Origin of the sequence: Rhizobium sp. BK650 (genome assembly GCF_014195325.1) — a bacterium.
Lineage (GTDB): Bacteria > Pseudomonadota > Alphaproteobacteria > Rhizobiales > Rhizobiaceae > Rhizobium.
Map to the genome: position 1 here is coordinate 618,119 of NZ_JACIBK010000001.1, position 112,435 is coordinate 730,553.

The 112,435-nt window shown below is 60.6% G+C and carries 108 protein-coding genes, 1 tRNA gene, 1 other RNA gene and 2 riboswitches (2 of these 112 cut by a window edge); of the genes, 64 read left to right on the top strand and 46 right to left on the bottom strand.

The window, feature by feature from the left end; translation table 11 throughout:
- The 3 genes from FHX15_RS02965 to FHX15_RS02975 form a co-directional block, all read right to left on the bottom strand.
- On the bottom strand, positions 1-29 hold the start of the coding sequence (locus FHX15_RS02965) for an amidohydrolase (protein WP_184393534.1). The gene continues 1,858 nt to the left of window position 1, outside the view; the window shows 29 of its 1,887 coding nt (coding positions 1-29); its start codon is at positions 27-29; its stop codon lies off the left edge, out of view.
- 28 nt (positions 30-57) lie between these two features.
- Positions 58-327, bottom strand: coding sequence for a XapX domain-containing protein (locus tag FHX15_RS02970; RefSeq protein ID WP_184393536.1), 270 nt, complete (start codon positions 325-327; stop codon positions 58-60).
- A gap of 73 nt (positions 328-400) precedes the next feature.
- Positions 401-1,090: a hydrolase gene (locus tag FHX15_RS02975; protein WP_184393537.1), complete on the bottom strand. Its 690-nt coding sequence runs from the start codon at positions 1,088-1,090 to the stop codon at positions 401-403.
- A gap of 309 nt (positions 1,091-1,399) precedes the next feature.
- On the opposite strand from FHX15_RS02975, the gene FHX15_RS02980 reads away from it, so the two are divergent.
- The 3 genes from FHX15_RS02980 (at position 1,400) to FHX15_RS02990 (ending at position 4,465) form a co-directional block, all read left to right on the top strand.
- On the top strand, positions 1,400-1,882 hold the full coding sequence (locus tag FHX15_RS02980) for a VOC family protein (RefSeq protein WP_184393538.1): 483 nt from the start codon (positions 1,400-1,402) through the stop codon (positions 1,880-1,882).
- 133 nt (positions 1,883-2,015) lie between these two features.
- Complete coding sequence (locus FHX15_RS02985) at positions 2,016-2,861, top strand: helix-turn-helix transcriptional regulator (protein WP_246778851.1); 846 nt, start codon at positions 2,016-2,018, stop codon at positions 2,859-2,861.
- Between the two features lie 605 nt (positions 2,862-3,466).
- The gene (locus tag FHX15_RS02990) at positions 3,467-4,465 is read left to right on the top strand and encodes a flagellin (RefSeq protein ID WP_184393540.1); all 999 of its coding nucleotides are present in this window, start codon (positions 3,467-3,469) and stop codon (positions 4,463-4,465) included.
- 90 nt (positions 4,466-4,555) lie between these two features.
- Here the strand turns inward: FHX15_RS02990 and FHX15_RS02995 are convergent, their stop codons facing one another.
- Entirely contained in the window at positions 4,556-5,149 is a 594-nt protein-coding gene (locus FHX15_RS02995; RefSeq protein ID WP_184393541.1) for an NADPH-dependent FMN reductase, read from the bottom strand.
- A 77-nt stretch (positions 5,150-5,226) separates the two neighbouring features.
- On the opposite strand from FHX15_RS02995, the gene FHX15_RS03000 reads away from it, so the two are divergent.
- Both FHX15_RS03000 and FHX15_RS03005 read left to right on the top strand, forming a co-directional pair.
- Entirely contained in the window at positions 5,227-5,637 is a 411-nt protein-coding gene (locus tag FHX15_RS03000; RefSeq protein ID WP_184393543.1) for a helix-turn-helix domain-containing protein, read from the top strand.
- Positions 5,638-5,801: 164 nt separating this feature from the next.
- Positions 5,802-6,467, top strand: a complete 666-nt coding sequence (locus FHX15_RS03005) for an OmpA family protein (RefSeq protein ID WP_184393545.1) — start codon at positions 5,802-5,804, stop codon at positions 6,465-6,467.
- A 279-nt stretch (positions 6,468-6,746) separates the two neighbouring features.
- Here the strand turns inward: FHX15_RS03005 and FHX15_RS03010 are convergent, their stop codons facing one another.
- Positions 6,747-7,154: a DUF2000 family protein gene (locus tag FHX15_RS03010; RefSeq protein WP_184393547.1), complete on the bottom strand. Its 408-nt coding sequence runs from the start codon at positions 7,152-7,154 to the stop codon at positions 6,747-6,749.
- Positions 7,155-7,187: 33 nt separating this feature from the next.
- On the opposite strand from FHX15_RS03010, the gene FHX15_RS03015 reads away from it, so the two are divergent.
- Complete coding sequence (locus FHX15_RS03015) at positions 7,188-8,102, top strand: AraC family transcriptional regulator (RefSeq protein ID WP_184393549.1); 915 nt, start codon at positions 7,188-7,190, stop codon at positions 8,100-8,102.
- On the opposite strand, the gene FHX15_RS03020 is transcribed toward FHX15_RS03015, so the two are convergent.
- On the bottom strand, positions 8,094-8,804 hold the full coding sequence (locus FHX15_RS03020; RefSeq protein WP_184394011.1) for a YafY family protein: 711 nt from the start codon (positions 8,802-8,804) through the stop codon (positions 8,094-8,096). The genes FHX15_RS03015 and FHX15_RS03020 overlap by 9 nt on opposite strands.
- Positions 8,805-8,892: 88 nt before the next feature.
- Here FHX15_RS03020 and FHX15_RS03025 point away from each other — a divergent pair, with 88 nt between their 5' ends.
- On the top strand, positions 8,893-9,291 hold the full coding sequence (locus tag FHX15_RS03025; RefSeq protein ID WP_184394013.1) for a VOC family protein: 399 nt from the start codon (positions 8,893-8,895) through the stop codon (positions 9,289-9,291).
- 239 nt (positions 9,292-9,530) lie between these two features.
- A complete protein-coding gene (locus FHX15_RS03030) occupies positions 9,531-10,484 on the top strand; it encodes an NmrA/HSCARG family protein (protein ID WP_184393551.1) in 954 nt (317 codons plus the stop codon).
- A 1-nt stretch (position 10,485) separates the two neighbouring features.
- Here FHX15_RS03030 and FHX15_RS03035 read toward each other — a convergent pair whose 3' ends face one another.
- Positions 10,486-11,406, bottom strand: coding sequence for a LysR family transcriptional regulator (locus FHX15_RS03035; RefSeq protein ID WP_184393553.1), 921 nt, complete (start codon positions 11,404-11,406; stop codon positions 10,486-10,488).
- 424 nt (positions 11,407-11,830) lie between these two features.
- Here FHX15_RS03035 and FHX15_RS03040 point away from each other — a divergent pair, with 424 nt between their 5' ends.
- Positions 11,831-13,621 carry an ABC transporter ATP-binding protein gene (locus FHX15_RS03040; RefSeq protein ID WP_184393555.1) on the top strand — a complete coding sequence of 597 codons (1,791 nt, stop codon included), beginning with the start codon at positions 11,831-11,833 and terminating at the stop codon, positions 13,619-13,621.
- 85 nt (positions 13,622-13,706) lie between these two features.
- On the opposite strand, the gene FHX15_RS03045 is transcribed toward FHX15_RS03040, so the two are convergent.
- The 3 genes from FHX15_RS03045 to FHX15_RS03055 form a co-directional block, all read right to left on the bottom strand.
- A complete protein-coding gene (locus tag FHX15_RS03045) occupies positions 13,707-14,462 on the bottom strand; it encodes an SDR family oxidoreductase (RefSeq protein WP_184393557.1) in 756 nt (251 codons plus the stop codon).
- Positions 14,463-14,749: 287 nt separating this feature from the next.
- Entirely contained in the window at positions 14,750-15,835 is a 1,086-nt protein-coding gene (locus FHX15_RS03050) for an AbrB family transcriptional regulator (protein ID WP_184393559.1), read from the bottom strand.
- A gap of 158 nt (positions 15,836-15,993) precedes the next feature.
- Positions 15,994-16,896, bottom strand: a complete 903-nt coding sequence (locus tag FHX15_RS03055; protein ID WP_184393561.1) for a LysR family transcriptional regulator — start codon at positions 16,894-16,896, stop codon at positions 15,994-15,996.
- A gap of 91 nt (positions 16,897-16,987) precedes the next feature.
- On the opposite strand from FHX15_RS03055, the gene FHX15_RS03060 reads away from it, so the two are divergent.
- The 3 genes from FHX15_RS03060 to FHX15_RS03070 all read left to right on the top strand — a co-directional run bounded on the left by FHX15_RS03060 (position 16,988) and on the right by FHX15_RS03070 (position 23,355).
- Entirely contained in the window at positions 16,988-18,037 is a 1,050-nt protein-coding gene (locus tag FHX15_RS03060; RefSeq protein ID WP_184393563.1) for an aldo/keto reductase, read from the top strand.
- A 103-nt stretch (positions 18,038-18,140) separates the two neighbouring features.
- Positions 18,141-19,553 carry an FAD-binding oxidoreductase gene (locus FHX15_RS03065; protein WP_184393565.1) on the top strand — a complete coding sequence of 471 codons (1,413 nt, stop codon included), beginning with the start codon at positions 18,141-18,143 and terminating at the stop codon, positions 19,551-19,553.
- An 88-nt stretch (positions 19,554-19,641) separates the two neighbouring features.
- Positions 19,642-23,355, top strand: coding sequence for an AsmA family protein (locus FHX15_RS03070; RefSeq protein WP_184393566.1), 3,714 nt, complete (start codon positions 19,642-19,644; stop codon positions 23,353-23,355).
- Between the two features lie 7 nt (positions 23,356-23,362).
- On the opposite strand, the gene FHX15_RS03075 is transcribed toward FHX15_RS03070, so the two are convergent.
- The 4 genes from FHX15_RS03075 to ssrA form a co-directional block, all read right to left on the bottom strand.
- Complete coding sequence (locus tag FHX15_RS03075) at positions 23,363-23,614, bottom strand: ribbon-helix-helix domain-containing protein (protein WP_184393568.1); 252 nt, start codon at positions 23,612-23,614, stop codon at positions 23,363-23,365.
- Positions 23,615-23,693: 79 nt separating this feature from the next.
- Entirely contained in the window at positions 23,694-23,882 is a 189-nt protein-coding gene (locus tag FHX15_RS03080; RefSeq protein WP_184393570.1) for a DUF4169 family protein, read from the bottom strand.
- 48 nt (positions 23,883-23,930) lie between these two features.
- Positions 23,931-24,443 (bottom strand): SspB family protein, encoded by a 513-nt coding sequence (locus FHX15_RS03085; RefSeq protein WP_184393571.1) that lies wholly within the window; start codon positions 24,441-24,443, stop codon positions 23,931-23,933.
- Between the two features lie 131 nt (positions 24,444-24,574).
- Positions 24,575-24,951, bottom strand: a transfer-messenger RNA (tmRNA) gene (gene ssrA, locus FHX15_RS03090).
- Positions 24,952-25,062: 111 nt separating this feature from the next.
- Between ssrA and FHX15_RS03095 the strand changes: the two genes are divergently transcribed.
- From FHX15_RS03095 to FHX15_RS03120, 6 genes are all read left to right on the top strand, one after another.
- Positions 25,063-25,857 carry a thymidylate synthase gene (locus tag FHX15_RS03095; protein ID WP_184393573.1) on the top strand — a complete coding sequence of 265 codons (795 nt, stop codon included), beginning with the start codon at positions 25,063-25,065 and terminating at the stop codon, positions 25,855-25,857.
- A 13-nt stretch (positions 25,858-25,870) separates the two neighbouring features.
- The gene (locus tag FHX15_RS03100) at positions 25,871-26,392 is read left to right on the top strand and encodes a dihydrofolate reductase (RefSeq protein WP_184393575.1); all 522 of its coding nucleotides are present in this window, start codon (positions 25,871-25,873) and stop codon (positions 26,390-26,392) included.
- A 146-nt stretch (positions 26,393-26,538) separates the two neighbouring features.
- On the top strand, positions 26,539-27,630 hold the full coding sequence (hflK, locus tag FHX15_RS03105) for an FtsH protease activity modulator HflK (protein ID WP_184393577.1): 1,092 nt from the start codon (positions 26,539-26,541) through the stop codon (positions 27,628-27,630).
- A 3-nt stretch (positions 27,631-27,633) separates the two neighbouring features.
- Positions 27,634-28,596 carry a protease modulator HflC gene (hflC, locus tag FHX15_RS03110; protein ID WP_184393579.1) on the top strand — a complete coding sequence of 321 codons (963 nt, stop codon included), beginning with the start codon at positions 27,634-27,636 and terminating at the stop codon, positions 28,594-28,596.
- 11 nt (positions 28,597-28,607) lie between these two features.
- On the top strand, positions 28,608-28,793 hold the full coding sequence (locus FHX15_RS03115; protein ID WP_184393580.1) for a DUF2065 domain-containing protein: 186 nt from the start codon (positions 28,608-28,610) through the stop codon (positions 28,791-28,793).
- 103 nt (positions 28,794-28,896) lie between these two features.
- Positions 28,897-30,684 carry a Do family serine endopeptidase gene (locus FHX15_RS03120; RefSeq protein WP_184393582.1) on the top strand — a complete coding sequence of 596 codons (1,788 nt, stop codon included), beginning with the start codon at positions 28,897-28,899 and terminating at the stop codon, positions 30,682-30,684.
- Positions 30,685-30,757: 73 nt separating this feature from the next.
- Here the strand turns inward: FHX15_RS03120 and serB are convergent, their stop codons facing one another.
- Entirely contained in the window at positions 30,758-31,648 is an 891-nt protein-coding gene (gene serB, locus FHX15_RS03125) for a phosphoserine phosphatase SerB (protein WP_184393583.1), read from the bottom strand.
- Here serB and miaA point away from each other — a divergent pair.
- Positions 31,647-32,543, top strand: coding sequence for a tRNA (adenosine(37)-N6)-dimethylallyltransferase MiaA (gene miaA, locus FHX15_RS03130; protein WP_184393585.1), 897 nt, complete (start codon positions 31,647-31,649; stop codon positions 32,541-32,543). The two genes, serB and miaA, sit on opposite strands and share 2 nt — an antisense overlap.
- Before the next feature lie 76 nt (positions 32,544-32,619).
- Positions 32,620-32,853 carry a hypothetical protein gene (locus FHX15_RS03135; RefSeq protein ID WP_184393587.1) on the top strand — a complete coding sequence of 78 codons (234 nt, stop codon included), beginning with the start codon at positions 32,620-32,622 and terminating at the stop codon, positions 32,851-32,853.
- A gap of 7 nt (positions 32,854-32,860) precedes the next feature.
- On the opposite strand, the gene FHX15_RS03140 is transcribed toward FHX15_RS03135, so the two are convergent.
- Positions 32,861-34,924: an ATP-binding protein gene (locus FHX15_RS03140; protein ID WP_184393589.1), complete on the bottom strand. Its 2,064-nt coding sequence runs from the start codon at positions 34,922-34,924 to the stop codon at positions 32,861-32,863.
- Positions 34,925-35,260: 336 nt separating this feature from the next.
- On the opposite strand from FHX15_RS03140, the gene FHX15_RS03145 reads away from it, so the two are divergent.
- Both FHX15_RS03145 and ilvN read left to right on the top strand, forming a co-directional pair.
- A complete protein-coding gene (locus FHX15_RS03145) occupies positions 35,261-37,054 on the top strand; it encodes an acetolactate synthase 3 large subunit (protein ID WP_184393591.1) in 1,794 nt (597 codons plus the stop codon).
- A gap of 82 nt (positions 37,055-37,136) precedes the next feature.
- Positions 37,137-37,709, top strand: a complete 573-nt coding sequence (gene ilvN, locus FHX15_RS03150; RefSeq protein WP_112569519.1) for an acetolactate synthase small subunit — start codon at positions 37,137-37,139, stop codon at positions 37,707-37,709.
- An 83-nt stretch (positions 37,710-37,792) separates the two neighbouring features.
- On the opposite strand, the gene FHX15_RS03155 is transcribed toward ilvN, so the two are convergent.
- Complete coding sequence (locus FHX15_RS03155) at positions 37,793-38,788, bottom strand: class I SAM-dependent methyltransferase (RefSeq protein ID WP_246778852.1); 996 nt, start codon at positions 38,786-38,788, stop codon at positions 37,793-37,795.
- A gap of 151 nt (positions 38,789-38,939) precedes the next feature.
- Positions 38,940-39,785, bottom strand: coding sequence for an aldo/keto reductase (locus tag FHX15_RS03160; protein WP_184393593.1), 846 nt, complete (start codon positions 39,783-39,785; stop codon positions 38,940-38,942).
- 149 nt (positions 39,786-39,934) lie between these two features.
- Between FHX15_RS03160 and FHX15_RS03165 the strand changes: the two genes are divergently transcribed.
- Positions 39,935-40,528, top strand: a complete 594-nt coding sequence (locus FHX15_RS03165; protein ID WP_184393595.1) for a LysE family translocator — start codon at positions 39,935-39,937, stop codon at positions 40,526-40,528.
- On the opposite strand, the gene FHX15_RS03170 is transcribed toward FHX15_RS03165, so the two are convergent.
- Together FHX15_RS03170 and FHX15_RS03175 are read right to left on the bottom strand one after the other, a co-directional pair.
- Entirely contained in the window at positions 40,520-40,990 is a 471-nt protein-coding gene (locus FHX15_RS03170) for a DUF2269 domain-containing protein (RefSeq protein ID WP_184393597.1), read from the bottom strand. The two genes, FHX15_RS03165 and FHX15_RS03170, sit on opposite strands and share 9 nt — an antisense overlap.
- Entirely contained in the window at positions 40,990-42,270 is a 1,281-nt protein-coding gene (locus tag FHX15_RS03175) for an SDR family oxidoreductase (protein ID WP_184393599.1), read from the bottom strand. Before FHX15_RS03175 ends, FHX15_RS03170 begins: the two co-directional genes overlap by 1 nt.
- Positions 42,271-42,367: 97 nt before the next feature.
- On the opposite strand from FHX15_RS03175, the gene nthA reads away from it, so the two are divergent.
- Genes nthA through FHX15_RS03190 form a run of 3 tightly spaced genes read left to right on the top strand, consistent with a single transcriptional unit; the run spans position 42,368 to position 43,996 of the window.
- Positions 42,368-42,994 (top strand): nitrile hydratase subunit alpha, encoded by a 627-nt coding sequence (nthA, locus tag FHX15_RS03180; protein ID WP_184393601.1) that lies wholly within the window; start codon positions 42,368-42,370, stop codon positions 42,992-42,994.
- Positions 42,991-43,650 carry a nitrile hydratase subunit beta gene (nthB, locus tag FHX15_RS03185; protein WP_184393603.1) on the top strand — a complete coding sequence of 220 codons (660 nt, stop codon included), beginning with the start codon at positions 42,991-42,993 and terminating at the stop codon, positions 43,648-43,650. The genes nthA and nthB overlap by 4 nt, the downstream gene beginning before the upstream one ends.
- Positions 43,637-43,996, top strand: a complete 360-nt coding sequence (locus tag FHX15_RS03190; RefSeq protein WP_246778853.1) for a nitrile hydratase accessory protein — start codon at positions 43,637-43,639, stop codon at positions 43,994-43,996. The genes nthB and FHX15_RS03190 overlap by 14 nt, the downstream gene beginning before the upstream one ends.
- A gap of 20 nt (positions 43,997-44,016) precedes the next feature.
- Here FHX15_RS03190 and FHX15_RS03195 read toward each other — a convergent pair whose 3' ends face one another.
- From FHX15_RS03195 to FHX15_RS03210, 4 genes are all read right to left on the bottom strand, one after another.
- Positions 44,017-44,799 (bottom strand): anti-sigma factor family protein, encoded by a 783-nt coding sequence (locus tag FHX15_RS03195; protein ID WP_184393607.1) that lies wholly within the window; start codon positions 44,797-44,799, stop codon positions 44,017-44,019.
- Positions 44,796-45,311: an RNA polymerase sigma factor gene (locus FHX15_RS03200; RefSeq protein WP_184393609.1), complete on the bottom strand. Its 516-nt coding sequence runs from the start codon at positions 45,309-45,311 to the stop codon at positions 44,796-44,798. Before FHX15_RS03200 ends, FHX15_RS03195 begins: the two co-directional genes overlap by 4 nt.
- Positions 45,312-45,321: 10 nt before the next feature.
- Positions 45,322-45,702, bottom strand: a complete 381-nt coding sequence (locus FHX15_RS03205) for a hypothetical protein (RefSeq protein ID WP_184393611.1) — start codon at positions 45,700-45,702, stop codon at positions 45,322-45,324.
- 91 nt (positions 45,703-45,793) lie between these two features.
- The gene (locus tag FHX15_RS03210; protein ID WP_184393614.1) at positions 45,794-46,825 is read right to left on the bottom strand and encodes a sensor domain-containing diguanylate cyclase; all 1,032 of its coding nucleotides are present in this window, start codon (positions 46,823-46,825) and stop codon (positions 45,794-45,796) included.
- 172 nt (positions 46,826-46,997) lie between these two features.
- Positions 46,998-47,078: riboswitch (ZMP/ZTP riboswitch) on the top strand.
- A 19-nt stretch (positions 47,079-47,097) separates the two neighbouring features.
- Here FHX15_RS03210 and FHX15_RS03215 point away from each other — a divergent pair.
- The 3 genes from FHX15_RS03215 (at position 47,098) to FHX15_RS03225 (ending at position 50,597) form a co-directional block, all read left to right on the top strand.
- On the top strand, positions 47,098-48,399 hold the full coding sequence (locus tag FHX15_RS03215) for a glutamate ligase domain-containing protein (RefSeq protein ID WP_312861568.1): 1,302 nt from the start codon (positions 47,098-47,100) through the stop codon (positions 48,397-48,399).
- Between the two features lie 156 nt (positions 48,400-48,555).
- Positions 48,556-49,335 (top strand): alpha/beta fold hydrolase, encoded by a 780-nt coding sequence (locus FHX15_RS03220; RefSeq protein WP_184393616.1) that lies wholly within the window; start codon positions 48,556-48,558, stop codon positions 49,333-49,335.
- 134 nt (positions 49,336-49,469) lie between these two features.
- Positions 49,470-50,597: an ATP-dependent RecD-like DNA helicase gene (locus FHX15_RS03225; RefSeq protein ID WP_184393618.1), complete on the top strand. Its 1,128-nt coding sequence runs from the start codon at positions 49,470-49,472 to the stop codon at positions 50,595-50,597.
- Between the two features lie 60 nt (positions 50,598-50,657).
- Here the strand turns inward: FHX15_RS03225 and FHX15_RS03230 are convergent, their stop codons facing one another.
- On the bottom strand, positions 50,658-51,350 hold the full coding sequence (locus tag FHX15_RS03230; RefSeq protein WP_184393620.1) for a MerR family transcriptional regulator: 693 nt from the start codon (positions 51,348-51,350) through the stop codon (positions 50,658-50,660).
- Between the two features lie 432 nt (positions 51,351-51,782).
- On the opposite strand from FHX15_RS03230, the gene FHX15_RS03235 reads away from it, so the two are divergent.
- Positions 51,783-52,535, top strand: coding sequence for a pyridoxine 5'-phosphate synthase (locus tag FHX15_RS03235; protein WP_184393622.1), 753 nt, complete (start codon positions 51,783-51,785; stop codon positions 52,533-52,535).
- Between the two features lie 48 nt (positions 52,536-52,583).
- Here FHX15_RS03235 and FHX15_RS03240 read toward each other — a convergent pair whose 3' ends face one another.
- A complete protein-coding gene (locus FHX15_RS03240; protein WP_184393624.1) occupies positions 52,584-53,465 on the bottom strand; it encodes an SDR family oxidoreductase in 882 nt (293 codons plus the stop codon).
- Positions 53,466-53,584: 119 nt separating this feature from the next.
- On the opposite strand from FHX15_RS03240, the gene FHX15_RS03245 reads away from it, so the two are divergent.
- Positions 53,585-54,013, top strand: coding sequence for a winged helix-turn-helix transcriptional regulator (locus FHX15_RS03245; protein WP_184393626.1), 429 nt, complete (start codon positions 53,585-53,587; stop codon positions 54,011-54,013).
- Positions 54,014-54,053: 40 nt separating this feature from the next.
- On the opposite strand, the gene FHX15_RS03250 is transcribed toward FHX15_RS03245, so the two are convergent.
- The 4 genes from FHX15_RS03250 to FHX15_RS03265 all read right to left on the bottom strand — a co-directional run bounded on the left by FHX15_RS03250 (position 54,054) and on the right by FHX15_RS03265 (position 57,744).
- Positions 54,054-55,262: an MFS transporter gene (locus FHX15_RS03250; protein ID WP_184393627.1), complete on the bottom strand. Its 1,209-nt coding sequence runs from the start codon at positions 55,260-55,262 to the stop codon at positions 54,054-54,056.
- 92 nt (positions 55,263-55,354) lie between these two features.
- Positions 55,355-55,981 (bottom strand): TetR/AcrR family transcriptional regulator, encoded by a 627-nt coding sequence (locus FHX15_RS03255; RefSeq protein WP_184393629.1) that lies wholly within the window; start codon positions 55,979-55,981, stop codon positions 55,355-55,357.
- A gap of 60 nt (positions 55,982-56,041) precedes the next feature.
- On the bottom strand, positions 56,042-56,959 hold the full coding sequence (locus FHX15_RS03260; RefSeq protein WP_184393630.1) for a helix-turn-helix domain-containing GNAT family N-acetyltransferase: 918 nt from the start codon (positions 56,957-56,959) through the stop codon (positions 56,042-56,044).
- A gap of 62 nt (positions 56,960-57,021) precedes the next feature.
- Positions 57,022-57,744: an aspartate/glutamate racemase family protein gene (locus tag FHX15_RS03265; RefSeq protein ID WP_184393632.1), complete on the bottom strand. Its 723-nt coding sequence runs from the start codon at positions 57,742-57,744 to the stop codon at positions 57,022-57,024.
- A gap of 150 nt (positions 57,745-57,894) precedes the next feature.
- Here FHX15_RS03265 and FHX15_RS03270 point away from each other — a divergent pair, with 150 nt between their 5' ends.
- The 3 genes from FHX15_RS03270 to FHX15_RS03280 all read left to right on the top strand — a co-directional run bounded on the left by FHX15_RS03270 (position 57,895) and on the right by FHX15_RS03280 (position 61,011).
- Positions 57,895-58,356, top strand: coding sequence for an Lrp/AsnC family transcriptional regulator (locus FHX15_RS03270; RefSeq protein ID WP_184393634.1), 462 nt, complete (start codon positions 57,895-57,897; stop codon positions 58,354-58,356).
- 88 nt (positions 58,357-58,444) lie between these two features.
- Positions 58,445-59,710 carry an NAD(P)/FAD-dependent oxidoreductase gene (locus FHX15_RS03275; RefSeq protein ID WP_184393636.1) on the top strand — a complete coding sequence of 422 codons (1,266 nt, stop codon included), beginning with the start codon at positions 58,445-58,447 and terminating at the stop codon, positions 59,708-59,710.
- Between the two features lie 218 nt (positions 59,711-59,928).
- Complete coding sequence (locus tag FHX15_RS03280; RefSeq protein ID WP_184393638.1) at positions 59,929-61,011, top strand: acyltransferase family protein; 1,083 nt, start codon at positions 59,929-59,931, stop codon at positions 61,009-61,011.
- A 48-nt stretch (positions 61,012-61,059) separates the two neighbouring features.
- On the opposite strand, the gene FHX15_RS03285 is transcribed toward FHX15_RS03280, so the two are convergent.
- Complete coding sequence (locus FHX15_RS03285) at positions 61,060-62,106, bottom strand: NAD(P)-dependent alcohol dehydrogenase (RefSeq protein WP_184393640.1); 1,047 nt, start codon at positions 62,104-62,106, stop codon at positions 61,060-61,062.
- A 197-nt stretch (positions 62,107-62,303) separates the two neighbouring features.
- On the opposite strand from FHX15_RS03285, the gene FHX15_RS03290 reads away from it, so the two are divergent.
- The 3 genes from FHX15_RS03290 (at position 62,304) to FHX15_RS03300 (ending at position 66,052) form a co-directional block, all read left to right on the top strand.
- The gene (locus tag FHX15_RS03290; RefSeq protein ID WP_184393642.1) at positions 62,304-63,212 is read left to right on the top strand and encodes an AraC family transcriptional regulator; all 909 of its coding nucleotides are present in this window, start codon (positions 62,304-62,306) and stop codon (positions 63,210-63,212) included.
- A gap of 99 nt (positions 63,213-63,311) precedes the next feature.
- Complete coding sequence (locus tag FHX15_RS03295; protein WP_184393644.1) at positions 63,312-64,370, top strand: glycosyltransferase family 2 protein; 1,059 nt, start codon at positions 63,312-63,314, stop codon at positions 64,368-64,370.
- On the top strand, positions 64,370-66,052 hold the full coding sequence (locus FHX15_RS03300) for a hypothetical protein (protein ID WP_184393646.1): 1,683 nt from the start codon (positions 64,370-64,372) through the stop codon (positions 66,050-66,052). The genes FHX15_RS03295 and FHX15_RS03300 overlap by 1 nt, the downstream gene beginning before the upstream one ends.
- 36 nt (positions 66,053-66,088) lie before the next feature.
- On the opposite strand, the gene FHX15_RS03305 is transcribed toward FHX15_RS03300, so the two are convergent.
- Positions 66,089-66,445 (bottom strand): DUF4087 domain-containing protein, encoded by a 357-nt coding sequence (locus FHX15_RS03305; protein ID WP_184393648.1) that lies wholly within the window; start codon positions 66,443-66,445, stop codon positions 66,089-66,091.
- A gap of 173 nt (positions 66,446-66,618) precedes the next feature.
- Here FHX15_RS03305 and FHX15_RS03310 point away from each other — a divergent pair, with 173 nt between their 5' ends.
- Positions 66,619-67,269, top strand: coding sequence for a TetR/AcrR family transcriptional regulator C-terminal domain-containing protein (locus FHX15_RS03310; protein WP_184393650.1), 651 nt, complete (start codon positions 66,619-66,621; stop codon positions 67,267-67,269).
- Positions 67,270-67,315: 46 nt separating this feature from the next.
- A complete protein-coding gene (gene ilvC / locus FHX15_RS03315) occupies positions 67,316-68,335 on the top strand; it encodes a ketol-acid reductoisomerase (protein WP_184393651.1) in 1,020 nt (339 codons plus the stop codon).
- Positions 68,336-68,386: 51 nt separating this feature from the next.
- Here the strand turns inward: ilvC and FHX15_RS03320 are convergent, their stop codons facing one another.
- The 4 genes from FHX15_RS03320 to FHX15_RS03335 form a co-directional block, all read right to left on the bottom strand.
- Positions 68,387-68,962, bottom strand: a complete 576-nt coding sequence (locus tag FHX15_RS03320) for a bifunctional 2-polyprenyl-6-hydroxyphenol methylase/3-demethylubiquinol 3-O-methyltransferase UbiG (RefSeq protein ID WP_184393653.1) — start codon at positions 68,960-68,962, stop codon at positions 68,387-68,389.
- On the bottom strand, positions 68,959-69,336 hold the full coding sequence (locus FHX15_RS03325; protein ID WP_184393655.1) for a type II toxin-antitoxin system VapC family toxin: 378 nt from the start codon (positions 69,334-69,336) through the stop codon (positions 68,959-68,961). Before FHX15_RS03325 ends, FHX15_RS03320 begins: the two co-directional genes overlap by 4 nt.
- Positions 69,336-69,545, bottom strand: a complete 210-nt coding sequence (locus FHX15_RS03330) for an AbrB/MazE/SpoVT family DNA-binding domain-containing protein (RefSeq protein WP_184393657.1) — start codon at positions 69,543-69,545, stop codon at positions 69,336-69,338. Before FHX15_RS03330 ends, FHX15_RS03325 begins: the two co-directional genes overlap by 1 nt.
- A gap of 167 nt (positions 69,546-69,712) precedes the next feature.
- On the bottom strand, positions 69,713-70,810 hold the full coding sequence (locus tag FHX15_RS03335; protein WP_184393659.1) for a branched-chain amino acid aminotransferase: 1,098 nt from the start codon (positions 70,808-70,810) through the stop codon (positions 69,713-69,715).
- 268 nt (positions 70,811-71,078) lie between these two features.
- Between FHX15_RS03335 and FHX15_RS03340 the strand changes: the two genes are divergently transcribed.
- Positions 71,079-72,296: a PLP-dependent aminotransferase family protein gene (locus FHX15_RS03340; protein WP_184393661.1), complete on the top strand. Its 1,218-nt coding sequence runs from the start codon at positions 71,079-71,081 to the stop codon at positions 72,294-72,296.
- A 71-nt stretch (positions 72,297-72,367) separates the two neighbouring features.
- On the opposite strand, the gene FHX15_RS03345 is transcribed toward FHX15_RS03340, so the two are convergent.
- Entirely contained in the window at positions 72,368-73,426 is a 1,059-nt protein-coding gene (locus tag FHX15_RS03345; RefSeq protein ID WP_184393663.1) for an aldo/keto reductase, read from the bottom strand.
- A 287-nt stretch (positions 73,427-73,713) separates the two neighbouring features.
- Between FHX15_RS03345 and FHX15_RS03350 the strand changes: the two genes are divergently transcribed.
- From FHX15_RS03350 to FHX15_RS03385, 8 genes are all read left to right on the top strand, one after another.
- Positions 73,714-74,691: an ABC transporter substrate-binding protein gene (locus tag FHX15_RS03350; protein ID WP_184393665.1), complete on the top strand. Its 978-nt coding sequence runs from the start codon at positions 73,714-73,716 to the stop codon at positions 74,689-74,691.
- Positions 74,692-74,698: 7 nt separating this feature from the next.
- Entirely contained in the window at positions 74,699-76,393 is a 1,695-nt protein-coding gene (locus tag FHX15_RS03355) for an ABC transporter permease (RefSeq protein WP_184393667.1), read from the top strand.
- Positions 76,381-77,400 (top strand): ABC transporter ATP-binding protein, encoded by a 1,020-nt coding sequence (locus FHX15_RS03360; protein WP_184393668.1) that lies wholly within the window; start codon positions 76,381-76,383, stop codon positions 77,398-77,400. The genes FHX15_RS03355 and FHX15_RS03360 overlap by 13 nt, the downstream gene beginning before the upstream one ends.
- A gap of 69 nt (positions 77,401-77,469) precedes the next feature.
- The gene (locus FHX15_RS03365) at positions 77,470-78,579 is read left to right on the top strand and encodes an endonuclease/exonuclease/phosphatase family protein (RefSeq protein ID WP_184393669.1); all 1,110 of its coding nucleotides are present in this window, start codon (positions 77,470-77,472) and stop codon (positions 78,577-78,579) included.
- The gene (locus tag FHX15_RS03370) at positions 78,564-79,322 is read left to right on the top strand and encodes an NUDIX hydrolase (RefSeq protein ID WP_409526996.1); all 759 of its coding nucleotides are present in this window, start codon (positions 78,564-78,566) and stop codon (positions 79,320-79,322) included. Before FHX15_RS03365 ends, FHX15_RS03370 begins: the two co-directional genes overlap by 16 nt.
- A 63-nt stretch (positions 79,323-79,385) precedes the next feature.
- Positions 79,386-80,297, top strand: a complete 912-nt coding sequence (locus FHX15_RS03375; RefSeq protein ID WP_184393672.1) for a PhzF family phenazine biosynthesis protein — start codon at positions 79,386-79,388, stop codon at positions 80,295-80,297.
- A gap of 126 nt (positions 80,298-80,423) precedes the next feature.
- Positions 80,424-80,499: transfer RNA gene (locus tag FHX15_RS03380), tRNA-Lys, on the top strand.
- Positions 80,500-80,724: 225 nt separating this feature from the next.
- Positions 80,725-81,390, top strand: a complete 666-nt coding sequence (locus FHX15_RS03385; protein WP_184393674.1) for a DUF1442 domain-containing protein — start codon at positions 80,725-80,727, stop codon at positions 81,388-81,390.
- 15 nt (positions 81,391-81,405) lie between these two features.
- Here the strand turns inward: FHX15_RS03385 and FHX15_RS03390 are convergent, their stop codons facing one another.
- Positions 81,406-82,095 (bottom strand): isoprenylcysteine carboxylmethyltransferase family protein, encoded by a 690-nt coding sequence (locus FHX15_RS03390; RefSeq protein WP_184393675.1) that lies wholly within the window; start codon positions 82,093-82,095, stop codon positions 81,406-81,408.
- 286 nt (positions 82,096-82,381) lie between these two features.
- Here FHX15_RS03390 and FHX15_RS03395 point away from each other — a divergent pair, with 286 nt between their 5' ends.
- The 8 genes from FHX15_RS03395 (at position 82,382) to FHX15_RS03430 (ending at position 93,134) form a co-directional block, all read left to right on the top strand.
- Positions 82,382-83,146, top strand: coding sequence for an MFS transporter (locus tag FHX15_RS03395; protein ID WP_281413796.1), 765 nt, complete (start codon positions 82,382-82,384; stop codon positions 83,144-83,146).
- A gap of 55 nt (positions 83,147-83,201) precedes the next feature.
- Positions 83,202-84,257 (top strand): sensor histidine kinase, encoded by a 1,056-nt coding sequence (locus FHX15_RS03400; RefSeq protein ID WP_184393677.1) that lies wholly within the window; start codon positions 83,202-83,204, stop codon positions 84,255-84,257.
- Positions 84,258-84,275: 18 nt separating this feature from the next.
- On the top strand, positions 84,276-84,833 hold the full coding sequence (locus FHX15_RS03405; RefSeq protein ID WP_184393678.1) for a DUF924 family protein: 558 nt from the start codon (positions 84,276-84,278) through the stop codon (positions 84,831-84,833).
- A 90-nt stretch (positions 84,834-84,923) separates the two neighbouring features.
- Positions 84,924-87,497, top strand: a complete 2,574-nt coding sequence (locus tag FHX15_RS03410; RefSeq protein WP_184393679.1) for a mechanosensitive ion channel family protein — start codon at positions 84,924-84,926, stop codon at positions 87,495-87,497.
- Between the two features lie 103 nt (positions 87,498-87,600).
- Entirely contained in the window at positions 87,601-87,876 is a 276-nt protein-coding gene (locus tag FHX15_RS03415) for a hypothetical protein (RefSeq protein WP_184393680.1), read from the top strand.
- A 234-nt stretch (positions 87,877-88,110) separates the two neighbouring features.
- Positions 88,111-90,624, top strand: coding sequence for an FAD-dependent oxidoreductase (locus FHX15_RS03420; RefSeq protein ID WP_184393681.1), 2,514 nt, complete (start codon positions 88,111-88,113; stop codon positions 90,622-90,624).
- Positions 90,625-90,770: 146 nt separating this feature from the next.
- Positions 90,771-91,601 carry a response regulator gene (locus FHX15_RS03425; protein WP_184393683.1) on the top strand — a complete coding sequence of 277 codons (831 nt, stop codon included), beginning with the start codon at positions 90,771-90,773 and terminating at the stop codon, positions 91,599-91,601.
- Between the two features lie 201 nt (positions 91,602-91,802).
- Positions 91,803-93,134: a diguanylate cyclase gene (locus FHX15_RS03430; protein WP_184393685.1), complete on the top strand. Its 1,332-nt coding sequence runs from the start codon at positions 91,803-91,805 to the stop codon at positions 93,132-93,134.
- A gap of 17 nt (positions 93,135-93,151) precedes the next feature.
- On the opposite strand, the gene FHX15_RS31700 is transcribed toward FHX15_RS03430, so the two are convergent.
- The 5 genes from FHX15_RS31700 to FHX15_RS03455 all read right to left on the bottom strand — a co-directional run bounded on the left by FHX15_RS31700 (position 93,152) and on the right by FHX15_RS03455 (position 98,490).
- Positions 93,152-94,174 (bottom strand): GlxA family transcriptional regulator, encoded by a 1,023-nt coding sequence (locus FHX15_RS31700; protein ID WP_184393686.1) that lies wholly within the window; start codon positions 94,172-94,174, stop codon positions 93,152-93,154.
- Between the two features lie 301 nt (positions 94,175-94,475).
- Complete coding sequence (locus FHX15_RS03440) at positions 94,476-94,679, bottom strand: hypothetical protein (protein WP_184393688.1); 204 nt, start codon at positions 94,677-94,679, stop codon at positions 94,476-94,478.
- A 123-nt stretch (positions 94,680-94,802) separates the two neighbouring features.
- The gene (locus tag FHX15_RS03445; RefSeq protein WP_184393690.1) at positions 94,803-94,964 is read right to left on the bottom strand and encodes a hypothetical protein; all 162 of its coding nucleotides are present in this window, start codon (positions 94,962-94,964) and stop codon (positions 94,803-94,805) included.
- Between the two features lie 184 nt (positions 94,965-95,148).
- Positions 95,149-97,050: a potassium transporter Kup gene (locus FHX15_RS03450; protein WP_184393691.1), complete on the bottom strand. Its 1,902-nt coding sequence runs from the start codon at positions 97,048-97,050 to the stop codon at positions 95,149-95,151.
- Positions 97,051-97,185: 135 nt separating this feature from the next.
- Positions 97,186-98,490, bottom strand: coding sequence for a hemolysin family protein (locus FHX15_RS03455; RefSeq protein WP_184393693.1), 1,305 nt, complete (start codon positions 98,488-98,490; stop codon positions 97,186-97,188).
- Positions 98,491-98,778: 288 nt separating this feature from the next.
- Here FHX15_RS03455 and FHX15_RS03460 point away from each other — a divergent pair, with 288 nt between their 5' ends.
- The 3 genes from FHX15_RS03460 to FHX15_RS30870 all read left to right on the top strand — a co-directional run bounded on the left by FHX15_RS03460 (position 98,779) and on the right by FHX15_RS30870 (position 101,529).
- On the top strand, positions 98,779-100,149 hold the full coding sequence (locus tag FHX15_RS03460; protein ID WP_312861592.1) for a DUF882 domain-containing protein: 1,371 nt from the start codon (positions 98,779-98,781) through the stop codon (positions 100,147-100,149).
- 121 nt (positions 100,150-100,270) lie between these two features.
- Positions 100,271-101,170: a LysR family transcriptional regulator gene (locus FHX15_RS03465; RefSeq protein ID WP_184393697.1), complete on the top strand. Its 900-nt coding sequence runs from the start codon at positions 100,271-100,273 to the stop codon at positions 101,168-101,170.
- 203 nt (positions 101,171-101,373) lie between these two features.
- Positions 101,374-101,529, top strand: a complete 156-nt coding sequence (locus FHX15_RS30870) for an entericidin (RefSeq protein ID WP_246778855.1) — start codon at positions 101,374-101,376, stop codon at positions 101,527-101,529.
- A 6-nt stretch (positions 101,530-101,535) separates the two neighbouring features.
- Here the strand turns inward: FHX15_RS30870 and FHX15_RS03470 are convergent, their stop codons facing one another.
- Positions 101,536-101,886 carry a hypothetical protein gene (locus tag FHX15_RS03470; protein ID WP_184393699.1) on the bottom strand — a complete coding sequence of 117 codons (351 nt, stop codon included), beginning with the start codon at positions 101,884-101,886 and terminating at the stop codon, positions 101,536-101,538.
- Positions 101,887-101,917: 31 nt separating this feature from the next.
- Complete coding sequence (locus FHX15_RS03475) at positions 101,918-102,916, bottom strand: glycine betaine ABC transporter substrate-binding protein (RefSeq protein ID WP_184393700.1); 999 nt, start codon at positions 102,914-102,916, stop codon at positions 101,918-101,920.
- Positions 102,917-103,590: 674 nt separating this feature from the next.
- Between FHX15_RS03475 and FHX15_RS03480 the strand changes: the two genes are divergently transcribed.
- Both FHX15_RS03480 and FHX15_RS03485 read left to right on the top strand, forming a co-directional pair.
- Positions 103,591-105,045, top strand: coding sequence for a cobyric acid synthase (locus FHX15_RS03480; RefSeq protein ID WP_184393702.1), 1,455 nt, complete (start codon positions 103,591-103,593; stop codon positions 105,043-105,045).
- A gap of 146 nt (positions 105,046-105,191) precedes the next feature.
- Positions 105,192-105,962, top strand: a complete 771-nt coding sequence (locus FHX15_RS03485) for an SDR family oxidoreductase (RefSeq protein ID WP_184393704.1) — start codon at positions 105,192-105,194, stop codon at positions 105,960-105,962.
- Positions 105,963-105,993: 31 nt separating this feature from the next.
- On the opposite strand, the gene FHX15_RS03490 is transcribed toward FHX15_RS03485, so the two are convergent.
- Complete coding sequence (locus FHX15_RS03490; RefSeq protein WP_184394019.1) at positions 105,994-107,784, bottom strand: chloride channel protein; 1,791 nt, start codon at positions 107,782-107,784, stop codon at positions 105,994-105,996.
- A gap of 207 nt (positions 107,785-107,991) precedes the next feature.
- Positions 107,992-108,386: riboswitch (cobalamin riboswitch) on the top strand.
- Between the two features lie 318 nt (positions 108,387-108,704).
- On the opposite strand from FHX15_RS03490, the gene cobU reads away from it, so the two are divergent.
- The 3 genes in view from cobU to cobN are tightly spaced (at most 9 nt apart) and all read left to right on the top strand, a layout consistent with a single transcriptional unit that may run on beyond the window.
- Positions 108,705-109,214 carry a bifunctional adenosylcobinamide kinase/adenosylcobinamide-phosphate guanylyltransferase gene (gene cobU, locus FHX15_RS03495; RefSeq protein ID WP_184393706.1) on the top strand — a complete coding sequence of 170 codons (510 nt, stop codon included), beginning with the start codon at positions 108,705-108,707 and terminating at the stop codon, positions 109,212-109,214.
- Between the two features lie 4 nt (positions 109,215-109,218).
- Positions 109,219-110,265 (top strand): cobalamin biosynthesis protein CobW, encoded by a 1,047-nt coding sequence (cobW, locus tag FHX15_RS03500; protein ID WP_184393707.1) that lies wholly within the window; start codon positions 109,219-109,221, stop codon positions 110,263-110,265.
- Between the two features lie 9 nt (positions 110,266-110,274).
- Positions 110,275-112,435: the 5' portion of a cobaltochelatase subunit CobN gene (gene cobN, locus FHX15_RS03505; RefSeq protein WP_246778856.1), read on the top strand. It continues 1,988 nt past the right edge of the window; 2,161 of the gene's 4,149 nt are visible here — the first part of the coding sequence; its start codon is at positions 110,275-110,277; its stop codon lies off the right edge, out of view.

The window sequence follows — 112,435 nt, forward strand, 5'->3', positions numbered from 1 at the left end:
AGGATGAGGTCCGCAGTTGCGTTTTCCATAGTCTTCGTCCTCGAGCGAAAGCGGGTATCAAACCTTTTCGGAAGGCTTTGCGTCAGAAGGTGCGCTACCTTTCGGCAGGTGGCCGAACATGTGCGGCTTTATCTGGTTCAGCCACGAGACGGCCGCAGGCTCCTTGTTGATCAAGGTCTTCGCGAATGGGATGACCTGCTCGCCGACCAGAATGCCGAGCAGGCCGACAAGCGCCACGACCGGCGGGGCCGGCGAACGGACGTTCAGCAGGCTGTAGACAATCCCGACGAGGAGGCCGGCTCCAAGGGAAAGGAGATAGATTTTCATTTTGGACTCTATTCACTTCGTCATGCAGGAAAGCGAAAGCGGCAAAAAAGCCGCTTCCACCGATGAAGTCTATCTACTTGGCCGGGTTCGGGCCGATGCGCTCGCCATGCTTGACGCGTTCGGGCGCCTTGTGAACGTGGGTATAGGCGTAGTCGACGCCCATGCCGTAAGCGCCTGAATGTTCCTTCACGATGGTGGTGACGGCTTCATAGGTTTCGCGGCGTGCCCAGTCGCGCTGCCATTCCAGTAGCACCTGCTGCCAGGTGACGGGAACGCAACCCGCCTGAACCATGCGATCGATGGCGTATTTATGCGCATCGGCAGACGTGCCGCCCGAGGCATCGGCGACCATGTAGATTTCGTAATCGGTATCGTGCATGCAGGAGAGCGCGAAAGTGGTGTTGCAGACTTCCGTCCAGAGGCCCGACACGACAACTTTCTTGCGGCCGTTGGCGGCATTCTTCGCCAGGGCGTCGCGAACGTTCTGATCGTCCCAGGAATTCATCGAGGAGCGCTCGAGAATCGTGTTTTCCGGGAAGACGGCGAGCAGTTCCGGATAGGTGTGGCCGGAGAAGGCTTCGGTTTCGACCGTGGTGATGGTGGTCGGCACCTTGAAGGTCTTGGCGGCCTTCGCGAGACCGACGACATTGTTCTTCAATGTCTGGCGGTCGATGGATTGCACGCCGAAGGCCATCTGGGGCTGCTGGTCGATAAAGATCAGCTGGCTGTTCTGCGGTGTGAGGACTTCAAGATATTTGGACATTATCGTTCTCCCTGGTCATGAGGCCTTAAAGGCAGAAATCGGCTGCCAGTCGGCCGCTGCAGAAGCTTGCGGTGCATCGCTTCCCCGCGAGTGAGTGGCCGCGATTCGACGGCGAACCTACTTGGCAAAAGCCAAATCAGATTGTCGGTTTCCACCCTCTTTTGTCAAAAATTGCCTCGGGCTGCAGAGGTGGTCGGGAAGCTATCGGCGCAGCCAGAAAGGCACCGGGATTTTTTGCGCGGCCCTGTCGGGATGGCCGTGGCTCATGCGTCCTAGAGCCATGAACGACGACCAAAAGGAGGATATTTCATGGTCAAGGTCATTTCGCACCTCTGGTTTGCCGAGGGCGCCCGCGAGGCGGTGGAATTCTATGTTTCGCTGGTGCCCAATTCCGCAATCGGCGACATCACCACCGTGCCGGCAGAAACGCCGAGCGGCCCTCCCGGCAGTGTCGAAATCGTGGAGTTTACCCTTGGCGGCCAGAATTTCATGGCCATGCAGGCCGGGCCGTTCGAGCCGTTCAACCATGCCTATTCCGTGCAGGTCATCTGCGAAGATCAGGCGGAGGTCGACCGTATCTGGGATGGGTTCCTTGGCAACGGGGGCACGGCAGAACACTGCGGCTGGCTCAGGGATCGCTGGGGTCTTTCCTGGCAGATCGTGCCCAAGGCGCTGGCCGAGATGATGAGCGGCGCGCGCAAAGGCAATGCCAAAAAGATGACCGAGGCGATGCTGCAGATGGTCAAGCTCGATGTGGCGACATTGGAAAAGGCGTTCCAGGAAGCGGCCTGAACCTGCGAAGCAGCATGACCAGGCTGGACGGCAGCCGGAGACAGGGCTGCCGTTTCAATTCTCCCAGTGGATTTTGAGGGGAAATGATGTCATTGGGACAGCGGGAGGCAATTCGAAAACGGGGGTGATTGAATTGGCGTCACGGCCACAGATTTCATTGCTTCAAGCCGGTGCCGTCTCGATCGTGCGCATGCGCAGCAACAGCGCCGATCATGATGAGAGCGGGCCGATTCCCCAGGCGGATGCCTTCAGTGTCATCGCGCAGCTGAAACCCTTCGACAACCATCGTCTGTGGCGTCGCGGCAAGCTCATCCACGACGGCGGCCATCCTGCGGGAGCGCTGGCGATCACCGATCTCGGGGAGGAGTGGCGCTGCCATCATCGCTCCTCTTTCGACAACATGCGTTTCAACATTTCCCGGCAGGGGCTTTCCGATTTCAGCTACGAGGCGGGGCGTTCCGGCTTTAACGGACTCGATTGCGGGCAGGGACAGCTCGATCCGGTCGTGCAGGGGCTCGCCATGGCACTGCTTCCGGCGCTCAGCCAGCCAGCGCATGCGAGCGCGCTTTTCATCGATCATGTCCTGCTGGCGCTGCAGGCGCACCTGGTGACGCGTTACGGCAAGATCAATCTGCCGGTCGAGCGCAGCAGTGGGCTTTCCGCACGTCAACTCACCATGGCGACGGGGTTCCTTGCCTCGTTGACGGCACGGGAGGCGACGATTTCAGATGTCGCGGCGCAATGCGGGCTGTCGACCAGCTATTTCATCCGCGCCTTCAAGAAATCGACCGGTCGGACGCCGCATCGTTGGCTCATGGAATACCGGGCGGAGAAGGCGCGGCAGATGCTGCTCGGCACGGCGTCGATCGCGGAGATCGCGGTTGCCTGCGGCTTTGCCGATCAGAGCCACCTCACGCGCGTCTTCACGGCCCTGAATGGCGTCTCCCCGGGGACGTGGCGGCGGGAACGACGTATCTAGTTGGTTTTGTCCTGCCGGCTGACCTGCAGAATTCCTTACGGCGCTTACGATTGCTTACATGAACTTTGTAAGCGAATTTCCATAATCGTTTCAATGAGTTATTGCTTCTCTTACGGACTTACGAAGTAATGGCGAAACTCAGGTGGAGAGACAGACCGGTATTCCAGAGGCTGTTAGCTATCCCATGAGAGTTTGAGACAGGCCGTAATTTCGTAAGTTCGTAAGCGCTGCCGTTAAGGTACTGATTTTGTTCGGTAAGCGCGCTTACGAAGTTTGCAGGTGCAGGTCAACGCTTACGAAATACGGGCATCGGGCCGCCATCCGGCTGCCGTGAACACGCTCCAGGTACCTATTTCCGAACGCCCTCCGGATCTGGGCCGGCAGGCTTTCACGGCGTACGAAGGCTTATGAAACAGGATAAATTACTTCTGAAGTTTAGACGTTTGTTAAGCATAACCGGCAATGATTGCGACCAGTAACCGGTCGGTCTTCTCAGTTTTTCCGAAGGCCATTGCGCTGATTTCAGGCGACGGCGGACATGAATGTCCGCGTGATTTCGGTACATCCTGTTTTGTTGCGTGCTGTTGTGTTTTGGAGTTCGTACCGTGAGTATTTATCAGCGCACCTCCGTGGATGCGGCGCTTAATGTGCTGCGTGATATCAATCGGAATATGGCGGTGACGCAAAACCATGTCACGACGGGTCTGCGGGTCGAAAAATCCAGAGATAATGCCGCCTACTGGTCGGTCGCGACGACGGCTCGCCACGACAACAAGGCCCTTTCCGCCATTCAGGATGCCCTCGGCATGGCGGCTGCCACAATGGGCACGGCGTCTGCCGGCGTTGACAGCGTCATCGATGTCGTCACCGAGATCAAGGCAAAGCTTGTCGCGGCAACCGAGCAGGGCGTCGACAAGACCAAGATCGGTGAAGAGCTCGAGCAGCTGAAGGCGCAGTTGCGCAGCGTTTCCGAAGGCGCAGGCTTCAACAACGACAACTGGATCATCCTCGACAATACGACGACGCCGACGCAGCCGCGCCAAATCCCGGCCTCCTTCATCCGCAATTCGGACGGCACGGTATCAGTAGGCATGCTGAGCTACCATATCGACATCCCGCCGAGCGGCGCGACCTCCTCCAAAGATGCACGTTACGTGATCGACGACCGGGCCGGCGGGACCGGCGAATATGGCGTGCTGACATCTGCCTTCTTCGCGATCGAACTCGGCACCTCTCAAACCTGGGTGCTGACGAAGAGCAAGAACGGCAATACTGCCGGCCAGACGGAAATCGGCCTCACGGCGACGACCAGCAAACAGGACTTGAACGACATGATCAGTGTCGTCGATGCCGCGCTCGGACAGCTAACGACCGTCGGCTCGGCGTTCGGCGCGCTCGAAAAGCGCATCAGCATTCAGGACGATTTCGCCAAGAGCCTATCCGACAACATCACCGAGGGCATCGGCCGCCTCGTCGATGCCGATATGGAAGAGGAATCGAGCAAGCTGAGGGCCTTGCAGACCCAGCAGCAGCTCGGCCTGCAGGCGCTGAACATCGCCAACGCCTCCTACGACAAGGTTCGCCAGCTCTTCCAGAATTTCTAAACCGAGGTGCGTCCATTCGGGCGCACAAAGGCGCGCTCATTCAAAGAAAAACCGCGCGGCAGTCACCGCGCGGTTTTTCATTTCAGCTCGTCAAGCCTCGGCAGCCTTGGCAGCCATCGTCGCCTTGGCCCACCAAACCAGTTCGTCGAGGGCGGTCTTTGCCGTCGGCAGCAGGTTCGCTTCGATCTCGATGATCGGCTTCTTGCCGAAGGCTGGATGGATCGCCATGAAGTCTCCGCCGCCGATATGGACGGCCGCATGGGTGGAGACCATCTGCAGCTCCACGCCGATTCCCCGGAGATGCTCGACGGCGCGCGTGGCGCCGGTGCCGCCATAGCCGATGGCGGTGAAAGGCTTGCGGTTCCATTCCTTATAGGCCTGGTCGAGCGCGTTTTTCAGGGAGGCAGTGATCGAGTGGTTATATTCGGCGACGACGAAGATATAGCCGTCGAAGCGACCGACCGTCTGCTGCCAGCGAACCGCTTCGGGATTCTGGCTCGGCATCCACAGATTCGATGCTATCTCATCGAAGAAGGGCAGCGGATGATCACGCAGGTCGATCAGTTCGACATCGATATCTTCTCGTGCCTGGGCCTGCTTCAATATCCATTGTGCCGGGACATCGGCAAATCGGGTAGGGCGGGTAGAGCCGATAATAACGGCGATACGGGGCTTAGAATTCAAAGTAACCTCCTGTATGCTGGTTTCCAACGGTAACCAGATTACGGATGGTTTGCGATATCGCACAAGGAGGCACTTTGTTGAAACCAGATAACCATCAGGAAACCGCCCCCTGCGAGGATGTTGATGGCTGCCAGCAAGTTCGCGCCTGCGACCACATCAGCCGCATGCTGGCGCGCATCAGCGACAAGTGGAGCCTGCTGGTGGTACGCGTTCTCGGCCACGGGCCGCTGCGTTTCAACGCCCTGCGCCGTGAAGTCGGCGAGATCAGCCAGAAGGTTCTGGCATCGACATTGCGGGAGTTGGAGGAGAACGGATTCGTTTCCCGAACCGTCACACCTACGACGCCGCCACAGGTCGAGTACGCGCTGACGGATCTCGGCCGGGAGTTCTTAGACCCGGTTCGCGGGCTTGCCGAATGGGTCGTTGCAAACTCGGCACGCATGGACGAGGCGCGGGCGGCCTATGCCAAACGCCGCGGGCTCGACTGACGCAAGCGCCGCCGTTCGTCAATAAAGCTGGTGATATCGGTGCGCGGCTGCAACAGGCCCATGTTTCCCATGGGGAATTTGGCTTATCAGATTAGGATCTTCATCTTGTTGCCGCATTCCATAATATCTGCTCGCCCCAGCTTCGAACGGAGAACCTCCTGTCCATGATCAAGAAATTTGTCCTTCTGGCCGTTGCGGCGAGCTACCTCTCAGCCTGCACGACGACCGATCCCTATACTGGTGAGCAGAAGGTATCCAATACCGCCGGCGGTGCTGCCCTTGGCGCGCTCGGCGGTGCTCTCGTCGGTGTCGCCGTCGGCGGCGGCGGTCACGGGAAGCGCAATGCGGCCCTGATCGGCGCCGGCCTCGGCGCGCTTGCCGGCGGCGCGATCGGCAATTACATGGACCAGCAGGAGGCCGAGCTTCGTGCCCAGCTCGAAGGCACTGGCATCTCCGTCACCCGCCAGGGCGACAACATCATCCTCAACATGCCGTCGAACATCACCTTCGATATCGATCAGGATGCGGTGAAGCCGGGCTTCTATCCGACGCTGAATTCGGTGGCGATCGTGCTGCGCAAGTTCAACCGCACGCTGATCGACATCAACGGCCATACGGATTCCACCGGCAGTCTGCAGCACAACCAGGACCTGTCGCAGCGCCGCGCCTATTCGGTCGCGAGCTACCTGCAAGGGCAGGGCATCGATGGCCGCCGCGTGTCGGCCGTCGGCTTCGGCCCGTCGCAGCCGATCGCTTCCAACGCGACCGAAGCCGGCCGCGCCCAGAACCGCCGCGTCGAAATCCAGATCGCGCCGATCACACAAGGCTGATCCGCTCCGTCGGCAAAGTTCAACGTCTTCCGCAGCGATGCGGAGGACGTTTTTGTTTCTCGCGTAAAGGTGTCTGGCTGCGGGTTCGGGGTGTTGGCTCGCTGGAAGTGATAACAGCGGCTCGTTGTTCTGGATCGGCCTTGCTCTCTATTCGACGTGCTCCTCGGCCTTGTCCTGAGGATCTGCTGCCGTTGCAGATGCTTGGGACAAGCCCGAGCACGGCGGGAGAGATGTTGGGCGCCCTGAGGCAGGATGGTTTCCCACCACTCACCGCATGCCTCAATGCTGCATCGTCGCGCCTTTGGTGATTTTGTCGACGATTTTCTTGTCGGCTCGCAGCGCAATGCCGACGACCTTTGCGTCATCAGGGGCGTATTCCGCGAAGACGGCGCGGTTGGCTGCATCATGACCGGTTGCGAACATTTCCTCGATGAAGATTGAGGAAGTCACTTCCCGCTCCAGCGCGCGGCGGTGGATGGCCGAGATCGTCGCTTCGTCGGCCGACAGGACTATGATGGGCTGGATGGATAGCGGGTTGTAGAGATTGCCGGCTCGGTCCTTATAGGGCTCACCGATGATTTCAGGATATTGGCCGGCGATACCGGTCGAAAGGAAGGCTGTGACGTTCAGCTTCTGCCAGCCGGCAAGATTGTTTCGCAGGACGATCGCAATTTTGGTATCAAACATTCCAGTCTCTTTCATGAGGGTATCGATAAGGCATTGAGCCAGGATCTAACGCCGCAGGTCTTCGAGGGTCTTGAACGTTTGTGCGAGCCGCAGAGGGGCAGCGGCGTACCGGCCGCGCCCGCCGGCAATGGTTTCCTGACTGCGCCGGCCTTTCCGGGTATCGAGCGCATCGAGGCGCAGTTTTCGGGCAATATGTTCGAGCCGCACCGGCACGATACCTATGCGCTCGGCGTTACCCTGCACGGAGTGCAGACCTTCACCTATCGCGGCGAGCGACGTTTCAGCATGCCGGGGCAGGTGATCGTGCTGCATCCGGACGAGGAACATGACGGCGGGGCGGGAACCGAGGACGGGCTGCATTACCGCATGCTCTACATGGAGCCGGCGCTGCTGATGGAATGCCTGGAGGCCGAGAAGATCGGGCTGCCTTTCGTCGACCAGCCTGTTATTGCCGACGCGGCGCTGGCGCAGGTGCTGCTTGCAGCCCTTGGTGAGCTCGATCAGGAGCTGGACGAGCTTTTCGTCGACGATTTCGTCAGCCGGGTGGCGGGCGGCCTGTCGCGGCATTCGCAAGTGCGCCGTCGAGCATTGGGCAAGGTTGCCTGGAACCAAGTGAGGGTGGCGCGCGACTATCTGGAGGCGCATGCGCTCAGGTCCGTGCGCTCCGGCGAGTTGGAGAACATTACCGGCCTCGACCGCTTCACCCTGTCACGGCATTTCCGCGCGGCTTTTGCCACCAGCCCGCACCGCTACATGCTGATGCGGCGGCTGCAGCAGGCAAAGGCGCTGATGGGCGAGGGGGAGGGGTTTGCGGATGTGGCCGCCGCGACCGGCTTTGCCGATCAGGCGCATTTCATCCGGCACTTCAAGAAAGCCTATGGGGTCACGCCGGGGCGATGGGTGGGGCTTCAGCGTGCAGCGCAGGTCAGCAATGGCGGCCTATCTTAGCGCTTGGCGCGAACGAGAAAGTTCGGCTTCACGCCACTGCAGCCATTGCTGTCTCAGTTTGCCTCTGGGCAGGTCGACGGTCTCTTCGAGAACCTTGAGATTGAGAATGCGTTCGGCGCGAAAATGGCGGAAGGCCTCCTTCGATTCGCACCATGCAATCAAAAGACAGTGCTCATCCTCATAGCCCAGGAGCACCGGCCACACGATCCGGCTGGTTATCGCGCCATTTGCTGCACAATATTCAAGCTCAATCTTTCGTCCCTCCCTGATCGCCCGCCGGATTGGACGGCTGTCGAGCGTTAGGCTGTCGATGGCCTCGCCGGGTTTCAGGCTGACCGCAGGTTCGGCAATGAACGGAAGAAGGTGGTCCGGTACGGTTGATGCAATTTTTGCAATGACATCTCTGGCAGCAGTGTTGATGGCCGGGTCGCCCAGCTTTGCCACCATCTGAACACCCAGTAGAACAGCCTCGATTTCTTCTGCAGTCAGCATTAGCGGCGGCATGTCGTATCGTGGATCGAGGACGTAGCCAAAACCAGCTTCCCCTTCGATGGGAACGCGCTGGCCAATCAGGTGGGCAATGTCACGATAGACGGTTCTTCGCGCGACCTCGAGTTCTTCCGCGATCTGCGCCGAGGTGATCGGGCGGTATGACCTTCGAAGAATCTGGATGATCTGGAAAAGCCGTTCCGCTTTTCGCATGGCTGGTGACTCCTGCTGCCACAACGCTGGCAGGACGACTATGTCACAGGAACGGGCAAAGAGATCATCACGTGTGAAGGAGAAAATGATGAAACTCGCGTCCATCCGTCTCATTGCTTCGGATATCAAAAGCATGGTCGCCTTCTACGAGCTCGTGACGGGCTATCGCGCGGACTGGCTTGCTCCCGTCTTTGCGGAGGTTGTGACACCCGGTGCCGTCGTGGCGATAGGGAGCGCGGAAACGGTCGCGCTCTTCAAAGAGGGCAGTGCGGAGCCACGCGCGAATAAAACCGCCATTCTTGAGTTCATGGTATCTGATGTCGACGCTGAATTCGCTCGGCTCAAAGATCATGTCGAGGTGGTGCATGAGCCCAAGGATTTGCCGTGGGGAAATCGCACGGCCCAGCTATGCGACCCGGAGGGTACCCGCGTGGCTCTTTATACCCCCGTTACCGCGGCTGCGAGACAACGCTTCAGCGGTCGTTGATTGGCCTGCGGCTGACGCTCGGCCTGCCTTGTTCAGCGGCCGATAGGCGCGGCCCGTCACGTTATTTATCCATAAAACGGCATTATCATATGCATTGCAGGTGCCTACAGCAAGAAAGCTTGATGACATAACTTACCTCCTGGATCTGAGCTGTCGGCATCAGCCGAGAGTTCTTTGCAGTATGACGCCTGGTTCTGCAATCGGCAGCCAGGGACAGGAGAAAGGTTCAAGGTACAACCATGTCTGCAAATAATAAGCCACTTATCGCGGTTGTGGGTGCGACCAGTAAGCAGGGTCGCAGCGTCGCAAGTACGCTCCTTCGCAGCGAACGTTTCCGCGTCCGCGCCTTAACGCGTAAAAAGGATTCGCCCGAGGCTCTCAGTCTGGAGAAACTTGGAGCTGAAATTGTCACCGTTCCCCTCCAGCTTGGCTTTCAGAAAGATTTCGTTGCCACCTTCGACGGTGCGGACGGGGCGTTTCTGATGACGCCGCCGGTCATGCCACCGGCAACGGTAGAGTTCCCGATCGGCCAGCAATTGGCGGATGCCGCGGTTGAGGCAGGAGTCGGACATATTGTTTTCAGCACGCTCGAGAATGTCGACGCCATCTCAGGCGGGACGAAGTTTGCTCCGCACTTCACCGACAAAGCGCGCGTTGCAGACTATATTCGCGGTCTGCCTATCTCTCATTCCTTCGTCATGCTGGCGTTCTTTTACTCGAATCTTCTCGAATATTATCCGCCGCGCATGGAAGGTGACACGCTCGCGATGCCGATCTATCTTCCCGAAGATTTTCGAGCGCCTTTTGTCGACCCGCTCACGGCGACCGGGCCGGCCGTACTCGAAATTTTCTCAGATCCCGACCGCTACAAGGGGAAAACGCTGCCCATCATCGGCGATATCATCTCTCCGCGCGAGATGGTCGAAACGTTCCGAGAGGTAACCGGCCTCAAGGCAGAATATCGAAGTGCTTTCACCAGAGATGGCCTGTTGCAATATTTTCCGGAGTTTGCCGCCAACGAACTTCTCGTGCGAGAGATTCTGGGGATGGTCGAGTATGTTGTCGAATATGGTTATTTCGGCAAGGAACATGACCTGGAATGGAGCCGTCGCCTCAATCCGGATACGCTCGATTGGGAGCATTATCTTCGGACGACGGGCTGGCGCGGAGACAAGCGGTCTTTCGGGCTCTGACTCACGATGGCCGGATCCCAGGCAGTTTGGAAATCTCGGCGACAAGAAAGTCGGTGAGGAGACGAACCCGGGCAATGGCGGAGCGCTCGGGCACGATGAGCAGGCTTAGCGGGACCGGCGACGGACGATAGTCTTCGAGCACGACCTCTAGCTGACCGTTATCCAGGAGATCGTGGACCAGCCAAAGGTGAGTGGGGCCCATGCCGCGTCCTGCGGCCAAGGCCTCGCGCGCCGCTAGCCCGTGATCGACGCGCAGCTTCCCGTTGACGGGAACGGTAAAATTTGCGCCATGGCGGGAAGTGAGAGCGATCTGGTCGCTCCCGGCTATGTTGGACATTATGATGGTTTCATGTCGCGAGAGATCGTCCGGGCGCTCCGGCCGCCCATGAACGGAGAAATAGGCCGGAGCGCCTACCAGCAGCCGATGGCTTTTTCCGAGCCCATGAAGCTTCATGGAACTGTCGGCGAGAGGTCCAAGGCGGAGTGCCACGTCAACGCCTTCACGAACCAGGTCGATGCGCTCGTCGGTCAAGTTGAGATCGACGCTGATGTCTGGATGCTGGTCCTGAAATTCGAAGATGAGGCGGGTAACATGCATCGCGCCAAGCGCCGCAGTACATGAAATCCGGACAGCGCCCGCGGCCGCCCGACGGGCATTTCTGGCTTCCTCGGTAGCCTGTTCGACCAGGCGCAGTACCTGAAGGCAGTTCGCATAATAGCGGCTGCCTTCGTCGGTGAGGGTCACGCGACGCGTGGTTCGGCTTAGGAGAGGGACTCCGACTGCGCCTTCGAGTTCATTGAGCTGCCGTGTCACCGTTGATTGACCGACGCCGAGCTCCCTTGCCACGACTGACAGGTTGCCGCGTTCGGCAACGCGGACAAAAGTGCGCATTCTGTCGAGAGACAGTCCTGTATTATCCATTTTTCGGTACAATAATGCTCATTATAGCAACATAAGGGATAATCGAACCTGCGGCTAGCTGCGCGCGAAAAGAACAGCAGAAGGTCTCTTAAGCACCGGAACGTTGTTTCATTCGTGCATCATTCTCCGCAAAGTAGAAAAAACCGGTTGGCAAAGTTGAATTTGTCCGATACAAAACCTCCACCGCTGCAGATCAATAAAGGAGGCGTTGTATGACATCAGCATTCATCGAAGTCCTCCCGTCCGGAATGATGCGACACTAGGTCATTCCAATTCGCGGCCCGCCTGGGAGCGCGACATGCGGCTTTAATCTCGTTCACAGCTCGATCGATCTGCCGGGATCAGTTCGTCTCCCGCTCCGACTGTGTTCTTCAACTCTCAATTTTGGGGCCGGCTGCCGAAACACGGGGTCGGACTGTTTAAAATGGCTCGCAAGAAGCTCGATTTCCGTGCCGATGCGTATCGCAACGTACTCGGTTTTGTCTTCCGTCAGTGGACCCATCGCCCCGCATTGGTGGGCATTATTGTCCTGCTGGTCATTGCCAGCACGCTGGCAGAAGTGATGGTGCCGGTGTTTTCCGGTCAGATTGTCGACGCGATCGCAGGCGGCAATACGGCTGGCGGCGCTATCAGCGCCTTCGCTGTCGTCGTGACCCTTGGTTTGACCAGCGTCGTATTGCGCTGGTTCATCTTCGGCGGGATCATCCGGCTGACGCTGCGCATCATGGCTGACGTCGTCAATAACGGCTTCCACAAGGTGCAGCGGTTCTCGACGGATTGGCATGCCAATAGTTTTGCCGGCTCGACGGTGCGCAAGATCACTCGCGGCATGTGGGCGCTCGACGCGCTCAACGACCTCTTGCTGATCGCCTTGCTGCCGTCGCTCGTCATGCTGGTTGGCGCCAGTATCGTGCTCGGCACCTATTGGCCGGTCATGGGGCTGATCGTGGCCGCGGGATCGCTGATCTACATCGGCGTGACTGTCGCGCTTTCGATGGGGTTCGTGTCGCCGGCGGCAAAGCTTGCCAATGCCTGGGACACCAAGCTGGGCGGTGCACTGGCGGATGCCATCAGCTGCAACTCGGTGGTGAAGGCTTTTGGTGCCGAACGCCGTGAAGAGGCGCGTTTGCGCCATGTGCTCGCCAAGTGGGACACCCGAACGCGGCGGACGTGGAAGCGCGGGACGCTAAACGGCACGATCCAGGGTTTCATGATGGTCTCCATGCAGGCCGGCATTCTCGGTACCGGCCTTTTCATGTGGCAGCAGGGTCTGGCGACAGCAGGCGACATCACATTCGTCCTGGCGATGTTCTTCGTTCTGCAGGGTTATCTGCGCTCGGTCGGGCAGGATATCAGAAACCTGCAGCGCGCCGTCAACGACATGGAGGAGCTCGTGCTGCTCGACAAGACGCCGCTCGGCATCGAGGACAAGCCGAACGCGAAACCTATCGCCATCGGCAAGGGCGAGATCGTGTTCGATCGCGTCACCTTCCAGTATGGCGCGCATCCGACGCCGCTCTATGAGGATTTCTCGGTTACCATCAAGCCGGGAGAGAGGGTCGGTCTGGTGGGCCATTCCGGTTCGGGCAAGACCACCTTCGTCAAGCTCATCCAGCGCCTCTATGACGTCAACGCGGGTTCGATCCGGATCGACGGGCAGAATATTGCCGAGGTCACGCAATCGAGCCTGCGCAGCCAGATCGCCATCGTGCAGCAGGAGCCCATCCTGTTTCATCGTACGCTGGCCGAAAACATCGCCTATGGCCGCCCGAACGCGTCCAGGCGCGAGATCGAGAACGCGGCAAAGCAGGCGAGCGCCCATCATTTCATCATGGATCTGCCGAAGGGCTATGAGACGATGGTGGGTGAGCGCGGTGTCAAGCTGTCTGGCGGCGAGCGTCAGCGTGTCGCCATTGCGCGGGCATTTCTCGCCGATGCGCCCGTGCTGATCCTGGACGAGGCGACCTCCAGCCTCGACAGCGAGAGCGAAGTGCAGATCCAGCAGGCGATGGAGCGCTTGATGGACGGCCGCACGACGCTTGTCATCGCCCACCGCCTTTCGACGGTGCGGGCGCTGGATCGGTTGCTGGTCTTCGACAAGGGAATGATCGCTGAAGAAGGCGACCACCAAGCGCTCATCCGGCTCAACAACGGCATCTATCGCCGGCTGTTCGAGCGGCAGGCGCTCGAACTGACCAAGGGGCTGGTGGCATAAGCCGAAGCTCCGGTACCTCATCTCCGCTTGCTCAACACAATTTTCGTTGAGCAAGCGGCGCGCTTTACCGTTGAGAAGGCTGTCCTCAGGCGGGGTTCATGGCTGCGAATATGCGATCATAGGTTCCGTCGCGCTCGGCCCAGCGGCGTGCCTGATCCTGTTCGAGGAGGAGCTCGCCTCGCGGATGCCGGCCTTGCTCGAGCATCACCATCACCTGGGAAATATAGGAGGCAAGCGGCATTGCGCGCGGGTCGGCCGCCTGCGAAGCGCCGGTCAGCTCGGTCTGCACGTAGGGCGGCGCCAATTCCAGGACATCGATCGGAAGGTTCCGCAATTGGTGGCGCAGCGATATCAGCCATGAATGGAGGAAGGCCTTGCTTGCGCAATAGGCGGGAAATTCGGCGCGGGGCAAGAAAGCGAGCGCGGAGCCTGTCGCCATGATGGTCGCAGCCGGCTGCTGCTTGATGATTGGCAGGAAGGCAGCGACGGTCCGCAGCACACCTAGGATATTGGTCTCTACGATCGCTTCTGCCTCTGCGAGATTCCAATCATCCGCCGTTATGTCTTCGGTGCGGGAAATCCCGGCATTGGCGATGAGCACGTTGAGGTTAGGGAAGCGATTGATAACGTATTCGGCCACGCGTGCCAGGGAATGGGGGGCATTCAGATCGAGGCAGATGCCTGTTATGCCGGGTCGACGATCTGCGACGTCTGCAAGCAAATCCTGCCGCCGTCCGGTAACAATAACGCGGTTGCCCCGGTCGTGAAATGCTTCGGCGAGCGCACGACCGATGCCGCTCGTGCCGCCGGTTATAAGGACTGTGTTGTCAGTCATTTTCATTGTTGGAACCTTTCCAGACTGTTTTCAGGCCAAGTTGTTTCAGGAAAGGCCACGGCGTGATCGTCAACCCCGCACAACTTTTGAGCCGACGCGAACTGGTCGGTCGAAAGAATTGCTTTTGGGAAAGACATGAATACCACCGCGCACCTTCAGACCCGAGTTCTCCCTGCTGGGACCTTCTCGGCAAAGGACGCGTTGGATGACGGTAACGCCTACGGCAGAGTGGTCGCACGCTGCACGTTGATAGCTAGTCGAGACGAACTCTCCCGTCAACAGCGAGCGATGCTCTAGGCGGAACTCTCCGTCAGGCCCGAGCGGCGGGCGATGAAACGGGCGAGCGCCGGCCCGATCAGCAATATGATCAGGAAACGGCCGGTCTGCATGGCCATGACGAAGGGCACGTCGACATCGCTCGAGGCGGCGATGATGGCGACGGAATCGGCGCCGCCCGGACTGGTGGCGAGATAGGCGGTCAGCGGATCGATGCCTGCGAATGTGTGAAGGGCGAAGGCCATGCAGCCGCAGAGCGCCATCAGGATAATTATCGAGGCAGAGACGCGCGGCAGGGCACGGGCGGCGTGTTTGAGGATCGAGCGGGTGAAGCGCAGGCCGATGCTCCAGCCGATCAGCGCGTAGCTGAGTGCCAGGATCCAGGTCGGCAGCTCGATTTTCAACAGGCCGAAGCCTTGCAATACAGCACCGCCGAAGAGCGGCACCACGATATTGCCACCCTGGATGCGGAAGCGAAAGACGGTGTAGCAGCAGAGAGCGGCGAAAGTGACCGTCATGGCGAAGGCCGGCCAATCGATTGGCGGGAAGAAAATCACCGGCGGCGGTGCTTCGCCATCGGCGGCGACCCAGAGGCGGGAGATGACGGAAGCGCCGACCGCGACGAAGACGACACGCAGATATTGCATGAAGGCGACGAGGCGCGCGTCCGCGCCATAAGCCTCCGACATGATGACCATGGCCGACGCGCCGCCGGGCGTGGAGCCCCAGACGGCCGTAGTACCGGGCAGTACCTGCCAGCGGGTCAGCAGCCAGCCGAGACCGGCGGCAATGGCGATGACCGAAAAGATGAAGACGAAGAACAGCGGGGCGTCCTTGGCCATGGTGCCAAGGATATCAGGCGTGATGTTACGGGCCATCAGGAGGCCGACCAGCACCTGGCCGAACTGCAGCGGCCAGTAGGGCACGCGCAGTTGACCTTTGCTGGCGGTCAATGCCAAGACGATGGCGGCGACCATCGGGCCGATCAGCAGCGAGGCGGGCAGGGCGAAGAGTTCGAGGAAGAGCACTGATAGGGCAGATAAAGCGAGCAGCAATGCCCATTTGAGCAGGCTCGCTTTCAGGGGGAAGCTGCTTGCGTCCAAATCGTGATCCCCGAACTTGTCGACCGGAGCAGGCCCGAAGGCGAGGGTGGGAAAAGGCCCCGGCATAATAAGAGGCCGGCTGCGCGAGCCGGCAGTTGTAGACCCGGTATAGGCGTGCTGATGGCGCCGGGTCAATTGTGGAATCTCGCCCTTTCTTCCTAAAGCCTGACGTGTTTTGCAAGGAAATCAAGCAAAGCGCGAACGCGCGCCGGCAGGGGGCCGCCATGGCCGATATAGACGGCGTAAAACTCTTCGAGGTCGCCGGGATTGAGATCCTCGACCACCGGATGAAGCCGCCCGGCGGCGATATCGGTGCGTACCGTAAACTCCGTCATCATGGCAAGGCCGGCGCCTGCGAGCGCCAGATAACGCATCGCCTCGCCATCGCCGACTTGCAGGCCGGGAGTGAGTGGAATGGTGATCGTTTCGCCCTTGTCGAGGATCGGCCAGCCTTCCAGCGCGCGAGAATAGGAAAATCCGATGCGACGGTGATTGTGCAGATCGTTGGCTGAGCGTGGTTCGCCACGCTGCTTTAGATAATCGGGCGAGGCGACGATGATCTTTCTCGCAGCGCCGAGTTTGCGGGCGATCAGGCTTGAAGTCTTCAGCGGACCGGCGCGAATCGCGACATCGGCGCGTTCCTCCAGTAGATCGACGACCTTATCGGTATGGGTGATATCGAGCGTGATATCAGGATGCACGGCCATGAAGGCGGGGATCAATGGCGCCAGAACATGATTGCCGAAGGAGCCGCTGGTGTTGATGCTGATGCGGCCGGCCGCCTGTTCCCCCGCCGAGGCGAAACGTTCGGCTTCCGCTATATTGGTGAGGATCGCAACGCTGCGCTCATAGAAGGCGCAGCCTTCAGGGGTCAGTTGCAGCTTGCGAGTGGAGCGGTTGACGAGGCGGGCGCCCAATCTTCTTTCCAGCCGGGCGACCAGCTTGCTGACAGCCGACGGCGTCATGCGACGCGCGACTGCGGCAGCGGAGAAGCCGCCGCGTTCGACGACGCTGACGAAGACTTCCATTTCGCCGGATCGATTGATGTCTTGACGGCTCATGATGAATTCAAATCACAGATGATATGCTTTCAGGCAATCTATATCACCGCGCGAACCGGGTCTACTTCTTAGAAAAACAGGAGATTGGATCATGGAATACAGAAATCTCGGCGCATCGGGCCTGAGGGTGCCGGTACTGAGTTTCGGGGCCGGCACTTTTGGCGGCAGCGGGCCGCTTTTCGGTGCCTGGGGTATGACGGACGCCGAGGAGGCGCGGCGGATGGTGGATATCTGCCTGGAGGCGGGTGTGACGCTGTTCGACACGGCTGACGTCTATTCGGCAGGTGCATCCGAGGAGGTGCTGGGGCAGGCGATCTCCGGTCGGCGCCATGGAGTGCTGATCTCGACCAAAACCGCGCTACCGATGGGCGAGGGGCCGAACGAATGGGGCACCTCGCGGGCGCGGTTGATCCGTACCACGGAGGATGCGCTGCGCCGGCTCGGCACTGACTATATCGACCTGTTGCAGCTGCACGCCTTCGATGCGTCGACGCCGGTGGAGGAGGTGCTTTCGGCGCTCGATCGGCTCGTCTCATCAGGCAAGGTGCGATATGTCGGTGTTTCCAATTTCTCGGGTTGGCAGCTGATGAAATCGCTTGGGCTCTCCGAGCGCTACGGCTATCCGCGCTATGTCGCCCATCAGGTCTATTATTCGCTCGCCGGGCGGGACTACGAATGGGAGCTGATGCCGCTTGCCGCAGACCAGCGCGTGGGTGCGCTGGTCTGGAGCCCGCTCGCCTGGGGCCGGCTGACCGGCAAGATCCGCCGTGGTCTGGCCTTGCCCGAAGGAAGCCGCCTGCACCAGACGGCGGAATACGGTCCGCCCGTCGATGACGAGAGGCTTTTCGAGATCGTCGATGTGCTGGACGAGATCGCCGGCGAGACAGGCAGGACGGTGCCGCAGATTGCCATCAACTGGCTGATCGGTCGACCGACGGTTTCAAGCGTCATCATTGGCGCGCGCAACGAGGAGCAGCTCCGGCAAAATCTCGGCGCAGTCGGGTGGAGCCTGACGCCGGAACAGATCGGGCGGCTGGATGCTGTCAGCACCGTCACCGCACCCTATCCCTATTTTCCCTATTATCGGCAGGAGGGCTTTGCGCGGCTCAATCCGCCTGTAACAGCAACAACGAAGCTCTGATGAAATCTTCCCGAATCTTGGCTGGACAGCTGCTTTGACTTGCCTCATACCCAGCCTGCTACAGATGCTGTAGCGGGCTGTGGAATGCAGGGAGATCAAAGGCATGGCACTGCGCGACGCAAAAACTGGAGTGCGAAACGAAGCGGGCATCGAAGCCGTCACCGGCATTCTGAAACAGCGTTTTGGCGAACGTTTCCAGACGGGGCAGGCCTTCCGTGCCCAGCACGCGCATACGACGACCTATATTCCCGCTCAATTGCCCGATGGCGTGCTGTTTGCCGAGACGGCAGACGATGTGAAGACCGTTGTGCGGGCCTGCGCCGATCACAAAGTGCCGGTCATCGGCTTCGGCACGGGCTCCTCGCTCGAAGGTCAGGTCAACGCGCCGAATGGCGGCATTTCCATCGATTTCAGCCGGATGAACAAGGTGCTCGAGGTCAATCCCGAGGATCTCGACTGCACGGTCGAACCGGGCGTCACGCGAGAGCAGTTGAACACCTACTTACGCGATACCGGCCTGTTCTTCCCGATCGATCCGGGCGCCAATGCCTCGATCGGCGGCATGACCTCGACGCGCGCTTCCGGCACCAATGCGGTGCGTTACGGCACGATGAAGGACAATGTACTTGCCGTTACGGCGGTCACCGCGTCTGGCGAGGAAATCCGCACGGCGCGGCGAGCACGCAAGTCCTCGGCCGGTTACGACCTGACCCGGCTCTTTGTCGGCGCGGAAGGCACGCTCGGCATTCTGACCTCGGTCACGCTGCGCCTGCAGAGTATTCCGCAGAAGATTGCCGGAGGTGTGTGCGCCTTTCCGAGCGTGAAGGCGGCCTGCGACGCCGTCATAATGACGATCCAGATGGGCATTCCGGTTGCCCGCATCGAGCTCGTCGACGCGCTGCAGATGCGGGCGAGCATCGCCTATGCCAATCTTCCCTATGAGGAGAGCCCGGCGCTCTTCCTCGAGTTCCACGGTACTGAGGAGACGGTAGCGCTGCAGTCAGCCGCCTTTGCCGAGATCGCGGCCGAATGCGGCGGCGGCGAATTCAGGTGGGCGGCTAGCCCCGAGGAGCGCACCAAGCTCTGGAAGGCGCGCCATGACGCTTACTGGTCGGTGCGGGCGCTGGCACCCGGGCTTGCCGTACTTTCGACCGATGTTTGTGTTCCGATATCGCGGCTTGCGGATTGCGTTGCAGAAACGCAGGCCGATATCGAAGCAAATGGTCTGCTGGCGCCGATCGTCGGCCATGCGGGCGACGGGAACTTCCATGTGCAGCTATTGTTTGATGACAAGAGTGCCGCGGGAATTGCCACGGCCGAGGAGTTCGTTGCCCGGCTGAATGCGCGGGCGCTCGCGATGGACGGTACATGCACCGGTGAACATGGAATCGGGCAGGGGAAGATGGCATTTCTGGAGCAGGAACTCGGGGGGACGGTGGATCTTATGCGCCAGATCAAGAAGTCGCTCGATCCGGACAATATCCTCAATCCCGGCAAGATTTTTCATTTGGGCTGAAAACGGAATAATCTCATGATCTTGGCCCTTGCTCCCGGCATGAATAGCGCTAGTGTCGGCAACAGAATCCGAATGGAGAATCCCTGACTTGATAGGCCGGTTCCTCGTCTTTCTAGGAGGACTGATTGTCGTAGTGCTCTTCGTGGCGCTGCTGGCTCCGCTGTTCATCGACTGGACGGATTTCCGCAAGAATTTCGAGGATCAGGCAAGCCGGATCATCGGCAAGAAAGTGACGGTGCACGGCACCGTCGATGCACGTCTTCTGCCATTTCCGTCCGTGACGCTGCATGACGTGCGCGTCGGCCAGGGAGAGGACGGCAAGCCGGTCGTGCAGGTCGAGCAATTCTCGATGGATGCAGAGCTTGCGCCGTTTCTCTCGGGTGAAGCGCTGATTTTCGACATGCGCGTCGTCAACCCGAAGGTGCGGCTGCGGCTTCTCAAGGACGGATCGCTTGACTGGATGCGCGGCAGCCAGCCGGAAATTCCGGCCAAGACCGTGGTTCTGGAAAATGTGCATGTCAACGGCGGTGAGATCGAGTTCATCGACGACCAGTCCGGCCGTTCGCGGCGTGTCACCGGTCTCAATGCCGAGATGTCGGCGAAGTCGCTCGCCGGTCCATGGCGCATCGAGGGCGACGGCGCGCTCGACGGCGAGCACGGCAGCTTTTCGATCTCCAGCAATCAGCCGGACGAGAACGGCGTGCTGCGCGCCCGCACCCGGCTCGCGCCTGACAGGCATCCCGTCACAGTCGATCTCGACGGCGAACTGAAGCTGGTCGACAGCCGGCCGAACTATCAGGGCACATTGTCTGCGGCGATCGAGAACCGCGGGGGTAAGAGCGAAAAGGGCGAAGCGCCGCCCCGCCTCAAGGGCCGTTTCGAGCTCACCAACGACCGCATCCGCATTCCCGAATATCGCATGGAAATCGGCTCGACCGACGACCCCTATGTCATTACGGGCGAGGCGACACTCGATACCGGCACGGCGCCGGAATTCCTGCTGACCGCCGATGGCCAGCAGATCGATGTCAACCGCATCGGCAACCACGGGGCTGTCGGCAAGACCAACCGCGATCCGGCGGTTTCCGCGCGCCAGCGGCTGAATTCGCTGATCGAGATTATCGGCCAGGTGCCGATCCCGCAGGTGCCCGGCAAGGCCACCGTGCGCCTGCCTGCGATCGTTGCCGGCGATACGACGATCCGCGATGTGGCGTTGGAGCTGCGGCCTGCCGGCAATGGCTGGATGGTCGACAAAGCCGTGGGCACGCTGCCCGGCCGCACGCAGGTGGAAGGCAAGGGCAAGCTCTCTCTTACGGGAGATCCGTCCTTCAACGGCCAGATGGTCGTCGCTTCCAACCAGCCGACAGGGCTTGCCGCGTGGTTGTCGGGCTCGGTCGATCCGGCGATCCGTCAGCTGCGCCAGGCCGGCTTCTCCGCCAATGTCAGCCTGACGCATGATCTGCAGCGCTTCGAGAACCTGGAGATCGCGATCGGTGGGGCGACACTGAAAGGCCGGCTGGAGCGGCAGGTGACCGGCGGCCAGACGCCGTCGCTGTCAGCCGCGCTCGCCGGCGACGCGCTCGATCTCGACGCGCTGCGCGCCCTGGCGGGCCTCTTTACCGGTCAGGATGCCGGCGATAACGTGCTCGATCACAAGATCGCTGCTCAGCTCAAGGCGGACAAATTCACCGCTTTCGGCGTGCAGGCTGAAAACGTCGAGACGACGTTCACACTCGCCGACGGGGCGCTTTCCGTCGATCATCTGTCGATCAAGAACCTTGCGGGTGCCGAACTCACGGCGACCGGCAAAGCTGAGGGATCGCTGCTCGATTACAAGGGCACTGGCGAGATTACCTTTAAGGCCGCCGATCCCGGGCCTTTCTTCGCCATGCTGCGCGAGCATCTGCCGCATCACCCTGTGATGGACAGGCTGGTGCGCAATGCCGGCTGGTATGGCAATACGGCGCTGCGCGGCGCGCTGACGCTCGGCGGCGACGACGGCAATGCGCTGGCTGTGACGCTGGCCGGCGTTTCGAACGGCAGCCGCGTCAATCTCGATTACCGCATGTCCGACCTTCTGGCGCTGACCGGCAACGGTACGACGACGCTGGAGGCGACGCTCGATAATGCCGTTCCGTCGATCCTCTTCGGCCAGGCAGGTCTCGATCCCCTGCCGGTCGATGCCGGCGCCAACGGCCGTATGACATTGAAAGTAACGGCGGCAGACAAAGGTCCGGCCGATGCCGCGCTGACTTTCGCGACAGACCGGACCTCGTTTACGGCAAACGGCAAGGTCGACGTACGGCCCGATTCCTTTATGAACGGCAACGTCGCCGTCTCGCTCGAAAGCGCCGATATCGATCCGTATCTGGTCATGAACGGCATTGCGCTGCCTGATCTCGGTGCCGGACTGCCCTTCAAGCTGCAGAGTAACGCGACCATCGACGCCGACAAGGTGGTCCTCGCCGATCTCAACGGGCATGCGGCCGATAATGAATTCACGGGTGCCCTGACTTTCGACCGAAAGTCGGCAAAGACTGCTGCGACCGGTACGCTTGCACTTTCCAAGGTCGATCTCGGCTGGCTCGGCGAGGCGGTGTTCGGACAGGTTATCGATCCTGCCACCGGCCAGCTGACGACGGCGGCACTTGGTCAGCCGCTCTTGCGCGATCTCGACGTGAATCTGAAGCTGACCGCCAAGCAGTTCTGGCCAGGGCTTTTCAATGTGGCAGTGAACGATTTCACGTCCGACGTCGCCTATAAGGGCGACGAGATGCAACTCAACAATATGGCCGGCACCTGGAACGGCGGCACGCTCTCGGGCAATATGCTCTTTACCAATGCCAATGGCACGGGCTTCCTCCAGTCGCGGCTGGCGCTCGCCGACTCCGATCTGGGCGGCGTCGTCTGGCCGCGCGACGGCGCCCCTGTCGCCAATGGCAAATTCGGCATGTCGCTGGCGCTCGAGGCTTCGGGCAAGACGGTTTCGGAGATTGCGAGTTCACTGAACGGTTCCGGCGAGATCCGGCTCGGCGAGACGAGCGTTCGCGGATTGAATCTCGCGATCCTGGCGCCGCTCCTGGCCGCGACCGATCCGATGCAGGATCAGATCAATGCCGGCAAGATACATCCGATCGTCGAGACGCTGTTGAACAATGGCGAAGCAAAGCTGCCGCCGCTCGACATTCCCTTCAATGTGACGGATGGCACGCTGCGGGTCCAGAATGTCAGCGTCGCTAACGATCTGGCGCATTTGACTGCCGATGCGCAGATCGAGTTGCCGCAGCAGCGCATCAGCGCCACGCTCGGAATCGGGCTCAATCCTGGAGCGGAAGCGCTGTCGGGTGCAGAACCCCGCATCCGGCTGAACTTCTCCGGTCTGCTGGCTTCGCCCGGGAAGACGATGGATGTGACCGACATCACCAGCTTCCTGTCGCTGCGCGCCTTCGAGCGCGAACGGCGGCGTGTCGAGCGGCTGCAGACCAATGTTCTGGAAAAGCAGAGGCTGCGGCGAGAGGCGGCGCTTTATCGCTTCACCGATGCCGAACGTGCCAAGGCAGCCGAGATCGAGCGGCAGCGGCAAATCGAAGAAGAGCGGCTGAGGGCTCTTGCGCAGCAGGCTGCGCAGCGCAAGGCGGAGGCCGATGCGAAGGCGGCTGTCGAAGCGGAAGCACGCGCCAAGGCCGAGGCCGAGCTAAGGGCGAAGGCGGCTGCGGAGGCTGAAGCAGCGCGACGGGCAGAACAGCCCTTGCCGCCCGGACAGCTCAATTTCGATCAGGTGCCGGGCGTTCGCGCTCAGTGAAGAGTTGTTATTCGGGCAGGCTCTCGGACGCGCGCTGCTCAGACGCGGAGATGCCGCTTTTCAGCCAGCGGAGCACATGCAGGCGCAGCGCCGAGGAGAGGTTGCTGGCTGGCGACCGGCCATCGTCTATTTCCGATATGAGGGCTGCAAGCGGTATGCCGCGGGACGCGGCAATAGATTTCAGCTCGGTCCAGAATTCGTCCTCCAAAGAGAAGCTGGTTCGGTGCCCGTGCAATGTCGCCGAATGTTTACGGATCATAGGGCTGCTTCTCTTCTTGAGAAAGCGATTCAGACAGGAACCGCAGTTGCTTGATCACGAAGGCTTTATCCCGGCACGATTACGTCTCGTCCTTTTCAAGCCTGCCCTGATCGAGAGCCTTTTCAGCCTTGTCGTTGAGCGCTTTGGTCAATTGCTTTTCGGCTTTGGTGCGTCCGTGAAAAATTCGATTCTGCTCGGCCTGCTTCCCCCTCTCGGAGCGAGCCTGCTGCTTTCGAAACTGACGCAAGTTAACGATTTCGGCGCTCACGCGCGGCCTCCATCATAAAAAAAGGAGGCGTTTCGCCTCCCTTGGATATTACTGCTTCTTGCGGAAGGAATCGAGCGAGACGACAGAGCCGGGCTTCTTTTCCTCACCTTCGGCGGCCGGCTTTGCGGCCGCATCCTCGGTCTTGACGGCATCAACCGGATAGGCGGTGATTTCGGCAGCCGGAAGTTCTTCGCCGTCGCTCAGCGGCACGTCGAATTCCAGCTCGAAATTGACCGAGGGGTCATAAAAGCCTCTGATCGCATTGAAGGGGATGACGAGCTTCTCCGGTACGTCTGAGAAGGACAGGCCGATCTCGAACTGGGATTCGGTGATCTTCAGGTCCCAGAACTGGTGCTGGATGACGATGGTCATCTGCTCGGGATATTTCGACTTCAAGTGCTGCGAAATGCGCACGCCCGGAGCGCCGGTCAGAAACGTGATGAAGAAGTGATGGTCGCCGGGCAGACGGCCCGTCGTTGCGACTTCGGCCAAGACCTTGCGGATGACGCCTCGCAGCGCGTCCTGTGCCAGAATGTCGTAGCGGATGTGATCCTGCCCCATGCTTTTCCTGTCTTTCGTCGGTTTAGAAGTCTTTTCACGAGCTTGTATGGCACGTCCGGCCGCTTTGGGAAAGGCACAAGCCGATTCATGCTTTCATGAAGCATACATGATTTCGTCGAAAAAGGGGAGAAGGTGAAGGCTTCTGTTGCCAGGTGCCTTCGAACCCCGCCTTACGGGGCTAGCCGTAAGGACTTAGAGCGGAATTCCCGCACCGCCATTAGGCAGCGAGAGCGTATTCCTTAGCGTTGTTGTCGTTTGCAACTACACTTGTGACCCGATAACGGCGGTATCATGCCGAGCGAAAAGTCGATCTTTACACCCTTGTCGATCCTGTTTCGCCCCCATCAAAAGCAGGCCGTTTCCACGAAAGAAATCCGCCTGTTTTTGGTGGAGGCGCCGGGTACCGCCCCCGGGTCCAATAGGTTTATTCCATCGCCCATTTATCGCCATAGCCGGCCCGAAAGCCGGCAGGAGGGATATAGTGTTTTTGTAACCGTAAGGGAAGGGGATTCGTCATAAAAGCGTCGTGCGCAGCGACGATTTTGCTTGGATAATCAGCTGAAAGCATTGGTTTTGAGCCGCTTTAGCCTTAGATTATCGGCAAAAGGAATCAGCGACCATGAAGCAGTATCTCGACCTGTTGAGCCATGTGATGGAAAACGGCACCGACCGGGGTGACCGCACGGGCACCGGCACGCGCTCGGTCTTCGGCTATCAGATGCGCTTCGATCTCGATGCCGGCTTTCCTGTGCTGACGACGAAGAAGCTGCATCTGCGCTCGATCATCTATGAACTGCTGTGGTTCCTCAAGGGCGAGACCAATATCCGCTACCTGCATGAGAACGGTGTGAGCATCTGGGATGAATGGGCCGACGAGAACGGCGATCTGGGCCCGGTCTATGGTGCGCAGTGGCGGTCCTGGCCGGCACCTGATGGCGGGCATATCGACCAGATCGACAATCTCGTGAAGGGCCTTATCAAGAACCCCAACTCGCGCCGCCACATCGTCTCGGCCTGGAACCCGGCTGAGGTCGATGACATGGCGCTGCCGCCCTGCCATTGCCTGTTCCAGTTTTACGTGGCCGATGGCAGGCTTTCCTGCCAGCTCTACCAGCGCTCAGCCGATATCTTCCTCGGCGTGCCCTTCAACATCGCTTCCTATGCGCTGCTGACGATGATGGTGGCGCAGGTGACGGGGCTGAAATATGGCGAGTTCGTCCATACGCTCGGCGATGCGCATCTCTACCACAATCATTTCGAACAGGCGAAGCTGCAGCTGACCCGCCAGCCCAAGCCTTTGCCGCGCATGGCGATCAAGCGCGACGTGAAAGACATCTTCGATTTCGTGTACGAGGATTTCGAGCTCGTCGGTTACGAGGCCGACGCCAATATTAAGGCACCGATTGCTGTGTAAGCCGGGAAGGTCGATGTCCGATATCCGCAAGACCATCTTCGTTGCCGTTGCTCGCAATGGCGTCATCGGTCGCGACGGGGACATGCCCTGGCGGCTTTCGACCGATCTCAAGCGCTTCAAGGCGATGACGGTTGGCAAGCCTGTCGTGGTTGGCCGCAAGACGTTCGAGAGCTTCGGCGGCAGGCCGCTCCCTGGCCGGCAGCATGTAGTGATCTCCCGCGATGCGGATATCGATCATCCCGATGTGCATATGGCCCGTTCGCTGGACGAGGCGATCGTTACTGCGGAGGGCCTCGCCCGAAAACAGGGTGAGAACGAGATTTCCATCCTCGGCGGCGGGCAGATCTACGCGCAGGCGATCCGGTTTGCAGACCGCATGTGCGTCACGCATGTGGAAGCAGACGTGGAGGGTGACACGTCCTTTCCCGATATCGATCCCGCCGTCTGGGTGGCGACCGACAGCCTTGATGTTCCCTCGGGGGAGAAGGATACCTATCCGACCCGTTTCGTCGTTTATGAACGACGAGAGGCCTGAAAAGGAACTATTTTCCAATTATATTGACCAAGTTCCTGACACTGCGTTGAAAGCCGGTGCGGCGATACCTATAACGGTCGGATCGCATCCGCCGGCAGCCCCCACGGCGGTCGGATGTGTGGGAGTTAACGAACAACGAGGTTTTGATGCCCTGGAGCAATCAGAATGGCGGCGGCGGCCCTTGGGGCGGCGGCGGCGGTAACAATCAGGGACCATGGGGGCAGGGGCCGAACCGTCCGCGCGGCGGTGGCGGCAAGGGCGGTCCGCCCGATCTGGAAGACATTATCCGGCGCGGGCAGGATCAACTGCGCGGCCTGGTTCCCGGTGGATTCAACGGTGGTGTGGTTGCGATCGTCGTCGCGATCATTGCGATCTTCTGGCTCTTCCAGTGCATTTACGTCGTGCAGCCGGACGAGCGCGGCGTAGAGCTGCGCTTCGGCAAGCCCAAGCAGGAAATTTCCATGCCGGGCCTGCATTTTCATTTCTGGCCGTTCGAGACCGTCGAGACTGTCAAGGTGACGGTGCAGCAGCAGAATATCGGCGCGACTTCGGCAGGCTCGTCCAGCGGGCTGATGCTGTCGGGTGACAGAAGCGTCATCAACGTGCAGTTTGCCGTCTTCTATACGATCAGCGACCCGAAGGCCTATCTCTTCGGCGTCGAGAATCCGGCCGAGACGCTGCAACAGGTCTCCGACAGCGCCATGCGCGAAGTCGTCGGCCGACGTCCGGCGCAGGATGCTTTCCGCAGCAATCGTCAGCCGATCGAGACCCAGGTTCTCAACATCGTTCAGGATACGATGAACCGCTATGGCGCGGGCATTACCGTGACTGGCGTGACGATCCAGAACGTGGCGCCGCCGCGTGAAGTTGCCGATGCCTTCGAAGAAGTGCAGCGTGCTGGCCGTGACCGCGACAGCACGATCGAGGATGCCAACCGCTATACGAACCAGAAGCTCGGTCAGGCGCGAGGCGATGCTGCCCGCATCCGTGAAGATGCGGCTGCCTATAAGGATCGTGTGGTCAAGGAGGCGGAAGGTGAGGCTCAGCGCTTCAGCGCCATCAACGACGAATATTCGAAAGCTCCCGACGTGACGCGCAAGCGCCTGTTCCTGGAAACGATGGAGCAGGTCCTGAAAAACTCCAAGAAGGTCGTGATCGACGACAAGCAGGGCGTTGTGCCCTACCTGCCGCTCAACGAGATCAACCGATCGTCAGCGCCGGCACCGAGGGGAGGTTGAACCATGGTATCGAACAGACTTCCCATCATTCTGATCGCACTCGCGGTCCTTCTCGTCATTCTTTATTCGTCGATCTTCGTGGTCAATGCGCGTGAGCAGGCGATCGTCGTGCGCTTCGGTCAGATCCAGTCGGTGAAGAGCGATCCGGGCATCTATTTCAAACTGCCGTTCGGCTTCATGGATGCCGACCGCGTGCAGTTCGTGGAAAGGCGGGCGCTGAGGCTCGACCTCGACAATATCCGCGTTCAGGTTCAGGACGGTCAGACCTTCGATGTCGATGCCTTCGTGATCTACAACATCGCGGATGTGCGCCGTTTCCGTGAAACTGTGTCGGGCGACCGTGACGCCGCGGAGGCACGACTGCGTGCGCAACTCGATTCCTCGCTTCGCCGTGTCTACGGCCTGCGCGACTACAATGCCGCACTTTCGGAAGAGCGAGTAGCGATGATGCTCGAGATCCGTGACGATCTGCGCATCGATGCCGAAAACCTCGGCCTGCATATCGATGACGTTCGCATCCGCCGAACCGATCTGTCGCCGGAAGTGGCTCCGAATACCTACAACGCGATGCGCTCCGAACGTTTGGCCGAGGCCGAGCGCATCCGCGCGGCAGGCAACGAAGAAGGCCAGCGTCGTCGGGCTGTTGCCGACCGCCAGGTTGTCGAGATCACTGCGGATGCGCAGCGCGATTCCGAAATTCTGCGCGGTCAGGGTGACGCTGATCGTAACCGCATCTTCGCGGAAGCCTTCGGCAAGGATCCGGCGTTCTTCGAGTTCTACCGCTCGATGTCGGCCTATTCCTCTGCGCTCTCCTCGCCGGATACGACGCTGGTTCTGTCGCCGACCTCGCAGTTCTTCCGCTACTTCGAGAACGCGAGCGGTAATCAACCTGCCGCACCCGGCCAGACCGGCGGGCTCGTGCCGCCGGCGGCACAGCCTGCACCTGCGGCTCCGGCAGCGAACTGACGACGCGACGAATGCAAGACTTCCTCACCGGACTTGCATTCTTCCTCATCATCGAGGGGCTGGTCTACGCACTGGCCCCTCGTTTTCTTATCGAGATGGCGAAGTTGCTTCCCAGTGTTTCCGAGGGGCGTTTAAGAGCTTTCGGGCTGGCGGCAACGGCGCTTGGTGTGGCCTCGGTCTGGTTTTTACGAGGCTAGATCACATTCGCACGGGGATTTCTCGAAAAGGTGATTTCGCCCTCCATCATTCCGCCTTATGCTGATGTTGTATGTGCGTTTTTATCCCAGACGAGGAAGCTTGATGGCCCCCACGAATCGCTCGCCCTTCAGACGAACGCTCGCGCTCCTGGCCGGCACAGCCCTCCTGGCGAATATCGGCGCAGGCGGTATTGCGCATGCGCAAACCGCCTCGGCGCCTGCGGCACCTGAACAGGCAGCACCGGCCCCTGCGGCTCCTCAGTCAGCTCCTGCCGCACCTCAGCCGACGCCGGTTTCTCCGGCTGTAGCCGCGCCTGCCGCTCCGCCCATGCAGATGACGGCTCCGGCCCGTGGCCCGGATTCGGTCGCCGATCTTGCCGAAGGGCTGCTCGATGCCGTGGTCAATATTTCCACCTCGCAGAATGTGAAGGACGACGAGGGTGCAGGCCCGGCGCCGCGTGCGCCCGACGGCTCGCCCTTCCAGGAATTCTTCAACGACTTCTTCAACAAGCAGCAGGGCAATCGCGCGCCGAACCACAATGTCAGTTCGCTCGGCTCCGGCTTCGTCATTGATCCCTCAGGCTATATCGTCACGAACAACCACGTGATCGAGGGCGCTGACGATATCGAGGTCAATTTCGCCAATGGCATGAAATTGAAGGCCAAGCTGATCGGCACCGATACAAAGACCGACCTTTCGGTCCTCAAGGTGGAGCCGAAGCAGCCGCTGAAATTCGTCAAGTTCGGCGATTCCAGCGTCATGCGCATCGGCGACTGGGTGATGGCGATCGGCAACCCCTTCGGCTTCGGCGGTTCGGTGACAGTCGGCATTATTTCCGGCCGCGGACGTAACATCAATGCCGGACCCTACGACAACTTTATCCAGACGGATGCGGCCATCAACAAGGGCAATTCCGGCGGCCCGCTCTTCAATATGAAGGGCGAGGTGATCGGCATCAACACCGCGATCATCTCTCCGTCTGGCGGTTCGATCGGTATCGGTTTTGCTGTGCCCTCGGAGCTTGCCTCCGGTGTCGTCGATCAGCTTCGCGAATATGGCGAAACGCGCCGCGGTTGGCTCGGCGTGCGCATCCAACCCGTAACCGACGAAGTGGCCGACAGCCTCGGCCTCGACAGCGCCAGAGGCGCGCTCGTTGCCGGCGTCATCAAGGGTGGGCCGGTCGATGACGGTTCGATCAAGGCGGGCGATGTGATCTTGAAATTCGACGGCAAGGCCGTCAGCGAGATGCGCGACCTGCCGCGCGTAGTGGCCGAAAGCTCCGTCGGCAAGCAGGTCGACGTGGTGGTGCTGCGCGACGGCAAGGAGCAGACCGTCAAGGTGACGCTCGGCCGTCTCGAAGACAGCGACCAGGCGGCCGCCAATGACAATTCGGGCGATGATGGCGTCATCAATCCCGATCCCGGTGAAAACAACGATATGGACGAACCGGATCAGGGGGGCGATCAGGGGCAGGCCGCGCCTGACGGGCAGGATTCGCAGCCGCAGGGTCGGGGTCAGAATCAGCAGGGCCAGAACCAGCAGGGACAGAACCAGCAGGGGCAGAATAAGGCGGCGCCGGATCAGGCCACGCCCAAGCATGTGCTTGGTCTCTCGCTCTCGCTGCTCAGCCCCGAAACCCGCAAGGCCTTCGGCATTGCCGAAAGCGTCGATGGCGTAGTCGTGACCGAAGTCGCGCCGGGTTCGGCTGCTGCCGAAAAGGGCCTGAAGCCTGGCGACGTGATCGTCGAAGTGGCGCAGGAGTTCATGAAGTCGCCGGATGCGGTTGCCAGCAAGGTGCAGTCGCTGAAGCAGGAAGGCCGGCGCAATGCGCAGATGATGGTTGCCGCGGCGAATGGCGACCTGCGTTTTGTTGCGGTGCCGATGGAGTAGCGGCTGCTGATATGGGCCGAATGACAAAAGGAGCGGTTGGCCGCTCCTTTTCTATTTCTAGAATGCCCCGCGCTCACGTTGTCACGAAATCAGTCTTCCGGTAGCCCTGGATATAGAGCAGGGCCGTGAGGTCGCCGTGGTTGATCTGCATGTCTGCTTCGGCGGCCACAGTCGGCTTCGCGTGAAGGGCGACGCCGGAGCCGGCCAGCTGCAGCATGCCGAGATCGTTGGCGCCGTCGCCGACGGCGAGAGCGTCTTCAGGTGAGATGCCGAGGCGGGCTGTGATGTCGTTCAGGGCGTCGACCTTGGCCTGCTTGCCGAGGATCGGTTCGGCGACATGGCCGGACAGCAAACCGCCTTCATCGAGCAGAATATTGGCGCGGTGTTCGTCGAAACCGATGACGGCAGCGATGCGGCTGGTGAAGACAGTGAAGCCGCCGGAGACGAGTGCGGTGTAGTAACCCCTGGATTTCATGGTGGCGATGAGCTCGGGGCCGCCAGGCGTCAGGGTGATGCGTTTGGCGATGACCTCGTCGACGACTGATATCGGCAGACCTTTCAGGAGGGCGACGCGTTCACGCAGCGCCGGTTCGAAGGCGATCTCGCCATTCATGGCGCGGGCGGTGATCGCGGCGACCTTTTCTTTCAGGCCGACTTCAGCGGCAAGTTCGTCGATGCATTCCTGACCAATCATGGTGGAATCCATGTCGGCGATCAGCAGCTTCTTGCGGCGGGTTTCCTGTTCCTGGATAACCAGATCGATCGGATTGCTGGCGATAACGGCGAGCAGATTGGCCCTGGCCGCTTCGCCGTCCGTGCCATCGGCGAGCACGATATCGCAGGCAATGCCATCGGCCAGCCAGTAGAGCCCGGATGCCTTGACGGCCTCGGCCGCACGTTCGGCGATCGCAGGCGAAAGAACGGGGTTTGACGGATTGGCAACAAGCGTGGCAACGAGGGCCATGATGGAAAACCTTCTGAGCACTTTGAATGCGATCCTGATAACCGGGCCGACTGCCAGCGGCAAGTCCGCGCTCGCGGTAGAACTGGCCAAACAGCATGGCGGCGTGGTGGTCAATGCCGACAGTATGCAGGTCTATGACACATTGCGGGTGCTGACGGCACGGCCTTCGGAAGAAGATATGGAGGGCGTGCCGCACCATCTCTACGGTCACGTGCCGGCGGGGCAGGCCTATTCGACCGGCGCCTGGCTGCGGGACGTTGCGGTCCTCCTGCCGCGCATCCGCGCCGAGGGAAAGTTGCCGGTCTTCGTCGGCGGCACGGGTCTCTATTTCAAGGCACTGACGGGCGGGCTTTCGGATATGCCTGTCATCCCCGAGGAGATCCGCCAGCGGCTGCGGGGCCGACTGCTGCAGGGGGGCGCGGAGGGACTGCATGCGGAGCTCGCCAATGCCGATCCTGCCGTTGCCGAAAGCCTCAATCCGCAGGACGGGCAGAGGATCGTGCGGGCGCTCGAAATTTTCGAGGCGACGGGCCAGTCGATCGCTGATTTCCAGGGCCAGGCGGGGCCAGTCATCATCCATCCCGAGACGGCGCGCAAGGTGGTCGTGTTGCCGGATCGCGCCGTACTGCATCGGCGCATCAATGGCCGTTTCGAGAAGATGCTGGAGCAGGGCGCGGAAGAGGAGGTGAAGGCACTTCTGGCGCTCGAACTCTCCCCGGAAATGCCGGTCATGAAGGCGATTGGTGTGTCACAGATTGCTGCCATGCTGCGCGGTGAGATGAGTCGTGACGAGGTGATCGAGCGTGGCGCGGCGGCAACACGGCAATACGCCAAGCGGCAGATGACCTGGTTCCGCAATCAGATGGACGAAAGCTGGGAAAGGCTTTCTTCCTGAGACGGCGACAGCATCGCTCCCGCCTGCAAGGCGCTAGAATGATTTTCGAATCATAGCTAGCGGAGCTTCGGGGCGCATGAACAATTTTCTCGCCAAGACACTTTCTTCCATCAACGCACTGATCGCGATCGTCATCCTTGCCTATTTCACGCTTGCAGGCGCGATGTATATGCACTTGATCGGTGCGATCCTGGGCGCCATTGTCGGCATCGTCGTCGCGGCGCTCGTCTGCGGCACGATCGCATTCCTGACGCTGATCGAGCGTCATCTGGCGGAAATTGCGGCGGCAACGCGCCAGCCGCGTTCATGAGCTGCCCTCAATCCTTGTCGTAAAGGCTGCTCAACGGCTTCTTGAGAATACTTTCGCGCAGCGACATTCCGGGGTCACGTCGGGCAGGCGATGTCTGTTCGCCGAAAGCTGGCCTGGGCTGATCATCGCGGCGCATTTCGCGGCGGAGCGCCTCAAGCCGGGCGTCGATCGAGGTCTGCGGCGAGAGCGGAGGCGGTTCGGGCATGACACGGCTTTGCGGCGGAGGTTCTGCTCGCTGCGAGCGATCCTGCGGCAGGAGGTCGGGACGATAGGGTTCGAGCGCCACCTCCGACGCCGGCGAGGCGGCGTGAAACGGATCGGCTGCTTCGCCGGTCAAGTCGTCTGCCGGCTCGGGGCTCTCTGCCAAGGCCGACGTGTAGCTCTGCTGGAAGGTGGAAATATCCGGGCTTGCGGTAATCGCCCTCATGCGGGTGACGATGCGGCGCAGATCGACGGTATCAGGATCTTCCTCGGCATGTTTGCTGGTGGCGCTGTGTGCTTTCGGCAGCAGATTTTCGTCGACGCGCGTGAAGCGCATGCGCATCGGCACGCGGATTGCCTCGCCGAAGGCGATCGCCTCGCCGTTGCCGATCGAGGAGATGAAGCTCGTCGTCGAGATCGAGGAATTGGGGATGGCCGAGCGGATGATTTCCTGGTCGCGATCGTTGGCAAGGCGCATGGCAAAGAGCGTCGAGCACTGCGACAGGATCGTCTGGTCGAGCTCGCCGGGGCGCTGGGTGATAATACCGAGCGACACACCGTATTTGCGGCCCTCCTTGGCAATGCGGGCGATGGCCTGCCGTGTCGGGACGAAGCCGAGAGTCGGGTCAGACGGGATATAACGGTGCGCCTCTTCGCAGACGACAAGCATATGAATGGCGCCTTCGCTCCATAGCGCGATTTCGAAGGCCATGCGGCAGAGCACCGAGGCAACCGAATTGACGACTTCCGAGGGGATGCCGGCAAGCTGGAAAGTGCAGATCGGCCTGCTATCGCCCGGGATGCGAAAGATCTGTGCGATGGTCTCCGTGATCGTGTCGCTGATCGTGTTGTTGGAGAACATGAAGTGGTAACGCGGATCGTTGATCGCAGCGATGATGCGCATCTTCAGCGAGCGCAGGAACGGTTTTTCGGTGCGGCCTTCCAGCCGGCCAATGCGCTCGTCGATGAGGGCAAGGAGATCGGCGATGCGGTAGGGCACCGGGGTGTCGGCAGTGATCGAGCTCTTTTCCGTCTGGCGGCGCACCAGCGAACTGTCGCTCCCGCGGAAGGCGCGCTTGGCCTCCGGCAGGATATCGCGCAGCATGTCGAGTTCTTCCGGCACCGGCGGGCGGCCGCGGAAGACGACTTCGGCAAATTCTTCGAGCCTCATCAGCCAGAAGGGTAGGTCGAGCGTGTCGGTATCGATAGTGACGGCGTGTTTCGGGAAGGCGGCGGCAAATTCATTATGCGGATCGAGGATCAGCACGCGCAGCTTCGGATCGGCCTCGATCGCCTTGTTCAGCAGCAGCGAGACGGCAGTCGATTTGCCGACGCCGGTGGAGCCGACTACGGCGAAATGCTTCGACAGCATGGAGGGCACGTGGATCGCGGCGTCGATGCTTTCATCCTGCGTCAGGCTACCGATGACGGCCGTCGCTCCCTTGCCGGCATCATAGATGCGCATAAGGTCGGCGGCGCGAATGCGATGGGCGATGGCGCCGAGATAGGGGTAGCGCGAAATGCCGGTCGAAAATTCCTCGCGGCCATCTTCCTCGACGCGGACTTCGCCGAGCAATTCGGTCTCGATGCGGAAGATATTGTCCTGACCTTCGCCCCAGCCCTGGTTGCCGGTATTCATGGAAAAGACGAGGGCGACGACGCGGTTTCTGCCGACGCTGATGGAAATCAGCCGGCCGACGGACCATAATTCGGTGAGATCGGTGCCGCCGGCTTCCGCCACGGCTGCAATGGTGGCGCGCGATCCGCTGCATGCAACGACACGCCCGAGAAACCTGTTCCCCGGCGTAAGGCTGTCGCGGCGATCCTGTTCGCCCGCCCTGCCGGACGTTCTCATGTCGTTATCGAGCAAAGGGCTACTCCCCGCATGAAAGGGCAGGATATAATCGATCCTTTAACAAATCCTTCAGCCGCTGTTGGATCGCGCACCGCCTGGTTGGCAGCTATGACGGCTGCCGATTTTTTATGCGGGATGCGTTGACGCTGCGAAATTTTCTGTCTATCACTTCCGGCCATGACAATTTCGAACATTCTTATCGTGGTGGGAAGGCGCATGGGCAGGATGGTGTAACCATCCGGCGATAGCCACCCATGCGCTAGACGAAGGCTCCTCAGGGGCCTTTTTTTGTGCCCGAAATCAGGGCTTCCGGCCACACACTCAAATCCTCAGCATCAACGGAACAGACACATGGCGAGCACGGATAATCAAGCGGACAGCAATCGGATGACGGGAGCGGAAATCGTTCTCCGCGCGCTGAAGGATAACGGCGTGGAGCACATCTTCGGCTATCCCGGCGGTGCGGTTCTGCCGATCTATGACGAGATCTTCCAGCAGGAAGAGGTCAAGCACATCCTCGTTCGCCACGAACAGGGCGCCGGCCACGCGGCCGAAGGTTATGCCCGCTCCACCGGCAAGGTCGGCGTCATGCTGGTAACGTCCGGTCCCGGTGCCACCAATGCGGTCACGCCCCTGCAGGATGCATTGATGGATTCCGTTCCGCTCGTCTGCCTGACGGGCCAGGTTCCGACCACGCTCATCGGTTCGGACGCCTTTCAGGAATGCGACACTGTCGGGATCACGCGCCCCTGCACCAAGCACAACTGGCTGGTCAAGGATGTCAATGAGCTCGCCGCCGTCATCCATGAAGCCTTCCGCATTGCGCAGTCGGGCCGTCCCGGTCCCGTCGTCGTCGATATTCCGAAGGATGTTCAGTTTGCCACCGGCACCTACACGCCGCCGGCCGATCATGCGATCCAGAAGAGCTACCAGCCGAAGGTTGATGGCGATCTGAACCAGATCCATGCGGCGATCGAACTGATGGCGAACGCGCGCCGGCCGATTTTCTATACCGGCGGCGGCGTCGTCAATTCCGGCCCGGAAGCCTCGCGGATGCTGCGCGAGCTGGTCGAGCTCACCGATTTCCCGATCACTTCGACGCTGATGGGGCTGGGCGCCTATCCGGCCTCGGGCAAGAACTGGCTGAAGATGCTCGGCATGCACGGCTCATACGAGGCCAACATGGCGATGCATGATTGCGACGTCATGGTCTGCATCGGCGCTCGTTTCGACGATCGCATCACTGGCCGTCTGAACGCCTTTTCGCCGAACTCGAAGAAGATCCATATCGATATCGACCCGTCCTCGATCAACAAGAACGTTCGCGTCGATCTCGGCATCCGCGGCGATGTCGGCCATATTCTGGAAGACATGATCCGTTTGTGGCGGGCACTGCCGAAGAAGCCGGAAAAGGGGCGTCTGGACGCATGGTGGGCCGATATCGCCCGCTGGCGGGCACGCAATTCCTTCGCTTACACGAAGAGCAACGACGTGATCATGCCGCAATATGCGCTGGAGCGTCTCTATGAGCTGACCAAGCATCGCGACACCTACATCACGACCGAAGTTGGCCAGCACCAGATGTGGGCGGCACAGTTCTACGGTTTCGAGCAGCCGAACCGCTGGATGACCTCGGGTGGTCTCGGAACGATGGGTTATGGCCTGCCGGCAGCGCTCGGCGTGCAGATCGCCCATCCGGAAAGCCTGGTCATCGATATTGCCGGCGATGCCTCGATCCAGATGTGCATCCAGGAAATGTCGGCGGCGATCCAGCACAATGCGCCGATCAAGATCTTCATCATGAACAACCAATATATGGGCATGGTGCGCCAGTGGCAGCAGCTCTTGCACGGCAACCGCCTGTCCAACTCTTATACAGAGGCGATGCCTGATTTCGTGAAGCTGGCGGAGGCCTATGGCGCCGTTGGCCTGCGCTGCGAAAAGCCTGAGGATCTCGATGCGACCATCCAGGAGATGATCGACGTGAAGAAGCCCGTCATCTTCGATTGCCGCGTTGCCAATCTCGCCAACTGCTTCCCGATGATCCCTTCGGGCAAGGCCCATAATGAAATGCTGCTGCCGGACGAAGCTACCGATGAGGTGGTCGCCAATGCGATCGACGCCAAGGGCCGTCAGCTAGTCTAAGACTTTCAATTTGCGCATAACTCCTTTCCGAAAATCGACGCCGGTTTTCGGGGTTATGCGTTAGGGTAAGGAACCCAGGATCATGAACGCACACCTTCAACCAACGGGCTCTGCCTACTTCATCTCGCCAGAAACGGCAGCCGTCGAGAGCCATACGCTCTCGGTCCTCGTCGATAACGAACCGGGCGTTCTCGCCCGCGTCATCGGCCTGTTTTCGGGCCGCGGCTACAATATCGAGAGCCTCACGGTTTCGGAAACCGAGCATGCGGCGCATCTGTCGCGCATTACCATCGTCACCCGCGGCACGCCGCAGGTGCTGGAGCAGATCAAGGCGCAGCTCGAGCGCATCGTGCCAGTCCATCGCGTTGTGGACCTGACGGTGCGCGCCCGCGAACTCGGTCAGGACCGGCCGATCGAGCGGGAGGTGGCGCTGTTGAAGGTGATCGGCAATGGCGAGACCCGTGCCGAGACGCTGCGTCTGGCCGATGCCTTCCACGCCAAGGTGGTGGATGCGACGGTCGATCACTTCATTCTGGAGATTACCGGCAAATCCTCCAAGATCGACCAGTTCATTGCGATCATGAAGCCGCTCGGCCTCATCGAAGTCTGCCGCACTGGCATTGCCGCGATGAACCGCGGCGCGCAGGGTATGTGACGGGACCTGCCAAGCTCAGACGATGCCGGGCCACTTTCAACCTGCGGAATTTCCGATGGGTGCGGATCGTCGGCTTGGCATCATTAATGATCTTTCTTCGATAGTACGACCGCCGCCATATAAGGTTCGTGGGGTCTCGGTTCTTTCGACAGGCGATGTTCGAAACGGCTGAAGAGTTCATCGACAAATGCGGTCTGTTCGCGAGAGCGTGGAGCCACGCTGGCGATCAGCGGGCCGCTCCATGCGCGCGTCGCGTTCGCATGATGTCTGGCAAAGGTCAATCCGTCGCCGCTGACTTCGAATTCCGGCCAGAATGGATTGCTCACTTTCACCAGATCGAGGTGTTCCAGCGCTAGGTCTACGAAAGATCCGGATTGCCTGAAAGGGTCTTTGATATCCTCCAGGGACCGAAGGCCGATCGGGATGGTCATCTGCTCCTGTTCCCGTTCCGAGAGCAAACCATCTCGTCTCATCTCTTCGACTGCCGACCATAGTTCCCCAAGCAGCCACTCCCAGCCGGTGTCGGCTTCTGCACGGGCCGTGAACCCCAGGACGAGTTTCGCGCCTGGCCGCATCTCCCGCGACCGTTGCGTCAGAAAACATTCCCAGTCGCTCGCTTGCTGAGCCGCGACTGCAGCGACGACGGCCGGCGACTTGCTCATTCCCGCGAGAATATGATCTGGCGCATCGATTGCGTTGGTGCTCATCCATTGCAACGCCCAAGTGGACCAGCCAAGGTGCACGCGACCAGGCGGGAGCAACGGTGAAAAATAGGATTTGCCGATCGCCAGAGGAAATACATCAGAAGTTCCCGCCATATAGCTATTCGGGTCTGAAATCAGTGCTTCGAAGAGGGACGAGAAATCGTTCGACGGAAGGTCGGTGTGGATGATTTCGATTGGAGTGGTTGCGCCCACCCTGGAACGTAAAACGTCGACCGCCTTTCGCATCGGTATCATCGAATTTCGACCCTGCGAGCAGCCGTAATCGACGATGGTCACCGGGCCATCACCGATGTCCACCGTCCGGCACGCGGCTTCCCACAGGGAAAGCAGAGCGGCAATGCCGGTGGCTTGCATAGCGGAATGCCTGTTATAGAAGCCGCCCCCTTGCATCGCCGCTAAATCACTTCGCGTCGGACCGCCTGGCATCGGATTGCCTCGCTTGGTGTCCCGCAAAAATATCAGGCTTTCCCCGGCATGGCGAGGCAATTCCCCAGCGCTGCTGGGATCAGAGCATCTCCAGCGGCGTTTTCTTTGCCGGCGGCGGGAAGACCTCGTCGAGGGCTTCCCAGTCCTCATCGGTAATGTCGAGGGAGACGCAGCCACGGTTTTCGCGGGCGCGATCGATGTTCGACGTCTTTGGGATGACGAAGACGCCGTCGCGTTCGAGAAGGAAGGCGAGCGCCAGCTGCGCCGGGGTCGCCTGATAGGCCTTGGCGATATGGATCAGGTCGGGATGATGCAGGATGCGGCCCTGTTCGATCGGCGAATAGGCCATAATTGGGATGTTGCGGCTCTGGCACCAGGGCAGGAGATCATATTCTATACCGCGCCGCGAGATATTGTAGAGCACCTGATTGGCGGCGACATTCCGCCCGCCGGGCACGGAGAACAGCTCCTCCATGTCGTCAGTATCGAAATTGGAGACGCCCCAGGCGCGGATCTTGCCTGATGCCTTCAGCGCTTCGAAGGCTTCCACAGTCTCGGCGAGCGGATAGTTGCCGCGCCAATGCAGGAGATAGAGGTCGATGCGGTCAATGCCGAGGCGTTTGAGGCTGCCTTCGCAGGCGGTGATCGTGCCCTTGCGGCTGGCATTCCAGGGATAGACCTTACTGACGATGAAAGTCTCGCCGCGGCGCCCCTTGATCGCCTGGCCGACTATTTCCTCGGCTCCGCCATCGCCGTACATTTCAGCGGTATCGATCATCGCCATGCCGAGATCGAGGCCGGCCCGGAGGCTGGCAATCTCCTGCCTTGCATGGCCAGCATCCTCGCCCATGCCCCAGGTGCCCTGGCCGAGCGCGGGGACTTCGGTGCCATCGGGGAAGGTGATGGTGGGGATCGGATCGTCCATGGCGGTTCTCATCCTTTGCGTGCTCGGCCGACTATCAGGTAATCCTGTCACCATGACAATCATGTTATGGCGACAAGGGTTTAGGGCAGTTATGCAGACCTAATTCAACGAGCCGCAACATCATCAAACGGACAGTCCGGGGAGGTTTCATGCCGCTGGATACGTTTCTGGCACTACTGCTCTTTGCCTTCACGACCTCGATCACGCCGGGGCCGAACAATATGATGCTGTTTGCTTCGGGCGTGAATTTCGGCTTCCGCCGCACGATCCCGCATATGTTCGGCATCGGGGCAGGGTTCCTTTCGCTGCTGCTCGGCGTCGGCCTTGGGTTGGGCGCGTTGCTGCACACGATGCCGGCGGTCTATACGGCGCTGAAATTTGCCGGTGGGGCTTATCTCGTCTGGGTCGCCTGGAAGATTGCGACCTCGCGGTCCCTGAGCGAAGGCAAGAGCAGCGTGAAACCCATGTCGTTTCTCGGCGCTGCGGCTTTCCAATGGGTCAATCCAAAGGCCTGGGTGATGGCGGTGACGGCCATGGCGACCTATACGAATCCGGAACTCTATTTGATCAGCGTGCTGCTCGTCGGCCTTGCTTTTGCGGCGGTCAATGTACCCTCCGTGTCGACCTGGGCGGGTTTTGGCTCTGCTCTCAGGGAGTGGCTGTCCGATCCGGTGCGGCTGAAATGGTTCAACATCACCATGGCGGTGCTGCTCGTGCTCAGCCTCTGGCCAATGCTAAAATAGCGTCGGCTTTGTGAGCATCAGCCAGAGAATGCCGAGCACGGCGAAGAAGGCCGGGAAGCCGAAGGCGAACCAGATGCGGTAGAGGCTGAAATAGGCTGACGGCAGTGCGGTGCCCGAGGCGGCGGCCGTGCGCGCCAGATTGCACAGCCGAATCTGAATCCAGACGACCGGCAGCCAGAAGATGCCGGTCACGACATAAAGCACCAGCGAGAGTGCGATCCAGCCTTCCGTCAGATCCCAGCCGATGATGCGGGCGAGAAGGTAGCCTGTCACCGGCTGGAGAACGGCCGCCGTGCCCGTGAAGACCGTATCGGCGATGACGACGGTGCTGCTGACATGGGCGATGAGTAGGGGGTCGCGGGTGCGGTGTGCCATCACCATGAAGAAAGCGATGCCGGCGCCGGTGCCGAAGAGGACCGTCGCTCCGACCACATGGGCAACAAGCAGCAGTTCGGCAAGCATCAGCGTTCATCCAGAATGGCAAGGGCGGCGAGCGTTAGGAGCAGCGATGGCAGCACCTTGACAAGCGGCCCGAGCGGATCGAGCCAGAGTGCCGGTTCCAGAACCGTGCCACCGGCGAGATAGGCGAGCGATACGGCGAGCATGCCGAGGAGAGAGCGGCGAGCGAAGGGGCGGAAGAGCACGGCAGCGCCGAGCGCCATATCGATCAGGCAGGTGAGAATCGTCAGCGCCATGGCCGCATCGGCGGGCATGAAAGGCAGGAAATGGGAACTTGCCTGTCCTGGTGCCAGAAGGGAGATCAGGCCTGACAGCAGCCAGAACAACGACAGGCCTGCTATAACGGGCGCCTTCAACAGATAGAGGCGGGCGAACCAGAGGTCCTGCACCCCGGAGGGATTGGCGGCAAGCGTTGCAGCGGCCGACAAGGTCGGAAGGCCTGATGGCGTCGGCCTGTTCATACTGACACCTTCGGACATGACCGTCATGGCGGTGGAGCGCAGCGGCGAATGCCAGCCGAGATAGCCGGCCATATCGGCAAGCCATGTGATCGGCCTTGCGAGGACAGGCGGAATGGACAAGACCCGAGCCTCCGGCAGGCCGAGCCAGGCGCGATGCAGTTTGACGAGATCAGCGAGAGTATGCCGTTCCTCGGCCGCCAGTTCGATATCGCTACCGGAGGGGAGCGAGCCTGAGATTGCGGCCGAGACGGCAGCGGCGATATCGTCAACGGCGACGGTCTCGACGGCGCTGACAGCGTGAATGAGCGGTAGAACGAAGGGGAAGGCTGAGAGTGCGCGCAACAGCGCCGTGCCGCCATGGGCGTTGCGGCCGAGGACGAGAGAGGGGCGCAGGATCACGTGGGGCAAGCCTGACGATGCAAGGGCGGTATCGGCAGCGCGTTTGGTGGCGAGGAAGGGGAGATTGCTGCCGGCGCCGTCCGTTCTCGCGGAAATCTGAATGACGAGTATCGAGGAGGGTTTTGCTGCGGCATAGAGGGCGAGCATGGCCTCAGTCTGCGTTGCGGAGAGATCGTCCGAGAGGCCATCTTGAAGCGCGCCGGCGCAGTTGACGACGGCGTCTTGCCCTTTAAGGATATCGCGCCAGTCATCGGGTTGCGTCATCCGGGAGAGATCGGCGCGGCGCCACTGAATTCTCGGTTGCTTCAGGGCGGCACGGGCGGGGGTGCGGCCGAGGCCCGTGACGACATGGCCTGCGTCGGCAAGGCGTGCCGCGACGACAGAACCTATAAAACCTGTGGCGCCGAGAATCAGGATATTCATGGGACAAGCATAGTGTCAAAAGCTTAAGGTCTCGGAAGGGCTTGGCGCGGCGCCAGCAAGTGCTAAAACTGAGAAGAAATCCGGGGAGGGCCTCGTCTTGCATGACCACGATCACCATGATCATCACCACGACAACCATTATTCGGACATGCAGGCGCGTGTGAAAGCGCTGGAGACGCTGCTGACGGAGAAGGGGCTGATCGATCCGGCGGCGATCGATGCGATCGTCGAAACCTATGAGACGAAGGTCGGGCCGCGTAATGGCGCGCGTGTCGTTGCGAAGGCCTGGAGCGATCCGGACTTTGCCGAATGGTTGAAGCGGGATGCGACGGCGGCGATTGCGAGCCTCGGCTATACCGGCCGGCAGGGCGAGCATATGCGCGCCGTCTTCAATACATCAGACACGCACAATCTCATCGTCTGCACGCTCTGCTCCTGCTATCCGTGGTCCGTGCTCGGTCTGCCGCCGGTCTGGTACAAGGCGCCGGCCTATCGCTCGCGCGCCGTCATCGATCCGCGCGGCGTGCTTGCCGAATTCGGGCTGACGCTGCCGGTAGGTAAGAAGGTCCGTGTCTGGGATTCGACGGCGGAGCTGCGTTATCTCGTCATTCCCGAGCGGCCAGAGGGTACCGAAGACTTGAGCGAAGAGGGGCTTGCGGCTCTCGTCAGCCGCGATGCGATGATCGGCACGGCCATCGCCGGCAGCCCGGAGGTGCCGACGTGAACGGTCCGCACGATCTCGGCGGGCAGATGGGCTTCGGCCCGGTCGCGCCCGAGAAGAACGAACCCTATTTTCATACCGAGTGGGAAAAGCGGGCGCTCGGCATCACGCTTTCCTGCGGTGCGTTCGGCGCGTGGACGATCGATGAAAGCCGGCATGCGCGGGAGAATATCCCACCGGCCGATTACCTTGCGGCAAGCTATTACGAAATCTGGATCCGCGGCATCGACATGCTGCTGGAGCGCCATGGCTTTGCGACCCGCGAGGAACTTCTTTCTGGGCACAAGCAGCAGGACGGCGCCGTGCCGAAGCGGGTGCTGAAGGCGGAGATGGTGCCGGGCGTGCTCGCCAAGGGCGGTCCCTGCGACCGGCCGGTCGAGACGGCGCCGCTCTTCGTCGTCGGCGAAACTGTGAAGACGAAGAATTTCAATCTGCCCACCCATACGCGGCTGCCGCGTTATGCGCGGGCCAAGACCGGCGTCGTCGAGGCGGTGCAGGGCTCCTTCGTCTTCCCTGACGACAATGCGCATGGCAAGGGCGAGAACCCGCAATGGCTCTACACTGTCGTTTTCGATGGGAGCGAGATCTGGGGTGAGGGAGCCGATACGTCGCTGACGGTGTCGATCGATGCGTGGGAGAGCTATCTTGAGCGAGTCTGAGCTGGCACAATCGCCCGGCCTGCCAAAGTCACCGCAGGGTGATCCTGTCTTTCCCGAACCTTGGGCGGCGGAGGCATTCGCCATGGCCGTGCATCTGCATGAGAGGGGGCTGTTTACCTGGAGCGAATGGACGGAAGCTTTGTCGCGTGAATTGCACGGGTACGGCAGGGCCGAGGATGGCAGCGATTATTTCCATTGCTGGGTGGCAGCGCTTTCCGATCTGATCGTCGACAGCGGCGTCGCGGATATCGACGCGATCCTCGACCTGCAGGAGAGCTGGCAGAGGGCAGCGGAGGCAACACCGCATGGCAAGCCGATCGAGCTTGCCAACGATCCGCTGCGCTGAGTTCCGACGCAGTTCCTGCCTCAGGACGGGAACTGCCGGTAACACTCTTCCGCCACCTTGCGCAGCATGTCGCGGGAGATTTCGCCGGTTACCGCATAGCCGAGTTCACCGTCGATCCAGTAAAAGGTCTCGACATCCTTGGCGGAGGCGAAGCGGAAGCTTGTCGTCCTGTTTTCCTCATTGCGGCCGACGATGACGGTCAGCCGCTCGCCTGCCTGATCCTCGTACATGAACATGGCGCCCGGCCTGCCATCGACCGGCAGCAGGCGACCGCCGACGAGGCGGAAGCCGAGGGATTTGAGGTCCGGCACCTTGAGGTCGGGGATTGCCAGCCGCTTGCCGAGCCAGGTGGCGAGATGGGCTTCCTCGTTGGCGAAGACCTCGACCGGGTGGCGCACTTCGCTCGCATAGACGAGGAAGGCGGTCTCGGCCTGTTTCGGCAGGGTTTCGGATTCGGCCAGCTGCAGCGGCGGGCGTTCAAAGAGCGGCGGGATGAAGCGATCGCTGACGGCGCCGAGCGCAAACAGCACGAGGGCGGCGGCGGCAAAAACGGAGCGCATCTTCCAAGGAGAGGCCGGTCCTGCCGGTGTCACCAGATGGAGATCTATATAGCGGCTCTTCTCATAGCCTGCAAACAGAGATTTGATGCCGGCATTCTGCGTCTGCCAGCCGGCCACAGTGGCTGCTTCATCGGGGTTTTCAGCGAGATAGGCTTCCACGCGGGCGCGGGCTGCCTCGGGCAGTTGCCCGTCGGCATAGGCATGCAGATCCGCTTCGGTCACGGTGGGGTTGGTCTCGTTCATTTCGGTCTCCGAAGCGTAATCACGTTATCGGCTTTGATATGCTCGCTCATGCGCTGGCGCGCGCGCGACAGGCGCGACATCACGGTGCCGATCGGTATTTCCAGCATGGTCGCGACTTCGCCATAGCTGTAGCCTTCAATGACGACGAGCATCAGCACAGAGCGGTGATCTTCCGACAGGCTGTCGAGGGCCTGTTCGAGCCGCCGGAGTTCCAGCGGATCGGCTTGGGCTTCCGGAACGGCCATCTCTTCGGCGGCATCGAGTTCGACCAGCCGGTCGCGGGGGCTTGCACGGCGGGTATTGCGGTAGAGGTTAGTCATCGTCGTCAGCACCCAACCGCGCAAATTGAGGCCGCGCCACTGGCCGCGCCGGGCCAGAACCTTTTCCACGCAATCCTGAAGCAGATCCTCGCCATCGGCATCCGAGCGGGTCAGGCTGCGGGAATAGCGGCGGAGCGAAGGAAGGAGGGCCAGGATCTGGCCCTCGAACGTATCTGACGGAGGCGTCTTCACGCTGGCCTCATCAGGGCTTGGCGACATCCCAGACACCGCCGACGCCGTCGCCGGTGGCATCGCCGGATTTGGTGTCCTTCACAAAGTAATAGAGAGGCATGCCGTCCTTCGCCCACTGCTTCTTTCCATCCTTGCGTTCGACGAGCGAGTATGCGCCTTCGGCCTTGGCACCGCTAGCGGCGAGGAAAGGCGGCCAGTTGGTGGCGCACTTGTCGTAGCAATTCGAGACGCCCTTTTCGTCTTTCTTGTAGGTATAGAGCGTCATGCCCTTTTCGCCGGCAAGAACCTTGCCCTTTGCCGTTTCGACGGTGGTGACGGAGGGCGCGGCGAAGGCTGCAGTGGCGGTGGCGGCGATAACTGCCAGCGCGGACAGGAATTTCACGGACTTCATGGTCTCTCTCCTCGGGTTAGGCACGCGTATTCGCGATACCTGACATGAGACACGGTAGCCTCTTGGTTTATTCCAGGTTCTTTTTCAAACGTCACTTCGGATCGAAAACCACTAAGCAGTCTCGTCCGGCTGCCTTGGCACTATAGAGGGCGCCATCGACGTTGCGCAGCAATTCGGCGCGGCGGCGGCCGCCTTGCGGAGCAAGGGCTGCACCGATACTTAGGCCGGCACGAATGATGTTTCCTTCGATGGCGAAAGGGTTGCGGAAGGCCGTGAGCAAGCGCTCGGAGACCGAGATCAGCGCTTCGGTGTTCGGCGGGTTCGGCACGAAGATCGCGAATTCGTCGCCGCCCATGCGCACGACGATATCGCCCGAACGAATGACTGAGCGGATGCGGTTTGCCGCTTCGCGCAGCACTTCATCGCCGATATGATGGCCGAGCGTGTCGTTTATCGACTTGAAGCCGTCCATGTCGAGATAGAGCGTGCCGAAGGTCTGACCGGAGGCAAGGGCTGCTTCCAGAGCGTGGTCGACGATGGCATCGAGCGCCGAGCGGTTGAGGAAGCCGGTCAGCGGGTCGGTCATGGCCGCGGTGCGCAGGCTGCTTTCGGCAAGGCCCATGACGAAATTCGCCTTCTGCAGCCGCAGAAGCGCGCTCGCCACGCGGGCAAAACGGCGAAGATTGGCGGCTTCTTCCTCGGTAAACAGGCGCGGCTTCTGATCCAGGATGCAGAAGGCGCCGATTGCCAGCTCGTTTTCCAGTTCCAGGGGCGCACCGGCATAAAAACGGAAATATGGCGGGCCTGTCACATAGGGCGCGGTGCCGAGCTCCGCATCCTGTTCTAGGTCGGGAATGACAAGCATGTCGTTGGCGAAGACGACGCGGGTGCAGAAGGAGAGGTCGCGTGGGCATTCGAAAAGCTGCATACCCGCTTCGCCGGCAATGCGAAGCCAGTCCTCATCTACGATGTTGACGGCGGCATAGGGCATTGCGAATGCGTTCTTGGCGAGCTCGGCAAGGGCCGCAAGCTCCGGTGTCGGACTGCTGCTGATGGCGTTCAGCGAGCGTACGGCAAGCAGTCGCTGCGGTTCGTTGACTGGAATTCGGATAGTCTGTCCCACTCGGATCTCCGTCTCTGTCAAAGACAGGGGATAGAAATGGCCCTATCGAAAATCTCTGCAAGAGCTAAAATTCACCAGCGTTAACTGGCCGTTGCCGGGCAGGGCGTCGCGGTGGAGCGCTACCGATGACGCTTGCGAGGCTAGGCAGCGCGATGGAAAGCTTCTAGTGTCGCGCAGCCTGCGTGACTGGCGAGACAGATGGAGAACCATCGGGCAGCGCAGGTTGCCGATGCCGCTCGCCTGGGCACGAAATGAACCTGATACCGTGTGCCATGCCCATGCAGAACCAAAATCCGCGCCTTATCGAAGCCCTTTCGCAACTTGACCAGCTCACCAACTGGGAACAGCGCCCGCGCGGCGAAATGCGCGTCGGGCTGGAGCCGATCCTCGATCTCTCGGCCCGTCTCGGCAATCCGCATCACGCCTTCCGCTCGATTCATGTGGCAGGCACGAAGGGCAAGAGTTCGACCTCGGCGCTGCTCGAAGCCGGCCTGCGCCATGCCGGCATTTCCGTCGGGCGCTATGCTTCGCCGCATGTGGAGCATATTTCCGAGCGTGTCAGCGTCAATGGCCGGCCGGTCGAGGAGGCTGCGCTGGCCGAGGCGCTTTTCGTGGCGCTCGATGCGTTGCGCACCGCAAGGACGGAAGGGACAGCGGCGGAGGCTGCGACCTGGTTCGATATGCTGACCGCGGCCGGCTTCCTGATCTTCCGGAATGCGGGCGTAGAATGGGCCGTGGTCGAGACGGGCCTCGGCGGGCGGCTGGATTCGACCAATATCGTCGCCAGCGACGTTTCCATCATCACCAATATCGGCCTCGAACATACGGAAATATTGGGCAAGACCCGCGCCGCCATCGCCTTCGAAAAGGCCGGCATCATCAAACCGCATTCAACCGTTGTGACACCGCTTGAGGCCGACGATGAGGCGGGTGCGGTTATTGCCCGGCGCGCAGCTGACATCGAAGCGCGACTTGTCCGGCCAGATTTTTCCGGGCTGAAGACGATTGCCGAGCGAAATGTTGCCGTTGCAGGCGCCGCGCTCGACGTGCTGGGCGAACTCGGCGTGGAGGCAAAGGACGGTCGGACGGTTGGCGGATGGCTGATCGACAAGGCGGCCGAGCAGGAATCGCAATTGCCGGGACGGCTGGAGCGCTTCGTCGTGCCCGTCGCGGGCAGGGGCGTTTCCGTCGCACTCGACGGCGCGCATGTGCCTTTCAATCTCGAAGCGGTGCTTGACGATCTCTCCGGTATGGAGGGATTTTCCGGACAGGGGATCGCAGTCGTTGCGATTGCGGCGGACAAGGACGCAACTGGGCTCCTGGAGGTGATGGGGCGTTCCGGTGTCTCTCCGATCTTCACCTCGGTTTCCGATCGCTTTCGCTCGCCTGCCGAAATGCAGCGAATTGCCGACAAGGTCGGTCTTGCGAGCGAGATGATCGAGGATCCGCAGAAGGCTTATGAGGCGGCGCTCGTGAGAGCTTCTGCAGCCGGCGCATGGGTGATCGTGACGGGATCGCTTTATCTCGTTGGGCTGCTGCGCGAGAGGATCATTCACGAAGCCGCAAAGGGCTAGCGCCGCAAAATAGGCGGGATAGCGATCCTCCCGTCAGCCTTAGGTCTCGGCATTTCAGTTTCACGGAAGAGTGAGACCTTCGCGTCATTATTATATTGCGCACAATTAAATTGTACGATATCAGTCCTTGCCATTGGCACTCGAAAGGAGCACAACATGCGTAATTTTCTGAAGATTTCTCTGGTTGCCGGTGCGATTGCCGCGATGGCTTCTCCCTCGCTTTCGGCTGATGCAAAGCCGACGGTAGTTCTGGTGCATGGCGCTTTCGCTGATGCGTCGAGCTGGAACGGCGTCATCGAAAAGCTCGAAAGAGATGGCTATCCTGTTATCGCCGCCGCCAATCCGCTTCGCGGAGTCAAATCCGATGGCGACTATATCAGGCGCGTCGTTGCCGGCGTCAAAACGCCTGTGGTGCTGGTCGGGCATTCCTATGGCGGCTCCGTGATTACCGAAGCTGCGTCTTCGGCAACAAACGTTAAGTCGCTGGTCTACGTTGCCGCATTCGCACCCGATAGCGGGGAAACGGCCGCAGCACTCTCCGGCAAGTTCCCGGGCGGCACCCTGGCCTCGACGCTTGCCGAGCCCGTGGCGCTCGATGGCGGCGTCAAGGATCTCTATATCGATCAGGCCAAGTTCCATGATCAGTTCGCAGCCGATGTGCCGAAAGGTGAAGCTCGTCTGATGGCGGCGACGCAGCGCCCGATCACCGACGCGGCGCTGAACGAGGCTACCGACAAGACGGCCTGGAAGACAATCCCGGCTTATTTCGTGTATGGCGATGCGGACAAGAACATTCCCGCAAAGGCCCTGCAGTGGATGGCCGACCGCGCGAAGTCAAAGGACACGGTCGTGGTGCATGGCGCATCCCACGTCGTCATGGTCTCTCATCCCGACAAGGTCGCGAAGTTGATCGAAGAGGCAGCTACAGCCAAGTAGCTTGCGACGCGGTTCCCTCGCAGGAGCCAGCTTGAATTGGTGCGTGCCGGACGGATCCGTTCCGGCACGCCTGCGGAGGCAATCCATAGAATTTCGCCTTGCCTATGCCGGGCGAATCCTGCCAAGTCGCTTCCATGCAATTCGCCCCTCAACAGGATGAAGCCCTGAAGGCCGTTTCGAACTGGCTGAAGGAGGGCAGGTCGCCGCTCTTCCGTCTGTTCGGCTATGCCGGAACGGGCAAGACGACGCTTGCGAAGCATTTTGCCGAGCATGTCGATGGCGACGTTCTGTTTGCAGCCTTCACCGGCAAGGCGGCGCAGGTGCTGCGCTCGCGCGGGGCATCGAATGCCAAGACCATCCATTCGCTGATCTACCGGCCGCGCGGCGAGGAAGAGGTGGAAGACGAGGAAACCGGCAAGACCTCGATCGCGCCGATGTTTTCCATCAACCGTCAGAGCCCCGTCGCCAAGGCGTCCCTCATCATCGTCGACGAGTGCTCAATGGTGGACGAGGCGCTCGGCAAGGACCTGATGAGCTTTGGCACGCCGATCCTCGTGCTCGGCGATCCCGGCCAGTTGCCGCCGGTGTCGGGCGGCGGCTATTTCACCAATCAGGAGCCGGACTATCTGCTGACCGATATTCACCGGCAGGCGCGCGACAACCCGATCATCCAGCTCGCCATGCAGGTGCGTGAGGGCAATGAGATCATGTATGGCGATTACGGCACGGCGCAGGTGATCTCGAAGAACGAGGTGACGCAGCCGCTCGTCATGGATGCCGACCAGGTGCTCGTCGGCACCAACAAAACGCGGCGGCGCTATAACCAGCGCTTGCGGGAACTGAAGGGTTTTTCGACAGATTATCCGCAGACGGGCGACAAGCTGGTCTGCCTGCGCAACGACCCGGCCAAGGGCCTGCTCAACGGCTCGCTCTGGCAGGTCATGACCTCGTCCAAGGAAACGACAAAGCCCGGCATCAATCTGCTGGTTCGCCCTGAGGACGACGACATGGACCGGGGCGCTGCCAAGATCAAGCTCTTGAAGCAGGCCTTCGAAAATGTCGAAGGCGAGATTCCCTGGAACACGCGCAAGCGTTACGATGAATTCGACTACGGCTATGCGCTGACGGTACACAAGGCGCAGGGTTCGCAGTGGAACAATGTCGTGCTGTTCGACGAAAGCTGGGCCTTTCGCGATACGCGCGAGCGCTGGCTCTATACGGCGATCACGCGTGCGGCGGAGACGCTGACGATCGTGCGCTGAAGCATGGCGTCCGCTGAATATTTCTGCTCCCGCGCAGGTAACCGGTGGCGGTCGGGAAGATCAGGCCTGCACGACGCCGAGGAGAACCGCCTTGGCGATTGCCTGGAAGCGGTTGTTGGCGTGAAACTTCAGAATGATATCGGCTTCGAGCGCGCGTGCTTCCTCATGCTTGAGGTCGAGCGCGCGGGCGATGCGCGGGGTCGAATATCCCTCGGCCATCAATTCCAGGCACCGGCGCTCCTGATCGGTCAGGCTTGCCGGATCCCTGTTGTCATTGATCGGCGGCAGATCGAGGCTGGCGTCGTAATCGAGAAGGTCGCTTACCTGCTGCAGTTGCCGGTGCAGCGTCGACATCTCGGCCGTCAGCTCGCGCTTGCGCTGGGAGAGGGCCTCGTGGAAAATCGATTCGGCCTCTTCCTGAGAAGTCGCACTGCGCAAAACCTCCATCAATTCCTGGATGACGGCAATCGGCATGCCGGTTTCGCGACAGACGGTGATGACCGCCATGCGCATGACGTCATCCTGACCGTAGACGCGCATCAGGCCGATGCGGTTTGCGGAAATCAGGCCTTTCTCCTCGTAGAAATGCAATGTCCTGTGCGTGACGCCGAAAGCATTCGCCATGTCGGCGATGGGAACGGGACCTTGTGGGAGATCCGGCGGCAGAGCAGCCGAAGGCAGGAACCGGTATTTCGACCGGGCCTCCGAAGCAATACCGGCGGCAGCAAACATGCGTTTGGAACCGTCTGGCATGAACCCTCCTGGGGCAGCTAGTTGCACCTCATGCGGTTTGCCAATTGCTTCCGAAGCGCGGCGAGTGGGGTTTCCTCAAGCGTTCTTGTCGTTGGAAGAAGCAGGACTCGGCGTACTTACTCGTTACGCTACGCCCACATTATGCGCGGACGGTGTTTTTTAGAAGTGCTAAAAATAACCGTTTTTAAATGGGATAGCAACGTTCGGGCGCCTCAATCTGTCTCTTGTCAGGTGTGTGGTATAGTGGCACCACCGCTGACGAATGATCTCGTAGAGAGCAGGGATTACTGTTTCCGGTACGCGTGTGACGCCAGCCGTTGAGGAGGGCGCCGCCATCACCACACGGCATGGATGCATGCGCGAATCTCATTGGCCTTCCCAGACGGCTTGGCTTAAAAGCAGGCTCAGTCTTCACCCCTGATGGATAGCGCCATGCCCGCCAAACTTTCCGTAAACCTCAATGCCATCGCCATGCTGCGCAATCGTCGCGATCTGCCCTGGCCGAGCGTGGAGAGGCTTGGGCGTATTGCGCTCCAGGCGGGCGCCTCGGGTCTCACAGTGCATCCGCGGCCGGACCAGCGGCATATCCGCTTCTCCGACCTGCCGGTCATCCGCAATCTGATCGATGACGAGTTCCCGGAAGCCGAATTCAATATCGAGGGCTATCCAACCGAGGAATTCCTCGAGCTTTGTGCCGCTGCAGCGCCGGAGCAGGTGACGCTGGTGCCTGACGACCCCTCGCAGGCAACTTCCGATCATGGCTGGGATTTCCGCAAGCATCAGGCGTTCTTGACCGATGTGGTATCGCGGCTGAAGAAGATGGGATGTCGCGTTTCGCTGTTTGCCGATGGCGACGGTGATGCAGAGGCGGTGAAGGCGGCAAAAGCAACCGGTGCCGATCGGATCGAGCTTTATACCGGCCCTTATGGCGGCTGCTATGATGCGCCGGAACGTGCAGGGCCGATTCTCGACGCGCTCGGCAAGACGGCGGATGCGGCGATTGCGCTTGGGCTTGCGGTCAATGCCGGCCATGACCTGACGGTTGCAAACCTGCCTCCGCTAGTGAAGCGCATTCCCGGTCTTGCGGAAGTCTCGATCGGCCACGGGCTGACGGCAGATGCGCTGGAATATGGGATGGCGGAAACCGTGCGCCGCTTCTGCCGGGCCTGCGGTCAGAAAATCTGACAAAAGGGCCCGCCCTTGGTGGATGCAAGGGCGAGCCTTGAGACCGGCTCAAGCTGTAAGAGCGGCCTTGTTGGCGACGAAGTAGTCCTTCAGCGACTGCGGTTGTTTTCCCGTCAGCTTGGTGAAATCGTCGGTGACGATATCGAACTTGCCGGCGCGTATGTTGGCATCGGCGGAAACCAGCATGTCGGCGACAAAGCCCGGCAGGCCGGCGCCACGGATGCCCTGGCCGAGTTGCTCGTCGCTCACCGGTACGACTTCCAACGGCTTGCCTGTGGCTTCGGTGGCGATTGCGGCGATTTCCTTTGGAGTCAGCGACTGCTTGCCGGTCAGCGTGTAAGTGCCGGTGGTACCGGCAGCGAGGACCGACGCGATGGCGAGCGCGCAGTCGTCGCGCGAGATGGTCGAGATCTTGCCGTCGCCGGCCGAGGTGAACCACTTTCCGGCCTGCAGATTGTGCGGCATGCTGTGCATGTAGTTGTCGTGATACCAGGCGTCGCGGACGATCGCGTAGGGGATGCCGCTTTCCTTGATGGCGTTTTCAGTGCCGAGATGGTCGGGCGCGAAGGTGACGAGCGAATTGTCAGGGGCGGGCATGGAGGTGTAGGTGACGTGCTTCACCTTGGCCTTGACGGCAGCGGCAACGGCGGCTTTGTGCTGGACCAGGCGCTTGCCGGGGGTGTCCAGCGCATCGGTGCTGATGATGAGCAGGCGGTCGACACCGGCAAAGGCAGCTTCGAGGCTGGCGGCATCATCGAAATCTGCCTTGCGGGTGATTACACCCTTGGCGGCGAGGAGGGCGAGCTTCTCCGGGCTGCGGGTCGCGGCGACGATATTGGCGGGGGCGACCTTGTAGCTTTCGATCAGGTGATGAATGACACGCTGGCCGAGCTGACCCGCAGCGCCGGTGACGAGAATGATTTCGCTCATAGTATCCTCTAGTGGTTGACAGCTGGTCTCAAAAAGAGAGTAACACTAGAATAGGAATTGACCTCCGACTGTAAAGAAGGCAGTTTTTCGGGAGTTCGTTACCAAAAGGGAACCAGCTGATGGCCGGAACAGTCGTCAATCTGAAAGCCAGAACAGATCAATCCGAGGGGCTGGGCGCGAGGCGCGAGATCGATCTTGCCAGTCTGGATTTCACCAATTGCCCGGTTCGTGATGTGTTGCAGCAGATTGGTGGCAAATGGTCGACGCTGATTCTCGAAGCGCTTGCCAAGCAGCCCTACCGTTTTGGCGAGTTGCGTCGGATGATCCCCGACATTTCCCAGCGCATGCTCACTCAGTCGCTGCGCGACCTGCAGCGGGATGGTTATATCGAGCGGGAGGTTTTTCCGACGAAGCCGCCGAGTGTGGAGTACCGGATGACGGAACTTGGGCGGTCACTCTATACGGCGCTCTCGCAGTTGTTGAACTGGGCAGAGGCGAACCATGATGCGGTTCGCGCCGCGCGGCTGCGTTTCGATGCAGAACAATGAAAGAGAGATCAGGCGGTCGAGCCGCCTGATCCGGATTTGATTACTTCTCACGGCCTTCCGTCAGGAAGAACAGGAAGGCAATGGCCGGGAAACAGAAGCCGATCCATGCAGCCATCGTCCAGCCGCCGGTTGCATAAGCCCAGCCGCCGAGCGCGGAACCGATTGCGCCGCCGGTGAAGAAAGTCGCCATGAACAGACCATTCAGGCGGCCGCGATGTTCCGGGCTCAGCCCGTAGATGGCACGCTGGCCGCAGACGAGGTTGGTCGTCACGCCGAAATCCAGAAGGATCGCCGCAGCCGTCAGCAGGACCAGCGCCATAAGCGAGCCGTCGGTCGCGAACTGGCTGATGAGGAAGGAACCCATGCCGAGCAGCATCGCGAGCGTCGAGGCGACCTTCGTCAGGCCCCGGTCAGCCAGGCGGCCGGCGATCGGAGAGGCGATGGCGCCGGCGGCACCAGCGAGCGCAAAAAGGGCAATGCCACTCTGCGATATGCCGAAAGCCGGGCTTGCGAGCAACAGTGGTGCGGTCGTCCAGAACAGGCTGAAAGCACCGAACATACCGGCCTGATAGAGAGCGCGGCGCTGCAGCACGCGCGAGTTCAGCGCCAGATGGCCCATCGAGGCCAGCAGCTCACCATAACGAAGTCTCGTATGGGGGATGCGGACCGGCAGGTTGGCGCGCAGCACTAGGCCGAGCACGATCATGACGGCGGCGGTGACATAGTAGACCATATGCCAGGAGGAAGCTTCGGCAACGAGGCTTGCAAAGGGGCGTGCGAGCATGATGCCGCAGAGCAGGCCGCTCATGACATTGCCGACGACCTGGCCGCGCGTCGCGTCCGGCGCCATGCTGGCGGCGAAGGGCACGAGGACCTGCGCTGCTACCGAGGCGAGACCGATACAGAGCGAGGCCGTCAGGAACATGCCGGGCGTCGAGGAGAAGGCCGCGCCGATGAGGGCAAGTGCGGAGCCAACCGTCAGCGTCAGGATGAGACGGCGATTTTCGAAGAGGTCGGCAAGCGGCACCAGAAGCAGAAGGCCAAGACCGTAGCCGATCTGCGTCAGCGTGACGATAAGGCCGGTTGCGGCCGGCGAGAAGCCGAGATCGGCGCTGATCAGACCGGCAAGCGGCTGGCCGTAATAGAGGTTGGCGGCGACGAAGCCGCAGGAAGCTGCAAAAAGGAAAGTTAGCCAAGGGGATAGGGTGCGGGACATGGCCGTATCCGGCGTGGTGGCTGAAACACTCATCAGAAACTCCAATAGGCAATGATCGGGAGGATTGAATGCAATCTTGTCGTCTGACGCCACCCGATCCCTGACCGGACGGCGCATTTCGGTTGTCAAGTCACGAGCCACATTGCGGCTTCGGCCGCAGCCATCATCTCTTTCTGGCCGCGCCCCGTCCTCCCGATGACGCGCAAACCCTTGGTCAGGCAGAGAAACGTGAGAGCCGTAGCATCGGCATCCACCGTCGATGGAATAGTGCCGTCGGCCTGGCCGATGCGGATGAGATCGGCCATCAGCTTTTCGTCGGCGGAAAAGGCTGCGCCTACATGTTCTGCAGTTTCTTTGTCCAGCAGCGACAAATCGTTTGCGCCGCCCACCACGAGGCAGCCCTTAAGGCCCGCTTCGCCATGGGAAAGCTCGGCGTAGTACATGACCATCTGGAAGACCTTTTCGCGGCCGGTCTTCACGGATGCAATTTTCGCCTCCAGCCGGCCGCGACCGAGCAGGCGATAACGCTTGAAGGCGGCAAGGAAGATACCGCGCTTATCCTTGAAGGCCTTGTAGACGCTGCCGGAGGCAAGGCCCATGGCTTCGGTGAGTTCGCTAATCGAGGCGGCGTGGTAGCCGCGCTCGGAGAAGACGCGCAGCGCAGCATCCAGCGCAGCGTCCATGTCGAATGCGCGCGGACGACCGCGGCTGCGGACTTTCATGTCGGGTGTAGTGTGGTCGGCAAGTGTCATGCCGATTAATTAGGAAACGATCGTTCCCAAATCAAGTGAAATCTTCGCGACGCAGCAAAATCAGAGATCGAGCACCCAGGTCTGGCCATTGGCCTCGGGGCCGAACATGCGGTGTCTTTCCTCGGAGACAAGCCGGAAGCCAGCCTTCTGGTAGATGGCGCGAGCGGCGTGCAGGAAGTCATTGGTCCAGAGCGAGATCTGCCGGTAGCCTTTGCGGCGCGAGAAGGCGATGCACTCGTCGACGAGTTGCTTGCCGAGGCCAAGACCACGGGCGGCCTTGTCGACATAGAGCAGGCGAAGCTTGGCGATGCCATCACCGCCATTGGTGATCAGCACCGAGCCGAGATTGACGCCGCCGCGCTCGGCAATCCAGCAATATTCCATCTCGGGATCGAAATTGGCGAGGAACTTGCCGGCGACTTCGGCGACCAGCCCTTCGAAGCGCAGATCCCATCCATATTCCTCGGCATAGAAACGCCCCTGGCTTTGGACGATCCAGCCGATGTCGCCGGCGCGATGCGGCCGGATGGTGGCGGCCGCGGGCTTTGCCTGCGGATCGAGGATGGCGCGGACCGTGTGCATGGCGGCAACAGCGGCCTGCGGCTGGCCGTCGGCCAGCATATCGAAGCGGGCGGCGATCTGGGCATTGGAACGGCGGCCAAGTTCCTCGAACTGAGCGCGTCCCTTGCCGGTGACAGTGAGAATCTGGCTGCGCTGATCGGCTGGATCGGGCGTCGCCTCAATGAAGTCTTCTTCGCGGAAGCGCTTGAGGATACGGCTGAGATAGGCGGGATCGAGCTGCAGGTCGCGGGCGAGCGCGCCGGCATTGACGCCGTTGTGGACGCTGATCTCGAAGAGCACGCGCGCATCCGTCAGCGTGAAGGGGGTATCGAGATAGGCCTTGTTCAGAAGGCCGAGGAAGTTGGTGTAGAAGCGATTGAATTCGCGGACAGATTCGATGAGGGCAATATCGGTCATGGCAGGGTCTCCCGACAGAAACCCTGCTGCTTTTGCTTGACTGAGTCAACTAAATTGATGACTCAGGCTGCGTCTTCTTCTTCGTTTGCCAGTTCTCCCTCAAGTGCGAAATCGACAGCGGCGCGGGCATGGATCGCCGTCGTGTCGAAGCCGGGCAGGGGAAGATGATCGGGATTGAGGATCATGCAGATCTCGGTGCAGCCGAGGATGATGCTGTCGGCGCCCTTGGCATGGGCGCGCTCGATCACCGCCAGTAGCTTTTCGCGCGAGCTGTCAAGCACCTTGCCGGCGCAGAGCTCGTTGAAAATGATATCATGGACGGTGGTGCGGTCGGCGGCATCAGGCACGACGATGTCAAGGCCGAGGCTCTTCATGCGGTCACGATAGAAGCCGTGCTCCATCGTGTAGCGCGTGGCGAGCAGCAGCGGGCGCTTGCAGCCGGCGGCATGGATCGTCTTCGCGGTCTCGTCGATGATGTGGATCAGCGGCACGGAGATATGTGTGGCAACTTCCGGCGCGATCAGGTGCATGGTGTTGGTGCAGATCAGTACGCAGTCGGCGCCGCCGATTTGCAGGCGCAGTGCGATGTCGCCGAGGCGCGAAGCGGCCATATCCCAGGCGCCGGCCTTCTGCAGGGCAACGATGTCCTCGAAATTCACCGAATGCATCGTCAATTCGGCGGAAGCCAGCCCGCCCAAGCGCTCGCGTACCATCTCGTTGATGAGGCGGTAATAGACTGCCGAACTTTCAAAGCTCATGCCGCCGATCAGGCCGATTGTTTTCATGGATGGTCGCTCCCTGGAGTGTTTTCTAATGTGCTCATGATGCGACAGATCGGGCGCGATGTGTTTGCGTTGTTTGTCATTTTGCATCGTTCTGTGCTAGGCTTTTGCACCATTTTTGATTTTTCTGCAAAAATTCAGCGTGAGCTTCTCATGATTGATGATCGCGACAGGCGGATTCTCGACATCCTGCAAGAAAATGCCGGCATCTCCGTGACCGACCTTTCCGAACAGGTGTCGCTTTCGGTCTCGGCCTGTTCGCGGCGCATCCAGCGGCTGGAGGAGACCGGCCATATTGCCCGGCGCATCGTCGTGCTCGACCGGGAGAAGATGGGCGTGCCGACGACCGTTTTCGCGCTCGTCAAAACCGCGCATCATTCCGACGAATGGACCGAGAGCTTTCGGCGGGCGATCAGCGACATACCCGAGATCGTTGAGGCGCACCGGCTGACGGGCAATTTCGATTACATCCTGAAAATCGTGCTGCCGCGCGTCGAGCATTACGACGTCATCTACAAGCGGATCGTGCGGCGCATCGAGCTTTTCGAAGTATCGGCCTCGATTTCGATGGAACTGATGAAGAGCGGCACTTCCATACCCGTTTCCTATGCCTGACGTGATGGGGAGATATACCGAAACAGCGGTTGAAACCTTTGCTCGAAAGGCGACATTTGTTGCAGCGCAATAAAGAAAGGGTAGGGGCATGAGCGAACATCACGTCGTCGTTATCGGCGGCGGTTTCGGCGGGCTGCAGCTCGTCAATGGGTTAAAAGGCGCGGGCGTGAAGATCACACTCATCGACCGGCGCAACCACCATCTCTTCCAGCCGCTTCTTTATCAGGTGGCGACGACCATCCTGTCCACCTCCGAGATCGCCTGGCCAATCCGCCATCTCTATGCCGACCGGCCCGACGTGACTGTGCTGCTCGGCGAGGTCAATGGCGTCGATCCCAAGGCCAAGAGTGTTTCGCTGCGCAGCGGCATGATTCTGAATTACGATACGCTGGTGCTGGCGACGGGCGCCACGCATGCCTATTTCGGCCATGACGAATGGGAGCCGGTCGCACCCGGCCTGAAGACGCTGGAGGATGCGACGACGATCCGGCGCCGCGTCCTGCTCGCTTTCGAGCGGGCGGAAGTGGAGAGCGATCCGGCGGTACGCGATGCATTGCTTACGTTTTCCATCGTCGGCGCCGGCCCGACCGGTGTCGAACTTGCCGGTATTATCGCCGAACTCGCACACTTCACGCTGCCCAAGGAATTCCGCAATATTGATACACGCAAGACCCGCGTCGTGCTCATCGAGGCAGGCCCGCGCGTGTTGCCTGCCTTTGCAGAGGAACTTTCGGCCTATGCGCAGAAGGCACTGGAGAAGCTCGGCGTCGAGGTATTGAGGGGAACGCCGGTGACGCAGTGCACGGCTGACGGTGTTACGGTCGGCGAAAACTTCATTCCGAGCCGGACGATCGTCTGGGCGGCCGGTGTTCAGGCCTCGCATGCGGCGCGCTGGCTGGGCGTGCCAGCCGACCGGGCGGGACGCACGATCGTGGAAAAGAACCTGACCGCGCCGGGCCTGCCTGACGTTTTCGTCATTGGCGATACGGCTTCCGTGACCCAGGAGAACGGCAAGCCGGTGCCGGGCATCGCGCCGGCGGCCAAGCAGCAGGGTGGCTATGTGGCGAAAGTCATCCGCGCCCGCATATCAGGCAAGCCGGCGCCGGGACCGTTCAAATATTTCCATCAGGGGAGCCTGGCGACGATCGGCAAGAGTGCGGCCATCATCGATTTCGGCCGGATCAAGCTCAAGGGCTGGATCGCCTGGTGGATATGGGGCCTTGCGCATATCTACTTCCTGATCGGCACGCGCTCGCGCTTCACGGTCGCCTGGAACTGGCTGTGGATTTATCTTAGCGGCCAACACAGCGCCCGACTGATTACCCAGCGCGAGACGATGCGCGACGACGGGTAGAGGGACAAACCTGAAAGAAAAGAGCGGCTTCCGGAGCCGCCCTTTCCTCAGAAGTCGTGTAGCAACTATCGGATGAGCCTTCCCCGTTTAGGTACGGTGGCCCTCTGGAGACGGTCCGACTGCGTCGAGCATCCGTCGATGCTGAGCAATTTCCTCGCTAAAGGTCTCTATCTCGATTAGTTATGGATCGCTGCCAGAGAAGAAAGCGCGATGTTTACATGACAACTGGGATAACCGCTGATGGAAAGCATCGATTTTGGGTGCTCGACTTGCTACGCGGAGCATCTGCAATACTCATACTCATCTATCATTCCAGCAATGTTTTTCCCATCGCCTATGCCGCAGTCGATCTTTTCTTCATGTTAAGCGGATTCGTGTTGGCGGAAAGATACGGCGAGAGCCTGTTACAGGAGGGCGGTCGCCGAGACTTCATTCGTCATCGGATTGCGCGATTGTATCCTGTCTACCTCGTGTGCACATTGTTAGGCGCTGTTTCGGTTTTCCCATTGATTGGTCATCTAGAAAACTGGAGTGTCAGCGCGTTTGCCGTCTCCCTGGTGACCAGCCTGCTCTTCCTTCCCGCGCCGTCGGACACGGTTCTCGGTATTCTGCCCCTGAATGGGCCGGCATGGTCGTTGTTCTTCGAAGTTGTGGCCAATGTGGTTTTTCTGTTCACTGCGGCTGGTCTCGAAGCGGCTGTCTCTATTGTCGTGCTGTCAGCGCCAACCTTCGTCGTCGCGTTGTGGTACTTTCATTTTCCGCCGGGCTCTGTTTGGAGCGATATTGTGGGAGGCTTTCCACGGGTGCTCGCATCGTTCTATGGCGGAGTGCTTATGAGTTGCCTTTGGCGACGAGGTTTCCGCATCAGGCTTGCTGCGTGGCCCTGTTGGATTTTGGTAGCCGCTCTCGCGGCGCTTTATTCGGGGTTCATCTTCACCGAGAGAAAATATTATCTGCTGCTTACATTTGTCGCTCACCCGGCGATTATCTGGTTTGGCCTGTGTCTGGCAAGAAATGAGCGGCTTGAACGCATCGCCACCTGGATGGGCGAAATATCCTATCCACTTTTCCTTACGCATGTACCGCTGCTTATTCTTCTCGCAACGCATGGCGTGGGCCATTGTTTTGCTTTGCGCAATTATCTGGGGCTCGGCAATACCTCCTGGGGCGGCGAATGCCACCGGGACGCGACCCCGTTGGTGATATTCCTTTTGCCGCTGTCATTATTGGCGGCGCAGCTCATCGCCATCTCAGTCCAATCCTCTGGCCGAAAGCTGTGTCTTCGTTGGAGCCCTATTTAGGCGTCCATTCCGATGGCGGCCCCCGAAGGAGCCGCCCCTTCTGTTTTATCACTGTGCCAGCGAAGCGATGTCGATGACGAAGCGGTAGCGCACGTCGCTCTTCAGCACGCGCTCATAGGCTTCGTTGACCTGCTGGATGTTGATCTTCTCGATTTCGGAAACGATGTTATGCTCGCCGCAGAAGTCGAGCATTTCCTGGGTTTCCTTGATCGAGCCGATCATAGAGCCGGAAATGCTCTTGCGGCCCGGAATGATTGAGAAGGCGTGAACCGGGATCGGGTTTTCGGGCGCGCCGACCACGACGAAGGCACCATCCACCTTGATAAGGCCGAGATAGGCGTTCCAGTCGATCTCGGAGCTCACCGTGCAGATGATGAGGTCGAAGGTGCCGGCGAGCTTCTTGAAGGTTTCCGGGTCGTTGGTGGCGTAATATTCCTTGGCCCCGAGCTTCAGGCCATCTTCCTTCTTGGACAGCGTCTGGGACAGCACGGTAATATCAGCACCCATGGCCGCACCGAGCTTGACGCCCATATGGCCGAGGCCGCCCATGCCGAGGATCGCGACCTTCTTGCCGGGGCCGGCATTCCAGTGGCGCAGCGGCGAATAGAGCGTGATGCCGGCGCAGAGCAGCGGCGCAGACGCATCCAGTGGAAGGTTGTCCGGGATGGACATGACATAGCCTTCCTTGACGACGATCGAGTCGGAATAGCCGCCCTGGGTGCGGGTCTTGCCGTCGGCTTCGTTGTCGTTATAGGTGCCGACGAGGCCCGGCATGTACTGTTCACGGTCGACATCGCGGGTGGCGCAGCCGACACAGGAATCGACGAAGCAGCCGACGCCGACGCGGTCGCCGACCTTGAACTTGGTCACTTCGGAACCGACGGCGGTGACGATGCCGGCGATCTCGTGGCCCGGTACGATCGGGTAGACGGCATTCTTCCACTCGTTGCGGACGGTGTGGATGTCCGAATGGCAGATGCCGGCGAACTTGATGGCGATGACGACATCATCCGGGTTCGGATCGCGGCGTTCGAAGGTAAAGGGCGTTAGCGGCTTGGAAGCGTCAGTTGCGGCATAGCCTCTAGCGACAGGCATGGGAACCATCCTTTTTCGTATTGGGAAGGAGTGAGAGGGTGACCGGACTATTGCCTGGAACCGCGCAGCAGCGTTAGAGCGATCCTCTCAGCTTTTTGCACGATCCTGCAAAAGTGCGCCGGCCACCCGTTTGCGAAATGGAAAAGCGGACTTAGATTGGGATTAGATCGCAGGTGTGAGACAGAAAGAGTTGCCGCATGACATTGCCTTTCAATCCCTACCGGGAAATCGTCGATATCGCGATGCGCTTTGCGCCCGGCGATGGTGAGTTTCGGACTTCGATCGGCAATCTTCACATCAGCCGGCGCTCCAAACCTAGCGATCCCCTGCACAGCAGCTACAAGCCCTGTTTTGCCTTTGTGCTGCAGGGTGCCAAGAGCCTTCGCCTCGGTGACGAGTTCATCAGCTACGGTACCGGCGATTACCTCCTGACCTCGCTCGACCTGCCGGTTGCCTGGCGCGTCGTCGAGGCGAGCATCGAAGTGCCGCATCTCTGTCTGGGGCTGGCGATCGATTCTGAAAAGCTGCTCGAGCTCTTGAGTCGCATCGATGTCCCACGTCCCGCTGCTCATACGGACGGGCAGCGCGGCATGACCGTAAACGCCGCGCCGCCGGAGCTTTTGGATGCTGCCGTGCGGCTCTTGCGTTTGCTCGATCGCCCAAATGACATACCAGCCATGGCGCCCCTGATCGAGCAGGAAATCCTCTACAGGATACTGACCGGGCCTGATGGCGAGCGGCTGATCAATATCGCCACTGCCGACAGCCACAGCAACAGAATCGCGCGCGCAGTTGCCTGGCTGAAGGAGAATTTCGCCCGGCCATTGCGCATCGAGGAGCTGGCCGATCACGTCAATATGAGCGCGTCCTCCTTCCATCACCATTTCAAATCGGTGACGGCGATGACGCCGATGCAGTATCAGAAACAGCTTCGTCTGCACGAGGCTCGGCGGCTGATGCTGGTGGAGAGGCTCGACGCGGGGACCGCCGGCCATCGGGTCGGCTACCAGAGCCCGTCGCAGTTCAGCCGCGAATATAGCCGCCTCTATGGCGCGTCGCCGGCGCGTGATGTCGATGGCGCACGCGAGATCATCGCGGCGGAATAGACCGTCGCGTCCCACCCGGTGCCTGGCAGGGTTGCCATTAAAAGATGTTTGACGTTTGTTGGCTAAGCTGCTCGCGGAACCCCGAGCACTGATGGCGGCATGACTAAAACACCACTTCTCTCCATCGTCGCGCCTTGCCACAACGAGGAAGAGGGGCTGCGCGAGTTCTGCCGGCGGGCCGCAGCTGCTGCGCACAGTGTCGCCGGCGATGCCTTCGAGCTCATTCTCGTCGATGACGGATCGTCCGACGGCACATGGGAGATCATCTCGGACCTGGCCGCAAAGGTGCCGCAGGTGCTCGGCGTTCGTCTTCTGCGCAATCACGGTCACCAGCTGGCATCGACGGCGGGACTTGCTGCTTCGCGGGGAGAGCGCGTGCTCCTGATCGACGCCGATCTTCAGGATCCGCCCGAGCTGCTTTTGATGATGATGCCCATCATGGAGCGCGGCGCCGATGTCGTCTACGGCCAGCGCACCCGCCGCGAGGGCGAGACCTGGTTCAAGCTCGCCTCGGCTTCGATTTTCTATCGCGCTCTCACCCAGCTCGCGTCGGTGACCATTCCGCGCGATACCGGCGATTTCCGGCTGATGCGGCGGCGTGTCGTCGATATCCTGCTGGCGATGCCGGAGCGCCATCGCTTCATCCGCGGCATGGTCAGCTGGATCGGCGGCAAGCAGGTGGCTCTGCCTTACGAACGCGACGCGCGATTTGCCGGCACGACGAAATATCCGCTGCGGAAGATGATCAATTTTGCGCTGGACGCAATTACCAGCTTCTCGACGACGCCACTGCGCATCGCCACCTGGCTCGGCATGATCAGCGCCGGTGTCGCACTTGCCTTGCTCGTCTACACTTTCGTTCGCTGGCTGCAGGGCGAGACGGTTACCGGCTGGTCTTCGATCATGGCCGCGGTCAGCGCCTTCAGCGCGATCCAGCTGATCTGCATCGGCATCATCGGCGAATATCTCGGCCGTCTCGTGCAGGAAAGCAAACGGCGGCCGATGTTCATGATCGAGACGATCCTGCGCGGCAGTGAACAGGCCGAGTTGCCGGCCGTTTTTTCGGAGATGAGTGCTGACGACAGACGCGCTGCGCTGGACGAGGTCTTTGCACCCGGTGAGACGCCGCGTTCGCAAAAGAGCGGCCGGCTCGGATAATGGACCGTGTCGCGATGCCCGATGCGATCGTTGCCCGGTCCGATGTGCCTGCCGTCCGGCAGGATTCCACTATTGCGATTATCGTCTTCGTCGCACTTGTCGCTGCCTTGGTGGTGCTGTGTCGCTTTCCGCCGGTTCTCGACTACCCCAATCACTATGCCCGCATCTGGCTGCTTTCGGGTGGTCTCGGCGAACAGCCGTTTCCCGAGATCTATACGGTCGACTGGAGCCGCACCTTTACCAATATCGGGATGGACCTCCTCGCCGCCTGGATAGGGCCATTCGTCGGTTCCGACAGGCTGGCGCGGGCTCTGCTCTTTCTGGCGATCGTGCTGCCGCCTCTGGGCGCAATCAGCCTACACCGTGCGCTATTTGACGGCCGGCACTACTGGCAGATTGCCATTCTGTCCCTCGGCTGGTGCGCCACCATGGTCGGAGGCTTCATCAACTTTCAGATCGGCCTCGGGATGGCCCTGTTCTTCGCCCGCGTCGATCTGCGGCTGCAAAGCGGAAGTCCCGCCCGCCTTTTTGCCTGGCGGCTTGCCGCAGCACTGCTGCTGACGGTGATGCACATATTCTCACTCGGTTTCTATATTGCGATTATTTGCGGCCTCGAATTCTCCTGGCGCATCGACATATTGCGATCGAGAGCTGGCCTGGTCAGACTTGCTGGCCATTTGGCACTCGCACTTAGCGCCTGTCTCTTGATACCTCTTGCGCTGTATTCGCGTACGCCCACCTTGCCAAACGCGGGCGGAAATGGCTTTGGCCTCGTCTGGAACGACGGTGCCGTGCTTGTGGTCATAAACCTTCTCTCCGCGATCGCTACCTATATCCCGGTGGTGGATGTCCTGCTCGTTCTGCCGCTGATCCTCATCTGCACGCGTGCTGCGCGCGGAGGGGACATCCGCATTCACGCCGGGCTCGCCGTCGCTGCCTGCGGGTTGCTGTTTCTCTCCATAATTTCGCCTCGGCACATGCTCGGCACCGGATGGATCAGCTGGCGCTTTCCGATCATGACGGCGCTCGTCGCCATGGCGATGGTGTGTCCCTTCGCCAACCTGCCGCGCCGGCAGGCGCTGTTGCTGGCGCTTGTCGTCAATCTCGCCGTCTTCGGCCGCGCCGGTTGGATCGGCTGGAACTGGTGGCTCGCACAGCAGGACTTCGCCTCCGTTGAGCGGGTCCTGAAGAAGGTGCCAGCCGGCGCTGCCGTTCTACCCTTGGGGCACGAACCGGAGATCGTCGGCGGCTTTGCCCGCTCCAACCGGTATTTTGCCTGGGGACTGGATACATTCAGGCACCTAGCGACACTCTCCGTGCCCTTCTCGCATGCTTTTGTGCCGACGCTGTTCACGGCAAAGGGCAAGCAGCCGCTTTCGGTTCTGCCGCCGTGGTCCGAGATCGCGGTTCCCGAAGGCAACCTGCTGCCGACCGGCGTGCTTTCGTGCCCGACCATGATGCGGGAATACAGGGACTATGCGCCTTATCTGTCGGACTGGCGGAACCGCTTCGACTTCGTCCTCGTCGCCAACGCCGATATTCCCGACCGCACTGTCGGCAACTTCATGCCGTCGGGACTGACGTTGGTCGAGGATGCCGGTTTTGCCAAGCTTTACGCGATCGGCAAGGCACCATCGACGGAGCCTTTCTCTATCCCCGCCGGCTGCCTTGCGAGGCCTTAGGCTGGCGCTCCACATCTTGGACCGTGCTGCGGCTTGTCAGCCGGGAAATTTCAGCGCCTGGTCGTTGCGGCACTTGGCAAGCGCGAGCTGACGGAAGGAAAGGATGCGCGTGATGCGCTCCTTGCCATCGGTCTCGACACTCATGCAGGCGCAGGCATAACCGTAATTGCCATTGGTCTTGACATAATCGTGCTCGGAGATGTCGGGGATGAGGTCCATGCCTTCGGGCTCGTCGCCGCCTCCCTGCGTCATGATCGTCCAGGTATTTTCCGCATCTGCCAGCCACCAGTTGGCGGGCGTTGGGTTCTGAAGCCAGCCGCAGCGCGTCTCCGCAGCGTGGGCCGGAAAGGCGAGGGCTGACGAGAGGGCGGCGGCGAAAGCAATTGTCTTCATGGGCGATTCTCCTTGATGCCGGATGCTCACCCATTTGTCCGCCTTCGAACAGCCGAATTCCGCTGTTTCATAGGATACGAAAAAATCTCCTAGCGGTTCTTGACGGGAGCCTGTGATCTGGCGCATAACGCCACGAACCGTACCGTACGGTACGTAAATGGGGAGTTGAATCCGTGTCAGTCGATGTCGCAGAGCCGAGCGAGTTTTCGCCACGCCAGAACGCCGTTCTGGAGCAGGCGCTGCAGCTTCTCGTCGATGGAGGGGAGAAGGCGCTGACGACCTCGGGTGTGGCGCGCGCTGCCAACTGCTCCAAGGAAAGCCTCTATAAATGGTTCGGCGATCGCGACGGTTTGCTGTCTGCGATGATAGCCTATCAGGCGAGCAAGGTTCGTACCTTCGAGCGCAGCGGCGAGCGGCTGACCTACACAAGCCTGCACGACCATCTCGTCATCTTCGCCCGTGACCTGCTCGAGGTTCTCGCAGGCGACGTGTCGCTGGCGCTGAACCGGCTGGCGATCGGCCAGTCCCACCGCGCCGGCTCCAAGCTCGGCAAGCTCCTGCTCGAGCGAGGCCGCCGGCAGATCGATCGCCGCGCAATGGCGCTGATCGATGCCGGAAAAAGGGCAGGGCTGCTCCGCTTTATGGATGCCGACGAAGCCTATCATACGCTTTACGGCCTCATCGTTTCCGATCTGCATGTGCGCATGCTACTCGGCGAGCCGGGGCTGAAGGATACCGCACGTCAGGCGGAGAAAGCTGTGACCGCTTTCCTGCGCCTCTACGGCACGGAGAAGGTTCTGGCGGAGATGCCGATCCTCGGCTGACCCGTTTTATACAGTCAACAAGACAAGCAAAGGGAAGGAACTTCAAATGCGCGTCTATTATGATCGTGATGCCGATCTCAACCTCATCAAGTCCAAGAAGGTCGCCGTCATCGGCTATGGTTCGCAGGGTCGCGCACATGCGCTGAACCTCAAGGATTCCGGCGCTCAGAACGTCGTCATCGCGCTCAAGGCCGGTTCGCCGACCGTCAAAAAGGCCGAGGCCGACGGCTTCAAGGTCATGACGGTTGCCGAAGCTGCCGCCTGGGCCGACCTGATGATGATGGCGACGCCGGACGAACTGCAGGCTGACATCTACAAGGCCGATATCGCTCCGAACATCCGCGACGGCGCAGCCATCGCCTTCGCCCACGGCCTCAACGTTCACTTCGGCCTTATCGAGCCGAAGGCTTCGGTCGATGTCGTCATGATTGCCCCGAAGGGCCCGGGCCACACGGTTCGCGGCGAATACCAGAAAGGCGGCGGCGTTCCCTGCCTCGTTGCCGTTCACCAGAACGCTTCCGGCAATGCGCTTGAACTCGCTCTCTCCTACGCCTGCGGTGTCGGCGGCGGCCGTTCGGGCATCATCGAAACCAACTTCCGCGAAGAGTGCGAAACCGACCTCTTCGGCGAACAGGTCGTTCTCTGCGGCGGTCTCGTCGAGCTCATCCGCGCCGGTTTCGAAACGCTTGTTGAAGCCGGTTACGCTCCGGAAATGGCCTATTTCGAGTGCCTGCACGAAGTAAAGCTGATCGTCGACCTGATCTATGAAGGCGGCATCGCCAACATGAACTACTCGATCTCCAATACGGCCGAGTGGGGCGAATACGTCACGGGCCCGCGCATCATCACTGAGGAAACCAAGGCTGAGATGAAGCGCGTGCTGAAGGACATCCAGACCGGCAAATTCACCTCCGAATGGATGCAGGAATACCGGTCGGGTGCTGCCCGCTTCAAGGGCATCCGCCGCAACAACGACGCCCATCAAATCGAAGAAGTCGGCACGAAGCTTCGTGCTATGATGCCGTGGATCGGCAAGAATAAGCTGGTCGACAAGTCGGTCAACTAAGCTGAATTCAGACTGTGATCATAAGAGGCCGGGGCGAAAGCTCCGGCCTTTTCATTTACGGGCGGCAAGATGCAGCCAGCGGGTCGGCTTACCGTCGTAACCGCCGCCATCGACTTCCTTGATCGTGACGTCTCTCCAGCCGCCGGCAACGAGCAATTCCTGCAGCCATTCCCTTGAAGGGTAATTGTAATAGCGCCCGAAACCATCATGGCCTTCGGCGGTGCCGGCTTTGAAGCTCGCATGGAAGATGCCGTCTTCCGTCAGGGCGTTGCGAATGAGGGCAAGAATGCCGGCGAGGTCGGCGCGAGGCACATGCAGAAGGCTCGCCTCGGCCCAGACGCCGTCGAATTCTTCATATGCGGCAAGCTCCTCGAAGCGCATGACCTTCACCGGCCTACCGATCAGCTTCTCGGCCTGTCGGGCAAGCTCCGCCGAGCCATCTGTGGGCAACACGTCGAAGCCTTTTGAGAGCATGTAGGCGCAGTCCTGCCCGCCACCGCAGCCGAGTTCGAGAATGCGTGCCTTTTCGGAAAGAGCGGAGAGGAAAGCGTCCAGTCTTGCCCTAGGGAGCTTCCGGTCGCGAGTGGCGTAAGTCTCGGCGTTGTCCTCGTAGAAGGCTTTCGTCATGGGTTCTTCTCAAGATAGACCACACGATCGAGATCCTTGAAATGGGCGTCGAGGGTCAGCACGTCGGCGTCGTGCATTTCCGCGGTGGCATAAATGATGGCGTCGGCAAGGGCGAGTTTGCGTTTTGCTGAAACTTCGGCGGCGCGGCGGGCGAGCGCCGTCTCGAGCGGAGCTATGATGCAGGTGGCGGTATAGGCGAAGAAGGAATCGACGGCTTCTTCGCCGAGTTCGCGCTCCAGCCATTTGGCGAGTTCGAGCTGGACGATGGTCGGGACGATGCATTCGGTTCGCCCAGGCATCTGGGCTTGCAGACGATCTGCGGCGGGGCCATGGGTCAGCCATTCGATCCAGGCCGAGCTGTCGACGACACGCATCAGAGGCGGTCTTTCCTGTCGCGGTAATTGCTGGGGTCGGCGCCTTTGGCGATGCCCCTGAGGTCGGCGAGTTCGGGGACAGGGATGAGAAGGACGCCTTTGCCCTTTGGTATAAAGACGAACTCCTGGCCGGCGGACCAATGCTGCTGTTCGCGCACTTCCTTCGGAATGGAAATCTGGAATTTTGCAGAGAGAGTTGCGGTTACCATTCTTACCCTTCCTCTATCGATCCGTGGAGGGTAAGAATTTTGCTGATTGCAGTCAATGGCGAAGCTTTTTAGTAAAAACTGGGCATTGCGCCCGGTTTTCAAAGTGTCGTTTCATGAAAGTCCACCGGCTGGGAACGCCATCGCGATGCCGACATCCGAAGTTCAAATCACAGAACGCGGCGCGTCCAGCCGCGCTCGTCGTTGGTGATGCCCTTCTGCAGGCTGACGAGCTGCTGGCGCAGCTCTGTGGTCAGCTTGCCGGTCTGTCCGTCTCCGACCTTGAACTCGCCGCCGGCGTGGCGAACGAGGCCGATGCCGGCCAGCACCGCGGCCGTGCCGCAGGCGAAGGCTTCGACGAGCTTGCCGCTGGCCGCATCCGCCTGCCATTCGTCGAAGGAGTAGGGGCGCTCTTCGACGCGCAAGCCCTTTTCCTTGGCGAGCACGATGACCGAGGCGCGGGTGATGCCGGGCAGGATCGTGCCGCCGAGCGGAGGGGTTACCACTGATCCGTCATTCATGACGAAGAAGACGTTCATGCCGCCGAGTTCTTCGACCCAGCGATGTTCGGCAGCATCGAGGAAGACGACCTGGTCGCAATCCTTCTTGGCTGCTTCGGCCTGAGCCACGAGGCTTGCCGCATAATTGCCGCCGCATTTTGCAGCACCGGTGCCGCCGGCGGCTGCGCGGGTATAGGCGGTTTCGACCCAGAGCGAGACTGCCTTGGCGCCGCCCTTGAAATAGGCGCCGACTGGGGAGGCGATGATGCAGAAAATATATTCCTGCGCCGGGCGAACGCCGAGGAATGCCTCATTGGCAAACATGAAGGGGCGCAGGTAGAGGCTGGCGTCGCCTGAGGGTATCCAGTTCTTGTCGACGCGGACCAGTTCTTCGACCGCCTTCAGGAAAAGTTCTTCCGGCACGGCGGGCATTGCCATGCGCGCTGCCGACTGCGCGAAACGGCGGGCGTTCTCTTCGGGCCGAAAGAGCAGGATGCGGCCATCGTCCGCCTTGTAGGCCTTCATGCCTTCAAAGATTTCCTGGGCGTAGTGGAGCACAGCGCTTGCCGGATCGAGCTCCAGCGGGCGGCGCGGAGTCACCTTCGCATCGTGCCAGCCCTTTTCGGCCGTCCACCGCGCCAAAACCATGTGATCGGTGAAGATCTTGCCAAAGCCCGGTGTTTCCAGTGCCTTGATACGGTCGGCGTCGGAGACAGGAGACTTGTGGAATTCGATTGTGATTTCAGGAGAGGTCGACGTCGCGGTCATGCTGGCACCTTGATAGTCCATTGAATAATGGCGGGCACACTACTGCCGCCAGGCCGGTTTTGGAAAGGTCTGAATCGGCCGGTTTCGGCGTTTGGTCAAAGGAATAATCGAGCGATGTGGCGAATCTCCGACGTTGGCCAACCGGCATCAGGGCCGCGGAATATGGAGTCTCCAAACTTGTCACCGGGACAAGAAAATAGGTCAGCATTGTTGACATAAAACCTGCTGCATGGTCAGCTGCGGATATTAGAAAATAAGAGGAAACCCCATGCTGAACTGGGACGCAATGTTTGCGACGCGCTCTTCGCGTATGCGCGCTTCTGAGATCCGCGAGCTTCTGAAACTTCTCGACCGGCCGGATATCATCTCCTTTGCCGGCGGCATTCCTGATCCGGCGTTATTTCCTGATCAGGAATTCAAGAAGGCTTACGCTGATATTTTTGACAGTGCGGCCGTCAACTCTGCTCTGCAATATTCGGTTTCCGAAGGCTACAAGCCGCTGCGCGAATGGCTGGTCAAACAGATGGCGGGTCTCGGCATTCCCTGCGGGCTCGACAATGTCTTCATCGTTTCCGGTTCGCAGCAAGGCCTCGATTATCTCGGCAAGCTGTTTCTCTCGCCAAACGATACGGCCCTCGTAACCTGGCCGACCTATCTCGGCGCGCTGCAGGCCTTCAACGCCTATGAGCCTGCCTATGACCAGCTGACGCCCGGCGGTAACCGCACGCCGGACTCCTATCGCGAAGCGGCTGCGCAAAAGGGCGGCAAGGTGAAGTTCGCCTATCTCTCGGCCGATTTCTCCAACCCGACCGGTGAGACCGTCGATCGCGACGGGCGTGAGAAGGTCTTGAAGCTTGCCGACGAACTCGACATTGCCGTCATCGAGGATGCTGCCTATCAATCGCTGCGTTACGATGGCGATCCGATCCCGCCGATCCTGGCACTTGAAATCGCCGAGAAGGGCGATATCAACGATACCCGCACGATCTATTGTGGCAGCTTTTCTAAGACACTGGCGCCCGGTCTGCGCGTCGGCTTCATCGTTGCCAATGCGCCCGTCATCCGCAAGCTCGTGCTGATGAAGCAGGCGGCCGACCTGCATTCCTCGACCATCAACCAGATGGCGATTACGGAAGTTGCCGAGCGCGGTTTCGATGCGCAGGTTGCCAAGATCAGGGCCGCCTACAGCCATCGTCGCAACTGCATGCTGGCTGCGCTCGAAAAATATATGCCTGCTGGCACGAGCTGGACAAAGCCGGAAGGCGGTATGTTCATCTGGGTCACGCTGCCCGAGGCCATGGACGGTGCCGAGCTGCTTGCCAAGTCGCTGGAAAGCGCCAAGGTCGCCTTCGTGCCGGGCAAGGCCTTCTTTGCCGATGGTTCGGGCGCCAACACGTTCCGCGTCAGCTTCTCCTGCGCCAACGAAAAGATGATCGACGAGGGCATCAGCCGTCTCGGCAAGCTGATCGCTAGCGAGATAGGTTGATTTCGAATTATCCCCCGAGATGGAGAATGAGCGGCAATTCCGAGATTGCCGCCGTTTGCTCTAACGCTTCATCACCCCTTCAGGTGCGGCGCGAAGAGTTCCATATCGGCTTCGCTGAGGCGCTCATTGGCGGTGTTGAGCTGGTGCCAATAGGGATAGATGACCGGCGGCACGCTGACATCGTCGAGGCGCCTGCGCTCCTCATCAGACAGCTTCAGCTCGGCGGCGGCGAGATTGTCCTTGAACTGGGCCTCGGTGCGGCCGCCGATGATGACTGAGGTGACCGCCTTGCGGCCGATCAGCCAGGCAAGCGCCACCTGGGCTGCCGAGACGCCGCGCTCCTGACCGATCGCTACCAGCGTCTCGACGATGTTCCAGAGGCGGTTCTCATCGCGGATCGGCGGCTCGGTCCAGCCGGCGAACTGGCGGGTGCCTTCGGGGGCGGCGGCATTGCGGCGATGCTTGCCGGAAAGCAGGCCGCCGGCAAGCGGGCTCCAGACGAGCACGCCGAGGCCCTGGTCGATCGAGATCGGCAGCAGCTCATATTCGGCGTCGCGGGCTTCCAGCGTGTAATGGATCTGCTGGCTGATGAAGCGCTGGTATTTGTATTCATTGGCGATGCCGAGCGCCTTCATGATGTGCCAGCCGGAATAGTTGGAGCAGCCGACATAGCGCACTTTGCCTTGCTTGATGAGGGTATCGAGTGCTTCCATCGTTTCTTCGAGCGGAGTCTGGCCGTCCCATTCATGGACCTGATAGAGGTCGATGACGTCGGTCTTCATGCGCTGGAGGCTGGCCTCGCACTCACGGATCAGATGGTAGCGCGACAGGCCGCTGTCGTTCGGGCCGTCGCCCATGCCGAAGCGGGCTTTGGTGGCGAGCAGTACACCATTCGGGCGCTTGCCGCCGAGCACTTCGCCGATGATGCGTTCGGATTCACCTGATGAATAGACATTGGCTGTATCGATCAGGTTGACGCCGGCATCGAGGCAGATATCGACCATGCGACGGGCCTCCTGCACGCCGAGATCGCCGACCGTCCTCGCCCAGCCGACGCCGCCGAAGGTCATCGTACCCATGGTCACAGTAGAGACTTTCAGGCCGGAACGGCCGAGCAGACGATATTCCATTGAAATTCCTCCGGATGAATGGCCTGATTGACGTACCGCAGCAGAGCTCCCAGTCAAACGCCAACGCGTTCACGCCTGCGTGAATTTACGCTTTTCCACGCGACTCTACGAGGGCAATCAGCCGGTTCGTTTTGGCAAAGACAAGGAGCTCGGATTCTCGGCCGGTGAAAGGCTTTGTCACGACGCCAAGGAAGGTCTGAATAACGGCGTCGACACGGCGCCACCTGTCACAACGCTGTAAAATGCCGCTAATAAGGGAGGGGCATCACTATCCAAGGATACCCTCCATGAAAACTCTTGTTTCTGCCGCCGCACTTCTGGCCGCGAGCCTCCTCGCTGTCCCGGCTTCCGCTGCCAATCTCGTTCTCTACACCAGCCAGCCGAACGAGGATGCGCAGGCGACTGTCGACGGATTCATGGCTGCCAATCCCGATATCAAGGTCGAGTGGGTGCGCGACGGGACGCCGAAGATCATGGCGAAGCTGCAGGCTGAAATTCAGGCCGGCAACCCGGTTGCCGACATGCTGCTGATCGCCGATGTCGTGACGCTGGAGCGCCTCAAGGAAGACGGCAAGCTGCTCGCCTACAAGTCGCCGGAAGCCGCCAATTACGATGCCGCGCTCTATGATGCGGACGGCTACTACTATTCCACCAAGTTGATCACGACCGGCATCATGTACAACACGTCGGCTGCCATGAAGCCGACGAGCTGGAAGGACCTCGCCAAGCCGGAAGCCAAGGGCCTCGTCACCATGCCGAGCCCGCTCGCTTCGGGTGCTGCTCTCATCCACGCCCAGACGCTCGCTGCCGTTCCGGGCCTCGGCTGGGATTTCTACAAATCGCTCGCCGACAACGCGGCTGTCGCGTCCGGCGGCAACGGCGTCGTGCTGAAGTCGGTTGCTTCGGGCGAAAAGGCTTACGGCATGGTCGTCGATTACCTGCCGATCCGCGAAAAGGCCAAGGGTGCTCCGGTCGAGTTCGTCTTCCCGAGCGAAGGCGTATCTGCCGTCACCGAGCCTGTCGGCATTCTCGCCAGCACAAAGAATGCCGATGCCGCCAAGAAGTTCGTCGATTACGTTCTCTCCGAAAAGGGCCAGGAAGGCTTCCTCAAGCTCGGCTATATCCCGGCCCGTAACGGCATGAAGCTGCCTGCCGGCTTCCCGGCGCGCGATACGATCAAGCTTCTGCCCATCAACGCTGCCGAGGCTCTCAAGAATACCGATAAGGATCTGAAGACCTTTACGGATCTGTTCGGTTCGAAATAATAGACCCATGCAGGCTTATGTCCGTCCAGGAAGCAGCCAGCCCGTCTGGCTGTTTCCTTTTATCGTTTCGGTGGTTCTCTTCCTCAGCGTGTTGCCCCTGGCGCGGCTGGCGATCGTCGGCATTTCCGCCTTTGCCAATGGCGGCGCCATGGTGGTCCTTTCGGATCCGATGGTCTGGTCGGCGGTCTATTACACCGTCATCACGGCGGTCCTCGGCACGGTCATCTCGCTGATCATTGGCTGCGCCTTCGCCTATCTCCTGACGCTGACCGATATCCCGGCCAAGGGGCCGCTCAGCTTCTTCTTCGTGCTGCCGATGATGATCCCGCCGCAGGTGACGGCGCTTGCCTGGGTGCAGATGTCGGGCCCGTCGAGCCCGCTGCTGAAAGCGCTGCATATCGCCCCGCCGATGGGATCGCCGCAGCCGCTCTATTCGGTCGGCGGCATTGCACTGCTTTATGGCGTGCAGCATGCGCCGCTCGTCTACCTGGCGCTGAGGGCAGGGCTGATGTCTCTGCCGCGTGACGGAGTGGAGGCGGCGCGGCTTTCCGGTGCGTCGAGCCTGCGCGTCTTCCGGGACATCATCCTGCCGCTGTCGCTGCCGGGCGTCATTGCGGGCGCGGCGATCTCTTTCGTTTCCTGCACCGGCAATTTCGGCATTCCCGCCATTCTCGGGATTCCCGCCTCGATATTCACCCTGCCGACGCTGATCTTTTCGAAGTTCACCGCCTTCACCAGCCGCACCTTCGGCGATGTGGCGCTGCTGTCGGCGATCATCGCGCTGATCTCTGTTGCCGGGCTAGCTATTCAGGACCGGGCGCTGCGCGGGCGCGACTATCGCGTCATTGGCCTTTCGGGTGCGACGGCAGCCTTCGAACTCGGCGGGTGGAAGCTCATTTTCACGCCGCTGCTGTGGATCGTGCTGTTCTTCATGCTGGCGGCACCCTTCTTCGCGCTGGTAGCCGGTGCGTTGGTGCCGGCTTACGGCGTGCCGCTGACCTTCAAGACAATGACGTTCCATGCCTTCGAGGAGATATTGTGCCGGCAGGCGGTGACGCGCACGGCCTTTGTCAATTCGTTGTCCCTGGCAAGCGGGGCGGCGGTCGGGCTGCTCTTCGTGACGGTACTGGCGGCCTATGCGCTGACGAAGCGCCGGGATGGGCTGTCGCGCATCGTCACCAGCCTCGTGGAAATACCCTATTCGCTGCCGGGCATCGTCATGGCCGTGTGTTTCATCCTTGTTTTTGCCGCACCCATTCCGGTGTTGAATGTGACGCTCTATGGCACGGTCTGGATCATCCTCGTCGCCTATTTCTCCTCCTTCTTTGCCGTCAGCCTTAAGCCTGTCGTCAGCGCCTTTCATCAGCTCGATCCGGCGCTCGAAGAGGCGGCACGGCTTTCCGGCGCCGGTTTCTTCCGGCGGCTCAAGGATATCATCGTGCCGCTGATTGCGCCGGCGGCAGGCGCCTCCGTGATCCTCGTCTTCCTGATCGCCTGCAACGAGCTGACGATCTCCGCGCTGCTCTGGTCGGCAGGCACTCAGACGCTGGGCGTCGCCATTTACAATCTCGACGACAGCGGCAGTTCCGATCTTGCCTCGGCGCTGTCAGTGCTCGTCGTCTTCATGGTCGTCATGCTGATGCTGCTTCTGGAGCTTCTGGCGAAACATCTGCCCAAGGGAGTGGTGCCGTGGCGAAGCTGATCCTCAATCAGGTGGCCAAGGACTTCGGCACGGGCAGGGCTGTTGTCAGCGGCTTTTCGCTCGATGTGCGTGAGGGCGGCTTCCTGGCGTTGCTCGGTCCCTCCGGCTGCGGCAAGACGACGGTGCTGCGGATGATCGCCGGCTTCGAGACGCCGAGCGACGGTTCCATCCATCTCGGCGAGCGGCTGCTGGTGGATGCCTCACAATCGCTGCCGCCGGAAAAGCGCAACATGGCGATGGTCTTCCAATCCTATGCGCTCTGGCCGCATATGAGCGTCGCCGATAATGTCGGTTATCCCTTGAAGGTGCGCGGCATCTCCGGCCAGGCCTATAAGGTGAAGGTGCGCGAGGCGCTGTCGACCGTTCGCCTCGTCGATTACGCGGAGCGGCGGCCGGCCGATCTCTCGGGCGGCCAGCGCCAACGCGTGGCGCTTGCCCGCTGCCTGGTGACATCGCCCGATGTCGTGCTGCTCGACGAGCCGCTCGCCAATCTCGACCGGCATCTGAAGCAGGAGATGGAGGAGACCTTTCGCGAGTTTCACCAGCGCTCCGGCGCCACGATGATCTATGTGACGCATGACCAGAGCGAGGCGATGGCGCTGGCGACCGACGTCGCCGTCATGTCCGAAGGACGGCTGCTGCAGGTGGCGCCGCCGGCCGAGATCTATGCGCGGCCGGAAGGGCGCATGGTCGGCGGGCTGATCGGCCGTGGTGCGATCATCACGCTGCCGGTCATGGGCGGCGAACGGCAGCTCGAGTGGGACGAGCTCGAGGGCGCGCTGCATGCCGCCAATATCGATGGCGCCGATATTCTGGTGCGGCCGGAAGATGTTGTGATCGGCGGCGAGGGGGCGCCGGCGACCGTCGAATCCGTGCTTTTCGAGGGAGAGCGCTACGCAGTGAAGCTGATGCTCGGCAACGGCCAGGCTCTGCGTGCCTACAGCCGCGTGGCGGTCGTGCCTGATGAGGCTGTGCACGTCGTCATTCGGAGCGGCTGGCGGCTTTGAGGGACAAACAGCTTTGCGAAGTGCTCTTTCGTCTCTAGTTGTATCCTTGATACCAACCGGGAATGCCTGATGTCGCTTCGCCTTGCCACTTTCAATGTCGAGAACCTGCTGACCCGCTTCGATTTCACAGGCTATCGTAACCAGCTCCGGCAGGATCGCGTCATCAAGCTCTTCGAGGTCAACAACGAAGGGGTCTACCAGCAGCTGGAACAGGCAAGGGTGATCGCATCGACCGACGACACCAGGCAGATGACGGCGCTCGCCATCGCCGATGCAGACGCCGATATTCTCTGCCTGCAGGAAATCGACAATATGGCGGCACTCCAGGCCTTCGAATACGGCTATCTCTACCGCATGGTCGGCAATGGCTACCGGCAGAAATATCTGGTCGAGGGCAATGACAGCCGCGGCATCGATGTCGCCGTGCTGATGCGCGAGGAGACGCGCGACGGGCAGAAGATCGAGCTCAAGGATATCAAGAGTCACGCGATGGTGACTTATCGCGATTTCGATCTCTTCGACGACGACATCGCCAAGACCAACCGGCTCGACGACAAGATCTTCAAGCGCGACTGCCTGGAACTGGATTTGAGGATCGGCGGTGTGCCGATGACGCTCTATGTCGTGCATTTCAAATCGATGGGCAACCCGCGTGAGGGGCTGGACGGGCGGCAATCGACCCTGCCGATCCGCCGCGCGGAGGCGCGTGCCGTTCGTCGTATCATTGAGGACCGGTTCGGCGCCGGACATACCGCGAAAAAGAATTTCGTCATCTGCGGCGACATGAACGACTATCAGGAACGGGTCGATGTCATCGGCCGACGTGGCACCACCTACCGGTTCGAGCATCAGGACGAGGCCGAAAGCGCGCTCGACGTCTTCAGCCAGGACGGTTTCGCCGAAAATGTCGTGCGCCGGCGCGAGCCGCTCGACCGCTGGACGCTCTATCACGCGCGCGGGCCGGAGGAGCAGTGGCTCTGCCAGCTCGACTATCTCTGGCTGTCGCCGGCTCTTGCCGCCACCAATGCCACGCGCATCCCGGAAATCATCCGTCACGGTCAGCCCTACCGCACCATCTTTCCGCCGGGGCAGGAGGTAGAGCGCTATCCTCGCACCGGCTGGGACAGACCGAAGGCATCCGACCATTGCCCCGTCGTCATGACATTGGACCTCTTATGACACTCAATTTCTCAGAGGAATTTTCAGAAGATCTTTCAGCTTTTCCGCCGGAACAGACGGTTTTTCCGATCGCCGGCACGGAACTGCGCGTACTCGACGGCGATCATCCGCTGCTGACCGCCAACAGGGCCTCGATCCGCGAGAATTGGGAGCGGGAAATCGCCGCCAATCCGGCACTCTTCGACGGCCGCATGGTGCTGCAGCACCGGCTGAAACTTTCCGAAGAGGGCATTGTAAGCGAGGCCCACACCGTTCCCTTCTCGACCTTCATGTGGTGGCGCCGGCAGCCGGAACGGAAGGGCGCGATCCATCTCTTTGCCTATCCGGTGCTGGAATCATCCGATGGCGCGCTGGTCGCTATCCGCATGGGCCCGCATACGGCCAATGCCGGCCAGGTCTATTTCGCCGCCGGCTCGCTGGAGCCCGAGGATGTCGTTGACGGACGTTGCGACATCGACGGCAACATGGCCCGCGAGGTGATGGAGGAGACGGGCCTCCATCTCTCGGATGCCGTTGCGGGCGAGGGGCTGCATGCCAGCCATATCCGTCGCTCGGTCTCGATTTTCAAGTTGTTTCGCTTCGACATGACGGCCGATGAGATGGTCGATTCCATCGGCAGGCATATGCTGGTCGCCGATGATAAGGAAATATCGGGCGCTGTCGCAATTCGTTCTGCCGATCCGGCAGCGCAGCCCTATAACGTCGCGATGCTTCCAATCATCGACTGGTATTTCAACAGGTAACCTTGCACTCCGGCGTCCTGTCGGGCAGGTTGGCTTTTCGATGACCGATTCAGGGAGGCCGATGTGGCGCTAAGCTACAGCGTCTATGACGTGTTCACCGACACCAAGCTGGCTGGCAATCCGCTGGCCGTGATTTTCGACGGCGAGGGACTGAGCGATGACGCCATGCAGGCGATCGCTCGAGAAACGAACCTGTCCGAGACGGTCTTCGTGCAGCCGGCCGATAACCCCGCCTATACGGCGCGTCTCCGCATCTTCACGCCCGGCCGCGAATTGCCCTTTGCCGGCCATCCGACTGTGGGCACAGCGATTGCGCTGGCGGAAAAGGCGCATGCCGCGGGGACTCTCGACCTCGTTTCGGTGCTGGAGGAAAATGTCGGACCGGTGCGCTGCGCCGTCAGGCTCCGGGAAGGCGAGGCGAGCTTTGCCGAATTTGACCTGCCGCGTAAATCCCAGCAGATCCAGCTGTCGCTCGACAAGGCCGGCATCGCCGACGCGCTGTCGCTGAAGGCGACGGAAATCGGCTTCGAGAATCACGTGCCGTCGATCTGGAGCGCCGGCGTTCCCTTCCTCCTGGTGCCGATCCACGATGTCGGTGCGGCCAAGAGGATGGAATTCGATCCGCAACTCTGGGAAAAGACCGTGCCCTTCGTCGATGGCGCGCTCGCCTCGGCCTATGTCTACTGTCGCGGCGGCGTGAACCATGTCGCGAAGTTTCATGCCCGCATGTTCGCAAGCGGCATGGGGATTTCCGAGGACCCGGCGACAGGCTCGGCAGCCGCCGCTCTTTCCGGTGCGATCAACCATTTCGATCGGCTGACGGACGGGCATCACCCTGTTCTCATCGAGCAGGGCGTGGAAATGGGCCGGCCGTCCTTTATTCACCTGCATATGGATATCGAAGGCGGGGCGATTTCGAACGCCCGGATCGGCGGTCAGGCGGTGCGGATTGCCACCGGCACGCTCGACCTTTGATTTCATTGGATTTCCGGCCCCTGACAAAAAAACTTCGCAATTAACCAAAGAAAATTCGATAGGGCGCTAGACAAGCCGGACGATCCTATTTATATGCCCCGTCACACCGCGCAGCCAAGCGCGGACGGGTGATTAGCTCAGTTGGTAGAGCAGCTGACTCTTAATCAGCGGGTCGTAGGTTCGAGCCCTACATCACCCACCAAATTCTCCTTCGAAGAGAATAAACGTTGCAGATAAAGCCTGTGATATCAAAGGCTTATCGGCTTTTTCTGCTTTTCTGATTCCGATGGTTTTGTCAGCCGGAATCATTGATCGCCTTCACTTCATCAATCTGCGCTTGCCGGACATCTCACTCGGGATTTAACTCGTGGGCCGAGGCCGTTGCCGCGGTATCTGCCGCCGTGGGCCGAACCCTGGAGGAGTGTCGATGAGCAATGATAAGCAGGATCATGCCGCCCTGGTCGGCGAGCATCGTCTGGATGAGAAAGTCCTCGATATTCTGCATTCCTATCACCGGCGAATCGATGAGGAGCGCAGCAATCCGCGCCGGGAGGCGCCGGGCGGACGTGATGGCGGGCACGATCAGCGGATGCGGGCCGTCGGTCCCGAGACCGGGCGGTTTCTCAATATACTTGTCCGCGGCCTGACGGCGCCGACCATTCTCGAACTCGGCACCTCTTTCGGCTATTCCGGCATCTGGCTTGCCGAGGCTGCGCGGGCGACCGGCGGAAAGCTGATCACCATGGAAGTGCATGGCTATAAATCCGCCTACGCGCAGGCGATGGCCGAAAAAGCCGGGCTTGCCGAATATATCGATTTCCGGGTGGGCGATGCCGTCACCATGATCCGCGAACTGCGGGGCAAAGTCGATTTCGTGCTCGTCGATCTCTGGAAGGATCTCTACCTGCCTTGCCTGGAAGCCTTCTATCCGAAGCTCAATGCGGGTGCCGTCATCGTTGCCGACAACATGATTTATCCTGCCACGGAAGATGTGAAGATCTATGCCCGGGCTATTAGAGCCAAGCCTGGCATCACCAGCGTGCTTTTGCCGGTCGGATCGGGGCTGGAGGTCAGCCGGTACGACGCGGCGTAAAGGTAGGGCAGGCTGTCACCAGATGCCGGGAACCAGCCGGTACCTTACCTCGAGACAATAATCCTGATAGCCGGGCAGGTCGCGCCGCAGGTGGCCTTCCTCGTCCAGAAGGCGAAGGATCAGGCCGACGAGGATCAGCGGGACGATGACGAGGCCCCACCACGAACCGAGGGCGAGCGGGATGCCTGATGCGAGCGGCAGGACGCCGGCGTACATGGGGTGTCGCACGAGGGCGTAGGGGCCGGTGGACACGACCTTCTGGCCTTCGGCGACCTCGATGGTTGCCGAAGCAAAGCTGTTTTCCCTCAGCACGACCACGACGAACATGAAGCCGGCGGCGATCAGCAGATTACCTGCAATGACCGCCCATGCAGGAACCGTCGACCAGCCGAAACGGTGATCGAGTATTGAAACCAGGATAAGGGCGATCATGACGATGCTGGTGAACAGCTGGATGCGCTTCTGCGCAGGTTCCGTTTCGGCGGCTGGCCCGGCGCGCATGCGCTTCTCCAGAAGTGCTGAGTCGCGATAATAGAAATAGATCGAAGTGCCGGCCGACCAGGCGGCGAAATGAACGAGGAAGAGCCAGCCCTGCCAGTAAGCGAGAGTGCCCGCCGCCAGGAAGACTAGGATGGCGAGGGCGAGAAGAAACTTGGCGTTGGCTTCGGCGGCCCTCCGGCCCAGATCGGGTGCTGCATTCTCCATGACGCCTTCCTGCGCTCGCTCGTGCTTAGCAAGCCCTTTTTTTGGTTTGCAAAGCACGTCCATGATATCAAACCATCACCGAAGGTGCAGGTTCCGATCACAGGGCCGAAGTGCTCTGCATTTGTGCTACCCCGAATACGCTGACGAAAGATTCGCCCTTTACGGCATTTGAGCTTTTCGACCCGGCATAAGCGACGTAAACAGGCTGCATATCCCTCCGCGCGGCATACCTGTCGGTTCCCCCCGCCTTTTTTCCGCGCAATCCGGAATTCCCTTTGGCAGATCGATGACGACAATCCAGACGAATGAGAAGGCAGATGCGATAGGAAGCGCCCGCCAGGCGAAGATCGTCGCGCTGGTCGTTGCCGTATCCTTCTTCATGCAGATTCTCGATGGGACGATCGTCACCACCTCGCTGCCGCAGATGGCGACGAGCTTTGGCGTACAGCCGGTCGCCATGAGCATCGGCATCACCGTCTACATGCTGACGATGTCGGCTTTCATTCCGCTTTCCGGCTGGCTCGGCGACCGGTTCGGGGCGCGTCGCATCTTTCTTCTCTCGATTGCCGTCTTCACCGGTGCGTCCCTCCTTTGCGGTCTGTCAGGAGGCCTGACGGAATTCGTCATTGCGCGTGCCGTGCAGGGTGCGGGCAGCGCGCTGATGACGCCGGTCGGGCGCATCATCGTGCTCAAGAACGCCCGCAAGTCCGAGCTGGTGCAGGCGATTGCGCTGATCACCTGGCCGGCGCTGACGGCACCCGTCGTCGGCCCGGTGCTCGGCAGTTTCATCACCACCTATGCCAGCTGGCACTGGAACTTCCTGATCAATATTCCGATCGGCCTTGTCGGCATGAGCCTGGTGCTGCGCTTTGTACCGGAGCAGCGCGAGGAAAAGGTTGGGCCGCTCGATATCAAAGGCTTTTTCCTGAGTGCTGCGGGGCTGACCTTTCTGCATTCTCCTTCGATCTGCCTGACATCGGGCATCTTATCATACCACGGGATAGGTGCTGTCTACGCGTGCCTGTCGATGAAATCCGACAATCTCGTTTAAAAAGACTCCGCGACCTCTCAGCCGATATTGCTGCGGGAAAACGCCCGGAGGCAGAATGAGCGAGTCCAGCAGCGATGCGGGTGGTCCGATCCGTATCCTTTACATCGACGATGACGAATCGCTGGCGCTGCTGATGGAGGAAAATCTCCGCCGCCGCGGCTTTACGCTGGAATGGGCGAGCGATGGGGCATCCGCCCTTGCGCTGCTGGCCGAAGGCGGCATCGAAGCCGTCGTTCTCGAACATTTCCTGAAGGGCGAAACCGGGCTCGATATCCTGCCGCGCATCGTGGCGATGCCCGATCATCCGCCTGTCATCTATGCCACCGGTTCCGACGATACGAGCATTGCGGTCGCAGCGCTGAAGGCCGGCGCCGACGACTATGTTCTCAAGGGCATTTCGCCCGATTATTTCGATCTTCTGGCCGCGGCCTTGGAACAGGGGCTAGAAAGGGCGCGCTTCCGCCGGGACACGGCGCAGGCCCAGGAGGTGATCCGCCAGCAGCGCGACCATGCGGAAATGCTGCTTGCCGAAGTCAATCACCGCATCGCCAACAGCCTTGGCCTCGTCGGCGCACTGATCCGGATGCAGTCCTCCATGACCAGCGACCAGGTGGCGATCGACGCGCTGCAGGAAACGCAGATGCGCATCAATGCGATCGCCAGCGTCCATCGCCGTCTCTATACCAACCGGCAGGTCGGCAGGGTGCAGGTGGATGAATATCTGAGTAGCCTCCTGACCGAGCTCGAAGCCTCGATGCGAGACGAGAAACGGCCGCATCGCGTGATGCTGACCGCCCAACCGATCAATCTTGCGACAGACAAGGCTGTCACGCTGGGTCTGATCGTCAGCGAACTCGTCACCAATGCCTTCAAATATGCTTATCCGGAGGGCGACCCCGGCGAGATCAATGTCGCTGTCGGGCAGGAGGGGGATCAGCTCAGGGTTACCGTGGAAGATGCCGGCAAGGGTTTCGACCCATCCGACCCCGTCAAGGGAACCGGTCTCGGCATGAAGATATTGAATGCCATGGCCGGCAGTCTGAAATCCGAACTCGCCTATGATTCCGAACATCGCGGCACGAAGGCCATACTGGTCTTCTCTGCAAGCTGACGTGCCGGGAGGAGCATCATGAATACAGATATCGTCTGCACGCCCGGCGAGGTCTACGATTTCTGGTTCGTCCGCTGCGGCCGGAAGGAATGGTTCAATTCGACTGCCGAATTGGACGTGGAAATCCAGGAGCGATTCCGTGCAACCCACTTGTCGCTTGCCCGAAGTGTCACTGAGGAATGGCGCTCCAGCCCCGAAAGCCGGCTTGCGGCCGTTATCGTGCTGGACCAGTTCCCACGCAACATCTATCGGGCCACACCTCTTGCCTTTGCAACCGATGGGCTGGCGCTGCGCGAGGCGAAGATGGCACTTGCCGTTGGCGCCGATCATGCTGTCGACGGAATCCAGAAGACCTTTTTCTACATGCCGTTCGAGCATGCGGAAGATCTCGTCGAGCAGGACCGCTCGGTGGCGCTGTTTACCGCGCTCGGCGACGAGGAATTCCGCGACTATGCGCTTCGCCACCGCCAGGTGATCGCGACCTACGGGCGCTTTCCACACCGCAACGCCATTCTCGGGCGGGAGTCCAGCGAAGCCGAACTTGCCTATCTGGCGCTTCCCGGTTCCGGTTTCTGAGCCGTAACCTGGAAATTCCGCCTTTCTGTCGCCTTTCTTTCCTATAAAAGCGGTCATCTGAATAATGAGACGAATCCACGCGGGGGCTTCTTGCGCTTGACACACTGGCTGCTTCGCACCGTTCTTCTGCTGTCGCTGGTTATTGCCGGCCTGCATCTCGATGGAAACGCCGCTTTCGCGCAAGCCCCGCAGCCAGCGGCGGGAGTACAGACGCAGCCGGCGCAGACACAGGCTGCTCCGTCCGAGGCGCCGCTTGCCAACAGCACGCTCGATCAGGCGCTGAAGGATATCGACAAGGCGAAGGGCCAACTCGCCTCCCTGCAGGATCGCATCAAGCAGAACGCCGACAATGACGACGCCCTGGTCGAACTTGCCGGCCAGACGGATGAACTCGGCCGCAGCGTCATCGCGACATCCGTCAGCCTGCGTCCGCGTTTCGACCAGATCAAGAACCGTCTTGCCGAACTTGGCGAGCCGCCGAAGGACGGGCAGCCGCCGGAAGCGCAGATCGTCACCGACGAGCGCAATGCTCTGACCGCGGAGCGCTCGCAGATTAATGCCGTCACGGGGGATGCAGAGAATCTGTCGATCGCGATCACCAAGCTTTCCAATGTGATCACGGCGACCCGGCGCCAACTCTTTGCCGATACGCTGTTCCGGCGCACCGAAATTTCGGTCTCGGTCATCGACGATGCGGCGGGCGCTTTTGTCCGTGAGGCGAGCGAGTTTTCGCAGACGCTTTCGAGCTGGATCACCTTCGTCTGGAAATTCAAGAGCCTACAGCTGTTTGCGGCGATCTTCCTGTCGCTCGCAACGGCCCTGATCCTGCTCTCCGGCGGCTACCGGCTTTTCGGCCAGTATCTGCGGCGCGACGTGCATGTCGAGGAACCCTCCTATATCAGCCGTCTTTCCTTTGCCTTCTGGTCGACGCTGATCCGCACAGCCGCGCTCGACGTGCTCCTCGTGACGTCGCTGATCTTCCTCGACGGCTTCAATGTGCTGAGAAGCGACATCACGCCTGTCATTGCCGCGCTCTTCGGCTCGATCGGCCTCGTCTATTTCGTCGGTCGCTTCGTCAATGCCGTTTTTGCGCCGAATGATCCGTCCTGGCGGCTGGTGCGTCTTTCCAATCTCGGCGCACGCTCGGTCGGCTACTGCCTGATCGCCATGGCCGTCGTCAACGCGCTCGACTATTTCTTCGGCGCTGTCGGCGAAGCGATGGGATCGCCGCTGGTCCTAACGGTCGTGCGCAGCCTGCTTGCGGCGTTAATCATCGGCCTCATCCTGATCGCCGTGTCTTTCGGCAAGCCGATGCTGGCCAAGAATGGCGATCCGGATGCTCCGGGTCGCCACTGGCCGCATGGCATGGCGATCCTGCTGCGCGTCTTCGGCGCCGGCCTCATCCTTGCGGCGCTCTCGGGTTATGTGGGCCTGGCGCGTTTCGTCGCCACGCAGCTCATCATCACCAGCGCCATCATCGTCACCACCTATATCGGCCTGCTGCTTGGCAAGGCGATCTCACGGCAGGACAATTTCGGCGAAACTTTCCTCGGGCGCTTCCTGCGCAGCCGCTTCAACCTTGGCGATGTAGCGATCGATCAGGTTGGCCTGGTCGTCGGCCTGCTGATCGATGCGGTGGCGCTCATGACAGGCATTCCGCTGATCCTGCTGCTCTGGGGCTTCCATGTGCAGGACCTGCAGCTGCTTGCCTATCGGCTGTTCACGGAGGTGCGGCTCGGCGGTATCAACATTTCGCTGCTCGGTATCTTCACCGGCATTCTTCTCTTTGCCGGCGGTTATCTGGCGACGCGCTGGGTGCAGAAGTGGCTGGACAACAATGTCATGGCGCGCAGCCATGTCGATCTTGGCGTACGTAATTCCGTCAAGACCGGCATCGGCTATCTCGGCGTCGGCGTGGCCGCGATTTTCGGCATCTCGGCGGCAGGCATCGACCTTTCCAATCTTGCGCTCGTCGCTTCAGCACTTTCGGTCGGTATCGGTTTCGGCCTACAGAACATCGTGTCCAACTTCGTTTCCGGCCTGATCCTGCTGGTAGAGCGCCCCTTCAAAGTGGGCGACCATGTGGTGTCCGGCACGGCCGAGGGTATCGTCAAACGCATCTCGGTGCGCGCCACGGAAATCGAGACCTTCCGCAAGCAGTCGATCATCGTGCCGAATTCAGAGCTCATCAATGGGCTCGTCGGCAACTGGACACATCGCAACAGGCTCGGACGTTCGGAAATCCCTGTTTCCGTCAGCTATGAGGCCGATCCCCGCAAGGTGATGGATATTCTGCTCGAGCTGGCGGCGGCCGTGCCGCTGATCCTGCGCAATCCGGAGCCGCATGTGGAGTTCCTGCGCTTCGGGCCTTACTCACTGGATTTCGAGCTGCGCTTCTTCCTGGCCGACATGGGCGATGGCCTGACGGTGCGCAACGACCTGAGGATTCAGATCCTCAGGCGCTTCAAGGCGGAAGGTATCGAGATACCGCTACCCCAGAGCGACCTGACCATCCATCGGCAGGCGAATGCGGATGCGGAGAAGGTGCTGGTCGAAAAGCCTGTTAAACACGAGCCCGAGGTCGAGGCCGACGAGGTGATGAAAGACGAGGAGCCGGTGCGTCAATTGCGCGGCAGGACGGCGGACGGCAAGCTCAAAGGCTGAACGCCTCATTCAGCACTCATTCACGGCTATCGCGTTATAACCTCATGCAATCGATCGCTGCCGGGCGGCAGCGACGAGCGCTCGATGGGAGGGCGTAAAGCCCATGTCGCATACGGTGGCACGTTTTGCAGTCGCATATCTCCTTCTCCTTTCCGCCGCACCTCCGGCGCTGGCGGCCTCCATCACTAACAAGGATGAAGCACCCGTGGTGCTGACCGTTACCGAAGGCGGCAACCGCGTGGAAGTCGTCGTCGATGCCGGTGCATCCGAACGGCTCTGCCCGTCCGGCTGTTTCATGACGACGCCTGATGGCGACCGTATCGGGCTTTCCGGCGACGAGACGATCGAGATCGTCAAGGGTTCCGCCATCATCAAGTGAGGCGGTTTTCGCCTCACCATCGCCGATTTTCAGGAATTTTTGAGCCCTGCTGCTTTTGACGCTTGTCTATTTGCGCCTCGTCGCGGCAAGCTTTTCCCATGTCGTAAACAGGCCTCTCATGACGCAGGCCTCGCTGCATAGTTCACGCAGACGGTTCGTTCGGCGTAAGGCGCCGCATATTGGGAGTTCGTCCGGTCTGGGCTGCCGGATATCAGATAAGAGGGTATTTTCTCCATGAAGTCACATGCGCGGGCAGTGGTCATCGGCGGCGGCGTGGTTGGCGTTTCGACGCTCTATCACCTTGCGAAGAAGGGATGGGGCGACAGCGTCCTCATCGAGCGCAAGGAGCTGACCTCTGGCTCCACATGGCATGCAGCGGGTCTGCTGCCGCTCTTCAACATGAGCTACTCGGTCGGCCAGATCCACAAATACTCTGTGCGCTTCTATCAGGAACTGCAGGAGGAAACCGGCATGAATGTCGGTTTCAGCCAGGTCTCCAACATCCGTCTCGCCCGCACCAAAGACCGCTGGGACGAGTATATGTATTATGCCGGTATTGCCGAGACGATCGGCGTCAAGGTCAATATCCTGACCCCCGAGCAGGTGAAGGAGATCTGGCCGCTCTGTGAGACCGATGGGCTGCTCGGCGCCATCCAGCATCCCGATGACGGCTACATCCAGCCGGCAGACCTCACCCAGGCGCTTGCCAAGGGGGCTCGCGACCGTGGCGCCACGATCTATCGCAACACGACGGTCACGGCGGTCGAGCAGCAGGCCGACGGCCTGTGGAAGGTGACGACGGACAAGGGCGAGATCACTGCCGAGCACGTCATTTCCTGTACCGGCAACTTTGCCCGCAAGACCGGCGAGATGGTCGGCATCAACATTCCGGTCATCCCGGTTGAGCATCAATATATCGTCACCGAACCGCATCCCGACATTCTGGCCCGCAAGGCCAAGGGCCTGCCGGAAATGGGCGTGCTGCGCGAATCCGACAGCGCCTGGTATATGCGCGAGGAGAATGGCGGGTTGCTGCTCGGCCCTTATGAGCACGGCGCACCTGTCTGCTACGTCAACGGCCCTTCCGATGAGAGCGAATACGAGCTCTTCCAGGAAGAGCTCGAGCGCCTGATGCCGCATATCGAAACGGCGATCGCCCGCGTGCCCGCCTTTGGCGAAGTCGGCATCAAGAAGGTCTATAACGGTGCCATTGCCTATACGCCTGACGGCAACCCGATCGTCGGCCCGGCACCGGGGCTGAAGAATTTCTGGCTGAACGAAGGTCATTCCTTCGGCATCACGGCCGCCGGCGGCGCCGGCTGGCAGTTGGCCGAGTGGATCGTCGACGGCGAGCCGACCGTCGACATGATGGGTGTCGATCCGCGCCGCTTCGGCCCCTATGCCAAGGAAGGCTATCTAATCGCCAAGAACGAGGAAGCCTATGCCAACGTCTTCACGATGCACTATCCGGACGAAGAGCGCGCTGCCGCCCGTCCGCTGAAGACGACGCCCGTCTATGACCGGCTGAAGAAGCTCGGCGCCGTCTTCGGCTCCGTCTATGGCTGGGAGCGCGCCAACTGGTTTGCGCCCGAGGGTTACGACCTGCCGAAGGACCAGATTGGCGTGGGCGCGGACGTTCTCACCAACCACAATCACTCGGAGCCGACCGAAGACGGCCGCATCCTGGAGAAGTGGTCCTTCCGTCGCTCGAACTATTTCGAGCATGTCGGCAATGAGGTCATGAACGTTCACAAGAATGTCGGCGTGCTCGACATGTCGGCCTTTGCCAAGGCGCTCGTGACCGGTCCCGGCGCGCGCGAATGGCTGGAATCGATCTTTGCAAATGCGATCCCGAAGAAGCGCGGCCGTATTGCGCTCTGCCACATGCTGACGAAGGAAGGCGGCGTGCGCTCGGAATTCACCGTCTATGAAAGCGCACCCGGCACCTTCTATCTCGTCTCGGCCGGCGCTTACGAAGCGCATGACCACGATTACATGCGCAAGCTGCTGCCGTCAGACGGCAGCGTGAAGTTCACGCCGATAACCCAGGCCTATGGCGTTCTCGTGCTTGCCGGCCCGAAGTCGCGCGATGTCTTGAAGAAGCTGACGCGCACCAGCCTCGACAACAAGGATTTCCCCTGGCTTTCGGGCAAGGAGATTTCGGTCGGCGCGGCTAACGCCCATGCGCTGCGCGTCAATTTCGTCGGCGAGCTCGGCTGGGAGCTGCATCATCCGATCGAGATGCAGAACTACATCTTCGACAAGCTGATGGAAGCCGGCGCCGAATTCGGCATCAAGCCTTTCGGCATCCGCGCCATGCTCTCCATGTCGGTAGAAAAATCCTACCGCCTGATCCCGCGCGAAATGTCGATCGAGTACAATGCCTATGAATCTGGCCTCGACCGCTTCATCAAGCCGGAGAAGGAATTCCTCGGCCGTGAAGGCCTGCTTTCCTACAAGGAAAAGGGCCTGAAGTGGAACTTCGCCACGCTCGTCGTCGAGACCGGCAATGATGTCGACGCACGCGGCTCGGAAGCGATCTACAACGAGGCGGGCGAGCTTGTCGGCCGCGCCACCAACGGCACCTTCGGCTTCCGCATCAACCGGTCGCTCGCGCTTGCCATGCTGCGGCCGGATTATGCCAAGGAAGGCACGAAGCTGAAGATCAAGATACTCGGCACGACGTATAATGCGACCGTTGTCGGCGAGAGCCCATTCGACGCCGAGAACGCTGCGCTTCGTGCCTGATTTCTTAAGCATATTGTCAAGAAAGAGGCGGTCGCATCAGCGTCCGCCTTTTTGATAGCCGCCTGCTGCGTCCCGATTAACAATTGTTCAAATGAATTCATGTAACCGTTTCGTTCGGGGACACAATTTCCATTTGAAGGTTTGTCATGGCGTTTCTAGGTATTTCGGGGATGCAATATTCCGGAGAAATGTTTGCCGGCGCACGTATTATCCTCGCTGAAGATTCCAACGTCTTCACTTCGATGATCGGGAAGCGACTGAAAGAGCTCTTCGGTATCGAAGTGGAGATCTGCCGCAACTTTGAAGATCTGCAGCTTTCCTACGACAAGTCTTCCGATCCGATCACGCTAGCGATTTCCAATATCAACCTGCCGGGCGCCGAAAACGGCGAGGCACTGGAATATCTGGTCGATCTGTCGATCCCGACGATCGTTTTCACCGGGACCTTCCATGAAGGCATGCGCGACAAGCTGCTCGCCAAGGATATTGTCGATTACATCCTCAAGGACAATGTGTTTGCTGTCGATCTGCTGGCGGAATCGATCTGCCGGTTCCTGACGAACCACCGCCATCACGTGCTGATCGTCGACGACAGCGCCACGGCCCGCGCGCTGCTGTCGAGCCGCCTGAAGCGCTATAATTTCCGCGTCAGCACCGCCGAGAGCGGCGCCAAGGCGCTCGAGATCCTCAAGGCCAACCGCGATATCGGCCTGATGGTGACGGATTACAACATGCCCGATATCGATGGTTTCGAGCTGACGCGCCGCATCCGCGCCTCCATCGGCTCGCATGAGTTGCGCATCATCGGTGTCTCTTCCTCTTCCAACCGCCTGCTTTCGGCGCGGTTTCTGAAAGCCGGGGGCAACGACTTTATGCTGCGGCCGTTCATCGACGAGGAATTCTACTGCCGAGTCAACCAGAACCTGGATACGCTGCTGCAGATCCAGTCGATGCGGAAGGAGCGGGCGGTTGCCTGATCCGGCCGCGAAGATCGGGTGCAGGGAAGCGCCTCTGTGAGCGACTTACACCGGAAAAATATGACGGATAGTCATATTTTTGCAATCAGAGGTGTTGTTTCCGTTGCTCGCCCCTTCACGGAAGGGGAAGCCTCGGTTATCGTCCGGCACACTGTGGGAGGCGAGTCGACCCCCCGCGGGGGTGTGGGGGGATAGGCGGCGGTGACATTTCAAGCGGATTTGCAGCGGGAGAACGCAGGTCCTCGGTTCGGAGGCGTCCGCACACTTCTGGTTGAGGATTCCCGAATGTTTTCGGCCGTGCTTTGCCATCGGTTCGAGACCGAACTCAACCTGAGCGTCAAATGCTGCTCTTCGTTGAAGGCACTGCGCGAAGAACTCTCGCGGGAAGGCCATGGCTACAGCATTGCCGTTGTCGATCTCAACCTGCCGGATTCGCCCTATGGAGAGGCGCTCGACTGCACGATTGAGCATAGTATCCCGACCATCGTCTTCACCGCGACCTTCGATCTCAATACACGGTCGCGCATCCTCGAGCGCAATGTCATCGACTATGTGCTGAAAGACAATGAATTCGCGCTCGACAATCTGGTCGCGACCGTGCGCCGGGCGATCATGAACCGCAAGACGCGTGTGCTCGTCGTTGACGACGTGCCGTCTGCACGTCAGGTGCTGGTCGACCTCCTGAAAGCCCAGCAATATATCGTGGTGGAGGCGAATTCAGGGCTTGAGGCGCTGGCTGCATTGGAAGCCTATAGCGATATCGAGCTCGTGGTCACAGACCATCATATGCCCGACATGAGCGGCTATGAGCTGACGCGGCGCATCCGCCACCGGTTCGGTTCCGACAAGATGCGCGTCATCGGCGTCTCCTCCTCGAACGACCGCATGCTCTCGGCAAGTTTCCTGAAAGCCGGGGCCAGCGATTTCGTCTACCGGCCCTTCGTTGCCGAAGAGCTGCAATGCCGCATTGCTAACAATGTCGAGACGCTGACGCAGATGAGGCAACTGCGTGCAGCGGCAGCCTGCGATTACCTGACCGGTCTCTATAACAGGCGTTATTTCTACGATAACGGCCCGAAGCTGGTGAACGAGTGCCTGCGATTGAAGATGCCGAGCGCGGTCGCCATTCTCGACATCGACCATTTCAAGCGCCTCAACGACACCTATGGTCATGAGATCGGCGACAGGGTGCTGAAAGCCGTCGCAGACAGGTTGCATACGATCTTCGAGGGCAGCGACAATCTCCTGTCCCGCCTCGGCGGGGAGGAATTCGCCATTCTTTTCCCGCAGATGGATTCGCTGGCAGCCACCAAGCTCTGCGACGAAATCCGCTCGGAGATTTCCCGCCTTAGGGTGGCGGCCGACGATGAGGAGCTGGCCGTGACGGTGTCGATCGGCGTGGCCGAAATCGCCGGCTATGAGACCTTCGAAAATTATCTCAATGCGGCAGACCAGTTCCTCTATATGGCCAAGCACAAAGGTCGAAATTTGGTCTATTCGGACGCCAAGATGACAGAAGAGGCGGCGCAGTAGGCCGCCCCTTTGCAGCCTTAGGCCGCAACTGCCTGCTGTCGAGCTGTCGCCATGGTCATCTTGCGATCTGCGCGCTCCTGCTGCGGCGAGCGATGGTAGAGTTCGCGATAACACTTGGAGAAGTGCGAAGCGGAGACGAAGCCGCAGGCGACGGCCACTTCGACGACCGGCATGGAGGACTGGACGAGCAGGTGGCGGGCGCGGTCGAGGCGGATTTCAAGATAGTAGCGGGCCGGGGACCGGCCCATTTCCTGGCGGAAGAGGCGCTCGATCTGGCGACGCGACAGGCCGGCGTCTTCGGCGATTTCCAAAAGCGACAGCGGCTCGGCAAGATTGCCTTCCATCAGTTCGATGATCGAAAGCACCTTGGCGTTCTGGACGCCGAGACGGGCGCGCAGCGGCAGGCGTTGGCGATCATGCGGGTTGCGCACGCGGTCGGTCAGATGCTGTTCGCAGATGCGATTGACGAGGCTTTCGCCGAAATCCTCCCCGACGAGGTTCAGCATCATATCGAGCGAGGCAGTGCCGCCGGCGCAGGTATAGAGATTGTTGTCCACCTCGTAGAGGTCGGCATAGACCTCGACCTGCGGGAAAGCTTCGGAGAAGCCTGGCAGGTTTTCCCAGTGGATCGCGCAGCGCTTGCCGTTAAGGAGACCTGCCTGGGCAAGCACATGCGCGCCCGTACAGAGGGATCCGACGGCAACGCCGCGATTGTAGGATTCGCGCAACCAGGCATTGACGGACTTGTTGTTGAAGGTCTCGACATCGATGCCGGAACAGACGAGCACCATACCCGGACGGTTTTCTCCGGCGAGATGGCGGCGCTCTTCGGCGAGCGAGGAATTGGCCTCCACGCCGATGCCACAAGAGGAATAGACCTTTTCGCCGTCGACGGAACTCAGGCGCCATGTATAGGCCTGATAGCCGAGCATGCGGTTTGCGATACGCAAGGTGTCCACTGCCGCCGAAAAGGGCAGCATGGTGAATTGCGGGACCATGAAGAAGACTACGGAACGTTTCTTGAGCTGCATCTTGTTCATCGGAAAATCCATGCTGGAGGGCGACGGTATATTCGTTGCTTGGAAAGCGTCGCTCCGATGTTCCAAAAGCGACAATCGCATGGATAAATGCGGCTGAGAAGAGCAAATCTGCGACATTGGTCGTGACTTGTGGCGCTAGCGGAGCAAAAGGCGTCGCTGCGGCCTTGGAGTTCTATGAAAATCTATGGGGAAAAGCATGCGGCGGATATGAAGAAGGCGGTGCTGCATGGGGCAGGCACCGCCTCTAGCTTGGGAGGTATGTCGCATTCATTGCATATATTTGCATCAATGAGCCCTATTTTTAATGGGCACGGTCTTTGCCGGTTTCATCGGCGCTCGGCCAGCCGATATCCTTGCGGATGTCGAGGGGCATGGATTCGATCTGGCGTTCCGTCTGCCACCGGCGCCATGCGCGCGCGAGCTTGTCGGCATAGGAACCGAGTGAGGAATGTCTGCCGTAAGATGACAGGCCCTTGCCGCCATCTCTATAGGTCATCGAGGTCATTGCCGTTTCCTTTCCTTGCAGGACACGAAGATTCCCGCATCCTTGAGATGAAATATGCGCTTGCGGCACTCATCATTCAAACGAATAGATTTTATGAGTACCATAAGCGATTTTGAACTGTCGCTACTGCTCGTCGATAGCGGGCAGGGCGCGGATATCGGCCGCGAGATGCGGCGGATAATGCCTCATTTCCTGCCTGATCCGTTCACGTATCGCCACCCGAAACATGCGTGCGCGAAACGCGAAGAAAGCCTGGAGGATGTTGAAGCCTGCTAATTGCGACATGGTCGGCCTCCTTCTCTTCAGCCTCATCGTCACAACTAAAATGTAGGTATTCGAGCTGGTTCAAACAAATGAAATGAACTGGCCTTTATGTTCAGCTAAATTGAAAGCTGAGAGCGCATTGGTGCCCATTGCATGCGGCAGCCATATCGAAAGGCGGATGACGTGCGCGATGCAAGCGCGGCCGTCAAATCACCATTTGCTCTCCGAGTTCCACCACCCGATTGCTGGGAAGCTGGAAATAATCCGAGGGATCGATGGCGAAGCTTGCCATCGCGATGAAGAGCCGGTCCTGCCAGGCCGGAAGGCCGACATTCGGGTCGCTGACCAGCTTGCGTCTGCCGACATAGAAAGAAGTCGACATGATCTCGAAATCGAAGCCCGCCTTGCGGCAGAGCGGTAGGGATTTGGAAACGTCGTGATCTTCCATGAAGCCGAAGAGAAGCTGGATCTTGATGAAGCGCTCCGACAGCTTTTCGATCGTCACCCGATCCGTCTCCGCCACATAGGGGCGCGCCGCGGTTTTGACGGTGAGAATGACGTTGCGCGCGTGCAGAACGCGATTGTGCTTCAGGTTATGTAGGAGCACACCCGGAACGGCGTCGGGAAGGCTGGTCAGGAAGATCGCGGTGCCTGGAACCCGGGTAGGCGCGTGATCCGATGGACGTTCAATCGACTTCAGGAACGGCATCAGCGGTATGTTGTTTCTCGATGACCTGTCGCGGATAAGGATGGTTCCCTTCTTCCAGGTCCACATCATCACCATCAGCGCCCCGGCGATCAGGACGGGGACGTAGCCGCCATCGTGGATCTTCAGCAGGTTCGCACTGAGAAAGACGCCTTCGAGCAGGAAGAGCGGCAGGAGTGCCGCCAACGAGGTCACCACGTTCCATCCCCAGACGACGCGGAGAAACTGGAACGCCAGGATCGTCGTGACGACCATCGCACCGGTGACCGAAATTCCATAGGCTGTGGCAAGGGCCTCGGAGGAACCGAAGGCGAAGATCAGCGCAAGGACTCCGGACAGGAGCGCCGCATTCACCGCCGGGACGTAGATCTGGCCGGTGTTGGAGGCGGAGGTGAAGCAGATCTCCAGCCGCGGAAGGAACCCGAGGTGGATCGCCTGACGGGCAAGAGAGAACGCCCCGGTGATGACCGCCTGGCTGGCGATGATCGTGGCTGCCGTGGCAAGGATGACCACCGGAAGGATCGCCCATTCCGGAAACAGCAGGAAAAACGGATCGGACGCGGCCGCCGGATTGGCAAGTACCAGCGCGCCCTGGCCGAGATAATTTGCCAGGAGCGACGGGAAGACCACCGCAAACCAGGCAGCCTGGATCGGCTTCCTGCCAAAATGGCCGAGGTCGGCATAGAGCGCTTCCGCGCCCGTTACGGTCAGGAAGACGGCGCCGAGCACCACGAGGCCGACCAGACCGGCATGGGTGATGAAGTTGAAAGCATAGTACGGATTGAGCGCAGCGAAGATCGAGGGATCGTCGGCAATATGGACAAATCCGCCAACGCCCATGACCACAAACCACAGGAGCGTTATCGGGCCGAAGAGTTTTGACACGGACGCGGTGCCTACCGACTGCACCAGGAACAGGAGGAGCATGATCGCGACGGCGATCGGCAACACGTAGGGCGTGAAAACAGGGGTCACAAGCTTTAGCCCCTCGAGCGCCGACAGTACCGACAGGGCAGGCGTGATCATCGCGTCGCCGATGAAGAGCGCGGCGCCAATGATGCCCGCGAAGAAAAAGATGGTCGCGTGCCGGCTGGTTTTCTTCATGAGGAGAGCGAGCAGGGAAAGGGTTCCGCCTTCGCCCTCGTTGTCCGCCCTTAGAAGAAACAGCACGTATTTGAACGTGACGATGAATGTCAGCGTCCAGATCATCAGCGAGATCAGCCCGATGACTTCCTGCGGCGTCACGCCATCGTGGACGAAGGGGCGAAGCGCTTCGCGGAAGGCATAGAGCGGGCTCGTTCCGATGTCCCCATAGACCACTCCGATCGCCCCGAGCACGAGGGCGGAAAACTTTTGCTGGCCTGGATGGAACCGGTCTGCTTCGTGAGCGGTGGCGGACATCAGCATTCCCTGATTGTTGTTCTGCCTCTTAGTTCGCAACGAAGGATATGGAGCGCAAACCTGAGAATGGCACGCCCTAATCGCAAGCAGGGGCGCACGGGCGTCGGCCGATGGCATCCCGGCCAACCGTGCAGCTCAGGTTTCTGCCCGCGCCTCGTCCTTTGTCATGCCGCTGACGAGGACCTTGTCGACGCGCCGCCCGTCGAGGTCGATCACCTCAAATTTCCAGTCGTTCTTGACGAAGGTTTCCCCAAGTTCCGGCAGGTGCTTCAGTTCTTCCAGAACGAGGCCGGCGACGGTCTGATATTCGACGTCTTCATCGAGGTGGAAGTTCATGAATTCCGAGAATTCGTCGATCGGCGTCCATCCGGACACGAGATAGGAGCCGTCATCGCGCCGTTTGATCGCCGGTTCTTCGCCGGAGGCTGCGTCGCCGAAGACGCCCATGATCGATTCCAGGATGTCGCCTGAGGTGATCACGCCTTCGAAGTGGCCATATTCGTCGTAAACCAAAACCATATGCTGTGACGATTTCCGGATGGCTTCGATCACCGAGGAGGCAGGGGCGAGGTCCGAGATGATCGGAACGTCCCGCACCAGCGTCATGATGTCGACCGACCGGCTGGCCGCAAGCGCGTCGTAATAATCCTTGACGGCGAGAACGCCGAGAACCTCGTCGGAGCTGCCCTTGCGGGCCGGCAGCCGCGTTCGCGATGTGGACTGGATGGTCTTGCGGATTTCCTCGGGAGAATCTTCGATATCGACCAGTTCGACATCGCGCCGCGGCGTCATGAGCGCGCGTGCCGTTCTGTCGGCAAGACGCATGACGCCGGTGATCATGGCGGATTCGCCGCTCTCGATCACGCCGGCGCTCTGGGCTTCGGCGAGAACCGTCTTGATCTCCTCGTCGGTGACGCCATCGGCGTTCTTTCCGGACTGGCCGAGCAGGGTGAGAACGAGTTTGCCCGAACCGTCGAGCAGCCAGACGAGGGGGAGGGCGGCCTTCGACAGATAGGTCATCGTCGGCGCAACCCTGGCCGCGACCGCTTCCGGTGCGCGAAGCGCCATCTGCTTGGGCACCAGTTCGCCGATGATGAGGGAGAGATAGGTGATCGCCACCACGACCGAACCGACGCCGAGACCGTCTGCCCAGGCACTGGGAAGCCCCTGCGCCAGAAGCCAGGAGGAGAATCGTGCGCCGAGCGTCGCACCCGAGAAGGCGCCGGAGAGGACGCCGACGAGGGTAATGCCGATCTGCACCGTCGACAGGAAGCGACCGGGATCTTCGGCAAGGCGCAGGGCCAGTTTCGCTCCTCGGCTTCCCTGGTCTGCCAGGACCTTGAGGCGCGCCGGGCGGGCAGAGACGATCGCGAGCTCCGACATCGCCAGTACGCCGTTGAGAATGGTGAGGAAGATAACAATGGCTATTTCGGTATACAAACTTTGTCCTGTTTCGCTGATAATGCTGGATCGAAACTATGCGATCTCGGCTCGCTTTGCGAGGGTTGCTGTCGAAGATCGTGCCTCCTGAGCAAGTTAATTGTGGTGGAGCTTTCCTCTACCAGCGTCGCTCGTGAGTTGCATGCTGTCGTCCGCAATCGTCGGCGCTTCATATAATCCGCGCTGATAAACCCCCTCTTAAGGATCTGTTGACCATAATGAAGGCTTAACGCCGCCGCGTGTGCGGTGCCTGTGATGTTTTCGTGTCTCGCACCAAGGACGAAGCCTGTGTCCCTTCATCAAGCCATCGCCGCCATTCCGGTGACCGCGTCAGCGTGGTTTCTGTCTGTCGTCGCCCATCGTATGGCGCTCGTTGCGGCCTTGGTTTTCGCCGTCATTGCCGGATCGGGCGAGGCAGCGGCGGAGGACCGGGCGCTGAAGCTCTTCTTCACGCATACGGGGGAGCGGGCGACGATCGTCTTCAAGCGGAACGGCAAGTACGATCAGCGCGGGCTCGCCCAGATCAACCGCTTCCTGCGCGACTGGCGCCGCAACGAGCCGGCCAGGATGGATCCGCGCCTGCTCGACCTCGTCTGGGAAGTCTATCGCAAGAGCGGAGCGACGGACACGATCCACGTCGTCTCGGCCTATCGCTCGCCGGCGACCAACAACATGTTGCGCAACCGCTCGCGAAATACCGGGGTTGCCAAGCACAGCCAGCATATGCTCGGCAAGGCGATGGATTTCTATATTCCAGGCGTCAAGCTCGCGACGCTGCGCGGAATTGCCATGCAGATGCAGGTGGGCGGCGTCGGCTATTACCCGACATCGGGTTCGCCCTTCGTGCATCTCGACGTCGGCAATGTGCGCGCCTGGCCGCGCATGTCGCGCCAGGAACTGGCGCGGCTGTTCCCGGATGGGCGCACGATCCATCTGCCGGCGGACGGACGGCCGCTGCCCGGCTATCAGCAGGCACTTGCCCAGCGCAAGAAGGGCGCTGCCTCCGCGCCGATACTGATTGCCACCAATGAAGACGAGGACGACGATGCGCCTGTGACGGTCAGGAACCCGGACCCCGTCGTGACCGGAAGCCTCGTCACGGCCATGCTGCCCACCCCGCAGAGACGTGCCGATATCGGGTTGACGCGGCAACTGGCCAAGCCGGAAGACGAGGTGGCGGCGGATCGTGGTTTTGCCGATCTCGCTTCGCTGACGGTACCGCTTCCGGCGCTGCGACCCGTCGAAAGCGAGATTATTGAGAGCGAGGTGTCGATACCCGCCCTTGCGCCAGTGCCTGCAATTGCGCCCGTCCTGGCATCCGTCCGGCCGGCTGAGGCCGACTTCACACGCTTCGTCGTTGGCCGAAACCCCGCCAATGCCGCGCTGGTCGCCGACAGGCTCACCCATCCGGCGCCAACAGTGGAGCAGATCGCGGTGTTGCCGGTCTCCGCATCACGGCATGTTTCGCGCGGCGTCGGCGCCATGTCCGCGCGGGCTCTGATCGTCTGGGCCGTGCGGTCTCCTGAGAGCACGGTCGAACTGACGGCGCCGCGCATGATGGGCACGAGCTATCCCAGCGGCCGCGGCGGAGGCAGCCCGGTTGCGGTCAGTGCTGACGGAAAGGGCTTCAAGGCCAGCCGCTTTGGCACCGACGGATAGCGGCGGGGAGCTGAGATCAAAGGCACCGCCGCTGACCACCCTGCAAAAACAGGGGTTCGGTTGACTTTCAATCAAATGGAATGATAACCTCGCTCATTCAGAAAAATTGAAAGATGTGACGATGACCATCCCGTTTCGCCGTCCCATTCCTCTGCTCGACAACGACGTGCTGCGCACCTTCGTCGCCATTGCAGAAACCGGTAATTTTTCGACTGCGGCCGAGGCTGTCTTTCGTACGCCGTCGGCCGTTTCCATGCAGATCAAGAAGCTCGAAGAGCAACTTGGCGTGACGCTGTTTCGCCGCGATGCGCGGTCAGTGACGCTGACGACGCATGGTGAAATGCTGCTGTCTTATGCGCGCAACATTCTGGCGCTTTCAAACGAGGCGGTGTCGCGCTTCATCATGCCCGAGCTCAGCGGCGTGGTGCGGCTCGGCGCGCCCGAGGATATCGGCGAGCGGCTGCTACCGCAGATCCTGAAGAGCTTCGCGCAGACCTATCCAGGCATCATGGTCGACGTGACGATCGACATGAGCATCGGTCTGAAAAAACGGATGGAGGAACAACGCCTCGATCTCGCCCTCATCAACTGTGCCACGCGTCCGTTCCCGACCGGTGGCGAGGTGGTCTATCGCGAACGGCTCGTCTGGGCAGGCGCCAAGTGCGGCTCAGCCCATCGCCGCGACCCGCTGCCGATCTCGATCTGGGAAGACGGCTGCATCTGGCGGCAGGAAGCGATCACCCAGCTCGAGCGTAACAAGCGGCCCTATCGTGTCGCCTATCTCAGCGCCCATACGATGGCACAGCGCGCCGCCGTAGTCTCCGATCTCGCCATCGCGCCGCTGCCTCTCTCCTATATCGCCGAGGATATGGCGATCCTCGGAATCCAGGAAGGGCTGCCGGAACTGGGCTCGTTCGATATTCAGCTTTTGACGGCTTCGCAGATGACGGGACCGATCGAGACGGTTGCCGACAGCATCCGCGCATCCTTCGCCGAGAGGTCGAAAGCAGCGGCTGCGTGATTTCGCCTAGATGTGAGCTTTCAGGAGGTTGTCCATTCGGACGCACGGCGCTCTAACTCTGGATTGACGCATCAGGCTTTCCGAAAAATCGATTCCGGTTTTCGAGCCGATGCTGTAGCCGGTGAACTTTTCGCTCACGAATGCGTTATCCCGCCCGGACGGCTTCAGCCGTTCGGGCTTGATTTCAAAAAAGGATTTCGCACATGACGACTACGGGTAAAATCGCATCAGCCTTGATGATCCTTCTTGCGCTGTCTTCGTGTGCCAACACGATCCGCGGGGTGGGCCGGGATACGGCAAACGCTGTCAACGCAACGCAGGATGCGGGCCGCAGTGTCAACCACGCTGCAAAGAGATAATTAGTTTCAGACTTTCGAAGCCGGATAGGCTTTTTCCAGGCCGCCGGATCGGGTGAGCCCGGTCCGGAATGCGGCATAGGCGGGGTGCTGGCTGGAACGTGCCGTTTCCATGAGCCTGATCTGCAGCCGGGCAGGTGCGGCTTGCCCGATCCATTTGCCGAGGGTTTCGAGCTTCAAGGAGTTGAGGAAGCGCGAGGCAGAGGCGAGATCCAGATGACGGTGCAGGCCCTCAAGCAGATTGTCGTCCTGGGCCGGATTTTCCATCAGCAGCGACAGATAGGATTTGTCGGCTTCCGAAAGTGCGGCGAATTTTTCCGCGACGGTATCGCGATCGGGGAAGGGCATCGTGCCAGTCATAACGAATCGTCCAGTCCTTGTTTCACGCGATTTATAGACTGGCCTTGACCTTCTCGGCTACATCGGCTGGAACCCAGTGGCTCCATAGTTCCTCGTAATTCTCAAGGAAGTAATGGGCCGCATTCTCATTGTCTTCGCCGTTTTCGTCCTGCCATGCCAGCACCTGGCTGATGGTCTCGTTATCCCAGCTGCGCGCCTTCAAATAATTCATGACCGGGCCGGCGCGATCGGCGAATGATCGGGTTATCAACGTGAAGGCCTGCGACACCGGATAGGCGTTCACCTTAGGATTGGGACAGCCTCGAACCGAGGTACAGGCATCCCATTCGACCTGATCATGCGGCACGCCGAAATTAAGAAGCTTCATGTCATACTTGCCGATGACCGATGTTGGCGACCAGTAATAGCCGATCCAGCCGACCTTGTTGTCGAAGGCACGGGCAATCGAAGCATCGAAATCGTCGGGGGTGCGGCTGTCGATCAACGCAAAGCCGAGCTTGTCGGCATTGAGCGCTCGGAAGAGATTGCGCGTCGAGATTTCGCAGGCCCAGGATTCCGGGCAATTGTAGACGGCAGCGCGCGAAGGATTGTAGGTGTCGGGAAAGAGTTCCGGGTGCCTTAGCGCATCCTGTACAGAGCCGATATCCGGGTTCGCGTCGGCGATGAATTTGGGGATGTACCAACCTTCGATCGCACCGTCGGCAAGGATTTCGGCGCCCTCGACCAGGCGGCCGGCTTTGATGGCGTCATCGAGCTGCGGCTTGAACCCCTTCACCCAGAATTCCGAGGCGATATCGGGCGTGCCGCTGGTATTCATGGAAGTAAATGTCGGCAACGTGTCGCCATTGACGATGGTGACAGAGCAGCCGTAGCCCTTCTCAAGGATGAATTTGTCGAAGTTCGCGGCAATGCCGGCGGAACTCCATCTCATTTGGGCAATCGAAACCTTGCCGCATCCGGCAGCCTGCGCCTCGCGCATCCCCGCATATAGGGAGAGGGCAAAGATGAACGATGTGAAAAATGCCTTCATTATAAGTTCCCCGAATTTTTGTATGATCGAACATGCATGTGTCGGGGCAATTAGCCGACAAATCGGTGCTCCGCGTCAGGTGCCAGTTGCCCGGGGAACATATGGTTCGCCGGGCTTTCCTGTCCGCGGCGCCGTTCGTCTGGATTTCCGGCGGCTCGTCGTGAGCCATTTCTAGCGATGGTTGATTATTAGCAAGCCTACGGAATTGCGGCAACAAATCAACTCCCTTTCTGGGCTGTATCAGTCACTAAACTATTGAATCCGAAGAATTTACGCTCAAGCTCATGAAAAGTATTACTTTAACTGCGGTCGGTGGAGGTGCACGTTAACGGCGAGGACGAACATCGTTTCAGAAGAAAAATTAGGAAAAGTGCAAAAAAGGTCGAAATTCACGTCGAAGCACGCGTTCAATAACCATCCGGTAAGAATGTGCCGTTATCTGTTGTGACGCGGCGGGGGACAACCGCTGCTTCTCCGGATCAGGTAGAGCGTCCCGGAGAAAGCGAGCTTCATCGTGTAATGATGAAGGCGTCAGCGTTTTATGGCAAACCGCGTTGGGCTGATGGCCTGATCGCGGTTTTCGCATTTCTGGGTTCCTGTTGACCCGCCTGCAACGCTCATTGTAGGCCTGCCGGAAACGCTATCACGGATAGACACCCCAGGGATCGACGCCTATGACCAGAGCTATCATGCTGCAGGGAACCGGCTCGGATGTCGGCAAGACGGTCCTCGTGGCGGGGCTTTGCCGGCTGGCGGCCAATCGCGGACTGAAGGTCAGGCCCTTCAAGCCGCAGAACATGTCGAACAATGCTGCGGTTTCCGATGACGGCGGGGAGATCGGCCGGGCTCAGTGGCTGCAGTCTTTGGCGGCGCGGACACCATCCTCAGTGCATATGAACCCGGTGCTCTTGAAGCCGCAGTCCGAGAATGGCAGCCAGATCATCGTGCAGGGCAGGGTGTTCGGGCAGGCGAAGGGGCGCGATTATCAACGATTGAAACCGCAACTGCTCGCTTCCGTGCTGGAAAGCTATGCGAAGCTTTCCGAGGGGGCCGATCTTATCATTGTGGAAGGAGCGGGCTCGCCGGCAGAGATCAATCTCCGGGCCGGCGACATCGCCAATATGGGCTTTGCGACAATGGCGAACGTGCCGGTCGTGCTCGTCGGGGATATTGACCGCGGCGGCGTGATCGCTTCGCTTGTCGGCACCCATGCGATCCTCTCGGCAGAAGACCGCACGATGATCTCGGGCTATATCATCAACAAGTTCCGTGGGGATGTAAGCCTGTTCGACGACGGGATCACATCGATCGGGCAGTTCACAGGCTGGCCGTGCTTTGGCGTCGTGCCCTGGCTGAAGGCGGCGGGGCGGCTGCCGGCGGAAGATTCCGTCGTGCTGGAGCGGCTAGCGAAGGGCGAGCGACGGGCGCTGAAGATCGCCGTGCCGGTGCTGCCGCGCATTGCCAATTTCGACGATCTCGACCCGCTGCGGGCCGAGCCCGACGTCGAGCTCGTCTTCGTGAGATCAGGCGAGCGGCTGCCCGACGATGCGGGGCTCATCATCCTGCCGGGCTCGAAATCCACGATATCAGATCTTTCCGCTCTCAAGGCGCAGGGATGGGATTGCGACCTTGCCGCTCATGTCAGGCGGGGCGGCCGCGTGATCGGCATCTGCGGCGGCTACCAAATGCTCGGCCGCAGGGTGCGTGATCCACTGGGCATCGAAGGGGCGGTGACCGACATCGAAGGGCTCGGCTTGCTTGATGTCGAGACGACGATGGCGCCGGAGAAGACGGTGCGCAATAGCTCTGCTCATTCGGCGGAATATGAAGTGCCGCTGTCGGGCTATCAAATCCATCTCGGCATCACGCGGGGCGCGGATTGCGAGCGGCCGGCGGCGATCGTGGACGGCCTGGCCGATGGTGCGGTCTCGCCCGACGGGCGGATCATGGGCACCTATCTGCACGGCCTCTTCGGCAGCGACGCCTACCGTAGCCGGCTGCTTCAAAGCTTCGGCCTCTCAGGCGAAAGCGCCAACTACCGCGAGAGCATCGACCGGGCGCTCGACGAGGTCGCAAGCAGCCTGGAGGATCATCTCGATCCGCGCTGGCTTGCAGGATTGCTCGGCTAGGCCGGATTCTACAGGAAAGGACCCTTGGCGTCCCCGCAGGATATCTGGCTGAAGGAGGTTGCGGTCGCGGCGTTCTGCTATTGCCAAATTAGTTGACTCAGTCCATTAATTATTGCTGTGACGCGCCGGTCGGGAGCGATGAGACCATGAACATACTGGATAGATTTTCGCTGGCGGGCCAGGTGGCGCTCGTGACCGGCGGAGGCCGCGGCCTGGGCTTCGAGATGGCGCGCGCGCTTGCCGAGGCTGGGGCGCATGTCATCGTCACCGGGCGCACGTCGGCGACGCTGGAGGAGGCGGTAAGGACTATTCGCGCCGCCGGCGGCACGGCGGAGGCCGCCGCGTTCGACATCGTCGACCGAGAGACTCAGCGTACACTGATGGCCCACATCGAAAAGGTCCATGGCCGCCTCGATATTCTGATCAACAATGTCGGAGTTCGCGACAGGCGGCCGCTGGCGGAATTCGACGACGATGCCATCATCGAGCTGTTGCGCACCGATCTGGCCGCGGCGATGACGCTGTCGCGGGATGCCGCCGTGCTGATGAAGCGGCATAATTATGGCCGCCTGATCGCGGTCACCTCGATCAGCGGCCATGTCGTCATGCCCGGCGATTGCGTCTATCCGGCGGCCAAGCAGGGTTTGACCGGCCTGATGCGCGGCATGGCGGTCGAATTCGGCCCATACGGCATCACCAGCAACGCGATTGCACCTGGCTGGTTCGCTACCGAGACGAACGCGGTGATGGCTGCGAACGAGGAGTTGATGCCCTTCGTGCGCCAGCGCATCCCGATCCAGCGCTGGGGCCGCCCGGATGAGATCGGCGGCGCGGCACTGTTTCTTGCGAGCAGTGCGGCTTCCTTCGTCAATGGCCATGTGCTGACCGTGGACGGTGGCATGACCGTCAGGATGTGAGCGGAGATGCTCGCAGCGCGCGGCAAATACCTCAGATCTCGCCTGAGACCTCGCGGCGGCGGCGGTCGAGTTCTTCGCTGTAGCGGCGCAGCGTGTGGCTTTCGCTGAGTTGCCCGATCACCTTGCGCTCGATGAGATTGTTGACGACGGCGAGTGCTTCGCTTTCGGTCTTGTCGAAGATCGCTGCCGCCTGCTTGGCATTCATCTGCGGCTGCAGGAAATCGTTCTTGTAGCGGATGAAATCCGACAGTCTCTGGCCTTCATCCTGCGTGCTGATCGGATTGGCATAAACCTCTGGCACGAGCACGAGACCTGTATATTTGTCGCTGTCGTCGACGAGGATGACCCGCTGCGTCGAACCGATCGGGAAGGCTCTCTTGAAGTCGTCGAGTGTCATGTTGTTCCTGGCTGTCTTCACATCTGATCGCATCAGCTTGTCGACGGTCAGGTTGCGGATCCAGCCGACATCATGGGCGCTGCGGATGCTTTCGCCACGCAGGTGGAAGCGCCATGTGGCGAAGGAATAACCGAAGGTCGTTCTAACGACGAGCGACGAGGTGATGACGGCGGCGAGCACCAGGGCGGTGATCGGAAAGTCGCCGGTGATCTCCAGCGCCAGGAAGGTCATGGTGAGCGGCCCGCCGATGACGGCGACGGCAAGCGAGCTCATGCCGACCACGGCGTAGATGACGGGCGTCAGCGTCGCGTCGGCGAAATAGGGCGCCGAATAGGCAAAGAGCTTGCCGAGCAGGGCGCCCATGAAGAGCGAGGCGAAGAACAGGCCGCCCCTGAAGCCGGAGCCGATCGAAACCGCCGAAGCGACCGATTTCAGCAAAAACAGACTGACAAGGGCGGGGATCGTGACTTCATTGGCGAGGTTCAGATGCAGTGCGCCATGGCCGGCGGCCAGAACCTGCGGCGAAACCAGCGCCAGCAGACCGACGACGATGCCGCCGAGCGCCGGGCGGAAGGGCAGCGGGATGGAACTCTTGCGCGCCAGTTCCTCGACGAAGGAAACGCCCTGCATGAGCAGGATGCCGACGCCGGCGCAGAAGGCGCCGAGTGCGATCGCTGGTACGTAATCGGCCGGCTGAACGGCACCGAAACTGCCGACATCGATGACGAAATCGCTGCCGGCTAGCAGGCGGGCGACCAGTGTGGCGACGAGGGCTGCGACGACGACCGGTGTCAGCGAGACGATGGTGTAGGTGCCGACAATGAGCTCGAAGGCGTAGAAGGCGCCGGTCAACGGCGCGTTGAAGGCTGCGGCGATGGCGCCGGCCGCACCGCAACCGACGAGTACGCGCAGATCGGCCCGACGCAGCTGCAGTTTCAGACCGAATTTCGAGGCGATGCCGGCTGCAAGCTGCGTATAGCCGGCTTCCAGACCGACCGAGGCGCCGAAGCCGTTGGAGATGATGTTCTGGACCGCGACGAGAATGCTGTCGGTCAGCGACAGGCGGCCGCCATGCAGCGCATTGGCCTCGATCGGGTCGACCATCGGCTTCTTGCGCCACTTTGCCAGGATGAAGATCAAGAGGCCAAGCAAGATGCCGCCGGCGAAAGGCGCCGTCATCAGCAGGAACTTGTTGTCGATCTGCGAAGCGCTGAGCCGGGTTTCGGTCTCTATCCCGAAGATCAGCCTGTGCATCTCCTCGGAAAGGAAACTCATGGCGCTGACCGCCAACCCCGCAGCGATGCCGACCAGCGCGCCGGCAAAGACAAGGCCCATTTCACTTTGTCTGGCGAGGGCGCGCAGGCGTCCCAAATCGAAAATAATCGTGAGGGGCCGGAAGCGGCGGATATCCATTCGGGACAGCATCATAGGAGAACTAGGCGGCAGGAGGAACGGTCAAGGTGGCAGGCGGCACCCGCATGCTTGCCAATTGCGGCAAAATCCCGGCCAGACAGTAAAGTTTTTATGACGTAAGTTTTTGAATAAACACGATAATATTGGTAGTATAAGTAGAGATGAACCTCTGTGGCGCATTGAGCGGCAATTGACACCGGGGTTGCGTGCGCCTAACCATGAAACCATATAATGGATGGTTCCGGATCGGCCTGACGCCTTCCGGATGAAAAGGGAATGTGACGAGGCGGACCCAAACCGGGCGCCTTCATCACAGCCGACCCCGCGACTGTAGAGCAGTCAGGGTCTTCCGTCCGGCATTTCGACCGCCGCGCCGACGGCCCGCATCCTGCGGACGGGCAAGGCGGGACAGGTGCCGGAAAAGCCACTGGAAATGCATCGTGATCAGCCGGGGCAGGACGCCTCTCTTTCTACGAATCGTCCGCCTTTTCACGAGATGCAGCCGGGAAGGCGAGGCAGATCCGCTGGCACGATCAGGGGCGACCGGAGACGGTTGCCCCTATCGCGGCCGACAACTGCGAGCCAGGAGACCTGCCGTCCGTGCCGGGCATTGAGCCCATATTGGGTATTTTGCCCGCTGCCAGCACGGAGGTTGTCTTGGCTGAAGGATGTGATTCAGCGCTGCCTCGTGTGGTGCGATATAGCGGCGGCGGCGCGGTGCTTTCAGCCGCTTATGTCGAGTGTGCGATACCCCCCTCTGTCCTGCCGGACATCTCCCCCACAAGGGGGGAGATTGAATCGCGGCACGGGTCTCCCCAAACAATTGATGTAGGGCGACGGTCTCGCCTCTGGCCGATCTCCCCCCTTGTGGGGGAGATGTCCGGCAGGACAGAGGGGGATGCCACACTCTCTGCCGCAAGGGGCGTCCGCGCATGACCGCCACCTTCATCCTCGGCGGCGCGCGCTCCGGCAAATCCCGTTTCGCCGAGAACCTCATCACCACCAGCGGCCTCGAACGCCACTACATCGCCACCGGCCGCGCCTGGGACGACGAAATGCAGGCGCGCATCGACCAGCATAAGGCCGAACGTGGCCCAAGCTGGATCACCCATGAGGAACCGCTTGATCTCCCCGAGCGTCTGACCGCCATCGACGCGGAGGGCAGGGCGATCCTCGTCGATTGCCTGACACTGTGGCTCACCAATCTGATGATGGAGGGGCGCGATATCGCTGCCCCGTCCGCCGCCCTTGCCGCCTTTCTGCCTCACGCAAAGGCGCGGCTCGTCATCGTTTCCAATGAAGTGGGCCTCGGCATCGTGCCCGAGAACCGCATGGCGCGGGAGTTTCGCGACCATGCCGGCCGGTTGCACCAGATGATCGCGGCTTCCGCCTCGGACGTTTATTTCATCGCGGCAGGTCTGCCGCTGAAAATGAAGGGTTAGTTCCATGCAGCAGAAAATCCCCGCAACCGTGATCACCGGCTTTCTTGGCGCCGGCAAGACGACCATGATCCGCAACCTGCTCACCAATGCCGGCGGCAAGAAGATCGCGCTCATCATCAACGAGTTCGGCGATCTCGGCGTCGATGGCGATGTGCTGAAGGGCTGCGGTGCGGAAAACTGCACCGAGGACGACATCATCGAGCTCACCAATGGCTGTATCTGCTGTACGGTCGCCGACGATTTCATTCCGACCATGACGAAGCTTCTGGAGCGCGACCAGCGCCCTGACCATATCGTCATCGAAACCTCGGGCCTCGCTTTGCCGCAGCCGCTCGTCGCCGCCTTCAACTGGCCCGATATCCGCAGCGAAGTCACCGTCGACGGCGTCATTACCGTGGTGGATAGCGCAGCGGTTGCCGCCGGGCGCTTCGCCGATGACCACGATGCCGTCGATGCGCGCCGCGTGGAGGATGAATCGCTCGATCATGAAAGCCCGATCGAGGAATTGTTCGAGGATCAGCTGACATGCGCCGATCTGATCGTTCTCAACAAGACCGATCTGATCGACAGCGATGGCCTTGGCCGTGTGAAGAGCGAAGTCGCCTCGCGCATTGCACGCAAGCCTGTCATGATCGAAGCGAAGAACGGCGAGGTGCCGGCAAGCGTGCTGCTCGGCCTCGGCATCGGCACGGAAGACGATGTCGTCAACCGCAAGTCCCATCACGAGCTGGAGCATGAGGATGGTGAGCCACACGACCACGACGAATTCGACAGTTTCGTCGTCGAGCTTGGCGCTGTCTCGGATACATCAGGTTTCGTCGAGAAGCTGAAGGGCATCATCGCCGAGCATGACGTACTCCGGCTGAAAGGCTTCATCGATGTCTCCGGCAAGCCGATGCGTCTGCAGTTGCAGGCCGTAGGCGCCCGCATCGACCAGTATTTCGACCGCGCCTGGGCTCCGGCTGAAGTCCGCAACACGCGCCTCGTCGTCATTGGCCTGCACGAGATGGATCAGGGGGCGGTGCGCAATGCGATCGAAGCGCTCGTCTGAGGGTAATCAATGCATCTGCTTCTTGCTCAACAGGGGACGATCAACGACGGGGACGAGGCGATCGACCTTGGCCAGTCGCCGGGCGATATCCTGTTCCTGTCGGCCGCCGATACCGAGCTTGCGGCGATCGCCGCAGCTTACGCCAGCAGGTCGGCCGAGCATTCGCTGCGGCTCGCGAGCCTGATGAGCCTGAAGCATCCGATGTCGGTCGACACCTATGCAGAGCGGACCGCACGGCATGCGAAGCTGATCATCGTGCGGGCTCTGGGTGGGGCAAGTTATTTCCACTATGCGCTGGAGGCGCTGCATGCGGTAGCGGTGCGCAGCGGGGCGTTGATTGCGGTGCTGCCGGGGGATAGCAAGCCGGATGCAGGGCTGACGCCGTTTTCCAATGTGGCGCTGGAGGATTTGAATGCGCTCTGGGGATACCTAATCGAGGGCGGCAATGCCAATGCGCGGGGGTTTCTCGCCTATGCGGCCGCGATGCTCTCGGGAGAAGAAAAGCCGGCACCGGCTGTACCGCTGATGAAGGCCGGGGTCTGGTGGCCGGGGCGGGGGCTCGTTGGGACTGATGAGTGGAAGGGGCTGGCCGATTCTGTCGTCTCCCCAGCGGGGAGAAGATGCCCGACAGGGCAGATGAGGGGGGCGAGCGACGGAGAGACGGAGCAACAGGAGCACGATTTCGAGGTTTGTGGGGAGGCCCCCTCATCCGACCCTTCGGGCCACCTTCTCCCCGCCGGGGAGAAGGGACACGCAGCACCCGTCGTCGCCATCGCATTCTACCGCGCACTCGTCCAAAGCGGCGAAACCCGCCCCGTCGAAGCCCTGATCGAAGCCCTGCAGGCGAAAGGCCTGCGCCCGCTGCCGGTTTTCGCCTACAGCCTCAAGGATCCCATCTCCAAAGGCATCCTCGAAAGCATCTTCGCCGAACTCAACCCCGATGTCGTCATCAATACGACAGGCTTTGCGGTCTCCGCCCCCGGTGCCGATCGTGAACCGACGGTGCTGGAGGCCAATGACGCCGTCGTGCTGCAGGCTATCTTTTCGGCCTCGTCGCGGGAGGCGTGGACAGCCTCTTCGCAGGGGCTTTCGGCCCGCGATCTCGGCATGAATGTCGCGCTGCCGGAGGTGGATGGAAGGGTGCTGTCGCGTGCCGTCTCCTTCAAGGCTGCCGCTCGCTACGATGCAGCGGTCGAGGCCAATATGGTTTCCAGCGAGCCGGATGCCGGACGCATGGCCTATGTCGCAGCCCTTGCCGCCAATTGGGCGCGGCTGCGGCAGCGGCCGGTTTCGAAGCGGCGGGTCGCGCTGGTCATGGCGAACTATCCGAACCGGGACGGACGGCTCGGCAATGGCGTCGGGCTGGATACGCCCGCCGGCACCATCGAGGTGATGCGGGCGATGGAGGAAGCCGGCTATCCTGTCGCCGATATTCCTGATGATGGTGATGCGCTGATGCGGCACCTGATGGCGGGGCCGACCAATTCCGGTTTCGACGGCAAGGTGGTGCGCGAGACGCTTTCCTTGAGTCGATACAAGCGCTTCTTCTCATCTCTTCCCGTTCAGATTCAGGATGAGGTGACGGCGCGTTGGGGTGATCCCGAGGCCGATCCCTATATCCGCGATGATGCGTTCGCGCTGCCCTTCGCGCGGTTTGGCGGATTGCTGATCGGCATCCAGCCGGCGCGCGGCCATGATATCGATCCCAAGGAAAGCTATCATTCGCCGGATCTCGTGCCGCCGCACGGCTATTTCGCCTTCTATGCCTTCCTGCGCGAAGAGTTCGGCGCTGACGCGGTGATCCACATGGGCAAGCACGGCAATCTGGAATGGCTGCCGGGCAAGTCGCTGGCGTTGTCGGAGACCTGCTATCCCGAAGCGATCCTCGGGCCGGTGCCGCATCTCTACCCCTTCATCGTCAACGATCCCGGCGAGGGCACGCAGGCCAAGCGCCGCACGGGTGCCGTCATTATCGACCATCTGACGCCGCCGCTGACGCGGGCCGAAAGCTACGGGCCGCTCAAGGATCTGGAGGCGCTGGTCGATGAATATTACGAGGCTTCGGGCGGCGACCCCCGGCGGATCCGATTGCTTTCGCGACAGATCCTCGAGCTTGTTGCGGATATCGGGCTGGATCGGGATGCGGGGATTGCCAAGGGCGAGAGCGAAG

What these genes read in the sequence shown, in the direction of transcription:
- FHX15_RS03295 (WP_184393644.1), top strand. Translation starts at nt 63,312, where the DNA reads ATGACTAAAACACCACTTCTCTCCATCGTCGCGCCTTGCCACAACGAG.
- FHX15_RS03095 (WP_184393573.1), top strand. Translation starts at nt 25,063, where the DNA reads ATGAAGCAGTATCTCGACCTGTTGAGCCATGTGATGGAAAACGGCACC.
- FHX15_RS03475 (WP_184393700.1), bottom strand. Translation starts at nt 102,916, where the DNA reads ATGAAGGCATTTTTCACATCGTTCATCTTTGCCCTCTCCCTATATGCG.
- FHX15_RS03445 (WP_184393690.1), bottom strand. Translation starts at nt 94,964, where the DNA reads ATGTCGCAATTAGCAGGCTTCAACATCCTCCAGGCTTTCTTCGCGTTT.
- FHX15_RS03010 (WP_184393547.1), bottom strand. Translation starts at nt 7,154, where the DNA reads ATGTTTGATACCAAAATTGCGATCGTCCTGCGAAACAATCTTGCCGGC.
- hflK (WP_184393577.1), top strand. Translation starts at nt 26,539, where the DNA reads ATGCCCTGGAGCAATCAGAATGGCGGCGGCGGCCCTTGGGGCGGCGGC.
- serB (WP_184393583.1), bottom strand. Translation starts at nt 31,648, where the DNA reads ATGGCCCTCGTTGCCACGCTTGTTGCCAATCCGTCAAACCCCGTTCTT.
- FHX15_RS03270 (WP_184393634.1), top strand. Translation starts at nt 57,895, where the DNA reads ATGATTGATGATCGCGACAGGCGGATTCTCGACATCCTGCAAGAAAAT.
- FHX15_RS30870 (WP_246778855.1), top strand. Translation starts at nt 101,374, where the DNA reads ATGACGACTACGGGTAAAATCGCATCAGCCTTGATGATCCTTCTTGCG.
- FHX15_RS03155 (WP_246778852.1), bottom strand. Translation starts at nt 38,788, where the DNA reads ATGCAAGCCACCGGCATTGCCGCTCTGCTTTCCCTGTGGGAAGCCGCG.
- ilvC (WP_184393651.1), top strand. Translation starts at nt 67,316, where the DNA reads ATGCGCGTCTATTATGATCGTGATGCCGATCTCAACCTCATCAAGTCC.
- FHX15_RS03300 (WP_184393646.1), top strand. Translation starts at nt 64,370, where the DNA reads ATGGACCGTGTCGCGATGCCCGATGCGATCGTTGCCCGGTCCGATGTG.
- FHX15_RS03325 (WP_184393655.1), bottom strand. Translation starts at nt 69,336, where the DNA reads ATGCGTGTCGTCGACAGCTCGGCCTGGATCGAATGGCTGACCCATGGC.
- FHX15_RS03060 (WP_184393563.1), top strand. Translation starts at nt 16,988, where the DNA reads ATGGAATACAGAAATCTCGGCGCATCGGGCCTGAGGGTGCCGGTACTG.
- FHX15_RS03400 (WP_184393677.1), top strand. Translation starts at nt 83,202, where the DNA reads ATGAGCGAGTCCAGCAGCGATGCGGGTGGTCCGATCCGTATCCTTTAC.
- FHX15_RS03025 (WP_184394013.1), top strand. Translation starts at nt 8,893, where the DNA reads ATGAAACTCGCGTCCATCCGTCTCATTGCTTCGGATATCAAAAGCATG.
- FHX15_RS03355 (WP_184393667.1), top strand. Translation starts at nt 74,699, where the DNA reads ATGCAGGCTTATGTCCGTCCAGGAAGCAGCCAGCCCGTCTGGCTGTTT.
- ilvN (WP_112569519.1), top strand. Translation starts at nt 37,137, where the DNA reads ATGAACGCACACCTTCAACCAACGGGCTCTGCCTACTTCATCTCGCCA.
- FHX15_RS03255 (WP_184393629.1), bottom strand. Translation starts at nt 55,981, where the DNA reads ATGACACTTGCCGACCACACTACACCCGACATGAAAGTCCGCAGCCGC.
- FHX15_RS03120 (WP_184393582.1), top strand. Translation starts at nt 28,897, where the DNA reads ATGGCCCCCACGAATCGCTCGCCCTTCAGACGAACGCTCGCGCTCCTG.
- FHX15_RS03440 (WP_184393688.1), bottom strand. Translation starts at nt 94,679, where the DNA reads ATGACCTCGATGACCTATAGAGATGGCGGCAAGGGCCTGTCATCTTAC.
- FHX15_RS03135 (WP_184393587.1), top strand. Translation starts at nt 32,620, where the DNA reads ATGAACAATTTTCTCGCCAAGACACTTTCTTCCATCAACGCACTGATC.
- FHX15_RS03175 (WP_184393599.1), bottom strand. Translation starts at nt 42,270, where the DNA reads ATGAATATCCTGATTCTCGGCGCCACAGGTTTTATAGGTTCTGTCGTC.
- FHX15_RS03020 (WP_184394011.1), bottom strand. Translation starts at nt 8,804, where the DNA reads ATGCGAAAAGCGGAACGGCTTTTCCAGATCATCCAGATTCTTCGAAGG.
- FHX15_RS03425 (WP_184393683.1), top strand. Translation starts at nt 90,771, where the DNA reads ATGGCGTTTCTAGGTATTTCGGGGATGCAATATTCCGGAGAAATGTTT.
- FHX15_RS03485 (WP_184393704.1), top strand. Translation starts at nt 105,192, where the DNA reads ATGAACATACTGGATAGATTTTCGCTGGCGGGCCAGGTGGCGCTCGTG.
- FHX15_RS03385 (WP_184393674.1), top strand. Translation starts at nt 80,725, where the DNA reads ATGAGCAATGATAAGCAGGATCATGCCGCCCTGGTCGGCGAGCATCGT.
- FHX15_RS03405 (WP_184393678.1), top strand. Translation starts at nt 84,276, where the DNA reads ATGAATACAGATATCGTCTGCACGCCCGGCGAGGTCTACGATTTCTGG.
- FHX15_RS03285 (WP_184393640.1), bottom strand. Translation starts at nt 62,106, where the DNA reads ATGCCTGTCGCTAGAGGCTATGCCGCAACTGACGCTTCCAAGCCGCTA.
- hflC (WP_184393579.1), top strand. Translation starts at nt 27,634, where the DNA reads ATGGTATCGAACAGACTTCCCATCATTCTGATCGCACTCGCGGTCCTT.
- FHX15_RS03490 (WP_184394019.1), bottom strand. Translation starts at nt 107,784, where the DNA reads ATGCTGTCCCGAATGGATATCCGCCGCTTCCGGCCCCTCACGATTATT.
- FHX15_RS03260 (WP_184393630.1), bottom strand. Translation starts at nt 56,959, where the DNA reads ATGACCGATATTGCCCTCATCGAATCTGTCCGCGAATTCAATCGCTTC.
- FHX15_RS03165 (WP_184393595.1), top strand. Translation starts at nt 39,935, where the DNA reads ATGCCGCTGGATACGTTTCTGGCACTACTGCTCTTTGCCTTCACGACC.
- FHX15_RS03160 (WP_184393593.1), bottom strand. Translation starts at nt 39,785, where the DNA reads ATGGACGATCCGATCCCCACCATCACCTTCCCCGATGGCACCGAAGTC.
- FHX15_RS03205 (WP_184393611.1), bottom strand. Translation starts at nt 45,702, where the DNA reads ATGAAGTCCGTGAAATTCCTGTCCGCGCTGGCAGTTATCGCCGCCACC.
- FHX15_RS03065 (WP_184393565.1), top strand. Translation starts at nt 18,141, where the DNA reads ATGGCACTGCGCGACGCAAAAACTGGAGTGCGAAACGAAGCGGGCATC.
- FHX15_RS03345 (WP_184393663.1), bottom strand. Translation starts at nt 73,426, where the DNA reads ATGGAATATCGTCTGCTCGGCCGTTCCGGCCTGAAAGTCTCTACTGTG.
- FHX15_RS03235 (WP_184393622.1), top strand. Translation starts at nt 51,783, where the DNA reads ATGCCCGCCAAACTTTCCGTAAACCTCAATGCCATCGCCATGCTGCGC.
- FHX15_RS03335 (WP_184393659.1), bottom strand. Translation starts at nt 70,810, where the DNA reads ATGACCGCGACGTCGACCTCTCCTGAAATCACAATCGAATTCCACAAG.
- FHX15_RS03245 (WP_184393626.1), top strand. Translation starts at nt 53,585, where the DNA reads ATGGCCGGAACAGTCGTCAATCTGAAAGCCAGAACAGATCAATCCGAG.
- FHX15_RS03220 (WP_184393616.1), top strand. Translation starts at nt 48,556, where the DNA reads ATGCGTAATTTTCTGAAGATTTCTCTGGTTGCCGGTGCGATTGCCGCG.
- FHX15_RS03035 (WP_184393553.1), bottom strand. Translation starts at nt 11,406, where the DNA reads ATGGATAATACAGGACTGTCTCTCGACAGAATGCGCACTTTTGTCCGC.
- FHX15_RS03415 (WP_184393680.1), top strand. Translation starts at nt 87,601, where the DNA reads ATGTCGCATACGGTGGCACGTTTTGCAGTCGCATATCTCCTTCTCCTT.
- FHX15_RS03215 (WP_312861568.1), top strand. Translation starts at nt 47,098, where the DNA reads ATGCCCATGCAGAACCAAAATCCGCGCCTTATCGAAGCCCTTTCGCAA.
- FHX15_RS03045 (WP_184393557.1), bottom strand. Translation starts at nt 14,462, where the DNA reads ATGAAAATGACTGACAACACAGTCCTTATAACCGGCGGCACGAGCGGC.
- FHX15_RS03170 (WP_184393597.1), bottom strand. Translation starts at nt 40,990, where the DNA reads ATGCTTGCCGAACTGCTGCTTGTTGCCCATGTGGTCGGAGCGACGGTC.
- FHX15_RS03330 (WP_184393657.1), bottom strand. Translation starts at nt 69,545, where the DNA reads ATGGTAACCGCAACTCTCTCTGCAAAATTCCAGATTTCCATTCCGAAG.
- FHX15_RS03420 (WP_184393681.1), top strand. Translation starts at nt 88,111, where the DNA reads ATGAAGTCACATGCGCGGGCAGTGGTCATCGGCGGCGGCGTGGTTGGC.
- FHX15_RS03450 (WP_184393691.1), bottom strand. Translation starts at nt 97,050, where the DNA reads ATGTCCGCCACCGCTCACGAAGCAGACCGGTTCCATCCAGGCCAGCAA.
- cobU (WP_184393706.1), top strand. Translation starts at nt 108,705, where the DNA reads ATGACCGCCACCTTCATCCTCGGCGGCGCGCGCTCCGGCAAATCCCGT.
- FHX15_RS03055 (WP_184393561.1), bottom strand. Translation starts at nt 16,896, where the DNA reads ATGAGCCGTCAAGACATCAATCGATCCGGCGAAATGGAAGTCTTCGTC.
- FHX15_RS31700 (WP_184393686.1), bottom strand. Translation starts at nt 94,174, where the DNA reads ATGAACAAGATGCAGCTCAAGAAACGTTCCGTAGTCTTCTTCATGGTC.
- FHX15_RS03365 (WP_184393669.1), top strand. Translation starts at nt 77,470, where the DNA reads ATGTCGCTTCGCCTTGCCACTTTCAATGTCGAGAACCTGCTGACCCGC.
- FHX15_RS03230 (WP_184393620.1), bottom strand. Translation starts at nt 51,350, where the DNA reads ATGCCAGACGGTTCCAAACGCATGTTTGCTGCCGCCGGTATTGCTTCG.
- FHX15_RS03275 (WP_184393636.1), top strand. Translation starts at nt 58,445, where the DNA reads ATGAGCGAACATCACGTCGTCGTTATCGGCGGCGGTTTCGGCGGGCTG.
- FHX15_RS03085 (WP_184393571.1), bottom strand. Translation starts at nt 24,443, where the DNA reads ATGGGGCAGGATCACATCCGCTACGACATTCTGGCACAGGACGCGCTG.
- FHX15_RS03395 (WP_281413796.1), top strand. Translation starts at nt 82,382, where the DNA reads ATGACGACAATCCAGACGAATGAGAAGGCAGATGCGATAGGAAGCGCC.
- FHX15_RS03265 (WP_184393632.1), bottom strand. Translation starts at nt 57,744, where the DNA reads ATGAAAACAATCGGCCTGATCGGCGGCATGAGCTTTGAAAGTTCGGCA.
- FHX15_RS03115 (WP_184393580.1), top strand. Translation starts at nt 28,608, where the DNA reads ATGCAAGACTTCCTCACCGGACTTGCATTCTTCCTCATCATCGAGGGG.
- FHX15_RS02980 (WP_184393538.1), top strand. Translation starts at nt 1,400, where the DNA reads ATGGTCAAGGTCATTTCGCACCTCTGGTTTGCCGAGGGCGCCCGCGAG.
- FHX15_RS03240 (WP_184393624.1), bottom strand. Translation starts at nt 53,465, where the DNA reads ATGAGCGAAATCATTCTCGTCACCGGCGCTGCGGGTCAGCTCGGCCAG.
- FHX15_RS03390 (WP_184393675.1), bottom strand. Translation starts at nt 82,095, where the DNA reads ATGGAGAATGCAGCACCCGATCTGGGCCGGAGGGCCGCCGAAGCCAAC.
- FHX15_RS03250 (WP_184393627.1), bottom strand. Translation starts at nt 55,262, where the DNA reads ATGAGTGTTTCAGCCACCACGCCGGATACGGCCATGTCCCGCACCCTA.
- FHX15_RS03030 (WP_184393551.1), top strand. Translation starts at nt 9,531, where the DNA reads ATGTCTGCAAATAATAAGCCACTTATCGCGGTTGTGGGTGCGACCAGT.
- FHX15_RS03290 (WP_184393642.1), top strand. Translation starts at nt 62,304, where the DNA reads ATGACATTGCCTTTCAATCCCTACCGGGAAATCGTCGATATCGCGATG.
- FHX15_RS03305 (WP_184393648.1), bottom strand. Translation starts at nt 66,445, where the DNA reads ATGAAGACAATTGCTTTCGCCGCCGCCCTCTCGTCAGCCCTCGCCTTT.
- FHX15_RS03075 (WP_184393568.1), bottom strand. Translation starts at nt 23,614, where the DNA reads ATGATCCGTAAACATTCGGCGACATTGCACGGGCACCGAACCAGCTTC.
- FHX15_RS03005 (WP_184393545.1), top strand. Translation starts at nt 5,802, where the DNA reads ATGATCAAGAAATTTGTCCTTCTGGCCGTTGCGGCGAGCTACCTCTCA.
- FHX15_RS03340 (WP_184393661.1), top strand. Translation starts at nt 71,079, where the DNA reads ATGCTGAACTGGGACGCAATGTTTGCGACGCGCTCTTCGCGTATGCGC.
- FHX15_RS03320 (WP_184393653.1), bottom strand. Translation starts at nt 68,962, where the DNA reads ATGACGAAAGCCTTCTACGAGGACAACGCCGAGACTTACGCCACTCGC.
- FHX15_RS03280 (WP_184393638.1), top strand. Translation starts at nt 59,929, where the DNA reads ATGACAACTGGGATAACCGCTGATGGAAAGCATCGATTTTGGGTGCTC.
- FHX15_RS03195 (WP_184393607.1), bottom strand. Translation starts at nt 44,799, where the DNA reads ATGAACGAGACCAACCCCACCGTGACCGAAGCGGATCTGCATGCCTAT.
- FHX15_RS03145 (WP_184393591.1), top strand. Translation starts at nt 35,261, where the DNA reads ATGGCGAGCACGGATAATCAAGCGGACAGCAATCGGATGACGGGAGCG.
- FHX15_RS02970 (WP_184393536.1), bottom strand. Translation starts at nt 327, where the DNA reads ATGAAAATCTATCTCCTTTCCCTTGGAGCCGGCCTCCTCGTCGGGATT.
- FHX15_RS03225 (WP_184393618.1), top strand. Translation starts at nt 49,470, where the DNA reads ATGCAATTCGCCCCTCAACAGGATGAAGCCCTGAAGGCCGTTTCGAAC.
- miaA (WP_184393585.1), top strand. Translation starts at nt 31,647, where the DNA reads ATGATGGAAAACCTTCTGAGCACTTTGAATGCGATCCTGATAACCGGG.
- FHX15_RS03350 (WP_184393665.1), top strand. Translation starts at nt 73,714, where the DNA reads ATGAAAACTCTTGTTTCTGCCGCCGCACTTCTGGCCGCGAGCCTCCTC.
- FHX15_RS03040 (WP_184393555.1), top strand. Translation starts at nt 11,831, where the DNA reads ATGGCTCGCAAGAAGCTCGATTTCCGTGCCGATGCGTATCGCAACGTA.
- FHX15_RS03480 (WP_184393702.1), top strand. Translation starts at nt 103,591, where the DNA reads ATGACCAGAGCTATCATGCTGCAGGGAACCGGCTCGGATGTCGGCAAG.
- FHX15_RS03100 (WP_184393575.1), top strand. Translation starts at nt 25,871, where the DNA reads ATGTCCGATATCCGCAAGACCATCTTCGTTGCCGTTGCTCGCAATGGC.
- FHX15_RS03470 (WP_184393699.1), bottom strand. Translation starts at nt 101,886, where the DNA reads ATGACTGGCACGATGCCCTTCCCCGATCGCGATACCGTCGCGGAAAAA.
- cobW (WP_184393707.1), top strand. Translation starts at nt 109,219, where the DNA reads ATGCAGCAGAAAATCCCCGCAACCGTGATCACCGGCTTTCTTGGCGCC.
- FHX15_RS03465 (WP_184393697.1), top strand. Translation starts at nt 100,271, where the DNA reads ATGACCATCCCGTTTCGCCGTCCCATTCCTCTGCTCGACAACGACGTG.
- FHX15_RS02975 (WP_184393537.1), bottom strand. Translation starts at nt 1,090, where the DNA reads ATGTCCAAATATCTTGAAGTCCTCACACCGCAGAACAGCCAGCTGATC.